Origin of the sequence: Duganella sacchari, from assembly GCF_900143065.1 — a bacterium.
GTDB lineage: Bacteria > Pseudomonadota > Gammaproteobacteria > Burkholderiales > Burkholderiaceae_D > Rugamonas > Rugamonas sacchari.
This window is the reverse complement of record NZ_FRCX01000006.1, coordinates 396,999-490,905: the sequence shown is the minus strand read 5'-3', so window position 1 is coordinate 490,905 and position 93,907 is coordinate 396,999. Positions and strand designations below refer to the sequence as shown.

The following is a 93,907-nucleotide window of genomic DNA, read 5'->3' as shown; positions in this document are numbered from 1 at the left end:
CGTCTTGTCCATCATTCGGACCGGGGCATTCAATACTGCGCTACAGCCTACCAACAAATCCATCACCGTTATGGCATCGTATGCTCAATGACTGATGGATATGACTGCTATCAAAACGCCTTGGCCGAGCGGGTCAATGGAATACTCAAGACCGAGTTCCTTATCAGCAAACCGGCGAACCTGGAGCAGGCAGAGGTCATGATTCGCCAAGCAATCGCAATCTACAATACAAAGCGGTTACATACCGCCCTACAATACAAAACGCCCGATGAAGTCCATCGGGCGTCTTTAATGGAGCTTAGTTAGCGGGTAACGAAAAAGGCGGTTACCCGTCAACCTATTCCAGGACTAGTCACGCTGCGGTCAGCCTAACGGCCGGCGAAGGCCATGCCCAACAGCAGCTGCGCGATCTGCAGCAGGATCAGCGCCACCAGCAGCGACAGGTCCAGATTCCCCACCAGCGGCACCACGCGGCGCAGCGGCCGCAGGATAGGCTCGTTCAGCGCACGCACGAACGGCGCCAGCGGCGCATGCGGGTTCACCCAGCTGAAGATCGCCTCGATCACCAGCAAGGCCATAAAGCCATAGAGAATCCACTCCAGGAAGCGCTGGCAAGCCATCAGCAGGACCGCCGGTCCCGGCCAGCCATTCAGGAAATAGATCGACGATGCCGCCAGCACGATCAGGAAAGCGCCGATCAGGCTGGCCCAGTCATAGCCGCCCACGCCCGGCACGATGCGGCGCAACGGACGCACCAGCCAGTCCGACAGCTGGAAAGTGAACTGCGCTACCGACGACGGTGGCCGCACGCGGATCGCCTGCATCCAGAAACGCAGCAACAAGGCCGCGCCCAATAGCGTAGCGATGGCGTCGACAATCAACTTAAGAATACTCAGCACGAAACCCCTCCAATAAAAAAGCCGCTGTGTGATTGTCTCACACAGCGGCCATTGCCTCAGCAGGCTTCTAAGCGTTTAAGACTTAGGAAGGACGGGTGCTGGTTGGGAACGGCCATGCGGCGGCCGGAGCCAGTACGGTTTTTGCTGCTGGCGCGGCGGCTGGAGCTGCTGGCGCTGCTGGAGCGGCGGCGGCTGGAGCTGCTGGCTTAGCGGCTTCCTTCTTCGGAGCTGCTTTTTTAGGAGCGGCTTTTTTTGCGGCTGGCTTGGCTGCTGGTTTAGCGGCTGGTGCGGCAGCTGCTGCTGGTGCGGCGGCTGGAGCAGCGGCTGGTTTAGCGGCTGGCTTGGCAGCTGGTTTAGCCGCTTTTTTTACTGCTGGCTTCTTGGCAGCTGCAGGCTTCGCAGCTGCTTTAACTGGCTTTTTTGCTGCTGGCTTAGCCGCTACCTTTGCAGCCGGTTTGGCTGCCGTTTTAGCTGCTGGTTTTTTGGCAGCTGCTTTAGCGGCTGGCTTGGCTGCTACTTTTTTGGCTGCTGGCTTGGCTGCGGCTTTCGGCGCAGCTTTTTTGGCAGCTGGTTTAGCAGCTGCTTTTGGAGCGGCTTTCTTGGCTGCTGGCTTGGCGGCGGCTTTTTTCGCTACTGGTTTAGCGACTGCTTTAGCGGCGACTTTTTTCGCTGCTGGTTTGGCAGCGGCTTTCTTCGCTACTGGCTTGGCTGCGGCTTTTTTAGCGACTGGTTTCGCTGCTGCTTTAGCGGTGGTTTTCTTTGCTGCCGGTTTGGCTGCAGCTTTTTTCACTGCTGGTTTGGCGGCTGCCTTGGCGACGGTTTTCTTCGCTGCTGGTTTAGCGGCAGCTTTTTTCACTGCTGGCTTGGCTGCTGGTTTAGCGGCGGCTTTTTTCACGACTGGTTTTGCAGCGGCTTTTGCTGCTGGCTTGGCAGCGGCTTTTTTCACTGCTGGTTTAGCGGCTGGCTTGGCAGCTGCTTTTTTCACTGCTGGCTTGGCAGCTGGTTTGGCGGCAGCTTTTGCTGCTGGTTTGGCAGCGGCTTTAGCGGCTACAGGTTTCTTTGCTGGTGCAGCTTTTTTGGCTGCTGGTTTCTTTGCGGCGGTTGCCATGTTTAGTTCTCCTTCATCGGGGATGGGAAAAATTCGTTTACAAGATTTAAAACCCGTCCAACCCGGAATTGGGCCAGGCGAATTATTCATCGGCGCAAACCATAACCGTTTGCGCTAATGAATTCGGCACTAGCTGAACTGCTGCATCTCCTCACAAGTGCAGCGCTTCAGCCATCGATTCACCCGCCGTCCGAGGCCGGAGCGGCGTGCGAATACAAATCTTGTCGCGACGTTTTGCGGTGATCCGGGCGTATGCTCAGCTCCAGGAATCTACGTCGCAGCCACGTCACGGTTTTCGTTTTCAAACAAAAAACCGCCCGGCCTGAATCGAATCAGGCAAGACGGTTGAACAAAAACGGCGTGGTCTTGTGCATATCTGTTTGAATCTGTATCCCGTATCGCGGTCATCTCTGCGTGCTGCGATCATCCGAAAATTTTCGCACTATTTAAATCACGCATTTTCAAGTTCGTAAAGTACACGAAAACCTTGTCGGTGCGCAACCGGCACGATAGATATTCGCGCGCTTTTTTTTCGACTTACGCTCGCCAGCTCACATACACATGTGCATCCGGCGTGCTCGCTTGCGTCGTCGCGCGGTCTGCACGCGCGCTCAATCGGGTTCGGGAAGTGCCGCGCGCATCGCGCCGGAAAATTTGCACTTCAAAGTAAGCCTTATGCCGCCTGGGTTTCTTCGACGCCGCCAAATCTGGCCGGGAAATCGTATCGCCCGCTTCCGAATCCGAGAGCGCTTGCGCTTGAACTGCGCACCATCACTACTCGCTGTTTTTAATTCGTCGCGATTATGAGACAGAGTAAGGCGAATAGCAAGCGGAATGCAGCGGTGTGCCGCACTGCGCCTGCGTTTTAGAGTGCGTGATCGACGCGGGTGAAGTGAGAAATGGATGCGGTGATGATCGTACAGTGCTGGTGTAAATCGGCGTTAAGGCATACCAGCACAGGCGGCGTTTGAAATGCGATGGGGCGTTACTCGTCGTCTTCGGTTTTGCGGCGCGCCACCCACTCGTTCATGCCGGCGGCCATGCGCTTGAGCAGTCGCGCCAGATCGCGGCGCTCGGCGTTGGTCCAATCGGCCATCAGTTCACTGACCAGCTGCTCGCGCATGCGGTCGATGGCGTCCGCCATCTCGCGGCCCAGCTCTGTCGCTTCGGCTTCGCGCACACGCTTGTCGCGCGTGCCGGCACGGCGTACCACCAACCCCAGTTCGTCCAGGCGCGCCACCTGACGGCTGACAGTGGTGTAGTCGCGGCCAACCAGATCGGCCAGCTCCACCACGCCGATCGGTCCCCGGCGTTCGATGCGTACCAGTAGCGGCAGCAGCGCGCGCTCGAGTGGCATCGCCATATCGGACATGAGTTCGACGTCGGGCTCGGGGCGGCTCATGAAGCCGATGATGTCGAGCAGCGCGTCATGCAATTCGCGGATATCTTTATTCATATGTGCATTATACACATAGTTCTTGACAGCGATTTTAAGCCGGAATAATATGTGCAAAATACACATATCGAAGGAGAAGCACATGAACACCATCCACACCGACATCCTGATTTGCGGCGCTGGCGCCGCTGGCCTGACGCTGGCAATCGACCTCGCCCGCCGTGACATTCCCTTCCTGCTTATCGACCAGATCGCAGCGCCCTTCGCCGGTTCGCGCGGCAAAGGCATCCAGCCACGCACGCTGGAAATCTTCGAGGCGCTGGACGTGGCCGACCGCATGATCGCCGCTGGCGGTCCGTATCCGGCGCAGCGTCACTACCATGCGGACGGCGGCTACCACGATGAAGTAACAGTGCGCGCCACGGCCGCCACGCCGGATGAGCCATACGGCGAACCGCTGATGCTGCCGCAGTATCTGACCGAAGGCATCCTGCGCACGCGCCTGGCGGAGCTGGGCCATGCGCCGCGTTATGGCCATGCGCTGGCCGGCTTCGAGCAGGATGCCGATGGCGTCACCGCGCAGGTGCAGACCATCGATGGCGACATCACCATCCGCGCACGCTATATGGTGGGCGCCGACGGCGGCCGCAGCTTCGTGCGCAAGACGCTGGGCGTCAACTTCCCTGGCGAGTCGCTGAACGCGCGCGCCGTGGTGGCGGATCTGACGCTCAGCGGTCTGTCGCGCGACGTGTGGCACCGCTGGGGCAGCGGACCGAATCAGATCAGCCTCTGTCCTTTGCAGGGCACGCCGCTGTTCCAGCTGCAGATGCCGATACCACTGGAAGGCGAGTTCGATCTGACCGATGCTGGCATTGCCGCCGCCATCGCCGAGCGCACCGGCCGCACCGACATCGAGATACAGGCCGTCCACTGGCGTTCGGACTACGCGATGAGCGCACGGCTAGCAGAGCGCTATCAAGTGGGCCGCATCTTCCTTGCCGGCGACGCTGCACACATCCATCCACCGACTGGCGGCCAGGGTCTCAACACCAGCGTGCAGGATGCCTGGAATCTGGGATGGAAACTGGCGGCGGTGGTGAATGGCGCCGACGCATCACTGCTCGACAGCTATGAAGAAGAACGGCGCGAGATCGCCGCCGGCATGCTGGGCATGGCCACGCGCCTGCTTGATGCGGCGCGCGAGCGCGGTGACTTGCGCCGTGGCCGCGAACAGCAACAGCTGGATCTGGGCTATCCAGATTCCTCATTGTCACTCGACGCGCGCGCTGGCTATCGCGCACCGGATGCGCCATGTGTCGGCGCCAGCGGCCAGCCGCTTCGTTTGTTTTCGCTATTGAAATCAGGGGACTGGATTATGCTGCGCTATGAGCCATCCACGCCGCCGGTGTTCGAGGCGCGCCGTGGCCTGCGCATCATCCAGGTGGGTGCGCAGGCCGAGCTGCGCGATCCCGCCGGCCATTTGCGCGAGGCCTACGGATTGCGTCCCGGCGACATCGCGCTGCTCCGCCCCGACGGTTACCTGGCCGCGCTCACCACCGACGAATGCAGTCCCGCACTGGCGCACTACCTCGACGAAAAAATTTTCTAACAGCAGATTCAACCGGCGGAGCGGCATGCTATGCTTTTGCGGTTTCTAAATTAACAACACTTTCTTGTAATGGAGTCTGCATGCCGATAATCCGACATTTGAACTGGCTGCTACTTGGCTGCCTGCTTGGCACCTCAGCCCGGGCGGAATTACCTGCCCCCTTAGTCACCAGTCATCCGCATCTGCTGGTCAATCAAGCCCGCTTCGACAGCCTGAAGTCGACACTGCCAGTACCGCAGGCGAACTTCCCCGCTGCCGGCGGCTCGATCGAATTTGACTGGACGCCGCAAGCTAAGGCAGCCGGGGACACGAAGGATCGCGCCATCTTTGGCTACAACGGCAGCAACCGCAACACCATCCTGATCCGGCATCTGGATTCGGAAGACACCAGCAGCACAGTGGCGCTGCAATTTGCCCTGCTACCCAAGACAGGCCAGTATGTGGCGTCTGGGGTTGCACGCTTGCCGCTAGGTCAGCCTGTGCATATTCGCTTGAACTGGGATAGTGCGCAGATGAAGGCCAGCTACGTGATCGGCAATGCTGCGCCTAAAACGATGTCGTGGAACGATGGTTCAACCAGCCCTGCGGGGCGCTGGGCGGCCAACGAGCAGATTTTCAATTTCGATACACGCCTCAACGAGCAGCTCGGCAACTTCCTCATCAAGGATTTGCAGCAGGCCGTCGTGTTCAGCAACACACGCAGCGATTTCACATCCGCAGTTCGCAAATGGCAGGACTTCACTGCCAATGTCGACCAGTATCAGGCCAACGTGCCGGCCTGCGTTGCTAATGCAACGCCAACGATAACTTACTGCAATGTCGCCAAAGGGCACCCCGTATCCATCTTCCAGGTAGCAGAGCAGCTGTCCGCCGCTTATAAGCTGAGCGGCGATCCCAAATATCTGTCCGCCGCCCGCAGCTATATCGATCTGATCGATGCCACCGACAACAGTGCCGGTGGCGAGTACAGCATGGGTGGTCGGGTGGCAGCACTCGGCATCCTCTACGACTGGCTGTATGCTGAGCTGGACAGCAGCTACCGTGCGCGTATCGCCACAAAGATTGAACGCATCCTGACACGCGGCACGACAGCTGACCTGAGTAATTATCTGTGCGATACCACGATTCCTGACCCGGATGACACAAGCACACACACAACGGTGATTGATTGCAAAAACAAGCCCGTCTATAACTATCAGGACTGGAATCGCTTTGCCTCCCCGCCTGTCGCTTCTCTCGCGCCCTACTATCTCGGCGGTCACCAGATCGACGATGTCGGGAATGCTTCAATTGGCCTGCTGGCTATCGCGGCAGAGCATCCGCGCGTCCTGCCTTTGATCGATACCTTGTACTCACACTACGAAAAAGGTTTCTGGCCAGCGAAGGCCTACGTGTCGGCTGACGGCGGCCACCAGATGGGTTTTGGCTACAGCCTGGAAGGCAATATCGCCCGCACCATACAACTGTGGCGCAGCGCCTTTGACACCGGCTCCAGTCCCGCAGTCTTCCAGGCAGACTGGCAAAACAAGATGATTTACCCGTACATCTACGGCCTGCGCGGCAACCGCAGCTATCCTTCCCGCGGTGACAACTATGACCTGTACGCCGATGACCCCATCGTCGCCAAGCTGGCCTTACTGGCCGCCAGCCAGAATAATGATGGCATAGCACAGGCGTTTTACACGCAGCAGATTTTATCGTCGCGCTCTAAACCATCGAATACCCTGATGGAATTGCTGTACTTCCCGCAAGCCGAGACGATGCCAAGCGGCGATATTTCAAACCTGGAGCTGTCGCGCATTTTCCATGTGGCGGGTACGGTGATCGCACGCGACAGCTGGGATTATGCCAACGCTACCGTACTCGATTTCAAGGCATCGAACTTCTCCAGCGACAACCATCAACACTGGGACCAGAACAGCTTTGGCTTGTTCTACAAAGCCCCGTTGCTGATTGACTCGGGCTTCTACGATGACTACAACAGTGCACACCGGTTTAATTACTCCACCCGTACCATTGCGCACAATACGCTGACGGTCTTCAAACCGGACGAGGTATTTAAGCGCTACGACAACGTCTACGCCAACGACGGCGGTCAATGGTATCCCAGCCCTTCCACCTACTACCCGACGCTGGGCGACATTCAACCTGACGTCGGCACCAACTACCAGGACGGTATCGTCAACTATGAATACGACCGCCGTTATACCTATGTGCGAGGCAACGCCAGCAAGGCATATGTGAACGGCAAACTAGACCGTGCGCAGGGATTTTTGCGCAGCATCGTGTTCCTGCCAAGCTCAAACTTCTGGAGCGCACCGGTGATGGTGGTATTCGACGCCGTACGGCCCAGCATGAGCGGCCTGGAAACCACCTTCCTGCTGCATTCAATCAACGAACCGGCAGCATCGGTCAGCGCCACGCATCAGGGCGGTGGCCGCTATTTGATGGGATTTAGCAATGGCGCCGCAAGGCAGGTGACGGTACGCAATCAGGGCGGTATGGCCACCATCCAGACGCTGCTGCCAGAAAATGCGGCGATTCTGAAGGTTGGCGGTACGGCTGCCGACTGTCTGCAGGCGGATAACAAAATCGCCAAGGACTGCCGCTTCACGGTCCGCGATAACGGCCCGGGCGGCGTCTGGCGCAATTATGCGCCGGGTACCGGCATCAATGATTTCAAAATTGCCAACGCGGACGCTGGCGCCTGGCGCCTGGAAATCGGCACGCAGTCCTCGGTGCAGGGACAGCCCCAGTTTTATCTGCATGTGATTAGCGTTGCGGACAACGACAATGGCACCGGCGCCGCGTCGCCCCCGGCCACGCAGCGTTTGCCGGCTGACAGCAGTACGGAGGCGGTCTGCCTGGGCGTCAACACGGTGCTGCTGTTTAATCGCAACAGCGAGCCGGCCACCAGCCTGTCCTTTGTTGCGCCGCTTAGCCAGCCCGCCATCCTGGCCACCGGCCTGAAGCCGGAAACGGCCTACGTGTTGCTGTCCACCGCCGAAGCAGGCGGCACCCGCTTCCGCCTGCAGGAAGCCACCGGCAACAACGACGCGCAGTACAGCAGCAAGGACGGCGTGATCAAGTTTAATTTCTAAGCCTGCCCGAACGGGTAGGCCGCAGTGAAAAAAAGCCTCGCAACAGCGAGGCTTTTTGTTAAGGCTGGTGAAAATTAATCCCAGTTCAGCGCGCCGCCGGTCTGGTATTCGATGACGCGGGTCTCGAAGAAGTTACGCTCTTTCTTCAGGTCGATCATCTCGCTCATCCATGGGAATGGATTCTCTTCCTGGTCGAACAGCGCTTCCAGGCCGATCTGGGTGGCGCGGCGGTTGGCGATGAAGCGCAGATAGCCTTTGAACATGGTGGCGTTCAGGCCCAGCACGCCGCGCGGCATGGTGTCTTCGGCGTAGGCGTATTCCAGGTCCACGGCTTGCAGGAACAGCTGCTTGATCTCTTCCTTGAAGGCCGGGGTCCATAGCAGCGGATTTTCCATCTTGATGGTGTTGATCAGGTCGATGCCGAAGTTGCAATGCATCGATTCGTCGCGCAGGATGTACTGGTACTGCTCGGCAGCGCCCATCATCTTGTTCTGGCGGCCCAGCGCCAGGATCTGGGTGAAGCCGACGTAGAAGAACAGGCCTTCCATCAGGCAGGCAAACACGATCAGCGATTTCAGCAGCTTCTGGTCCTGCTCCACGGTGCCGGTGGTGAACGATGGATCGGTCAGGGTGTTGATGAACGGGATCAGGAACTCGTCCTTGTCACGGATCGATTTGACCTCGTTATAGGCGTTAAAGATCTCTTGCTCGTCCAGGCCCAGCGATTCCACGATGTACTGGTAGGCGTGGGTGTGGATCGCCTCTTCAAACGCCTGGCGCAGCAGGTACTGGCGGCATTCCGGCGCGGTGATGTGGCGGTAGGTGCCCAGCACGATGTTGTTGGCAGCCAGCGAGTCGGCGGTCACGAAGAAGCCCAGGTTGCGTTTGACCAGGCGGCGCTCGTCGTCGGTCAGGCCGTTCGGGTTCTTCCACAGCTCGATGTCGCGCTGCATATTCACTTCCTGCGGCATCCAGTGGTTGGCGCAGCCGGCCAGGTATTTATCCCAGGCCCATTTGTATTTGAACGGTACCAGCTGGTTGACGTCGGTTTTACCGTTGATGATGCGCTTGTCGTCTGCATTGACGCGCAGCGCGACCTGCTCGGCCGTGCCTTCGGAGGCGGCCAGTGCAGCTTGATTGATTTGTGATGCCGCTGGTGCGGCCTCTTCGTCCCAGGACAACGACATAATGGGGTTCCTCTAATATATATGTGATGATGCGCCATCCCCGGCGGGGATGGCGCGCTCTAGCTTATAGCCGATAGGCTCATTGGCTTATTGGCAGGCTTCGCATTCCTCGAAACCGTCGTCGCCAGGACGCAGGTAGCAGGCGGCGCCGTCTTCCACCTCGGCGCTGACCGGTGCCGGTGCGGCTGGCGCAGCCGAGGCGGCCGCAGCAGCCAGGCCGCCATCCACTGGCACGGCGTTCAGGGCGCCGGTCTTGGAGGTCGATTTCTCGGTATGCGTGGCGGACGTGGTACGCAGGTAGTAGGTGGTTTTCAGGCCACGCAGCCATGCCAGCTTGTAGGTCTCGTCCAGTTTCTTGCCCGATGCGCCAGCCATGTAAATGTTCAGCGACTGGGCCTGGTCGATCCACTTCTGGCGGCGCGATGCCGCTTCCACCAGCCAGCTTGGCGACACTTCAAACGCGGTTGCATAAATGTCACGCAGGTCGTTTGGAATACGGTCGATCTTGGCCAGCGAGCCGTCGAAGTATTTCAGGTCGGCGATCATCACCTCGTCCCACAGGTCGCGGGCTTTCAGGTCGCGCACCAGGTAGGCGTTGATCTCGGTGAATTCACCCGACAGGTTGGACTTCACGTACAGGTTCTGGAAGGTCGGTTCGATGCAAGCCGACACGCCAATGATGTTCGAAATGGTGGCGGTTGGAGCAATCGCCACGCAGTTCGAGTTACGCATGCCGAACTTGGCGATGCGTTCGCGCACCGGGGTCCAGTCCATCGCCGCCGACAGATCCTGCTCCAGGTAGCCGCCGCGCTCTTCGGCCAGCAGCTTGATCGAATCCTGTGGCAGGATGCCGCGGTCCCACAGCGAACCCTTGTACGACGCGTAGTGGCCGCGCTCTTCCGCCAGTTCGGTCGACGCCAGGTAGGCGTAGTAGCAGACGGCTTCCATCGAGGTGTCGGCAAACTGCACCGATTCCATCGACGAGAACGGCACGCGCATCATGTGCAGGCAGTCCTGGAAGCCCATCACGCCCAGTCCCACCGGACGGTGACGCATATTGGCGTTACGCGCTTTTTCAACTGCGTAGTAGTTAATATCGATCACGTTGTCCAGCATGCGCATCGCGGTGCGGATGGTTTTCTGCAGCTTGACGTGATCCAGCTTGCCTTCTTTCATGTGGGCTGGCAGGTTGACCGAGCCCAGGTTGCAGACGGCGATTTCGTCCGGACCGGTGTTCAGCGTGATCTCGGTGCACAGGTTGGAGCTGTGGACCATGCCCACGTGCTGCTGCGGCGAACGGATGTTGCACGGATCTTTGAAGGTGATCCATGGGTGGCCGGTTTCAAACAGCATCGACAGCATCTTGCGCCACAGGTCCAGCGCCTGGATCTTCTTGAACACGCGGATTTCGCCGGCGGCGGCCTTGGCTTCGTAGCCCAGGTAGGCTTTTTCGAAGGCTTTGCCGACCAGGTCGTGCAGGTCTGGCGTGTCGGATGGCGAGAACAGGGTCCACTCGCCTTTTTCCATCACGCGCTTCATGAACAGGTCAGGAATCCAGTTGGCGGTGTTCATGTCGTGCGTACGGCGGCGGTCATCGCCAGTGTTCTTGCGCAGGTCCAGGAACTCTTCGATGTCCATGTGCCAGGTTTCCAGGTAGGCGCAGACTGCGCCCTTGCGCTTGCCGCCCTGGTTGACTGCCACGGCGGTGTCGTTGACCACTTTCAGGAATGGCACCACGCCTTGCGATTTGCCGTTGGTGCCCTTGATGTGGGCGCCCAGTGCGCGCACCGGGGTCCAGTCATTGCCCAGGCCACCGGCGAATTTCGCCAGCAGGGCGTTTTCCTTGATGGCGTCGTAGATGCCTTCCAGGTCGTCCGACACGGTGGTCAGGTAGCACGACGACAGCTGCGAACGCTGGGTGCCCGAGTTGAACAGGGTCGGGGTCGACGACATGAAGTCGAAGGTCGACAGCAGGTTGTAGAACTCGATGGCGCGCGCTTCGCGGTCGGCTTCGTTCAGGGCCAGGCCCATGGCGACGCGCATGTAGAACGCCTGCGGCATTTCGATGCGGACGTCACGCACGTGCAGGAAGTAGCGGTCGTACAGGGTTTGCAGGCCGATGTAGCCGAACTGCAGGTCGCGGTCGGCAACGATGGCTTTGGCCAGGCGGGCCAGGTCGAATTCGCCCAGTTTGGTGTCCAGCAGTTCAGCCGCGATACCTTTGGCGATGTACTGCGGGAAGTAGCTCACGTATTCCGCAGCGGCGGCGCCCTGCGCCACTTCCTTGCCGAAGACTTCCTTGCGGATGGTGTGCAGCAGGATGCGTGCGGTCACCTGCGAGTAGGCCGGATCCTTTTCCATCAGCGCGCGGGCAGCCAGGATGGCGGATTTGTGCAGCTCTTCGACCGGTACGCCGTCGTACAGGTTTTTCAGGGTTTCAGCGACGATGGCGTCGGCATCCACGTGTTTTTCCAGGCCGATGCAGGCGGCGCCAATCAGGCTGGTGACACGCGCCAGTTCCAGCGGCTTGCGCGCGCCGTTTTCCAGCACGTGGATTTGCGGTGCATTGATGGCGGCAGCGGCGCCGGCGGCTTCCTTGGCGGCGCGGCGCTCTTCCATATGCTTGGCGCGGTACAGCACGTAGGCGCGGGCCACGTCATGTTCACCCGAACGCATCAGGGCCAGTTCAACCTGGTCTTGCACGTCTTCGATGTGGAAGGTGCCGCCCGATGGCTGGCGGCGCACCAGCGCCGACACCACGCTGGCGGTCAGCTGTTCCACCAGTTCGCGCACACGGGCCGACGCAGCACCCTGGCCGCCGTTGACGGCCAGGAAGGCCTTGGTCATGGCGACAGCAATTTTCGACGGCTCAAACGCGACGACCGCGCCGTTACGGCGGATGATGCGGTAGTCACCGAGGTCGCTGGCAGCGGTAACCGGGCTGCTGGCGGCGCTCGCAGCGGCCGCAGGTACCAGCGCTGGATTGATGGTGATGTCTTGAGTAGATTGCATTTAAGCTCCCCGATAACTACGTGCAGTCATAGCTGCGCGCCGTGTGTGTGTATAAAAAAAGGCAAAAATGAAGCGTCCGGACCTGACTGCTGTCCAGTTAAACGGCAATAAAAAGGGTATTCGTCTGACCAGGAAGGATTGCAAATAGTTTAAGAACTGGTGTCATGGGAACTACTATATCTAGTGATTGGTCAGAACCTATCCACTGATTGTAGTGGTCACACTGGAGCACGGCAAGTGAGAAATTTTGATGTTTCCAGCAATTTTTCTCTTGACTTTAAGGAAGCCCAACAGGGAAGCCAAGTGTGGCGCTAGCGCCTACTAACATTGCCGCTTTCTTAAGCAGTTTTTGATAATGTTCCCAATCAAATAATGGCCCCGGATCGGTCTTGCGGCCCGGTGCGATGTGTTCATGTCCCTGTACCGCGGTCAGCGGATAGTGCTGCTGCAACGCGATGGTCAGTGCGGCCAGCGCTTCGTACTGCGCCGCTTCAAACGCCACAAAGTCGCTGCCCTCGAGTTCCACGCCAATCGCAAAATCATTACATTTTTCACGGCCGCGGAAGCTGGACAAGCCCGCATGCCAGGCCCTGTCGTTAGCAGAAACATACTGAATGACGCGGCCATCGCGGCGGATGAAAAAGTGGCTGGAGACCTTCAGCCCGCGCAGGTCGGCGAACGAGGGGTCAGTATTATAGTCGATCCGGCCGCAGAACAGGTCGGACACATGCGGCCCGCCGAACTGCCCGCACGGCAGCGAGATGTTGTGGACCACCAGCAGCGTTATATCGTCCGGCACCGGACCGGGACGCGCATCGAAATAAGGACTGTCATAGCGGACTGCCTGCGGCAGCCAGCCGTCAAAAAAACTCACGCTTCCGGCTCCTGAATATTCAATTTCTGCATTTGATAGCGCAGCTGGCGGAAGCTGATGCCCAGCAGCTGCGCCGCCTGCGTGCGGTTGAAGTGCGTCTGCGCCAGCGCGCGCAAAATGATCTCGCGCTCGACCTGGTTCAAATACTCGGGCAGGCTGCTGGGCAGGCTGTCCGGATTCGGCGGCGGCACGGCCGATGGCGCCGCCGGCATCGGCGACGGCAGCGGCGCAGCCGCCATGTCAGCCAGCCGCGCACCTTTCAGCGCCAGGTCGCCAACCTGGATCACGCCGCCGTTGGCAAACGCCAGCGCGCGCTCGAGGATGTTTTCCAGCTCGCGCACATTGCCGGGAAACGCATAGCCGCGTAGCGCCTCCAGCACGCCCGGCCCCAGCGCCACCTTGTGCTCGAAGGTGCCCAGGCGTTCAAGGATGGCGGCCGTCAGCACGCCCAGGTCGTCGAGCCGCTCGCGCAACGGCGGCAGACTCAGTTCAATCACGTTCAGGCGATAAAACAGATCCTGGCGGAAGCTGCCCTGCTCCACGCACTGCGCCAGGTTCTTGTGGGTGGCGCTGACAATCCGCACGTCGACCGGTTCCTCGGCCGTGGCGCCTAGCTTGCGCACGCGCCGCTCCTGGATCGCGCGCAGCAGCTTGACCTGCATGGCCAGCGGCAGGTCGGCCACCTCGTCCAGCATCAGCGTGCCGCCGTTGGCCGCCTGGAAGAAGCCTTCACGGTCATCGGCCGCGCCGGTGAAAGCGCCCTTGCGGTAGCCAAAGAACTCCGCTTCCATGAGCGCCTCGGGAATCGCGCCGCAGTTGACGGCGATGAAGGGCTTGGCCGCGCGCGAGCTTTGCGCATGGATTTCGCGCGCCGCCAGCTCCTTGCCGCTGCCCGATTCGCCATGGATCGCCACCGGCGCCATCGACCGCGCCAGCCGCGCGATCTGCGCGCGCAAGGCCTGGATCACGGCCGACTCGCCGCGCAGGCGGCTGGCGGTGGGCGCGGCGCTGGGCGCCTGCACCGCTGCCGGCCCGGCGTTGAGGCGCAGCGCCGACTGCACCATCACGCGCAACTGGTCCAGCGCCACCGGCTTGGAGATGTAGTCGAACGCCCCGGCCTTGAGCGCGATGACGGCGTTGTCGGTGCTGCCGAAAGCCGTCACCACCGCCACCGGCGTGTTCTTGTACGCCGCCGTGACTTCGCGCACCAGCTCCAGTCCCAGGCCGTCCGGCAGGCGCATGTCGGTCAGCACCAGCTGGTATTCCGTGTCCACCAGCCGCGCGCGCGCTGCGGCCAGCGAGGCGGCGCTGTCGACGTCCAGCCCCATTTTGAGCAGGGTCAGTTCCAGCAGTTCGCGCAGGTCGGCCTCGTCGTCAACGACGAGCACACGCGGCGAACGCGGGGCCTGCGGGGAGCGAGCACTCATCAAACAGCCTTTCCTTACTTCTGCCCAGGCCAGGCGAAGGTGATAACAAAGCGTCCGCTCAGGGCGGGGCTGCCGTCGGCGCTGTCCTCGTTATCGAAACGATATTCATAGTCCAGCCGCGCTTCATTATTCAAGCACAATTCCCGCGCCAGATACAGCCCCAGTCCCGTGCCCTTGCTGGATGTGGTGTAAAACGGCTCAAACAAATGCGCCCGCACTTCGGGTGAAATGCCGGGACCATCATCCTGCACATGCAGTTCCAGGCGCTGCGCCGTATCGTGCACGACGTCGAGACGGATGGAATGCCGGCCGCCGCTGGCATAGCGTACGGCGTTGTTGAGCAGGTTGAGCACCACCTCGCGCAGGTGCAGCGCGTCGAAGCGCACCTGTGTATCCGGCGCCACAATCAGGCTCACGATCTCCGGCGCCAGGCTGTGCGTCTCGATGAATTCCGCACGCAGTTCCGCCAGGAAGACGTCCAGCGCCAGCGGCTCGATGTGCGACTGCGCCTTGCGCGACAGCTGCAGGATGTCTTCCACCATGCGATTCACGCGCGTGACATTGTCCCCCACGATCTTGAGCAAACGCTGGTGCACCGGGTCGCCCAGGTCTTCCCCCAGCAGCGCGGTGGCGTGGCCAATCGCCGACAGGGGATTGCGCACCTCGTGCGCGATGCTGGCGGTCAGGCGCCCCATCGAGGCCAGTTTCAGCTGCTGCGCCTGATTTTCAATGCCGGTGACGTCCTGCAAAAAGATCACGCTGCGTTCGGCCCCGAGGCCATGGGTGTCGGCGGCGGCAAAGCGGACTTTCAAATGGGCAGCCAGGTTGCGGCGCGCGCTCCAGGCGGCAGTGACGTCTTCCAGCGCCGCGTCGTTGAACGGCTTGATGGTCAGGAACACAGTGGAACGCGCGGGATCGATGCGCCACGCGTGATACGCCTGCGCCAGCGGCACCAGCGCCGCCGCCGCGGACAGCTTGAACCTGAGTTCCGGTCCGACCAGGCCCAGCATCTGCTGCGCCGCCGGGTTGCCGGCAAACACCTGGCCATCGGGATCGACCACCAGGATGCCGTCCACAATATTCGCCATCACCAGCCGGTTGACGGCCTGCTGCACGTTGACCTCTACCCCGCGCCGGATGGCCAGTTCCTCCTGGCCGATCAGTTTGGCGGCCATGCGGTTCACCACCAGCACGGCGGCCAGGAAGGCGGCGCCGTACAGGCCGGCCTGCATCACGTCATGTTCGCTTTCGCTGAGGAAGATTTGCCAGGTGGTGTCGCCCAGAATGAACAGCGCCACCAGCGAGGCGCAGAACAGCGACAGCATCAGCGGCGCCAGGATCGCCAGCCCGGCCAGCGGGAACAGGTACAGGATCGCCAGCCCGCTGCGCATGCCGCCGCCGGCCAGGTACAGCAAGGAGATAAACACCAGGTCGATGGCGATCTGCGGCAGCAGCTGCAGCACGAAGCGGCGCTGCAGGTAGACCGCCGACAGCGCAAAGCCGATCGCCAGCCCCAGATACACCAGGCAGATTTGCAGATACAGGTACTGGCCCGAAGCGCGCAGGCCGCGGCTGTCAAAGCTCAGGTAGACCAGCAGCACCAGCGCGATCACCACGCGCGTGGCGTTCAGCGTTTGCAGCGACCGCCAGAAGGTTGCGCGCGATTCGGCCGACAAGGCTTGCAGGCGCGCGATCACGGCGCTGGGCGGTCAGGCGGACGGCAGCGCCGCATGGGCCGCGCTGCAGTAGTCGCGGCCATTGGCCTGCACCGTTTCCGAGGCAGGATAGAAGATGCCGCAATGCGCGCACTGCAGCATCACCTCGGCGTCATTGGCCGCCTGGCTGGCGGCGCGCTCCCGGTAGGTCGGCTGCGGCGGCGCTTGCGGCGCCGGCTGCTGTTGCTGACGGAACTGCTGCTGTTGGCGCTTCTGCGCCTCGCGGATCTTGGAACGGATCGCAAAGATCACCAGGAAAATCAGCGCCAGCCAGAAAATGATACGGCTCATGCCCAACCCTTATGTAAAACCACTTCAAACACAAAACGGCTGCCGACGTAGGCCAGCAGCAAAGTCGCAAAGCCGGCCAGCGTGAAGCTCAGCGCGGTCTTGCCGCGCCAGCCACGGAAGCGGCGGCCCGCCAGCAGCGCGGCAAACAGCATCCATGACAGCATGGTGAAGACCGATTTATGGTCCCATTTCAGCGCCTGGCCGAACAGCTCTTCCGAGAACACGATGCCCGACAGCACGGTCAGGCTTAACAAGGTGAAGCCAAAGCCGATCATGCGGAACAACAGCTTTTCCATGGTCAGCAGCGCCGGCAGCTGGTCCAGCGCGCCGGACAGGAAGGATTTCTTGTCGCTGCGCGCATGCAGGCGCGCCTCCTGCAAGGCCATCAGCACGGCGTGGAAGGCGGCAATCGTCAGCGTGCTGTAGGCCATGGTGGCAATTGCGATATGCCAGCCAAACAGCGGCGACTTGCCTTCCAGCGGCACCAGGTTGCCGGGGAAGACCACTTGCAGCGCGGCGGCGACGGCGGCGCTGGGCATGACCAGGCGGCGCAGGCCATCCAGGCTGAAATTCCGGTTTTCTATCCAGTACGCGGCCACCGACACCCACAAGGCCGACGACAGCATGGCGGCAAAGCCGAAGCGCAGCGCACCGCCAGCGGCGATTTCCGACCACAGGCCGGCGCCGTGCAGCAGCCAGGCCGCCAGTGTGACGGCCGAAATCAGGCCGCCACGGCGCGAAGGCAAGGCGGCGCACACGATGTACAGCACGATGGCTGCGATAAAAGAAGAGATCTGCATCCCGGCAGTTTACACCATCGCTCAATCCACGGCTGCCAGGCGCAGCTCGTCGTGGTGATGGCGTTGCTGCTCTTCCATCACCAGCTGGCCCAGCTCGCGCTTGAGGGCATTGAACTCGGCCGACGCCGGGTCGCGCAGGCGCGGCAGCTCGATCAGCAGGTCGCGCTTGACGGTGCCGGGGCGGTAAGTCATCACTACGATGCGGTCGGCCAGGTAAATCGCCTCTTCAATCGAGTGGGTGACAAAGATGATCGTCTTTTTCAGCTCGGCCCAGATGCGCAGCAGCTCGTCCTGCAGGTTGCGCCGGGTCAGCGCGTCCAGCGCGCCGAACGGCTCGTCCATGAGCATGATCGGCGAATCCAGCGCCAGCACCCGCGCAATCGCCACGCGCTGGCGCATGCCGCCCGACAGGTCTTTCGGATAGCGGTTGCGGAAGTCCTGCAGCGACAGCATGGTGAGCAGCTGGTCGACCGTGGCCTGGATCTGCGCCTTGGGCTGGCCCTTGATCTGCAAGCCGAACGCGATGTTGTCGGCCACCGTCATCCACGGGAACAGCGCATATTCCTGGAACACCATGCCGCGTTCCGGGCCTGGGCCGGTAACGGCCTTGCCGTCGGCGGTAATGCTGCCCGACGAAGGCGGCGCAAAGCCGGCCACCGCATTGAGCAGCGTCGACTTGCCGCAGCCCGACGGCCCCAGCAGGCAGACGAACTGGCCCTGCGGGATTTCCAGGTTGATGTCCTTGAGCGCCACCACTTCGCGCTCGGCGCTCTGGAACACCTTGTTGACGTTGGATACAACGATATGGGAGGCGCTCATCAGTTCTCCAGCCCGCGGTGCCAGCGCAGCAGATAGTTATTCAGCTTGTTCATGCCGACATCGATGGCCAGGCCGATCAGGCCAATGGTAATCATGCCGGCGATGATCTTGTCAGACCAGAAGTACTCGCGCGCCTCCAGGATGCGGAAGCCCAGGCCATTGTTCACGGCCACCATCTCGGCCACGATCACCACGATGAACGCGGTGCCTATGCCGATCCGCACGCCGGACAGGATGTAGGGCACGGCGGCCGGCAGGATCACGCGGGTAAACATGGTAAACCCGGACGCGCCCAGATTACGCGCAGCGCGGATATAAATGCCATCCACCTGGCGCACACCGGCAATGGTGTTCATCAGCACCGGGAAGAAGGCGCCCAGCGCGATCAGGAACACGGCCGGCGGATTGCCCAGGCCGAACCACAGCATCGACAGCGGGATATAAGCAATCGGCGGCACCGGCCGCACCATCTGCACCAGCACATTGAACCAGTCGTAGACGCGCGGACTCATGCCCATGGCCAGGCCCAGCGGCAACGCCAGGCCGCCGCCGATCAGGAAGCCCAGCAGCACACGGTACAGGCTGCTCAGCGAATCGGTAATCAGCTCGCCGGACACGGCCCAGTGCAGCCAGCTGCCGGCCGCCGGATCATACGGCTGCAGCGGCAGCAGGTAGGCCACCCACTTCTCCGCCACCGCCAGCGGCGACGGCAGCACCTGCGGATTGACCCAGCCCAGCTGCGCCACCGCCTGCCACAGCGCGATAATCACGGCCGGCAGGACCAGGCCGATGCCGACCTGGCGCCACGACGACGTGGCCACCATTATTTCACGCCCAGCGATTTCTTGGCCGCTTCCAGCAGATCGGTCTTGACCCAGTCCTTGGCCACCGGCGGCTTGGCCATGCGGCCAACGCCGGTCTTGACCATCACATCGGTGGTGGTCTGGATGTGCTCGGGCGTGATGTCGTAGCTGTAGGGCGAATTGCCGATGGCGTCGTCAAAATCATCCTTGGTGATCTGGCCCTTGAACACCACCTCGCGTACATACTTCTCGGCGATGGCCTTGTTGTCGATGAAGGTCTTGGTGGCCTGCACGAAGCAGTTCATGAACTTCTCGGCCAGCGCACGCTTCTCCTTGTAGAACTTCTCGGTCATCACCATGGTCCGCACCGGCTCGCCGATCGGCGTGTCGTAAGGCTTGATCATTTCGCTGCCGAAGCCCTTGTTGATGGCCTGCGAGGATTGCGGCTCGGACTGCATCATGGCGTCGATCTGCTTGCCCAGCAGCGCCTGGTTCAAATCCGCATAGGCCAGGAACACCAGCTGCACATCCTTGCCCGGCTGGTCGGACACGCTCAGGCCGTTCTGCTGCAGCTCGGCCAGCAGCAGCACTTCCTGGATGCCGCCGCGCGTGACGCCGACCTTCTTGCCCTTGAGGTCTTTCACGGTTTTCAGTTTGAGATCGGCGCGGCTGACCAGCTGCGCGCCGCCTTTGGCAAAGCCTGCCACCACATAAATCGGCGCGCCGCCGGCGCGGCCCGAGATCGCAGCTTCCGAGGCCGTGGTGCCCACGTCCAGCTCACCGGCAATGATGGCCTGCATCACATCCAGGCCTTTGGCGAACACGCGCTCTTCAACCTTGATGCCGCACTTGGGGGCAATCTCCTTGATATAAGAAACGGCGCCGTAGTGGGCAAACTTCAGATTCCCCAATCGCACCACGTCCTGCGCCTGGGCGCTGCCCAACAGGGTCATGGCGGTCATTGCTACGCAGATCGCTTTCAGTCTCATCCCTTACTCCTCGGTGTTTTTATTCAGTGCAGGAATCATACCAAGCCCCGCAGTGCATCTGTAAAAAATGTCATTTGTGACGGTTGTCACATTTTTAATATACCAATACGCCTAGGATGCCGTTACTAAATCGCAAAGATAATATTTTAAATAACGGAACCATCATGCAACAATCATCTCGTCGCGCCCTTCCCGCCCTGACCTCGGCCATCCTGCTTGCCGCCATGCTGACGGCATGCGGTGGCGGCGGCAGCAGCACGCCAGCCGCCCCCGCGCCCACCCCGACGCCAGCGCCCGCCACCACGCTGACGCTGGGCGGCAGCAGCGAACAGAGCGTCACCGGCAGCACGCCGCTGACGCTGACCGCGACCCCATCGGACAGTTCCACCGTCAGCTGGACGCTGGGCGCGGGCAATCCCGGCGCGCTGTCGGCCAGCAGCGGCACCAGCATCAACTATCTGCCGCCGGCCGGCGGGGTGAGCGCGGACACCAAGGTCACCGTTACCGCCACCGCCAACGGCGCCAGCAAATCCTTCACGCTCACGCTGCATCCGGCGGACACGCCGCGCCTGAGCCTGCTGGCAGGCGATGATGGCGGCTACGGCCACCTGGATGGCACGGGTACCGAGGCCCGGCTGGAATATGCGGTCCAGATCAGCACCGACGCCGGCGGCAATCTGTACCTGGCGGACGACCTGCCATCGCTGCGCAAGATCACGCCCGACGGCGTGGTCACCACCGTGCTGAGCACGGCCCGGGCTTACGTCGATGGTCCCAAAGGCACGGCCAGCCTGGGCCAGCCGATTTCCCCGGTTGCCGGGCCGGACGGCAGCATTTACTTCATCGATATCTACGGTCTCAACAACATTCCCGGCTCGGACGTACCGATCCGCAAACTGGCGCTGGACGGCAGCATCAGCACCATCGCCAAAGTCCGGGCCGGCATGACCCCGGTACTGACTTTGGCCGCCGACAACAACACGCTGTATGTCTATCAGCTGGAGCGCGTGGATACGGTGTCGTTCAGCGGCCAGGTCGCCGTGCTGAGCGGCACGGTCACCGGCGGTGCCTATCCAAGGCCGGCGGTGGATGGCAACCGCACGGCCACGCGCTTCAGCGGCATCCAGGCCGTGGCGCCGGACGGCAAAGGCAATCTCTATGTCAATGATGGCGGCCAGGTGGTGCGCAAGATAGCAGCCGACGGCAGCACCAGCACCGTGGCCGGCACGTTTGGCGCGGTCAGCGTCACACGCGGTCCGGCGGATGGCGCCGGCAAGGCGGCCAGCTTCAGCCAGCTATACAACCTGGCGCTGACCAGCGACGGCAACCTGGTCGGCTATGACACATATGCAACCCCACAAAAAATGGAATACCGGCTGCGCACCATCACGCCCGCCGGCGTTGTCAGCAGCGTCATGACCGCTGGCGACGGCAGTGTATTGACCGGCCCGAACAATGCGCTGTATGTTTTGCAAAATGCCCAGATTCAAAAACTCAAGGCGGACGGCAGCACGGTGCCGTTTGTCGGCAAGATGCGCGACGCCGGCATTGGCGATGTCGATGGCACGGGCGCTGCTGCCCGCTTTAACTACGCGTTCAATACCATGGGCGCGGACGCCGCCGGCAACCTGTATGTTGCCGACGATCCCAGCCCTATCGATGGTCCGCTGGCGACCGGCCTGCGCCTGCGCAAGGTAACGCCGGCAGGCGTGGTGAGCACCATCGCGCATACCGCCGACATCGGTTATCTGACCGGCCTGGTGGTGGATGCCGCCGGCAACACCTATGTCTCGTCCAGCCAGACTATTTCGCCCACCGCCACCCAGGTCGGTTCGCGCATTTTCAAGATCGCGCCGGATGGCAGCACCACGGTGCTGGCGGGCGCCCTGCCCTCGACCGACTGGAAAGACGGCGCCGGCGCGGCCGCCCATTTCTTCGGCCTGTCGCTGCTGGGGATAGACGCCGATGGCAACCTGTACGGCTATGAAGCGTATGACAACAAGGTGCGCTATACCAAAATCACGCCAGCCGGCGCCGTCACCTCCATCATCCTGCCGCCGGCCACGCTGAACGTCATTGCGGATGCGTCGGGCAACACCTACCGCATCGACGCTGCACAGGGTGTTGTGATCCGCACCACGCCCGCGCTGGACACCAGCATCATCGCGGGCACACCCGGCAAAAGCTTTACCCGCAGTGGCGCACTGCCTGGCTATCTGGACCATCCATCCCACCTGGTCAAGACCGGTCCTTACAGTTTCGCCCTGTTCTCCGGCGGCGCCATCATGCGCCTGACGGTGCCGCACTAAGGCCAAGCCAGGCCGGATGGGGTAAAATGGCGGCCATTGTCCGGCCCAGAGCCGCCTTACCCCGACTGATCGTTCACCATGCTAGATAATCTGACTCAACGCCTCGCCAAGGTCGTCAAGACCATGCGCGGCGAGGCCCGCCTGACCGAAGCCAATACCGCTGAAATGCTGCGCGAAGTACGCATGGCGCTGCTGGAGGCCGACGTCGCCCTGCCGGCCGTGCGCGAATTCATTGCCCGCGTCAAGGACAAAGCCCTGGGCGAGGAAGTGATTTCCTCGCTGTCGCCTGGCCAGGCGCTGGTTGGCGTGGTGCAGCGCGAGCTGGCCGCCCTGATGGGCGCCGACCTCGGGCCGGAAGCGGCCCAGCTGAGCTTTGCCCAGCAGCCGCCCGCCATCATCCTGATGGCCGGTCTGCAGGGTGTGGGTAAAACCACCACCGTCGGCAAGCTGGCCAAATACCTCAAGGAAGAAAAGAAAAAGAAAGTGCTGACCGTGTCGGCCGACGTCTACCGTCCGGCCGCAATCGCCCAGCTGCAATCGGTGACCGCGCAAGTGGGCGCCGACTTCTTCCCGTCCACCGCGCAGGATAAGCCGGTCGATATCGCGCTCAACGCGCTGGACTGGGCCAAGAAGCACTACCACGACGTGCTCATCATCGACACCGCCGGCCGCCTCGGCATCGACGAAGAAATGATGCAGGAAATCGCTGCCGTGCACAGCGCGGTCAAGCCGATTGAAACCCTGTTCGTGGTCGACGCCATGCTGGGCCAGGACGCCATCAATACCGCCAAGGCGTTCAACGACGCGCTGCCGCTGACCGGCATCGTGCTGACCAAGCTGGACGGCGACTCGCGCGGCGGTGCGGCGCTGTCGGTACGCCACATCACGGGCAAGCCGATCAAGTTTGCCGGCGTCTCGGAAAAACTCGACGGCCTGGAAGCGTTTGACCCGGCGCGCATGGCCAACCGCGTGCTGGGCATGGGCGACATCCTGGCGCTGGTGGAAGAAGCGCGCAAAGGCGTGGACGCCAAGGCGGCTGCCGACCTGGCCGCCAAGGTCAAATCGGGCGGCAAGTTCGACATGAACGACTTCAAGGCGCAGTTAAGCCAGATGAAGAATATGGGCGGCATGGCCAGCCTGGTCGACAAGCTGCCGGCCCAGTTCCAGCAGGCCGCCGGCAACGCCAATATGGGCCAGGCCGACAAGCAGGTGCGCCGCATGGTCGGCATCATCGATTCGATGACCAAGGCCGAACGCGCCAAGCCGGAACTCATCAAAGCCACGCGCAAACGCCGCATCGCGGCCGGCGCCGGGGTGCAGGTGCAGGAAGTGAACCGCATGCTGAACCAGTTCGAGCAGATGCAGACCATGATGAAAAAGCTGTCCGGCGGCGGCATGATGAAGATGATGCGCGCCATGAAGGGCATGATGCCGGGCATGCGCTAAGCAGCTTGCCGTCCGTCTTAAAACAGCCTCCGACGCCCCGCAAACACGGCAAACACGGGCCTGGCCCCGTGTTTGCGTGGTGTTTCCGGGAAAAAACGCGAAAAACACTTGCGCACAGGTTAAAACCCCACCAATATTAGCCGGTGCGATCAATTGCGCAATTTTCTATGTGTACGTTAAGGAGGCTCGAATATGGCAACAGCCAAAAAAGCAGCACCAGCTAAGAAACCGGCGGCAAAGCCTGCCGCAAAAAAAGCAGCACCTGTAAAAGCAGCAGCCAAGCCAGCAGCGAAAAAAGCACCTGCGGCACGTAAGCCTAACGCCGCCTTCATGAAAGCGATGACGCCATCCGCCTCCCTGGGCGCCGTCGTCGGTGCAGCAGCCCTGCCGCGTACCGAAGTGACCAAAAAAGTGTGGGATTACATCAAAAAGCACGATCTGCAAGATCCGGCCAACCGCCGCATGATCAACGCCGACGACAAGCTGAAAGCCGTATTCGGCGGCAAAGCCCAGGTTTCCATGTTCGAAATGACCAAGCTCATTTCCGACCACCTGAAATAAGCTGGAGTCAGAGCCGAAAAAAAACCGGGGATCGCCCCGGTTTTTTTATGCCCCGACGCTTACTTCCAGTGATTCCAGGCGGCCAGCACGGCGTTGGGATAGTCGGGCTTGCCGCGGCTGCCGTTGTAGCGGCCCAGCGCCAGGAACAGGTTGCCCGCTTCCATGTCGATGTACATGCGCAGGATGGCGCAGCCGTAGCGCAGATTGGTTTGCATGTCGAACAGCGCACGCCGGTTGCGGTCGCCGATTACATTGGTCCAGAACGGCATCACCTGCATGTAGCCGCGCGCGCCAGCCAGCGAGACGGCATATTTGCGGTAGGCGGATTCCACCTGGATCAGCCCCAGCACCATGCCCGGATCCAGCCCGGCGCGGCGCGCTTCGTACCAGACCGTGGCCAGGAATTCGCTGCGGGTCTGGTCGTCCGGCAGCTTGCGCTGCAGCCGGTAGGACATGGTTTCCAGCCAGTTCTGGTAGCGCGCCCGGTCGGACGGATTGCGGAACGCCGGCGTCGGCGGCGTCGCGTCCTTGATGGCGTTGGACAGCGCCAGCCGCACCGAGTCGGCCAGCGCTTCTTCCTTCTGGTTGCCGGCCAGCGCCAGCGGTGCCAGCAACGCTAGCAACACCAGCACCGCCGCCATCAGCCAGCGGGACAGCCACATGCTCACTGCGCCATTTTGCCCTGGATGAAGGCCAGGATCTCGGCCACCGGCACGACGCTCGCTTCGGTGTCGCGGCGGCCCTGGTATTCCAGGTTGCCTTCCTTGAGGCCACGGTCGCCGATCACCACGCGGTGCGGCACGCCGATCAGCTCCCAGTCCGCAAACATCTGGCCAGGGCGCTGACCGCGGTCGTCCAGGATCACGTCGATGCCGGCGGCGGTGGCTTGTGCGTACAGCTGCTCGGCCGCCTCCCTGACCGCGTCGCTGCGGTCCATGCCCATCGGGCACAGCACCAGCTCGAACGGCGCAATCGCGGTCGGCCAGATGATGCCCTTGTCGTCGAAGTTCTGCTCGATGGCGGCGCCCAGGATGCGCGTGACGCCGATGCCGTAGCAGCCCATCTGCAGTGGCGCCGGCTTGCCATTTTCGTCGAGGAAGGTGGCTTTCATGGCTGCCGAGTAGGCGGTGCCGAGCTGGAACACGTGGCCCACTTCGATGCCGCGCTCGATCGCCAGCACGCCCTTGCCGTCCGGCGAGGCGTCGCCTTCCACCACGTTGCGCAGGTCGGCGACGATCTGTGGCTCGGCGCAGTCGCGGCCCCAGTTGGCGCCCGTGTAGTGGTAGCCTTCTTCATTGGCGCCACAGACGAAATCGGCCATGTTGGCAACGGTGCGGTCGGCCACCACGGTGACTGGCAGCTTGGTGTTGATCGGTCCCAGGTAGCCCGGCACGCAGCCGTAGACCTCGAGGATTTCCTGCTCGGTCGAGAAGCGGTGCGCGCTCAGGCCCGCCACCTTGCCGACCTTGACTTCGTTGAGTTCGTGGTCGCCACGCAACAACAACATGAAATACTGTTTAGTGACTTTGCCGTCCTGCTCGTTTTCAACAGTCAGCGCCAAGGTCTTGACGGTTTGCGACAGCGGCAGGCCCAGCTGTTCGGCCACCTGCTCGCACTTGGTCGCGCCTGGCGTCGCCGGTTTGCTCAGCGCCTGCGCGGCGGCAGGACGGGTGGCGTTCAGCGCCAGCGCTTCGGCCGCTTCCATATTGGCCGCGTAGTCCGAGGTCGGGCAGTACACCAGCGCGTCTTCGCCGGTGGAGGCGATCACGTGGAATTCGTGCGAGCCGGTGCCGCCAATCGCGCCGTTATCGGCTGCTACCGCACGGAACTTCAGGCCGAAACGGTTGAAGATACGCACATAGGCGTCATACATGATCTGGTACGACGCTTGCATGCCGGCCAGGTCGCGGTCAAACGAGTAGGCATCCTTCATGGTGAACTCGCGGCCGCGCATCAGGCCGAAACGCGGACGGCGTTCGTCGCGGAATTTGGTCTGGATGTGGTAAAAATTCAACGGCAGTTGACGGTAGGATTTAATTTCCGAACGGACAACATCGGTGATGACTTCTTCCGCCGTGGGCTGGAACGCAAACTCGCGGCCGTGACGGTCCTTGATACGCAGCAGTTCGGCGCCCATCTTGTCCCAGCGGCCGGTCTCTTGCCACAGTTCGGCCGGCTGAATCAGCGGCATCAGCAGCTCGACGGCCCCGGACTGGTTCATTTCTTCACGGACGATGGCTTCGACCTTGCGGATGATTTTCAGGCCCATCGGCATGTAGGTGTAAATGCCCGAACCCAGCCGTTTAATCATGCCGGCGCGCATCATTAACTGATGGCTGACGATCTCGGCATCCGAAGGTGCTTCTTTAAGCGTGGAAATAAAAAAACGTGACGCGCGCATACGGTGAATTCTTTTTAAAAAGAGAGAGTTATAATCAACCTAATTTTAAAGGATTAGCTGGCTGATGCACCCATACTTTATACAAATGCGTTCAAATCAGGGCCCGCCGGCCGTTTTCGTATCCCGAAAACCCCGCCGGTATGCCATTTTGTGGGCAAAAAGATAAGACGGGAGCACAGCCGCAGAAAGTTTGAGGTGCAATATGCTCGATCGTGAAGGGTTTCGGCCCAACGTCGGCATCATCCTGCTCAACGCCCATAACGAGGTGTGGTGGGGCAAGCGGGTGCGCGAGCACTCATGGCAGTTTCCGCAAGGCGGTATCAAATACGGAGAAACGCCGGAACAGGCGATGTATCGGGAGCTCGAAGAGGAAATCGGTCTGCGGGCCGAGCACGTCAAGATCGTCGGTCGCACCCGCGACTGGCTACGCTACGAGGTGCCGGACCATTTCATCAAGCGGGAAATCCGCGGCCACTACCGTGGCCAGAAGCAGATCTGGTTCCTGTTGCGCATGTGTGCGCGCGACAACGACGTCAACCTGCGCCTGACCGACCATCCGGAATTTGACGCCTGGCGCTGGCATGATTACTGGGTCCCGCTCGATGTCGTGATTGAATTCAAGCGCGAAGTCTATCAGCGCGCCTTGCAGGAGCTGTCGCGCTTCCTGACCTGGCCGCCCAATGGACATGAGCGCCGTCATGGCTCGCGCTATCTGCGCCAGCCCCATGCGCGCAGCACGCCGGCGTCCGCCCCGGCGGCGCCCGCGCTGGCCACCACCGCCGAGCAGCCTGACTGCGCAGCGGCGGCCAGCGATGGCAAAAACAGCGTCTGATGCAACATGGGACAGCCTAGGCTGTCCCGTTTTTTTATCTGCAGCGGCAACCCATCAGACGATCTGGCAAGCCTCGTCAAACGACAGGCGTGGCGCGCGCGGACGCACCTTGCTGGCGTCGCCATAGCCGAGATTGATGAGGAAGTTGGACTTGACCGGCGTGCCGGCAAAGAACGCCGCATCGACCTTGGCGTGGTCAAAGCCCGACATCGGCCCCACGTCCAGGCCCAGCGCGCGCGCCGCCAGGATCAGGTAGCCGCCCTGCAGCGAGGAATTGCGGAACGCGGTCGCCTGGATCGCCGCGTCATTGCCGGCAAACCAGGAGCGTGCATCCACCGCCGGCGACAGCTGCGGCAGCTTTTCATGGAACTCCATGTCCATGCCAACGATCACGGTGACGGGCGCGGCCAGGGTCTTGGCCAGATTGCCTTCCGACAGCGCCGGCGCAAGCCGGGCCTTGGCCTCCGCCGAGCGCACAAACACCAGACGGGCCGGCGCGCCGTTGGCAGCGGTCGGCGCCCAGCGCAGCGCGTCGTACAGCTGCTGCAGCACGGCATCGTCGACCGGGCGGTCCTGCCAGCCATTGTGGGTGTGGGCGTTGTAGAACAGGGTATCGAGGGCGGATTGGTTCAGCATGGCATCCATGGCAAGTTGGTCAAACCGCCATCTTACCAGCAGCGCCGCCTGCGGGACCGCTGCAACAGGTACAATGGCGCCATGTTTAATCCCTCTTCCGACGATGTGCGCCGCTTTTTCTGCGAGACCTTCCGCAAGCAGCACGCCAACGAGATCCTGACGCCGCTGGAAACCATGGCGGCCGACTGGATACGCCACCATCCCGAATACCACGACGTGCTGGGCGACGTCGAGACGGCGCTCACGCGCAACTACCAGGTCGAAGGCGCGCAGGCCAATCCCTTCCTGCACCTGTCGATGCACCTGTCGATTGACGAGCAAATCTCGATCGACCAGCCGCCCGGCATCCGCGCGCTGGCCACCGAGCTCACGCTCAAGCGCGACGACGCCCATGCGGCCCAGCACGAGATCATGGAATGCCTGGGCGAAATGATCTGGAACGCCCAGCGCACCGGCACCCCGCCCGACGGCCTGGCCTACATCGAAGCCATCAAACGCCGCCTGTAATCCGGGGTCAGTTCTTGCAATCCAACACGAGCTCTGCTGTAGCGGCCGCTACAGCAGAGCTCGTGTTGGATTGCAAGAACTGACCCCGGATTGTTAACGGTGCACGGCCAGGCTGGTGGGCAGGCTGTGCAGGTAGGCGGCCAGGTCCTGGATGTCCTGGTTGCTCAGCGGTTTGACCTGGCCCGTCATGATGGCGTTGTTGCGGCCATTGGCGCCGTCGCCGCGCTTGTAGGCCTTGAGCGCGTGCTCGAGGTAGTCCTTGTGCTGGCCGGCCAGCTTGGGATAGCTGGGGTCGATCGGGGTGTTGAAGTCTTTGCCGTGGCAGCTGAAGCACGCGTATTTTTCAGTCAGCGCCTTGCCGGAATCGACGTTGCCGCCCGCGTGGGCGCCGGCAGCGATCAGGGTGCAGCCCAGTGCAGCGATCAGTTTTTTCATGAACTCGGTCCTCATTTCGGGTCGGCAGTGCGGGTCTGCTGCGAGTAGAACGCCGCGACATCGGCAATATCCTGGTCCGACAAAGTGGCGGCAATGCCCTTCATGGACGGATGTTTGCGGTCACCCTTTTTGTAAGCCTGGAGCGCACTTTCGATGTACTTGGCCGACTGGCCGCCGATCATGGGGACTTGGTACACTTCGGGGAAGGTGGCTTTGTAGCCGGGAATGCCATGGCAGCCGATGCACATTTCGATCTTGGCTTTGGCGTTCTGGGCACTGCCCACAACTTCCGCAGCGACGGCGACGTGGGACAAGCCTGCGAGCACGAGGAGTGCGGTGAGTTTTTTCATGGTGTCTCTAAGTAAGTAAACGGATACAGCGTATTTCGGATACTACTACCACGGTGTCACTATATTGACTTTTGTACTATTTGTGCAGGGATTCTAACCCAAGTATTTTTTATAAACAACACAGGTCCCGGCCGCGTCCCGAGCCCGGCCTCTAGCGTTTCCTTCTATACTGTTTGATCTTTTTGACTCCGGATATCCCCCATGCAAGCACGTTTTGAAGGCTCCGACCAGTACGTCGCCACCAATGATCTGAAGCTGGCCGTCAACGCCGCGCTCACGCTGCAGCGCCCGCTGCTGATCAAGGGCGAGCCGGGCACGGGCAAGACCATGCTGGCCGAGGAAGTGGCGGCCGCGCTCAACATGCCGCTGATGCAGTGGCACGTCAAGTCCACCACCAAGGCGCAGCAGGGCCTGTACGAATACGACGCCGTGTCGCGTTTGCGCGACTCCCAGCTCGGCGACGAGCGCGTGCGCGATATCCACAACTACATCGTCAAGGGTGTGCTGTGGCAGGCGTTTACCGCACCCGCGCCGGTGGTGCTGCTTATCGATGAAATCGACAAGGCCGACATCGAGTTCCCGAATGACCTGCTGCGCGAACTGGACCGCATGGAGTTCTACGTCTACGAGACGCGCGAAATGGTGCAGGCCACGCACCGTCCGCTGGTGATCATCACCTCCAACAATGAGAAGGAGCTGCCGGACGCGTTCCTGCGCCGCTGCTTCTTCCACTACATCAAGTTCCCCGACCGCGACACCATGGAGCAGATCGTGCGCGTGCACTATCCGCAGCTGAAACAGGAGCTGCTGGCGCAGGCGCTGCAGACCTTTTATGAGGTGCGCGAGGTGCAGGGCCTCAAGAAGAAGCCGTCCACCTCGGAATTCCTCGACTGGCTCAAGCTGCTCATGGCGGAAGACATTCCGCCCGAGGCGCTGCGCAGCCAGGACCAGAAAGCCATCGTGCCGCCGCTGCACGGCGCGCTGCTCAAGAACGAGCAGGATGTCCACCTGTTCGAGCGCCTGATCAGCATGGTGCGGGCCAACCGATGAGCGCATCGTTCGAAACGCCGCTGCCGCTCACGCTGACGCTGCATGGCGTGCGCCTCGAGCCGCTGGGCCTGCACCACGCGCCCGCGCTGCGCGCTGCTGCGGAAGATGGCGCGCTGTGGCAGTTGCGCGTGACCTCGGTGCCGGAGCCGCACGAGGTGGACGCCTATATCCATAAGGCCATCGCGCAGCGGCCGACCCGGCTGGCCTTTGCCGTGGTGGACGCGGCCAGCGGTGCGCTCATGGGCACGACCAGCTACCACGACATCGTGCCCGCCATCGGCCGGCTCGAGATCGGCTATACCTGGTATGGCAAACGCCACCAGCGCACCCATGTCAACACCACCTGCAAGCTGCTGCTCATGACCCACGCGTTTGAAACGCTGGGCGCGGCGCTGGTGGGCCTGCGCACCGACAATTTCAACCATGCCTCGCAGGCGGCCATCGAGCGCCTGGGCGCGAAAAAGGATGGCGTGCTGCGCCACCACGCGGTGCGCCGCGACGGCACGGTGCGCGATACGGTGATGTACAGCATCACGGCCGGCGAATGGCCGGAGGTCAAGGCCCACCTGCGCGACAAGCTGGCCCGGCACGGAGTGCGCTGACATGCTCATCGATTTTTTCTTCACGCTCAAGGATGCGAAAATCCCGGTCACCATCAAGGAGTTCCTGACCTTGCTGGAGGCGATGCAGCGGCAGGTCATCACCGCCTCGCTGGACGATTTCTATTATCTGGCGCGCCTGACGCTGGTCAAGGACGAGGCCCACTTCGACAAGTTCGACCGCGCGTTTGGCCAGTACTTCAAGGGCATCAACGCGGTGTTTGACGAGCAGGCCAGCATTCCGCTCGACTGGCTGGTGCAGCGCATGAAGCGCGAGCTGACGCCGGAGCAGATCGCGGCACTGGAGAAATTCGGCTACGACAAGCTCATGGACCGGCTGCGTGAACTCATGCAGGAGCAGAAGGAGCGCCATGAGGGCGGCAACCGCTGGATCGGCACCGGCGGCACTTCGCCGTTCGGCCACGGCGGCACCAATCCGGAAGGCATCCGCATCGGCGGCAAGGGCGGCAACCGCAGCGCGGTCAAGGTGTGGGAGGCGCGCAGCTACAAGGATTACGACGGCGAGCGCGAAATCGGCACGCGCAACATCAAGGTGGCGCTGCGCCGCCTGCGCAAGTTTGCACGCCACGGCGCGGCCGAGGAACTGGCGCTCGACGACACCATCCGCGCCACCGCCAGCAATGCCGGCTACCTCGATATCAAGATGCAGCCTGAGCGAAAAAACAACATCAAGGTGCTGATGCTGTTTGACGTCGGCGGCACCATGGACGATCACATCGAACGCACCGAGGAGCTGTTCTCGGCGGCCAAGTCGGAGTTCAAGAACATGGAGTTCTTTTACTTCCATAACTGCGTCTACGACCACCTGTGGAAGAATAACCGGCGCCGCCATGCCGAGCGCTTCCCGGCCTGGGACATCCTGCGCAAATACCCGCCCGACACCAAGCTGATTTTTGTCGGCGATGCCACCATGAGCCCGTACGAAATCCTGCAACCGGGCGGTTCGGTGGAATATAACAATGAGGAGGCCGGCAGCGTGTGGCTGGCGCGCTTCACGGCGGCGTTCCCGAAATTCGTCTGGCTCAATCCGGAACCGGAAGGCCTCTGGCAATACCGGCAGTCGGTGTCCATCATGCGCCAGCTCATGAACAACCGCATGTTCGCGCTGACCATGGATGGCCTGGAACGCGCCATGCGTACCCTGAGCAAATAGAATTTACATAGCAGCAAAAGCCTTATCGATTAGGAAAAACGCGAAACAATTCTATACAAGAATCAAGTTGCAGCTCAGCAGTTCAGCCCTTAGGCTGGCGCCATGTTTCGTCCATTCCTCTCTTCTGCTATGGTGCGGCGGCTGCGGCGCGCAGCTGCGCGCGAGGTCGCCCTATGCGCCACCGGCCTGCTGGCCCTGATCTTTGTGCTCGATATCGGCAGCGGCGCCTCGCTGTCGTTCTCGCCGTTCTATATGCTGCCGGTGGCATTGTGCGCCTGGCGTCTGGGCCGCGGCGCCACGTTGCTGGCGGTGCTGGGCGCGAGCGGCGCGCGCGTGCTGGACTTCTATCTGATGCGCCAGCGCGACGGCGCCGCCATGCTGCTGTACGACCTGCTGCAAAGCGCCGCCTTTTACGGTCTGGCGGCGCTGCTGACATGGCAGGTGCGCGATCTGGTGCAGCGCCTGCTGCGCCACAGCAGCAGCCTGCAGCGCAAGGCCAGGATGGCGCGCCATCGCCACCGGCTGGAAGCCACGATCCGCCGCGCGGTGCTGGCCGACGTGCCGGCCATCGTCCAGCTGACCACGCTGGCCGGCGAGGCCGGCGGCTTTGACGCGGCGGTCACCGACAGCGCGCGCCAGGCCACGCTGGCCGACGCTTTCCGCCAGGGCATCACGGAAGGCGCGGCCATGCGCGAGCTGTGGACCGGCGGCCAGAGCGTGGTGCCGATCGAATTCTGGGTGTCGGAGATGGACGGCGAGCTGGCCGCCTATATGATGGTGCTGGGACTGGATGGCAACAAGGGGCCGGAGCGCGAGCTGCATGCGGTGTCGGTGGCGCCGCGCTTCCGCCAGCGCGGCGTCGGCGCGGCGCTGGTGAACTTTTTCTGCACCCATTACCAGCACCGCAGCCTGGTGGTGGCCTGCCATGCCGGTTCGCTCATGATGCAGATGCTGCAGCGGCGCAGCTTCCAGCCGCTGGGCGACCATCGCGGCTACCAGGTCATGGTGCGCAGCTGAGGCGCGCCTACGGCAGTTGCAGGCGGTAGCCGACTGCAGTTTCCGTGAGCAGGTAGCGTGGCTGGGTCGGGTCGGCTTCGAGCTTGTGGCGCAGGTGGCCCATGTAGATGCGCAGGTAGTGGCCGTTCTCGGCCTGCGACGGTCCCCACACGGCGCGCAGCAGCTGCGGGTTGCTCATCACGCGGCCGGCATTGGCCACCAGCACCGCCAGCAGGCGGTATTCGGTCGGCGTCAGGTGCACATGTTGGCCCGCGCGCGTGACGCGGCGGTGCTGCAGGTCGACCGCGATGTCGCCAAACTGCACCAGGCCCGCGCTGTCGGCGGCCGGCTGGCGCTGGCGGCGCAGTGTGGCGCGCACGCGCGCCAGCAGTTCGCCGGTGCCAAAGGGCTTGGTCAGGTAGTCGTCGGCGCCGGCGTCGAGCGCGCGGATCTTGTCGGCTTCGCTGACGCGCGCCGACAGCACGATCACGGGCACGCTGGACCATTTGCGCAGGTCGGTGAGGAAGTCGATGCCGTCGCCGTCGGGCAGGCCCAGGTCCAGCACGATCAGGTCGGGCTTGCGGGTGCCGGCGTCGATCAGGCCGCGCTGCAGGCCCGGCGCTTCGTGCACCTGCCAGCCCTCTTCTTCCAGCGCGGCGCGCACAAAGCGGCGGATCTGCGGTTCATCTTCGACCAGCAGGGCGGTCGGCGCGGTGTCGTTCATCTTATTCCTCGTCCGGCATGGCCGGTGGTGTGCCCAGCGGCAGCGTGAAGGTGAAGGCGGCGCCGCCCAGCGGCGAGGCCGGGCTGGCGACGCCATGGCCACTGGCGGCGTGGATGCTGCCGCCATGCGCGCTGACGATCGCGCGGCAGATGGCCAGTCCCAGGCCGACGCCGGGCTTGGCCGATTCGCGCTCGCCGCGCGTAAATTTTTCAAACAGCGCTTCTTCGCGGCCGGGCGGCAGGCCCGGGCCGTCATCATAAACCATGACGTTGAGCCAGGCGCCGTGCAGCGCGGCGCTGATTTCAATGCGCGCGCCCGGCGGCGTATATTTGGCGGCGTTTTCCAGCAGGTTGGCCAGCACGCGCTCGATCAGCACGGCGTCGTAGCGCAGCAGCGGCAGGTCGGCCGGCAGGCGGGTGCTGACGCGGTGCTGCTGCAGCGCGGCGCTGCAGGCGCGCAAGGCACTGCCCACCACTTCTTCAAGCGGCTGCCATTGCAGGTTGAACTGCACGTCGCCGCTCTGGATGCGCGCCATGTCAAGCAGGTTGGCCACCATGGTGCTCAGGCGCCGCGCTTCGTCGTGCAGCGCCTGGGCGCTCGCCTGCTGGGCCTCGCTGAGCGCCGGACGCGAGCCGGCCAGCGCTTCGGACAGGCCGACCAGCGAGGTCAGTGGCGTGCGCAGGTCGTGCGACAGCGCCGCCAGCAGCGAGTTGCGCAGGCGTTCGGATTCCATGCTGACCAGCGCGTTCTGCGCCACTTCGATGTAGTGCACGCGCTCAAGCGCGATGGCGGCCAGCGCGGCAAACGTGTCCAGTTGCTGGCGCTGTTCGGGAATCAGGATCCAGCGCCGCTGCTCGGGTTCGATCGCCAGCACGCCGCGCGTGCGCATCGGCGCCACCAGCGGCAGGTAGAAGATGCGGCTGGCCGGCAAGGTGCCGGTGCCCAGGCCGGCAGCTTCGGCGCGGTCGAACGCCCATTGGGCGATGCCGGTGTCCAGCATGGACAGGTGGGTGCGCGCGGTGCTGTCGCTGGGCGCGGGCGCTTGCAGGCGGCCGTCGTCGTCGGGCAGCAGCAGCGTGGCACGGGCACGGAACGCGCGCTGGATGGCACTTTGGGTGGTGTCGAAGATTTGTTCGGTCTGCAGGGCGCCGGACAGTTCGCGCGCAAATTCGTACAGTGCGCGCGAACGGCGTTCGCGCTGCGAGGCGACGCGCGCCTGGAAGCGCAGGCCGGAGGTCAGGTGGCCGGTGATCAGGCCGACCGCCAGCATCACCACAAAGGTGATCACGTACTGGAAATCGCTGACGGCCAGCGTGAAGCGCGGCGGCACGAAGAAGAAGTCGAAGCAGGCGACGCTGACGCAGGTGGCCAGCACCGACGGGCCGCGGCCATAGCGCACGGCCACCAGCACCACCACCAGCAGGAACAGCATGGCGATGTTGGCCAGGTCGAGGTAGGCCAGCAGCGGTGTGGCCGCCAGCGCGGTGGCGATGCTGGCGCCGGCCGCGATCAGGTAGCCGGTGGCCGGGCGGCGCTGGTCGAGCGCCACGCCGGCCAGTTCGGCGCCTGCGCTGCCCAGGCCATCGCTGCTGCCCTGCTCCCGGCCGCCGTGGCCATCGCCGTCGCTGGTGTCAGTGCGGGGCATGGCCGCCTCGTTGCGCGGCACGCCAATTTCAATCAGGTCCAGGTCCGGTGCGAACTGCGCCAGCCGCTTGATGTGCGGCGCGCGCCACGGCCAGGTGCGGTGGCCACGGCCGACCACGAGTTTGGACAGATTGTGGCTGCGCGCGTAGTCAAGCGCCGCCAGCGCGATGTCCTGGCCGGACAGCACGGCGGTGGTGGCGCCCAGTTCTTCGGCCAGCTTGAGCGATTTGAGAATGTGCTCGCGCTGGGCGGCGGGCAGGCGCTGCAGGGCCGGCGTCTCGACGTAGACGGCATGCCAGCCGGTGCCGAGCTGGCCGGCCAGGCGCGCCGTGCTGCGCACCGTGTGTTCGCCGTCCGCGCGCGGCCCCACGCAGGCCAGCAGCGCGGCGCCGGTCTTCCAGATGTCGGCTATCGACTGTTCGACGCGGTAGGCGCGCACGTCGTCTTCGACGCGGTCGGCGGTGCGGCGCAGCGCCAGCTCGCGCAGCGCGATCAGGTTGCCTTTGCGGAAAAAGTTCTTGGCGGCGCGTTCGGCCTGCGGCGCCTGGTACACCTTGCCGCTGCGCAGGCGCGCCAGCAGTTCGTCGGCCGGCACGTCGACCAGCACCACTTCGTCGGCCTGGTCGAACACGGTGTCGGGCACGGTCTCGCCGACGCGGATGCCGGTGATGCCGCCCACCACGTCGTTGAGGCTTTCCAGGTGCTGGACGTTGACGGTGGTGAGCACGTCGATGCCCGCTTCCAGCAGTTCTTCGACGTCCTGCCAGCGCTTGGGGTGGCGCGAGCCGGGCGCGTTGGAGTGCGCCAGTTCGTCCATCAGGATCAATGGCGGCCGGCGTTCCAGTGCGCCATCGAGGTCGAATTCGGCAATGCGCTTGCCGCGGTGCTCGACCGCGCGCAGCGGCAGCAGGTCCAGCCCGGCCAGCATGGCGGCGGTGTCGGCGCGGCCATGGGTTTCCACCACGCCCACCAGCACCGGCTGGCCGCTGTCCTGCAGCTTGCGCGCGGCGGCCAGCATGGCGTAGGTCTTGCCGACGCCGGCCGAGGCGCCAAAGTAGATGCGCAGCTTGCCGCGCGCGGCCTTGCGCTCCTGCGCCTGCACCTGCGCCAGCAGCGCATCGGGATCAGGTCGCGCGGGATCCTGACGGACGGGGTCGGAGGGGAACATGGCCATGCGCGGATTTTACCCTTTCACGTAGGGCTTGGCGCGGTCCAGCGCCAGATTCAGCGCCAGCACGTTGACGCGCGGTTCGCCAAAGAAGCCCAGCCACTGCTGCTGCTGGTGGGCCGCGATCAGGGCGGCGACCTGTTCGGCGCCGAGTTGGCGGACAGCAGCAATGCGGGCGGCCTGGTAGCGCGCCGCGGCCACGCTGATGTCGGGATCGAGGCCGCTGGCCGAGGCGGTGACCAGGTCGATGGGGATGGCGGCGCCGGATGGCACGCCGCTGGCCGTTTCGGCCGCGTGCAGCGCGTCGATGCGGGCTTTGACGGCGTCGATCAGGGCGGGATTGGTCGGCCCCTGGTTGGCGCCGCCCGAGCCGGCGGCGTTGTTGGGCATGGGCGCGGTGGCCGATGGCCGGCCCCAGAAGTACTGCGGCGAGGTGAAGGCCTGGCCGATCAGCGACGAGCCGACCGCCTTGCCGTTGACTTCTACGATGCTGCCGGCCGCTTGCGCGTTAAACGCGGCGCTGCCGATACCGGTCACGGCCAGCGGATACAGTACGCCGCAGACCAGCGTCAGGGCGGCAAAGATGGTGAGGGCGGGACGCAGTTGCGATGCCATGATGGCTCCTTGTAGCGCCCCCGCAGCGCGGGGGCAGATGAGTTAGACGAGATTAAAGGCGGTCAGCAGCAGGTCGATGGCCTTGATGCCGATGAAGGGCAGGATGATGCCGCCCACGCCGTACAGCAGCAGGTTGCGGCGCAGCAGGGCCACGGCGCCGATCGCGCGGTACTGCACGCCCTTGAGCGCCAGCGGGATCAGCACCACGATGATCAGGGCGTTGAAGATCACCGCCGACATGATGGCCGACGCCGGGCTGGCCAGCTGCATGACGTCAAGCGCCTTCAGTTGCGGGAAGGTGCCGACAAACGCGGCCGGGATGATGGCAAAGTATTTGGCGATGTCGTTGGCGATCGAGAACGTGGTCAAGGAGCCGCGCGTCATCAGCATCTGCTTGCCGATTTCGACGATCTCCAGCAGCTTGGTCGGATTCGAGTCCAGGTCGACCATATTGCCCGCTTCCTTGGCGGCCTGGGTGCCGGAGTTCATGGCCACGGCGACGTCGGCCTGGGCCAGCGCCGGAGCGTCGTTGGTGCCGTCGCCGGTCATGGCCACCAGCCGGCCTTCGGCCTGGTAGCTGCGGATCAGTTTGAGCTTGTCTTCGGGCGTAGCTTCGGCCAGGAAGTCGTCCACGCCCGCTTCGGCGGCAATCGCGGCGGCGGTCAGCTTGTTGTCGCCGGTGATCATGACGGTCTTGATGCCCATGCGGCGCAACTCGGCAAAGCGCTCCTTGATGCCGCCCTTGACGATGTCCTTGAGCTCGACCACGCCCATCACGCGCCCGCCATCGACCACCACCAGCGGCGTGCTGCCGCGGCGTGAAATGTCGTCGACCGCGCGCGCGGTGTCGACCGGATAGGGCTGGCCCAGCGACTCGACGTATTTGCGCACAGTGTCGGCTGCGCCCTTGCGGATTTCACGGCCGGCAATATCCACGCCGCTCATGCGCGTCTGCGCGGTGAACGGCACAAACGTGGCGTTCAGCGTGGCCATCTCGCGTTCGCGGATATTGAACTTCTGCTTGGCCAGCACCACGATGCTGCGCCCTTCCGGCGTGTCGTCGGCCAGCGAGGCCAGTTGCGCAACGTCGGCCAGTTGCTGCTCGCTGACGCCGGGCGCCGGCACGAAGGCCGAGGCCTGGCGGTTGCCCAGCGTGATGGTGCCGGTTTTATCCAGCAGCAGCACGTCGACGTCGCCCGCCGCTTCCACCGCGCGGCCCGAGGTGGCAATCACATTGGCCTGCATCATGCGGCTCATGCCAGCCACGCCGATGGCCGACAGCAGGCCGCCGATGGTGGTCGGGATCAGGCAGACCAGCAGCGCGATCAGCACGGTGATGGTGACGGGCGTACCGGCACCGGCGGCAGCCACCGAGAACAGCGAGAACGGCAGCAGCGTCACGGTCACTACCAGGAACACGATGGTCAGCGCCACCAGCAGTATCGTCAGCGCGATTTCGTTGGGCGTCTTCTGGCGCTTGGCGCCTTCCACCATCGAGATCATGCGGTCGAGGAAGGTCTCACCGGGATTGGCCGTGACCTTGACCACCAGCCAGTCCGACAGCACGCGCGTGCCGCCCGTCACCGACGAGAAGTCGCCGCCCGATTCGCGGATCACGGGCGCCGATTCGCCGGTGATGGCGCTTTCGTCGACCGAGGCCACGCCTTCGATGACTTCACCGTCAATCGGGATCACGTCGCCCGCTTCGACCAGGATGTAGTGGCCCTTGCGCAGGTCCAGCGCCGCCTGCGGCAGCCAGGTGGTGCCATGCTTGGGCGTGGCCAGCTTCTTGGCGGTGACGGTTTGCTTGAGGCTGCGCAGCGAGGCTGCCTGCGCCTTGCTGCGGCCTTCGGCCAGCGCTTCGGCGAAGTTCGCAAACAGCACCGTGAACCACAGCCACACCGAGGCGGCGATGATGAAGCCGGCCGGCGCTTCGCCCTGGCCGGTCAGCGCCTGCACCGCCAGCAGTGAGGTGATGATGCTGCCGACATACACCACGAACATCACGGGGCTGCGCAGCTGGGTGCGCGGGTGCAGCTTGCGGAACGAGTCGACGATGGCAGGGACCACCAGCTGCGAGTCGAACATGCGCAGTTTCTGGGCCGGTGGGTTGGTAAAGAGGGTCATCTCTTTTTGCGTTGCTTGTGACATGGTGACTCCTTATTTTGCAAACAGCTGCAAGTGTTCGACGACGGGACCCAGCGCCAGCGCGGGCACGTAATTGAGCACGCCGACCAGTACCACGATGCCGCACAGCAGGCCGATGAACATGCCGCCGTGGGTCGGCATGGTGCCGGCGTTGGCGTCCAGGCGCTGCTTGCCGGCCAGCGAACCGGCAATCGCCAGGATCGGCACGATCATGGCAAAGCGGCCGAACCACATGGCAATCGCCAGCATGGTGTTGTAGAACGGCGTGTTGGCGGACAGGCCGGCAAACGCGCTGCCGTTGTTGTTGGCGGCCGAGGTGAACGCGTACAGGATTTCCGAGAAGCCGTGCGCGCCCGGGTTGGCGATGCCGGCCTTGCCCGCCTCGCACAGCACGGCAATTGCGGTACCGGCCAGCACCAGCGTCGGCGTGACAAGAATGGCAATCGAGGTCATTTTCATTTCATACGACTGGATCTTCTTGCCCAGGTATTCCGGCGTGCGGCCGATCATCAGGCCGGCGATGAACACGGCCAGGATGGCAAATACCAGCATGCCATACAGGCCGGTGCCGACGCCGCCGAAAATCACTTCGCCGAACTGCATGAGCAGCATCGGTATCAGGCCGCCGACCGGGGTCAGCGAGTCGTGCATGGCGTTGACGGCGCCGCACGAGGCAGCGGTGGTGACCGCCGCGAACAGCGACGAAGCGCTGATGCCGAAACGCGTTTCCTTGCCTTCCATGTAGCCGCCCGACTGCAGCGCGCTGGCCGACTGGTCGATGTTCAAGGCCTGCAGGCCCGGGTGGGCAGTCTGTTCGGCGCCCATCAGCACGCAGGTGCAGATCACAAACAGCACCGTCATCGCGCCCAGCACGGCCCAGCCCTGGCGCTGGTCGCCGACCATGCGGCCAAACGCAAAGCACAGCGCGGCCGGGATGAGGAAGATGGCCAGCATCTCGGCAAAGTTGCTGAGCGCCGTAGGATTTTCATACGGGTGCGCCGAGTTGGCGTTGAAGAAGCCGCCGCCATTGGTGCCCAGCATCTTGATGGCTTCCTGCGAGGCCACGGGACCCATGGCGATGTTCTGGGTGGTGGCGGTCAGCGTTTCGGTGACCGGCTCGCCCTTGGCATCCTTGAGCGGCTGGCCATCGGCGCCCACTTTCGGCTGGGTATAGGTGACCGGGTCGATCAGCTGCACGTCCTGATAGGCCGAGAAGTTCTGGATCACGCCCTGGCCCATCAGGAATACCGACAGGATCAGCGACAGCGGCAGCAGCACGTACAGCGTCGAACGCGTGACATCGACCCAGAAATTGCCGATCGACTGCGCCGAGCGCGAGGCAAAGCCGCGGATCAGCGCATAGGCCACGGCAATCCCGGTAGCGGCCGAGAAGAAGTTCTGGCCAGCCAGCACCAGCATCTGGGTCAGGTAGCTCATGGTCTGCTCGCCAGCGTAGCCCTGCCAGTTGGTGTTGGCGACAAAGCTCACGGCGGTGTCAAACGCGGAATCCGGGCTGACATTGGCCATCGCCTGGGGATTCAGGGGCAGCCACAGTTGCACGCGCTGCAGGCCATAGGTGACCAGGGCGCCTATCACGCTAAACAGCAGCAGTGCGAAGGCATAGGACTTCCAGCCCTGGCCGGCGACCTTGCCATCCTGGCCGGCGATGCCGGCGGCGCGGTAGATCAGGCGTTCCACACGGGCCAGCCAGCCGAAGCCGGGCAGCGGGCTGGTACCGGCGTCGCCATTGCCGACGCGGGTCAGCAGGATACCCAGCGGCCAGGCCAGCGCCAGCAGCACGGACAGAAACACGATGAGCAGCACGATCGATTGCGTGGTCATGTTACAGGTCCTCCGCTTTGAGCAGGGCCACCACCAGGTAGACCAGCAGGCCGGCAGCGGCAATCGCGCCGATCACATAGAACGTGTTCATGGCTGGCCTCCCAGCTTGTCGCAACCGGCGGCCATGGCCACGGTCACTGCGTAGAACAGCAGCGTCGCTGCCAAAAATATAAAGTCCATCACACCCTCACAGGTCTTGTTTTGATGCTGTGAAGGTTAGCCAAAAGGGTCTAAAGATTTTGTAAAGACTTGCCGGAGGGGTGTAAACAAAGCGTAAAAATTTATGTTTTCTTTACGCCCGGCGTGCGACTCTTTAGACCATTTTTACGGGCGCAGGGCTACGCTGGTGGCATCGCAACGACGTAGGAACATCATGGACACTTGTTTACACGGCATCTGGGTGCCACTGGTCACGCCCATGCATCACGGCGAGCTGGATCTGTCATTGCTGCAGCGCCTGGCGGACCGCATGATCGCCGACGGCGCCCACGGCCTGGTGGTATGCGGCACCACCGGCGAAGCGCCGCAGCTGGATCTGGCCGAACAGAGCGCCGCGCTGGCGGCCGTGCTGGAGGTCGCGCACAAGCGCTGCCCGGTGCTGATGGGCATAGGCGGCAGCGATACCTTTGCCGCCGCCAGCCGGGTGCTGGAGTTTGACGACGAGGACCTGGCAGGCTATCTGGTTTCAACGCCAGCCTACGTGCGGCCATCGCAGGAAGGCTTGCTGCGCCACTTTGAGACGATTGCCGACGCCACCGCCCGGCCCATCGTGCTGTACAACGTGCCCGCGCGCACCGGTGTCCACCTGGAGCTGGCCACGGCGCGTAGGCTGGCGGAACGCCCGCAGTTTGCCGCCATCAAGGAAGCCGGCGGCAGCCTTCAGCAGATGGCGGATCTGGTGCAGCACACGCCGCTGTCGGTACTGTGCGGCGACGATGTGCTGCTGTTTTCGGCCTTATGCGGCGGTGCACACGGGGCGGTTTCTGCGTCCGCGCACATCCGCACGGATTTGTATGTGCAGCTGTACGATCTGGTACGCGCACAGCGCCTTGCCGAGGCACGTTCCCTGTCGGCGCGCCTGCTGCCCATGATGCAGCTGCTGTTCTCGGAGCCGAATCCGGCGCCCTTGAAAGCGGCTCTGAGCATGCAAGGCTTGCTGCGCGATGAGCTGCGGCTGCCGATGGTGCCCGCTACGGCGGCTTGCAGGGAAAAGCTGGCCGCCGCGCTGGAGGCGCTGGACAGCATTCCGGCTTACCGCACCGAGTCGTCAACGTCAGCGTCATCGGCGTCGGCATCGGCATCGGCGATGTCGGTGGCGGCAGCCCGCTATTCGCTGGCACACGCCATGGCGGCCATATGATCGTCGCCCTCACTGGTGTGGATGGCGACAGCGCGGTCGCCGATCTGGCGGAGGATCTGGCCATGCTGCGCGTGGCTGCGGGCAAACGTGTGCTGCTGGTGGCGCCCAATCCCGGCCCTTACGATGCGCAACTCTACGACGATCTGGTGGTGAACGCGGCGCACCAGGCGGACTGCAGCGCCCCGGCCAGCACGCTAGCCCGCGCCAGCGTGGTGCTGGTGCTGCTGCGCCCGGAGTCGCTGGAACGCGACGACGGCGCCGCCATGCTGGCACGCCTGAAGCGTCTGCAATCCGTGAATCCCTGCGTGCGGATATTGGTGACGGTCGCCCATGGCCGCCGGCCACTAACGGCGCATCAGGCCGGCTGTCTGCTGGTGTTTGTCGCCCAGCTGCCGCAGGCGCGCCTGGCCGATACGCTGGTGCTTGAGGACGGCCACGATACTTATCACTCGCGCCACAGTGAACTGGCGCTGGCAGTCCACAAGCAGGATCGTAAGCTGTGTGCCCCTGAGGTGCGCCACCTGTATCAGGAAGTCTTCCGCCCTCTGCCAGCGGCCGCCTGCGCCAGCGCGCTGTTTCCGCGCGCCTGCCCTTTGTAGGCGGGAGGACATGCATGGGGGGCTTCTTTTTAAGCGGTTTTACTAAAATTGCCTATCCCTTGCTAACTGGCGCGCGTTACTAATATTTCGATCTAGGGAACGCTAAACGCGGAACTAAAAATCGTGCAACGGTTCTAATACTAAAGACCGACAGATTTAGCGTTCCCCCGGTCATTTTTAGTAAGCGATAGCGCACAGTAGTACTCCTTAGGAGGAACTAGCAGCGCTTAGTAAAACCGCCTTTCTGGGAGACCCCATATGCACGCCCAAATGAATACCTACAATTGCATCATCCACCTGCCTCCCGATGTACTGGAAGAATTGGGCGCACACTCCGGATTCTTCTGGCCGGATTTTCAGCTTGAACCCATCATCTGCGACGCGATCCGCGCCTACATCAGCCCAGCCCCTGCCGCACCGGCCGAGCAGGCAGCAACAATGGACGATGGCTACCAGTGGAAGCAGCTGTTTCTGCCCGATGGCACAAGGTTGCGCGCCAGTTTTGGCCGCACCCACTATTTTGCCGTCGTACAGGGAGCAGAAATCAGATATGGCGAACAAGCCGTGTCGCCATCGGGCTTCGCCAACCTCAAAGGCAGCGGCAACCGCAACGCCTGGAAAACCGTCTGGTTGCGTTTCCCGGGCAGCGAGCTATGGGTGCTGGCCGACGTCTGCCGCGCGCAGCACAAAGCCGCCATTTCACGCCTGTTCGGGGCCAATATGACTACGAGCAACGCCGCGCCGGCACAAACACCGGCGACAACACAGGCGCTTCCCGCCGTGCAGGTGACCGCAAAACCGGCGAAAAGCAAATCTGCTCCAGCTGGCAAACGCCACAAGCACGGTAAACAGCGCAGCCGCCGCAAACATTCGGCCGCTGCGCGCCAACCCGCGTCCTAGAAAACCTTGCTGACGGTCAGCTGCAACGCAGTCTTGCCAAGGAACTTGCCGTTGGCCGGCGAGGCGTAGGCGTTTTTATCCGCGTTGGTGCCGATCACGGCCAGCGCGCCGGTGAGCACGCCAAAGTCCCTGGTCACGCCCAGCTTCCAGTCCGTATAGGAAGAAGCATCGTTATGCTTCACTTCCTGGCGGCCCGCATGCAGATTCACCGTCCAGCCCTCACCCGCATCGATATTCGCGCCCACATCCAGATAGCCACTGTTCTTGCTGTTAGCGATGCCAAACAGATTGGTGGTCGCATGCGAATACTTCACATACGCCGGGCCATAACCCAGCTGGCCGTAAATTTCCGTGGTATTCGCATTGACCGGCAGCGCGTTGGAGGCATACACATAAGTCAGCACGCCGACATCGTAGGACACGTCAGCCGTCACCTGCCCGCGCTTGCCGGCATACACGTCCAGCTCCACATTGCCATCACCGCCCGCATCCTTGATCCACTTGATGGTCGAGGCCCACGCGCCCACATACAGGCCAGTCGGATTGTTCACATAATCCACGCCGCCCTGCAAGGCCGGTTTCAAGCGCGTCTGCGAAATGCCGCGATAGCGGTAATCGCTGATCACCGCAGCGTTGAAGCTGACCGCATTGTCCGGCGCCGCAGCGGCTGGCGCGGCGGCATCTTCGGCGCGGGCGCCGCCTGCGATCGTGGTCAAGGCAGCAACAACGGCTGCGGCGAGTACTAACTTTTTCATGTTCTACTTTCTTCTATCAGTGGTTCAATGGTTCAGTGGTTGAAAACTTCGCGGTACAGCGCGTCCATATCGGCTGGCGCGGCGCCGTGAATCACAGTGCTGGCCAGCGTGGCCGACATCACCCGCGCCACGTAGGCGCGTACGGCGGCGCGCTCCTCGTCGCTGGGCGCGTCGGCGCCGCCAACCAGAACAAACAGCACGCGCAGGCCCGGATTGAACATGCGCGCAGAATTGAGACGGGCGATCAGCTTGTACTGGCTGGCCAGGTCGACCTGTTCGGGCGTCACCGGCACCACCGCCAGCCGCGCGGCGATCAGCGCAGCGCGGCTTTCGGCCGTGTCGCGGCCCTCGGTGTCGATCACGATGTCGTTGTAGCGCACGCGCAGCAGTTCCAGCTCATCGAGCAGCGCGCGGCCGGTAATCGCACGCGCGGCAAAGCGCGGCTGCACGCCGGCCGCCGCCAGCTCGCTGCACCAGGCGCAGGACGCCGCGCGCGGGTCGGTATCGACCAGCATCACCTTGCGGCCAGCCCGCGCGCGCAGCAGCGCCAGGTTGTTGGCAACGATGGTCTTGCCGGCGCCGCCACCGGGGCTGGCAATCGCGATAATCATGCTGACCTCTGCGCCAGCGGCGTCAGGCGGCCGAATTCCGCGCCCGGCAAGGCGCGCATCACGGCCGCCATCACCTGCCCGGCCAGCACGCGCGACAGGCATAGCCAGACCTTGACGCGGGCGCCGTGGTCGCACACTTCCACGCGCATGAACTGCAGCGCATCGCCGCAGGTGCGGGCCACCAGCGCGCGCAATGCGCTCAGGGCCTCCACCTCCACCGTCAGCTGCAGCAGGCACGGACGCGGGCTGCGGGCGCGCGCTTCGGCGGCCTTGGGGACGCGGCGCTGGGCGGCCTGGGTGTGGAAAAAGGCGTGCATGGCTTACCTCCCGTTCATCGTTTCGATAGGGGAAAGCTTATCGACCGGCGCGTAAAAACGGTCTAAAAAGGCGGGCCGGCGTTGTAAACATCGTGTATAAATTGCGCAGTGCGCAATTTTTGCCGCGCAGTTTGCGCAGTTGAGGATAGAATACGCAAACAATCCGTGAACTGTACATAAACCCAGTATCAAAATATCAAGCTTGCTCCGTATGGCCACTAAAAAACCAGTTTCTGACTACAGCGAATCATCCATCCGCGTCCTCAAGGGCCTGGAACCCGTCAAGCAACGCCCGGGTATGTACACCCGCACCGAGAACCCGCTGCACATCATTCAGGAAGTGATCGACAATGCCGCCGACGAGGCGCTGGGCGGCAATTGTAAAAACATCATCGTCACGCAGAACGCCGACGGCAGCGTCACGGTGGAAGATGACGGCCGCGGCATCCCGGTCGGCCTGCACCCGGAAGAAGGCGTGCCCACCGTGGAAATCGTGTTTACGCGCCTGCACGCGGGCGGCAAATTCGACAAGGGCAAGGGCGGCGCCTACGCCTTCTCGGGCGGACTGCACGGCGTCGGCGTGTCGGTCACCAATGCGCTGTCCAAGCGCCTGGAAATCACCGTGTGGCGTAAGGAGCCCAATGGCACCGGCCTGCACAACCTGGCGTTCGAACATGGCGACGTGGTCGAGCCGCTGTCGTCGGTGGTGGCGCCGCGCGATGCCAAGAAATCCGGCACCCGCGTCACCGTCTGGCCGGACGCCAAATATTTTGACTCCTCGGCCATCTCGCAGGTCGAGCTGCAACGCCTGCTGCGCTCCAAGGCCGTGCTGCTGCCAGGCGTGTCGGTCACGCTGGCCAACGCCAAGACCGGCGAAGCGCAGACCTGGCAGTACAACGACGGCCTGCGCGGCTATCTGACCGAAGCGCTGGCGCAAGCCACCGACGGCGAAACCCTGATCCCGCTGTTTGAAGGCGAACAGTTTGCCGGCCCGGACGCCGAAGGCTTTGCCGAAGGCGAAGGCGCGTCGTGGGTGGTCGCCTGGACCGAACAGGGCGCCATCGTGCGCGAATCGTATGTGAACCTGATCCCGACGCCCAACGGCGGCACCCACGAATCGGGCCTGCGCGACGGCCTGTATGGCGCCGTCAAGAACTTCGTCGAGATGCACTCGCTGCTGCCCAAGGGCGTCAAGCTGCTGCCCGAAGACGTGTTTGCGCGCGTCTCCTTCGTGCTGTCGGCCAAGGTGCTGGACCCGCAGTTCCAGGGCCAGATCAAGGAGCGCCTGAACTCGCGCGACGCCGTGCGCCTGGTCTCGACCTTCTCCAAGCCGGCGCTGGAGCTGTGGCTCAACCACCACGTCGACTACGGCAAAAAGCTGGCCGAACTGGTCATCAAGCAGGCGCAATCGCGTCTGCGCTCGGCGCAAAAAGTCGAGAAGAAAAAATCCTCGGGCGTGGCCGTCCTGCCGGGCAAGCTGACCGACTGCGAATCCAATGAAGCCGACCGCACCGAACTGTTCCTGGTCGAGGGCGACTCGGCGGGCGGCTCGGCCAAGATGGGCCGCGACAAGGAATTCCAGGCCATCCTGCCGCTGCGCGGCAAGGTGCTGAACTCGTGGGAGACCGACAAGGACCGCCTGTTTGCCAACAACGAAATCCACGACATCTCGGTGGCCATCGGCGTCGACCCGCACACCGTCACCGACACGCCCGACCTGTCCGGCCTGCGCTACGGCAAAATCTGCATCCTCTCGGATGCGGACGTCGACGGCTCGCACATCCAGGTGCTGTTGCTGACCCTGTTCTTCCGCCACTTCCCGGGCCTGATCGCCAACGGCAATATCTGCATCGCCCGTCCGCCGCTGTACCGCGTTGACGCACCGGCGCGCGGCAAGAAGCCGATCCAGAAGCTGTATGCGCTCGACGACGGCGAACTGGTGGCCATCGAGGACAAGCTGCGCAAGGACGGCCTCAAGGAAGGCGCCTGGTCGATCTCGCGCTTCAAGGGCCTGGGCGAGATGAACGCCGAACAGCTGTGGGAAACCACCATGAACCCGGACACACGCCGCCTGCTGCCGGTATCGCTGGGGGGCTATGGCCACAGCGAATCGGCCGCCCGCTTCAATATGCTGATGGGCAAAGGCGAAGCAGCCGCGCGCCGCGCCTGGATCGAAGAACACGGCAACGAAGCCGACGCAGATATCTGATATAGAACCACACTATGACTCAAGCAAATCTCTTTGACGAACCGGCGCCGGCCCAGGGCTCGGCCGCCGGCCAGGCTGCGCCAGCGGCCAGCACCGCCAGCACACCGGCCCACGCGCCCGCAGAAGCAGCCGCCCACGGCCAGCCCGCCCCCATCGAAGCCGGTAGCGATGCCAGCACGGACGATGGCGGCAACGGCGGCGCTGACGGCAATGGCGATGGCGCCAGCGGCGGCGGCAATGGCAACGACGGCAATGGCGGCGGCGGTGACGGCGGCATGTTCGGCGGCCCGCTGGGCGGCGGCGATGATGGCGACGGCAGCGACTCGCTGACCCTGTCGACGTTTGCCGAACGCGCCTACCTCGACTACGCCATCTCCGTGGTCAAGGGCCGCGCCCTGCCCGACGTCTGCGACGGCCAGAAGCCGGTACAGCGCCGCATCCTGTACGCAATGAACGAAATGGGCCTGAACAGCACCGCCAAGCCGCGCAAATCGGCCACCGTGGTCGGCGATGTCCTTGGTAAGCTGCACCCGCACGGCGACCAGTCGGTGTACGACGCCATGGTCCGCATGGCGCAGGACTTCTCGCTGCGCTACCCGCTCATCGACGGCCAGGGCAACTTCGGCTCGCGCGACGGCGACGGCGCCGCCGCGATGCGCTACACCGAAGCGCGCCTGACCCCGATCGCCAAGGTACTGCTGGACGAAATCAACCTCGGCACCGTCGACTTCCAGGCCAACTACGACGGCTCGACCGAAGAACCGTGCCTGCTGCCAGCACGCCTGCCGATGGTGCTGCTGAACGGCGCCTCCGGCATCGCAGTCGGCCTGGCCACCGAAATCCCGTCGCACAACCTGGGCGAAGTGGCGCAGGCCGCCGTCGCCATGATCCGCAATCCCAAGATCAGCCACAGCGAGCTGATGGCGCTGGTGCCCGGCCCCGACTTCCCGGGCGGCGGCCAGATCATCACCCCGCCATCGCAGATCGCCGACATGTACTCCACCGGCCGCGGCTCGATGAAAGTGCGCGCACGCTGGAAGATCGAAGAACTGGCGCGCGGCCAGTGGCAGGCCGTGGTCACCGAACTGCCGCCGGGCACCTCGTCGCAAAAGGTGCTGGAAGAAATCGAAGAACTGACCAACCCGAAAATCAAGCTGGGCAAAAAAACCCTGACGCCGGAACAGCTGGCGCTGAAATCGCTGATCCTGAATTCGCTCGACACCATCCGCGACGAATCGGGCCGCGCGGCGCCGGTGCGCCTGGTGTTCGAACCGAAGTCGAAAAACCAGGACCAGACCGAATTCATGCTGATGATGCTGGCGCATACCTCGCTGGAATCGTCAGCCTCGATCAATCTGGTGATGATCGGCGGCGATGGCCGTCCGCGCCAGAAAGGCCTGACCGACATCCTGCAGGAATGGATCACCTTCCGCTTTGCCACCGTCACCCGCCGCACCCAGTTCAAGCTGGGCAAGGTCGACGCGCGCATCCACATCCTGGAAGGCCGCCAGACCATCCTGCTCAACATCGATGAAGTCATCCACATCATCCGCAATTCGGACGAACCGAAAGCGGCGCTGATCGCCCGCTTCAAACTGAGCGAGATCCAGGCCGAAGACATTCTCGAGATCCGCCTGCGCCAGCTGGCGCGCCTGGAAGCGATCAAGATCGAACAGGAACTGGCCGAACTGCGCAAAGACCGCCAGGTACTGCAAGACCTGCTGGACAACCCGTCGTCGATGAAACGCGCCATCATCAAGGAAATCGAGACCGACGCCAAGACCTACGGCGACGCCCGCCGCACCCTGATCGAAGAAGCGCAGAAAGCCGTAGTCGAACAGAAAGTGGTGGACGAACCGGTCACCGTCATCATCTCGGAAAAAGGCTGGATACGCGCGCGTACCGGCATCGGCCACGACGCCACCCAGTTCACGTTCAAAGCCGGCGACACCCTCTACGGCGCGTTTGAATGCCGCACCGTCGACAACCTGCTAGCCTTCGGCAGCAACGGCAAAGTGTATTCCGTGCCAGTAGCCGCACTGCCGAACGCGCGCGGCGACGGCGTGCCGGTCACCACCCTGATCGACCTGGCGCCAGGCGCCCGCATCCTGCACTACTTCGCCGGCGCCGCTGCCACACGCTTGATGCTGGCCACCAGCGCAGGCTTTGGCTTCGAGACCAAGGCTGGTGACATGGTCAGCCGCATCAAAGGCGGCAAATCCTTCATCACGCTGGACGACGGCGACATCCCGCTGCCGCCGACCGTGATCCCGGACACCGCCAGCGCAGTCGCCGTACTGTCGTCCGGCGCCCGCGTACTGGTATTCGGCATGGACGAAATGAAAGTGCTGACCAACGGTGGCCGCGGCGTGATCCTGATGGAACTGGCCGACAAGGAAACCCTGCTGTCGGCCAAGCCGATCAGCCAGAAAGGCGTGACCGTGTACGGCACCGGACGTGGCGGCAAAGCGCAGGAAGAAAGACTGTCCGCATCCGCGCTGGCCGTCCACTTCGGCAAACGCGCACGCAAAGGCAAAGAGCTGGCCACCAAAATCAAGCCAACGGGCTTAGTGCCTATCGTCTAAGCCGCACGTCCCGCTGATGTGCCGATTGGCACTGCAGCTCACGCAAAAGACGAAGGGTCGGACCCCGCATGGGGTCCGACCCTTTTTAACGCCTTGCGGGTTAGCGCTTAGGCTTAGTGCTTGGCAGCGGCTTCTTTCACTTCGGCGTCAGCCTTGGCTTTGACAGCAGCGGTCTTGTTGGCAGCCAGCGCTTTGTCAGCGGTAGCATCAACCGATTCCTTGATCGCTTTGGCGTCTGCTTTCACGGTTTTTTTCTCAGCTTTTTCTTCCGCTTTCGCTACAGCCTTGTCGCCTTTGGCGGCAGCTTTGGCTTTGTCTTCAGGATCAGCCTTGGCCACTTTTTCGTTGGCTTTCGCCTGTTCCACGGCTACCTTGGCCGCCTGCTCGTCATGGGTTTTGTCAGCCTTGGCGATAGCTTTGTGGGCTTTTTTGTCAGCCTTGGCATCCGCTTTCATTTCTTTCTGTTCGGCCTTGGCGACGTCCTTGTTCGCGTCAGCTTGCGCTTTGGCGACGTCCGAGGTTTGAGCAAAAGCGGCGGTAGCGAACAGACCTGCGATCAGAGCGGCGATAATTTTGTTCATGATGTGATCCCTTTCGGTGTTGTTGGAGTACGTGAGACACAGCTTATTCCTGCTGAGCTCAACACTCTGTACGCTAGCGTACTAAACCGCCTTATTGCTTTGCCGGCCGGGAATACAGGTCAATGATGGTGGTAATCGCATCCGCGCACACGGCGCAGAATTGCTCGCTACGGTCGAACATAATGCACTGCATCTCCGGCCGGTAGTAGCCGGTGGCTTCATAGTTGGCGCCTTCAAACGCGCCTACCGTATGGCGCTGCGGATCGGGCGAGAACAAGGCCGTGCTTTGCTTCAGGTCGCGCGTAAACAGAGCGCTCATCTCGGACTCGGGACGGTTATTGGCGCGCAGCGCCGCACGCTCCTTCTGGTAGGCGCGCGAGGCTGTTTCATAGGCTTCCTTCGGCCATGGCGTCGGCAGCGGCGTGCCCTCCTTCACAAACTTCTTCCACTTGATATTGGCCGGATCGTGCAGCGCCGTGGCATTGGGTTCCCACGGTTCGCGGCGCTCACCGCCGGTGGCGTAGGCCACCGGCGACGTGTAGTACTCATCGGCCAGGCCCGCAAAGTGGTGGCCGAATTCGTGCACGAACAGGTAGTTGGCCCAGTCATTGTCGGCCGCCGCAGTGCTGAACTGGCCGAAGATACCACCACCGCCGTAGGTCTCGTTATTGACCAGGATTTCAATGAACTCATACGGCGCGTACTGCGCCAGTTCGCGCAGCGCGCGGTTATCGGTGGTCAGCACATAGCGTTCGCTGCCAAAGATATCGTAGCGGGCGCCGATCGGCGACGCATGGTGCACGCCGGTCGATGGGCGCGACACGCCCGATTCGCTGGTCGGCAGCGCAATGGCCCAGACATTGAAGTCCTTGGCGCGCTCCTTGAACGGCGAGGTCTCGAACAGATGATCGGCCAGGCGGCGCGCAGCCGCTTCGAATTTCTTCATGTCGGCCTGGGTATAGCCATCGCCGACAATGAGCAGATCGACCTTGTCTTCGGACGGACCGTTGACACGAATGCCGATCGGCTTGACCGGCGCCAGCGGCTGCTTGCGGATCACATCCATCGCGTCCGGGTTGACGTCGGCCGTCCAGACCACCGAGAACAGATTGCGTTCATCGCGCTTGAGGATACGGACTTTGACCGGTGCTTCAGGCTTGGGAAAGCGCACCGACTCCTGGAAGCCGCGGTTGATGCGCGCCGCCTCCTCGGTGCTGCGCCATTCCGCAAAAACGGTCGAGAAACCGCGCGAGTACAGCAGCTTGCCAGTCTTGGCGTCCACCACTTCCACCAGGTTGTTGCCACGGTTGGTGTTGTCGATGGTCTGCGACAGATTGCCTGGCCACGGCAATGGCTCGATCACCACACGCTCCATGGCGTAGTGTTCATCCAGCGCGTTGCCGCTGTGGAGATAGTCGAGGCGGACGGTGGCCGGTTGCGCGGCCAGCGCAGAGGCGCATGCGCCCAGCGCCAGCAAAGAGGAGAGATAGCGGATCATGGTGGTCCTGCGGTCAGTTGAAATGTGAGCGCCATTGTAGACCGGTCCCGCTGCGGCGGCGAGCTTACTGGGTGCGCAGCGACTGGCCGATGTCGAGCGGGCGGATGTCCAGGCGCATATTGAGGATCGAGTAGCTTTGCGGCGCGGCAGACGCGTAGCCGACACTGTCGCGCGTTTTGCTCAGCGTGAACTGGAAGCCCAGCTCCGGCAGCGGCGTGTTGCGGCCACTGGTGGCAATCCCGATCGCTTCGTTGCGGCGGTTGTTCATGAGGTTTTCCATGAGCTGCACCAGCGCGTTGCGGCCCAGGATATCCGGCGAAAACACGGGATCGGCCACCAGCGCCTGGTGCGCCTGCATGCGACCGCCCGCCTTGGCGACAGACGGTGTAAAAGTATGCGTGGCCAGGTCATACAGATCGCCATTATCCAGATAACTGATGCGCGCATTGGCGATATTGAAACCGGCGCTGGCCGCGTCGGTGGTGGCCTGCGACAGGTCGACCAGCAGTGCGCCCTTGCTGCCGACGATTTCCACACGCCGCCGGCTATCGACCACCATCGCGGTGTTTTCATCGATGCCAAGACCGAATTTATAGCCTTTCTTGAGCATGGCCGGTATCATGCGCGCAAAGCGCCCGCGTACCAGGAAGTGCTGGTCGACGAACACGTCGTCGCCGATAAAGCCCAGGCCCGGCGCGATCTCCTCGCCATCGCGCACGCCGCCGCGCAGCGTGGCAAACACGGTCTTGGGCGCATAAAACATGGTGGTACTCATGACCGCCGCGCCGGCGCTGTTACCGGCCACCACGCCGCCCTTGCGGTACACCTCCCACACCGCGTCCAGCACGGCGCTGCGGCTGCCGTCCTCGCGCACCAGCGCCTGCGTGATGCGGGCCTGGTCGCCGCCCGAGAAGAACACGCCGCCGGCGCCGCGCACGGCATCGGCCAGCAGCGGGTCGTCGGCCGCCTTGCGGTAGTCGCTGTCGGCCAGCTTGACGGCCAGCGGCACCTGGAAGGCATCGGCGCCGTAGCGGTTGAGGTAATCGACAATCGCCGCCGCCACCGGCGCCGGGTCGGCCGCCGCCGAGGCGAAAACCGCAATGCGCGCGCCCTTGCCGCCCGCCAGCTGCACAATGCGCTGCCAGACGGCGTCGTTGTCGGGCCGCAGGCCGCCGCCGATGATGACCAGCGAACCGCGCGGACCGTCGGCCGCCGGCGTCGGCATGGGAGACCCAGCCTGCTTGCCGGCGGCAGCGGCGCCCAGCGGCATGGCCAGCAACAACGCAATCTGTAACAGGAATTTGACCGCCATACGCATACCGGCTCCAAAGAAAATGGGACGGGGCCTTGCGGCGCCGTCCCATTAATATACCTTAAGCCGGACTAGCGGTAGCGATACAGCGGCTGCTGCAGCTGGATCGGCCGGATGTCCATGCGCAGCTTGAGCACCGAATACGCCTCCACCTCGGTCGAGCTGTAGCCGACGCTGTTGATGGTCTTGGAGAAGCGGAACTCGAAGCCCAGCTCCGGGTTGAAGTCGCGCGGATTGCCAAACGCGATGCCGATGGCGTCCTGCTGGGCGTTGTCGATCAGGTTGACCATCAGGTCCAGCACCGCGTTATTGCCCAGGATATCGTTGGTGTAGACCGGCTCGCGCGTGTCCGGCTGGTTCGGATCGAGCTTGTTGTCGGCCTTGTCCGGCGACGGCGTGAACTCGCGCGTGACCAGATTGAACTTGTCGCCCCGGTCCAGATAGCTGATGGTGGCGTTCGAGATATTGAAGCCCTTGATGCCACGGTCGGTAATCGCCGCCGACAGGTCCAGCAGCAGCGCGCCGCTGTAGCCGATGATTTCCACATCGCGCCGGGCGTTGACCACCATGGCGGTGTTCTCGTCGATGCCAAGGCCGATCTGGTAGCCCTTCTTCAGCATCACCGGAATCATGCGCGCAAAGCGGCCGCGCACCAGCAGGTGCTGGTCGACAAACACATCGTCGCCGATGAAGCCCAGGCCCGCAGCGATCTCGTGGCCGTCGCTGACGCCCATTTTCAGCATGTCCAGCGTCGGCTTGGCGTCGTAGAACATGGTGGTGCTCATGATCGCCGCGCCGGCGCTGCTGCCGGCCACCACGCCGCCGTCGCGGTAGACGTCCCACACCGCATCCAGCGCGGCCGTGTGGCTGCCGTCCGGGCGCACCAGCGCGCGCGTGATGCGCGCCTGGTCGCCGCCGGTGAAATAGATGCCGGTGGCCGAATGGATCATGGCCACGGTTTCCGGGTCTTCGGCCGCCTTGCGGTAATCGCTGTTCGGCCAGGTCACGCCGAGCGGAATCGCAAACGCCTGGGCGCCGTACTGATTCAGCTTGTTGACCGTGGCCTGGGCCGCGTTCTCGGGGTTGATCGAGGCCGAGCCAAACACGCCGATGCGCGCGCCCTTGCCGCCGGCCAGCATCACAATGCGCTGCCAGACCTCGGCGTTTTCCGCGCGCAGGCCGCCGCCGATGATGACCAGGTTGCCCGCCGGCGGCGCCAGCACCGGCTTGGGTGGCGGCACCGCCTTGGCTGGCTTGCTGCTCTTGCCCGGCACCTGCACTTTGGTGACCGGCGTCGTCACGGCCGCCTGCACGCTGGCGCCGGCGAACACCAGCAGCCATAGCATGCAAAGCCGCATGCACAGGCGCTGTAGCGTCAAACCAGTTACATTCATGTTGCCCTTCCGATGAAAACCGGCGCCGGGCTGTCGCCGGGCGCCGTACGTTACTGCTTGATTACTGCCAGATGATACCAAGCTATTGCTTAAAAACGCATTACTTGAATGCGTAATTTACATTCGCGAAGAAACGACGGCCACGCACGTCGGTATAGGTAGGATCATAGCCCGAGATGAAATGATAGGCCTGATTCGAGAATGGCGGCGCCGTGTCGAGCAGGTTCTGGATGCCGACGCGCAGCTTGAGCGCCTTGCTGGCCTGCCACGAGCCGCTCACATCCCACAGCGAATAGGCTTTTACGCGGTTGGCCGCCACCACGCTGCCGTCATCGGTGTTGATGGCCGAGTTCTGGTCTTGATAGCCGCTCGAATAGGTGTTGGACAGGCTGGCCGCGAACGGGCCGTTGTCCCAGTCCAGCGTGATGGTATGGCGCCAGCGCTGCACTACGCCGTCGGTGACAAAGCGTGCCAGGTTGCTGACATAGGCGTCGCCCGGCTCGTTCTGGATCTTGGAGTCGGTCACATAGGTGCCGGACAGGCGGCCGCCAAAGCGGCCCGCAAAGGTCTGCACGCCACGGTAGTCGATGGTCAGATCGAGGCCGGCGGCCTTCTGCGCGCCGCGGTTTTCCTTGTACATATCGATGTAGTCGATATAGCCGTCTTCGTCGCGGTGCACCAGGTTGCCGTATTTGGCCGGATTGGCCAGCACGATGTCATCGCCGACTTCCGCAATCAGGTCGGTGCGCTTGATGTTCCAGTAGTCCAGCGACAGCATCACCTGTTTGCTAGGCTGCAGCACCATGCCCAGCGAGAACTGGCGGCTGTGCTCCGGCTTCAGGTTGGGATTGGAATGGCGGTGGGTTTCCCACGCGTTGGCGCAGTCGGCGTAGTTGTTGTCCACCGTGGCGCAGTAGACCGGGTCCGGCAAGGTGGCGGTGGCGCTGACCTGCATCGGGCGATACAGATCGGTCATCGACGGCGCGCGGAAGCCGCGTCCGGCCGAGGCGCGGAACAGCATGGTCTTGGTCGGCATATAGCTCACGCCCACTTTCGGGCTGGCGGCGCCGCCCACCACCTGGTAATGGTCGTAGCGCGCCGACAGCTGCGCTTCCCATTGCTTGGTGAACGGCAGCAGCAGCTCGCCGTACACGGCCTGGATGTTGCGGCCGTAGCTGGTGGACTGGCCGCCTTCGGGCGCGGCGTCGTTGTTGATGTTGTCGCTCATGAGCAGGGCCGACGGGTTGTAGTCGGTCTTCTCGCGGCGCACCTCGCCGCCCACCGCCATCGCGGCGTCGCCGCCGGCCAGCGTGCCGACCGCGTGCGAAATCTTGAAGTCCACCGAATCCATGGTGCCGCGCGCGTGGCGCACCTCGTCGTTGACCTGCAGGCTGTCGATGAGTTTGAGGCCGGCCGCGCTGGACGGGCCAAACGGATTGACCAGGCCATCGGTGATGCCTTTGACCAGCTCGTTGTACAGCAGGTAGCCGTGGGTGTCGCGGTCGCGGATCACGTTGACGCTGTGGTTCAGCGCGACGTCATAGTCCCAGCCATTGCGGCTGCCGGTCAGGCCCAGCACATAGCGCTGGCTTTCGCTGGTCAGCTCCGAGGTGCGGCGGCCCGCTTCGTTGAGGCGGATGCGCAGTTCCACTTCGCCGTCGCCGCCCGCCTCGTCCGAGCCCAGGTCGTAGCCGGCCAGCGCCGGGATCACCGAATGGTCGACATAGGCGCGCACGCGTGCCGACGATGCCGCGTACCAGGTCTTGGAGCGGCTCAGCGCCACCTCGGCGTACAGCTGGTTGTCGGGATTGAGCTGCAGCACGCCGCGCGACAGGAAATTGGCCTTGTCCGACTTCGGATACAGCTCGGTGTCGCCCATGTAGTTGTAGGTGCAGCCATTGACGCCGCCGGTGCCGGCCGGCAGGTACAGATTGGCGGGCGGCGCGCAGTTCGGCACCGACGGGTTGATGATGTTGCTGGTGATCGGCTTGCCGTTGATGGTGAAGCCATGCGCGGCCAGGTAGTCGCGCTGGTCGCCGCTCAGACGGATATTGGCCGGCGAGGTATAGCCCGACAGCAGGTGCGGCAGGCGCTCGGGGATGCGCAGATCGTTGATGAAGCTGCGCTGCGAGGTGCTCAGCGCGTCGGTGCGCTGCAGATCCAACACCGCAAACACATTGTAGCCATCCTTGCTGATGTCGCCATGGCCGGCGCTGATGCTGGCGGTGCGCTTGCCGGCGCCGCCCTCCTTGGTCTTGAGGCCATAGACGTTCAGTTCCACGCCCTGGAAATCCTTGCGCGTGATGAAGTTGATCACGCCGCCGATGGCGTCGGTGCCGTACAGCGCCGAGGCGCCGTCCAGCAGCACTTCCACGCGCTGGATGGCGGCCGCCGGGATGTTGTTGAGGTCCACGCCGCTGTCGTCGCCGGGCGAGGCAAAGTTGGCCATGCGGCGGCCATTGAGCAGCACCAGCGTCGACGAGGTGCCGATGCCGCGCAGGTTGGCGCTGTTGAAGCCGCGCTGGTCCTTGCCGTCGGTGATGCTGGCGGCGTCGGTCAGGCCGCCGACGTTGGCCGACAGGCGCGCCAGGATTTCCGAGGCAGTAGTGACGCCGACCTTGTCGATTTCCTCGCGCGTGATGACTTGCACGGGCAGCGCGGTTTCCGCTTCGATGCGCTTGATGGCCGAGCCGGTGATTTCCACGCGCGCCATCGGTGCCGGTGCCGGTGCCGGTGCCGGTGCAGCGGCGGGCGCGGCGTCCTGCGCGCCCGCCTGCGCGCTAGCCTGACTAATGACGCCGGCCACGGCCCCCACGCCCAGCGCCAGCTGTACCGCGCGCGCCATCATCGTTTTCCGTGCTGTCATATTCACTCCCCGATATTCGTTATATAAATAATTCATTTAAACTAACTGTACGCAGTTGTAGCCAAAAACTCAAGAAAGCACCCTTGCTTTGTCGGCTAGCTGATTTACTTTGTGAAAATAGTGCTACATACTCAATCCTTCATTTAATACGCTGATAACACGCTGACAACGCCATGCAAGTACATCAACATCCCCTCTCCGGCCCCCACGCGAATGCCGCGTACACGCTGACCAGTTTCCATTTCGGTACGCCGGGCAGCGGCAAAAAAGTGTATATCCAGGGTTCGCTGCATGCGGACGAAGTGCCGGGCATGCTGGTGTCGCAGTTCCTGCGCAAGGAGCTGACGGCGCTGGAAGCGGCCGGCAAGATCAGCGGCGAAATCATCCTGGTGCCGGCCGCCAATCCGATCGGGCTGGCGCAGGCCATCCACGGCGCCGCGTTTGGCCGCTTCGACCTGACCACGGGCGTGAATTTCAACCGCGCCTACAAGCACGTGGCGGGCGACCTGAAAAAATCGCTGGCGGGCAAACTGGGCGCCGATGCGGCGGGCAACGTGGCGCTGATCCGCGAACATGCGCGCGCCTCGATCGCCGCGTGGCAGCCGGCCACCGATGCGGAAACGCTCAAGAAAACCCTGATGACGCTGGCCATCGACGCCGACATCGTGCTCGATCTGCACTGCGATAACGAAGCCGTGCTGCACATCTACGCCGGCACGCCGCTGGCCGAAGGCATCGCGCCGCTGTCAGCGATCATGGGTTCGCACGCGACGCTGCTGGCCTATGAGGCGGGCGGCGAACCGTTTGACGAAGCATGCAGCCGCCTGTGGTGGGACCTCGACAAACACTTCGAGCACCAGTTCCCGATTCCAGCTGCCTGCCTGTCCACCACGGTAGAGCTGCGCGGCGAGATGGAAGTCAGCTACGATCTGGCACGCAAGGACGCAGCGGGCCTGCTGCAGTTCCTGACGCTGCAAGGCCTGCTGCATGCCGACGACGCCACAGCGCAGGCCGCAGCAGCGGTGCTGCCGGAACCGCTGTGCGCGGCCACGCCGCTGGAAGGCGTCGAACCGTTGTATGCGCCGCATGCGGGCATCCTGGTGTACACGCGCGAACTCGGTGCACGCGTGGTGGCCGGCGATGCGATTGCAGACCTCATCGATCCGGTGAGCGGCGACACCACGGTGGTACGCGCCACGGTGGACGGCGTGTTCTTTGCGCGCAGCGCGCATCGTCATGTGATACGCGGCATGAACGTTGGCAAAGTCGCCAGCGCCAAGGCCTATCGTGAAGGCGACCTGCTGAGCGCATGATGACAATGACGACCACCAAAAAATTCAAACTGCCGCACACCTTTGTCCTGCTGTTCATCATCCTGGCGCTGATTGCGGCCGCCACGTGGCTGGTCCCGGGCGGCAAGTACGACACGCATCTGGTCAACGGCAAGCAGCTGATCAATCCGGACAGCTTCCACTACATCGAAAGCGCGCCGCAAGGCCTGGTGGCGCTGCTCAAGGCGCCGATCAAGGGCTTTGTCGAAGCGGCGCAGATCATCGGCTTCGTGCTGATCGTGGGCGGCGCGTTTGCCGTGCTGCAGAAGACCGAGGCGATCGACTCGATGATCAAGTCGCTGGCCAAGGCGCATGAGAGTTCGGCGTTCATCCAGAAGGCGCTGATCCCGGTGTTTGTCACCATGTTCTCGATCGGCGGTGCCACCTTCGGCATGAATGAAGAAGCCATACCGTTTATATTGATTTTCGTGCCGCTGGCGCTGGCGCTGGGCTATGACACGGTGGTCGGCGTATCGATTCCTTTCCTCGGCTCGCAGGTAGGCTTTTCAGCGGCGTTCCTGAATCCGTTCAACGTCGGCATCGCCCAGGGCATTGCGGGCGTGCCGGTGTTTTCCGGCTGGGGCTACCGCCTCATCGTGTGGTGTATCGCCACCACAGTCACGGTGCTGTTCCTGATGTGGTACGCGGCGCGCGTGAAGAAAAATCCGCAGCTCAGCCCGACCTACGCGCTGGACCTGGAAAAGCGCAAGGACTTGCCGAAAGGCGCAGCCAGCGACTTCCACGGCATGACCGCGCGCCACAAGCTGGTGTTGTGGATTTTCGCCGGTTCGCTGGTGGTCATGGTGGGCGGCGTGGTGCACTACGACTGGTATATCGACGAAATTGCAGCGCTGTTCCTGAGCATGGCCATCGTGATCGGTCTGGTCGGGCGGCTTGATTCGAGCCAGATCGTGGAAGGCTTCATGCAGGGCGCGCGCGACCTGGTCGGCACGGCGCTGGTGATTGCGCTGGCGCGCGGCACGCTGGTGCTGGCGCGCGATGCGCACATCATCGACACCATGCTGCATACGCTGATGCCGCTGGTGCAGTCGGTGCATCCGGTGTTCGCGGCGTGGAAGATGTTTGGCATCCAGACCGTGATCAACTTCTTCATCCACTCGGGCAGCGGCCAGGCCGCGCTGACCATGCCCATCATGGCGCCGCTGGCCGACCTGGTCGGCGTGACGCGGCAGACCGCGATTCTGGCGTTCCAGTTCGGCGAGTTCACCACGCCGATGATACCGACGTCCGGCATCACGGTCGGCGTGCTGGCACTGGCGCGCATCCCGTGGATCACCTGGGCCAAATGGATGATCCCCTTGCAGCTGATCTACGCCGTGCTGGCACTGGCGCTGCTGGTTCCGCCGTGCCTGATGAACTGGCAATGAGCCAGCTCAAGGGATAACAAAAACTGGAGTGCTAAGTTAGGCCCCTTGCCGACGCCACGGGGAATTGTCTTGGCACCCATACCGATTCCGAAGCCATCCTATCTGGAGCAGTGCGTCTACCTTGGCGCACGCAACGGCGAAAAACCCTGGATTTCCAGAGATAGCACTAAACTATATACGTGGAACTGGACCCACGGCGAAATCGAAGTATTCAATCAACGCGGTCGCCACCTTGGCGTGATCGATGCCGTGACAGGTACGCTCATCAAAAACGCCGTCGCCGGAAGGAAAATCGATGTCTAATTTCATCCAGAAATGCCTGTCCCGCGAGACTGCCCCCGAAGAGATTGATGATTTCATCGATCAATGGCACGCAAATCCCGGCCGCCAATCACTGCACGAATTCTTGGGCATGAGCCGCGACGAATACGCACGCTGGCTAGCCGATGCAGCCAGCCTGCCGGCGATCATCAATTCGCATAAATATTCGGAAAATAACGCTCCATCAGCGTGGCCGGGCGGGCCGGCGGAGTGAAACCGTAGCGCGTGTACAGTTCATGGGCATCGCTGGTGGCCAGCATGAAGCGGCGCAGCCCCTGCAAGTCAGCGTGCGACAAAACCGCCTCCACCAGCTGCTTGCTATAACCCTTGCCACGCTCCGGCTCCAGCACAAACACATCGGCCAGATAGGCAAACGTGGCGTAATCCGTGGTCACCCGTGCAAAACCCACCTGCCGGCCATCCAGATAAGCGCCAAAACACAGCGAATTGTCGATGGCCCGCTCCACCAGCGCCAGCGGAATGCCGATGGCCCAGGTGGAGCGTTCGCTCAGAAACTGATGAATCATCGGCAAGTCGAGTGCCGCTTTATCGGTAGTAATGCGCAGAATGCTCATGTTTTCCACGGTTGTCTAGACAAGGTTGACGGATTTTGCAGCAGCTGACGGTTTATAATCAGCAGCTGATCCTACGCGCACTTCCTACATTTGACTATGACTGCACAACTTTCCAAAAAGGCCGAAGCCTGGTCGGCCCGCTTCAACGAACCCGTCTCGGACCTCGTCAAACGCTACACCGCCTCGGTATTCTTCGACAAGCGCCTGGCCAAGGCCGACATCCAGGGCTCGCTGGCCCACGCTGAAATGCTGGCCGCCCAGGGCATCATCAGCGCCCACGACCGCGCCGAGATCGAGCGCGGCATGGCGCAGATCAGCGCCGAAATCGAGGCCGGCCAGTTTGAATGGCTGCTGGACCTGGAAGACGTCCACCTGAATATTGAAAAACGCCTCACCGAACTGGTGGGCGACGCCGGCAAGCGCCTGCACACGGGCCGTTCGCGCAACGACCAGGTAGCGACCGACATCCGCCTCTACGTGCGCGCCGCCATCGACGACGTGCTGCAGCTGCTGAACGCCCTGCGCAGCGCACTGACCGACCTGGCCGAAAAGAACGCCGACACCATCCTGCCCGGCTTCACCCACATGCAAGTGGCGCAGCCGATCACCTTCGGCCACCACATGCTGGCCTATGTTGAAATGTTCGGCCGCGACGCCGAGCGCATGGCCGATGCGCGCAAGCGCGTCAACCGCCTGCCGCTGGGCGCTGCCGCGCTGGCCGGCACCACTTTCCCGATCGACCGCGTGCGCGTAGCCAAGACGCTGGGCTTCGACGACGTCTGCCACAACTCGCTGGACGCCGTCTCCGACCGCGACTTCGCAATTGAATTCACCGCCGCCGCCTCGCTGATCATGACCCACGTGTCGCGCATGTCGGAAGAGCTGATCATCTGGATGAGCCCACGCGTGGGCTTCATCGACATTGCCGACCGCTTCTGCACCGGCTCGTCGATCATGCCGCAAAAGAAAAACCCGGACGTGCCGGAACTGGCGCGCGGCAAGACCGGCCGTGTCTACGGCCATTTAATGGGTCTGCTGACCCTGATGAAAGGCCAGCCGCTGGCCTACAACAAGGACAACCAGGAAGACAAGGAACCGCTGTTCGACACCGTCGACACCGTGGTCGACACGCTGCGCATCTTTGCCGACATGGCCGGCGGCATCAGCGTCAAGCCGGACGCCATGCGCGCAGCCGCACTGCAAGGCTATGCCACCGCCACCGACCTGGCCGACTACCTGGTCAAGAAAGGCCTGCCATTCCGCGATGCCCACGAAGCCGTGGCGCACGCCGTACGCGCCTGCGACGACCTCAAGATCGACCTGGCCGAGATGTCGCTGGAACAGCTGCGCGCGTTCTCCACGCTGATCGAGGACGACGTGTTTGCCGTGCTGACCCTGGAAGGCTCGGTGGCCGCACGCGACCACGTGGGCGGCACCGCGCCCAACCAGGTGCGCCAGGCGATTGCCCGCGTGCGCGCCCAGCTGGCCGGCTAAGCGACAGCTACGCCATCCAGAAGAACACGGCCGTCATGCGCTTGTCGTGGTGGTCGCAACCAAAATAGCTGCTGGCCGAGTGCACCAGATTGGCCCGGTACAGCAGCATGCGGTTGAAGCGGTTTTCCACGCGCAGTTCTTCATGCCAGGCCTGCGGCGGCAGGCTGGTCACGCCCAGCGCCTCGCGCAGGTTCGCATGCGGCGGGCTGCAGTAATTGCCGCCCAGCGTGCCGTCCGGATAGCGCAGCCGGTAAAACGAAGTCCCCGCCGCCGCCATCGGCTCGGGTGACAGATAAATCACCGCCGCATAGCGGCACAGCTTGAGCGAATCCGTGTGCGGCCGCGGCCCCGACTCGATACCGCCCACCAACTGTACATAATTGTGGTTCAGGGTACTGCCCTGCGGCGTCGCCTGCTGCCACAGCTTCTTCGCCCCCGTCACCTTGCGCACCCAGGCTTCCACCTGCGCCAGCTCGTCCGGCAGCAGCGCACCCTGGCTGCGCATGCCGGGCCAGGGTTCGGCGCGGTGCGGCGCCCCCAGCTCCCATGCCTCGCGCGCAAAACAGCGCTGCGCCACCTCCGCTGCGTTGGGCAGCACCCCGTCGAGCACCCAGTAGTCGCGTCCCAGCTGCGGCTTGCGGTAGGTCAGTGCCGGCCGCGCCATCAGTGCAGCGCCAGTCGTGACAGCACCGAGAACGCCGCGCCGGTCTGGCTTTGCTCCAGCAGGATCGTCAGTTCCGTATAAGTACAAATCATATTAATCAGGCTCACCTTGTCCCATGCAAGCTGCTTGAGGATGGCGTGGTAAATCCCGGGCGTGCGGCGCGTGTCCGGATTCAGGTGCAGCGTCACCGCGCTCAGGTTGTTCTGCCGCGCCAGCAGGCGCTCGCGCGCAAACACCGACTCCACCACGCTGGTCAGCGCGCCGCTGCAAATCACCATCACCTCGTTGACGCCGCGCGTCACCGTCACAAACGCGCCGCGCATCGGCTCGGCCTCCACCAGCAGCTGGCGGTGGCACTCCTGGATACTATCCGAATAGCGATAGGTATATTCCGTGAGCTCGGTGCGCGTGGTCAGCTCGCCGCCCTGGCGCAGCGGCCGGGTGCGGTGCTGCGGTTCCTGCGGCAGGCGCTCGGCCACGCGGCGCAGCGCCATCACCACCGCCGCCTGCCCCACCGGCTTCCACAAATCGCTCTCGAGCTGCGGCTGCAGCTGGCGCGCCAGCTCCGACAGATTGATCAAGCCGCGCCGCAGGCCCTCGGTCAGGAAGGCCGACTCCAGCACGATGCGTTCCACTTTGGTCGAAATCGACAGCATAAAAGATCCCCCTCGTCCGCCCACGGCGGAACAATAGTCAACAGAGGTAGGCGCCGGTCCGCGCACCCGGCAGGATGGGGCGCGGCAGACGGGCGTGATCTGGCAGCCGTCAGGCGGGCGGGGCGTGGGTGATACGCAGCAAACGCGGCGGGCGGATGGAACGACGATGCGGCAGTGGGTGTGCGGTCATTTTTTCTCTTCCTGATTTGCTTATGCGCGAATGTTATAAGGGTCGTGCCCTGCGCTTTTTTTATGTCTCCGCGTGTGCGCGGATTCAAATAGTTTAATTCGCAATATTAAAATTCTGCAACCAGCTTTTACCCCGCTAGCCGACAGAGTGTTGCGCCGTTGCCGAAAATAGAGGCCCCCGCCTAGTTCGTTGTGGATACCACACAAAACCGCCCTATCGTGCGTGCGCCGCGCGCGCCCATCTGTTATACGCCCCGCCGTTACTGGGCTCCTGCATCACCGCAGCATTATTCAGTGCCTCAGGGGAATGTCTCATTTCAGACATTTTGTGCGCCGCTGACTCATTTTCAATTTTTTTTGACGCTGCTGGCACGACAGGAATAACGTGCGCTCCACTCGCCGTATTCATGTTGATTGCGTACCACGCCGGCGACCAACTACAACCGCTCATGGAGAAGAAATGAACCTACGTAAGCCCCTGCTTGCTGTTGCCGTCGCCGCTACCCTGCCGGTGATCTGCCCTACCGCCAACGCTGCTGCCGAACTCATGGCAGCCCCTGTCAACCAGGCCTCGCCGCAGGAAAGCGCCAGCCTGGTCGCCAAGCTGACTGCGCTCGACAGCGAACGCGGTCTGAGCGCAGACAACAGCTTCCGCATCAGCAGCCAGCACCCTGGCGTGGTCGGCCAGAAAATCACGCGCGTCCAGCACACCTACAAAGGCCTGCGCGTGTTCGGTTCGGAATCGGTAGTGGTCACCAACACGGCAGGCGACATCGTCAGCGAATCGGTGTCCGACCGCCGCGCCGGCCTGGCCGGCAACCAGTCGGTGGTCAACGGCACCAAGGGCGACGGCGTGGCGCCAGCACTCAAGGACCTGACGCCATCGCTGAGCAGCGGCGACGCCATCGCGCTGGTGGTCAAGCAAGTCGCACCCAGCGGTGTACACCGCTGGGCGCCACAGGCCGAACTGCTGATCTGGCCCGTGGTCAAATCGGTGCGCGTGGCCTCGGCCCTCAACAAATCGGAAGCCGCGCTGAATGCGCTCGACCTCGAAGACGTGGTTGACCACTACGAGCTGGCCTACTACGTGCAGACCCGCATGGCCGACAAGGGCAAGGTGGTGTACCACGACACCATCGTCAACGCCAAGACCGGCGCCATCATCGCGCAATGGAAGTCGCTGCAGACCGTGGTCGGCACCGGCAACAGCCAGTACAACGGCAGCGTGCCAATCAACACCACGCTGTCGGGCAGCACCTACAAAATGCTGGACGCCACGCGCGGCACCGGCGGCGTGTACGGCGGCATGGCCATCACCAACGCCAACCACAGCTCGGCCGACAGTCCGAACGCCGGCAGCATCTACACCAATTCCACCAACACCTGGGGCGACGGCAAACAGTACATCAGCGGCGGCAGCACCACCAACGCCAACGGCCAGACTGCCGCAGTCAATGCGCTGTGGGGCCTGATGAACACCTACGACACGCTCAAAAGCGTGCTGGGCTGGCAATCGCTGGACGGTAACAACACCGCCACCTACATTGCCGCCCACGTTGACAACAACTACGACAACGCCTTCTTCGACCCAAGCTGCAAGTGCATGTACATCGGCGACGGTTCCAGCTTCACCAGCCTTGGCTCAATCGACGTGATCGGCCATGAAATGTCGCACGGCGTCACCGACGCTACTTCCAACCTGACCTACTCGGGCGAATCGGGCGGCCTCAATGAGTCCAACTCCGACATCGGCGGCGAAATGGTGGAAGCCTACGCGCGCAACGGCGGCACCGGCACCGTGATCCCGGCCGGCAACGACTGGATGATGGGCAAGGAAATCAGCAAATCCGGCCAGCCGCTGCGCTGGATGTGGAAGCCAAGCAAGGACGGCAGCAGCCCGGATGCGTGGAGCAGCACCATCAAAAACCTCGACGTCCACTACTCGAGCGGCCCGAACAACCGCATGTTCTACTTCCTGTCGCAAGGTTCGAACTCGAGCGCGAGCAGCGAGTACTACTCCAAGTACCTGACCAAGAGCCCGGCCGCAATGACCGGTATCGGCAATGACAAGGCTTACCGCATCTGGTTCAAGGCCGCCACCACCAAGTTCACCGCGTCCACCAACTACGCTGACGCCCGCACCAAAGTGCTGGCTGCCGCGCAGGAACTGTATGGCGTCGGCTCGAAAGAAGCGATTGCCGTGCAGCGCGCCTATGCGGCCATCAACGTCGGCACCGACATCGATGAAGCCGGCGGCACCGGCGGCGTGTCGATCTCGACCCAGCCAGCCAACGTCAGCGTCGCCGCTGGCGCCACCGCCTCGTTCAGCGTCGGCGCCACGGGCGGCACCGCGCCATACAGCTACAAGTGGTACCGCAACGGCGCAGCCATCAGCGGCGCCACCTCGGCCACCTACTCGCTGACGGCGCAAACCGCCGACAACGGCGCCACCTTCTACGCCATCGTCAGCGACGCTTCGTCGCCAGCCAAAACCGCCACCTCCAACAGCGCCACGCTGACCGTGGGTGGTGGCGGCGGCACCGGCACCGAACGCGTCACCAACGGCGGCTTCGAGTCCGGCACCACCGGCTGGGGCGGCACCACGGGCGTGATCGGCAACTACAGCGGCCAGACTGCCTACGAAGGCACCAAGTTCGCCTGGCTGGGCGGCAACGGCAAAGCCGCGACTGAAACGCTGACCCAGAGCGTGGCCATTCCATCGGCCGCCACCAGCGCTAGCCTGAGCTTCGCACTGCATATCGACACCGCAGAAACCGACAACGTCGCTTACGACAAGCTGGTAGTCACGGTCAAGAACAGCAGCGGCACGGTACTGGGCACGCTGGCGACCTACACCAACCTGAACGCGGCCAGCGGCTACCAGGTCCGTACCTTCAACCTGCTGCCATACAAAGGCCAGACCGTAACGCTGTCGTTTGCCATGACCGAAGACTCGGCCCTGCAAACTTCCTTCGTGGTGGACAAGGTCAGCCTGATCACCCAGTAAGGCAGCGATGCAGTATCGGCTAGAAGTACAAGGCGGGCCTGCCGGCCCGCAGTCTGTCGCGATCACCGCCGCCAGCGAGGCGGAGGCGATCCGGCAGGCAGCGCGCAGCGGCTGGCGCGTGCTGAGCATCGCCACTGTCGGCAACGACGGTGCGGATCAGCACGCGCCGGCCGCTGCGCGTTTGCCTGTTACTGGCGGCCGCGGCGCGCAAGCGTTCCCGCTGCTGCAATTCAGCCAGGAGCTGCTGGCGCTGCTGGAGGCTGGCCTCAACCTCAGCGAAGCCATCGCCACCCTGCACAGCAAGGAAACCCGTGCCGGCGCCCGCGCCATCCTGGCCGCGCTGCAGCGCGCCATGCAACAGGGCCTGAGCTTTTCCGACACGCTGGCCACGTTCCCGGCCATCTTCCCCGACCTCTACATCGCCACCGTGCACGCGGCCGAACGCTCCGGTCACCTGCCGCAGGCGCTGGCGCGCTTTGTCAGCTACCAGCTGCAGTTCGACGCCATCCGCAAAAAGCTGGTGTCAGCCGCGATCTACCCGGTGATGCTACTGGTGGTCGGCACGCTGGTCACGCTGTTCCTGATGGGTTACGTGGTGCCGCGCTTCAGCGTGGTGTACGAAAGTGCCGGGCGCGAGATCCCGTGGGCGTCGCAACTGCTGCTGGGCATGGGCCGGACGCTGGCCGCCCACCCGTGGCTGTGCGCAGGGGCGCTGGCCGCCGTGGTGGTTGCGGCCATCCACGCCGCGACCAACCCGCGCGCCCGCCAGCGCATGCTGCAAGCCGTGCTGCGCCTACCGCTGCTGGCCGCGCGCGCCGCCGAGTTCCGCCTGGCGCGCTTTTACCGCGCCTTGAGCCTGCTGCTGCACGCCGGCATTCCGCTGACCCGGGCGCTGGCCATGGGCAGCGCCATGCTGACGCCGGCCCAGCAACTGGCGCTGGCGCAGACGCGGCGCGCCGTCGAACAGGGCCTGCCGTTTTCCACCGCGCTCGAGCAGCAAGGCCTGGCCACGCCGGTGGCGCAGTCGCTGCTCAAGGTCGGCGAAAACACCGGCCGCCTCGGCGACATGCTGGAGCGCTCGGCCAGCTTCCACGACGAAGAATTCGCCCGCTGGGTGGACTGGGCCTCGCGTCTGCTGGAGCCGCTGCTGATGACCATTATCGGCGTGGTCATCGGCGGCGTGGTGGTCCTCATGTATATGCCGATTTTTGAACTGGCAGGGAGTCTCTCATGAATGCACGCGAACCGGCCATCCTCACGCCCGAACTGCTGCACGGCGCGCGCGCCGCCGCGCTGGCGCAAGGCCGTCCCGCCATGGCGCTGCTGCAGGAACAATGCGGCCTGACGGCGGAAGAATTCACGCGCCAGCTGGCCGCGCTGTTCTGCTATCCGGCCTGGCCCATGGCGCGCCTGCAGGCGGCGCTGCCCGCGTTTGACCTGTTGCCCTACACCGACTGCGTCCAGCGCGACTGCGTGCTGCTGCGCGCTGACGGCAACGGCGGCGCGCTGGCCGCGCCCACGCTGGTCATCGCCAACCCGCTGGCCGACGACACGCTGCACTGGGCCAGCTACGCCATCGCCGGCGACTACAGCGTGGCGCTGGCGCATGCCGACGACCTGGCCGCCTATCTGGCGCAGCAGGAAAGCGTGCAGCAGGCCATGGCCGGCATGCTGGGCGCCGACGGCGACGACAGCCACAACACGCCCGAAGCCGGCGTCGAAGATATCTCGCTGCTGCGCATCCGCGAAGACAGCAGCCCGGTGGTCAAGCTGGTTAACTCCACCATCTACGACGCGCTCAAATTCCAGGCCAGCGACATCCACCTCGAGTGCGAAGCCAACAGCCTGACCATCAAATACCGTGTCGACGGTGTGCTGGTGCAGGCCGGCCAGGTACAGGGCCTGCAGATGGCCGAACAGATCATCTCGCGCATCAAGGTGCTGGCGGAACTCGACATCGCCGAACGCCGCGTGCCGCAGGACGGCCGCTTCAAAGTGCGCGTGAAAGGCAGCGAGATCGACTTCCGCGTCTCCATCATGCCCAACATCTTTGGCGAAGACGCCGTGCTGCGCCTGCTGGACCGGCGCGCACTGACCGAAGCCGCGCAGTCGCTACGGCTGGAAAGCCTGGGCCTCAACGCCGACGCCATCGTGCAGATCCGCCGCCTGGCCGCCAAGCCGCACGGCATGCTGCTGGTGACCGGCCCCACCGGCTCCGGCAAGACCACCACGCTGTACGCCGCCATCACCGAAATCAACACCGGCCGCGACAAGGTCGTCACCATCGAAGACCCGGTCGAATACCGCCTGCCGCGCGTGCTGCAGATTCCCGTCAACGAGAAAAAGGGCCTGACCTTCGCGCGCGGCCTGCGCTCCATCCTGCGCCACGATCCCGACAAAATCATGATCGGCGAAATCCGCGACGACGAAACCGCGCAAATCGCCGTGCAGGCCTCGCTGACCGGCCACCTGGTATTCACGACGGTCCACGCCAACAACGTGTTTGACGTGGTGGGCCGCTTCCTGCACATGGGCGTCGATCCTTACAGCTTCGCCGCCGCGCTCAACGGCATCGTCGCCCAGCGCCTGCTGCGCCTCAACTGCGAGCACTGCGCGGTGGAAGTGGCGCCCGATCCGGCCGAGCTGCACGACAGCGGCCTCACCGCCGCCGCCGTCGAAGGCTGGGTATTCAAGGCGGGCGCCGGCTGCGGCCATTGCCGCGGCAGCGGCTACAAGGGCCGCAAGGCGGTGGCCGAAGTACTGGTGCTGAACGACGCCATGCGCGAAATGATCTGCACCCGCGCGCCCGTCAGCCGCATGAAAGAAGAAGCCGCCGCCATGGGCTTCCGGCTCGCGCGCAGCGCTGGCCTGGACCTGGTGCGGCTGGGTGAAACCACTTTGCAGGAGCTGAATCGTGTCACTTACTAAGCAACTGCGGCAGCTGCTGTACGCCGTCCGCCAGCGCAGCATGGCGCCGCGCACCCTGTGCGTACACCTGGCGCCGCACCAGCTGCGCGCCGCCGTGCGCCAGGGCCAGCGACTCATTGACGGCAGCCAGCAGCAGATCGCGCTGGCCAACCCCGGCGGCCACTGGCAGCCCGCTGTCGACGCGCTGCACGCACTGCTGCTACAGGCGCGCGGCGACGCCGCCAGCGCCGCCGCTGGCGCCTTGTCGCTCGCCGGTCTGCCGCTGGAAATCAGCCTGTCCAGCCGCTGGCAGCAACTGGCGATCGTACCGTGGAGCGACGCCCTGCTGTCCGAACCGGCCGCCCACCGCTTCCTGCAAATGCAGCTGGCCGCACTGTACGGCGACGCCGCGCTGGGCTGGCGCATCGTCGCCGACGACGCGCCCTACGGCAATGCGCGCGCCATCTGCGGCATCGACAGCGTCCTGCTGCAAGCCCTGACCGCGCTGGCCGAGGCCAGCGGCCACCCATGCCACGCCATCGAACCCGCGCTGGGCGCTGCGCTGCGCTGGCTGCCCCGCACCAGCACCGGCCCTGGCAACGGCACCGGCGCCAGATCGGCCCCTGGCGCGCTGGCCCTGGCCGAACCGGGCCGCCTGACGCTGGCCGCCATCACGCGCGGCCGCATCAGCGCCCTGCACACCCAGCCCAGCAACGCCGACTGGTCGCGCGAACTGCCGCAAGCCTGGCAGCGCTGGCTGCTGCGCATGCCCGAACTGGCCGGCATCCCCCGCGTCACCGTCATCAACCTGGCAGCGCCACCCGCCACCGCACTGCCGCAGCAATTCGAACTCGCCGACGACCTGTATGGCGCCGCTCCTGCCACCCTGATCGAGGCCGCCGCATGAGCACCCTCAATTTCATCCCGCGCAGCGCGCCGCTGCAAGGCTGGCGCCTGGCGCTGGCGGCCGTGGGCGCCATCACGCTGGCCAGCGCCGCCTACCACTGGCTCGGCCCCATGCAGGAAGTCCAGCGCCTGCAGCACCGCCTCGACACGCAAGCCGCCCGCAGCGAACGCAGCGCCGCACGCCGCAACCAGCCCGCGTTGTCGCCGCAGCAGCAACAGGCGCTCGACAAGCAGTTGGCCGTGATTGCCGGCGCCGTGCGCCAGCTCAACCTGCCCGTGGTGCGCCTGCTCAAAACCGTGCAGGCGCCCGAAGACATCCACGTCGCCCTGCTCGGCCTGGACCTCAACGGCCAGCCGCCGCAGGACGGCGAAAGCAGCGCCACCCACACTGCGGCCACGCCGGCCGGCGTCCTGAAAATCAGCGCCGAAGCGCAAACCGCCCAAGACATGCTGAACTACCTGGCCTTCCTTAACCAGCAGCGCCTGTTCCGCTCCGTCTACCTGATCAAGCACGAAGCGGCGGGCGACGCCTACCGCTTCCAACTGGAGGCCCTATGGCGCGAATAAAACTCGCATCCCTGACCAGCTGGCGCGGCACGCCGCAGCACACCGCGCGCCACGGCTGGCAAGCTCGCCGCCTGCTGCGCCAGGCCGGCCCCGGCGCCATTGCCGGCGTGGCCGCCATCGCCGTCGCCGTGCTGCTGCAATGGCATGCCACGCAGCTGGCGCAGCGCCAGCAACTGCTGACGCAGGAAATCAACACTGCCGTCCTCAGCGCGGCCGCGCCGCGTGTCGCCGCGCCCACCAGCGCCGATGGCGTGGCCGCCTTCCAGGCCTTCCTGCCCGCGCACGACACCATCCCCGACATGCTCAAGGAGATGGTGCGCCTCGCCGAACAAAGCGGCATCACGCTGGCCAAGGCCGAATACAAGCCGGAACAGGATGCCGGCAGCAGCTTCCTGCGCTACCGCATCACGCTGCCGGTGAAAGCCGACTTCCCGCGCGTGCAGGAATTCATCATCAACGTGCTGCAGGCCCTGCCTTCGCTGACGCTGGAATCGGTGTCCTTCAAGCGCGAGCAGATCGCCTCGGGCGCCGTCGAAGCGCGCCTGCAGTTCGTCCTGCTGGTACGCCAGATGGAGCAGCGGCCATGAGAAAAGCAGTCCTGGGTATCGCCGCCGCAGCCACCGTGCTGGCCGCCTGGTTTGCGCCTGACGACGACGGCGTGGTCGTCGCTCCGGCCGCCGCCACGCCGCGCGAAGCGCCGGCCAGCGCACTTGCAGCGGCAGAGGCGCCCGCCGCCGCACCAACCGTCGATCTGCACATCCACGCACGCGTCAGCGACGAAGAACTGGGCGACGCCTTCGCCAAGCAGAGCTGGGGCGGACAGGCGGCGCCGTCTGCGCCTTTGAAGCCGGCCGAGGCCCGCGCAGCAGCGCCGCAAGCCGAAGCTGCCAGCGGCCCGCCGCCACTGCCGTTCCAGTACCTGGGCCGCTACTCCGACGACGGCAATACCGCCTATTTCTTCCAGGTTGATGGCCAGAACGTCATCGCCCGGCCCGGCGAAAAGATCAACGACAGCTACCGCCTCGAACGCGTCAGCGACGGCACCCTGCATGTGCTCTACCTGCCGCTCAACCAACCACAAACACTTGTTGTAGGGGACGCCAATTGAAACCTTTGATGCCATTCCGCCTTGCTGCGCTGTCCTCCGCACTGGCCGCCGCGCTGCTGCTCACCGCCTGCGCCAGCAATTCCGCCTTCAAGGAAGGCAATGCCCTGCTGGACGCCGGCCAGGTTGAACCTGGCCTGGCCAAACTGGAACAGGCCGTGCGCGACGACCCGCACAACGCTGAGTACCGCCTGGTGCTGCTGAACCGCAAACTGCGGCTGGTCAACGCCTACAACACCCGCGGTGAAACGCTGCGCATCAAGGGTCAGGCCGCCGAGGCGGAAGCCAGCTTCCAGCAGGCGCTGGCCATCGATGCCGCCAACGTCGTCGCCCGACAGGGGCTGGCAGCGCTGGCACAGGACCAGAAACAGCAGCAGGTGCTGGCGGATGCGGAAGCGCTGTACCAGCGCGGCGGCGACGCCAATCTGACCCAGGCGCAAGCGCTGCTGCGCCCCTTGCTGGTGCAACGGCCCAACCAGCGCGCCCTGCAAAACCTGCAAGTCCGCCTGACCGACGCCCAGACCCGGCTGCGTCCCGCCAGCGGACGACTGGCGGCCGCCTACCGCAAGCCCATCACGCTGGAATTCCGCGATGCGCCGCTGCGCTCCGTGTTTGACCTCATCAGCCGCGTCTCCGGCCTCAATTTCGTCTTCGACCGCGACGTCGATCCCAACCTGCGCGCCACCATCTCGGTACGCGACACCAGCATCGAAGAAGCCATCACCATGCTGCTAAGCGCCAACCAGCTCGAACAGAGCGTCACCGGCGAACGCGCCATCACCATCTACCCCAACAACCCGCAGAAGGTGAAGGATTACCAGCAGCTCGTGGTGCGCAGCTTCTTCCTGGCCAACGCCGACGTCAAATCCGTGGCGTTCACGCTCAAGACGCTGCTCAAGGCCAAGGACATCGTCACCGACGAACGTATCGGCACCATCATCATGCGCGATACGCCGGAAATGGTCCGCATGGCCGAACGCATCATCGCCGTGCAGGACGTCGCCGATCCCGAAGTCATGCTGGAAGTGGAAGTGCTGGAAGTGAAGCGCACCAGCATCCAGCAGCTTGGCATCCAGTGGCCGGATTCCGCCACGCTCAAACTGATCGGCAGTGACCAGATCAACGGCCTACTGGTGAACGACCTGCGCAACATTACCGGCAAAACCATCTCCGCCGGCATCGGCCCGGTCACGCTCAACGCCAACCGCAACGACACCGACAGCAACCTGCTGGCCAACCCGCGCATCCGCGTGCGCAACAAGGACAAGGCCAAGGTGCTGATCGGCGACCGCGTGCCGGTCATCACCGTCACCACCAACAACGGCGTCAGCGCCGACAGCGTCAACTATATCGACGTCGGCCTCAAGCTCGACGTCGAGCCGAATGTCTACCTGGACGACGAAGTGGCCATCAAGATCGCGCTGGAAGTCAGCAGCGTGGTCAAGGAGGTGTACAGCAAGTCCGGCACCACCGCCTACCAGATCGGCACCCGCAGCGCCTCCACCGTGCTGCGCCTCAAGGACGGCGAGACCCAGGTGCTGGCGGGCCTGATCAACGACGAAGACCGTGTCACCGCCAACAAGGTGCCGGGCATCGGCCAGTTGCCGGTGCTGAACCGCCTGTTTGGCACGCAGAAGGACGACAACACGCGCAGCGAGATCGTGCTGTCGATCACACCGCGCATCCTGCGCTCGATCCGCCGGCCCGAGCTGGCGGTGGCGGAATTCAATGCCGGCACCGATTCCGACATCGGCGGCCGCGTGCAGGTGGCCGCCGCGTCGTCATCATCATCCAGCTTCTCCGCCAACGCCGCTGCGGACGACAACCAGCAGGAAGCGCCCGCCGCCGTGACGTCCAGCGCACCCGCAGCTGCCCCCAGCAGCATGACGGGCGGTTCGTCCATGACCGGCGGCGATCCCGCCCCCGCCGCCGCGCCACGCAAAGGCCAGCAGCCATGACGCACCACGGCCAGCAAGGGTTCACCTTCATCGAACTGATGATTACCCTGTCCATTCTTGCTACGCTGGCCATGGTGGCCGCGCCCATGGCGCAGATGGCCGTGCAGCGCGAAAAAGAACAGCGGCTGCGCACCGCGCTGATCGAGATTCGCCAGGCCATCGACGCCTACAAGCGCGCCGCCGACAATGGCCACATCAAGCTGTCCATCGGCGATTCCGGCTACCCGAAAAAACTGGAGGATCTGGTCATCGGTGTGCCCGACCAGCGCAGCCCGCGCAAGCAGAATATGTACTTCCTGCGGCGCATCCCGGCCGACCCGTTTGCCACGCAGGATGGACCGGACAAGCAAACCGGCTGGTCGCTGCGCAGCTACGCGTCCCCGCCCGACAATCCGTCCGAAGGCGACGACGTGTTCGACGTCAGCTCGCGCTCCGAAAAGACGGGCCTGAACGGCATCCCGCTGAAACTATGGTGAACCCATGAAACGCATCCACGGCTTTACGCTGGTCGAACTGCTGGTGGTCCTGGCCATCATCTCGCTGCTGCTGACCATCGCCGTGCCGCGCTATTTCAGCTCGGTCGAGCGCTCCAAGGAAGTGGCGCTGCGCGAAAACCTGCAGGTGCTACGCAGCGGCATCGACAAATATTATGCTGACAAAGGCGAGTACCCGGCCGCACTGGCCGACCTGGTGACACTGCACTACTTCCGCCAGGTGCCGCTGGACCCCGTCACCGAATCCGCCGCCACCTGGCAGCTGCTGCCTTCGCCCGACGCCGACAAACCCGGCATCGCCGATGTCCGCAGCGGCGCCAAAGGAAAAACCCGCGATGGCACGTCCTTCGACCAGTTCTGAGCAGCGCGGCTTTGCCTACCTGTGGACGCTCATGCTGATCGCGTTCATGGGCGTGGGGCTGACCATCGCCGCCGACCTTTACGCCACCGCCACGCGGCGCGACAAGGAGCGTGAGCTGATCTTCATTGGCCACGAATTCCGCGTCGCGCTGGAGCGCTACTACACCGCACCGGGCCAGCCCAACGAGTATCCGCTGACGCTGGAAGAGCTGCTCAAGGACCCGCGCTTCCCCGGCGCACGCCGCTACCTGCGGCGGCTGTACAACGACCCCGTCACCGGAAAGCCGGACTGGGTGCTGGTCCGGCAGCAGGGGCGCATCGTCGGCCTTCGTTCGCTGTCCACCCAACGCCCCATCAAGCAGGGCAATTTCGACGACGACGATGTCGGCCTGGCCAACAAGACGCGCTACGCCGACTGGGTGTTCACCTATCCCTACGACCTGTTCACACCGGTGCCCGGCGAGGGTGTCAAACACTGAAATCGGCGCGCTTGTTGACGCAGCACAGAACCCCTCCCGGTGCCACGGCATAGCGTGAATCTTCCGTCAACCAACCTGGGAGGAAGTCATGAAACTACGCTCACCCCTGCTGGCGCTGTGCCTGGCCGGCATTCCGCTGCATGCCGCTCAACTGATGTCCGCGCCGGTGACCGTCGCCACGCCGCAGGAAAGCGCGGGGCTGGTGGCCAGGCTCACCGCCCTGGACGCGCACCAGGGCCTGACCAACGACTACAGCTTCCGCATCAGCAGCCAGCATCCCGGCATCACCGGCCAGAAGATCACGCGCGCCCAGCACACCTACAAAGGCTTGCGCGTGTTCGGCTCCGAATCGGTGGTGGTGACCAATGCGGCTGGCGATATCGTCAGCGTCGCCTCCTCCGACCGCCGTCCGGGCATCGCCCCGTCCGCAACCACGCCGGGCGCCGCGCCGTTGGCCGCACCGCCCACACCCGCCGACCTGACCCCGACGCTGACCGCCGATGACGCCATCCGCGCCGCCGTGCAGGACATCGCCGCCGGCGCCACGCACCGCTGGCCGCCCAGCGCCGAGCTGCTGATTTATCCCGTGATGAAAACCATACGCGCCAGCTCCGCCGGCGACAAGCCCGACGACCAGCTCAACGCGCTCGACGTCAGCGAAGTGGTGGACCGCTACGCGCTGGCCTACATGGTGCGGCTGCGCATGGCGCTGGACGGCAAGCTGGTTTACTACGACGTGGTGGTCGATGCGCGCGACGGCGCCATCATCGCCAAGTGGCCGACGCTGCAGACCGTGACCGGCACCGGCAACAGCCAGTACAACGGCCAGGTGCCGATCAACACCACCCAGACCGCCGGCGGCTTCCAGATGCTGGACGCCGCGCGCGGCACGGGCGGCAAATATGGCGGCATGGCCATCACCAACGCCGACCACAGTTCGCCCAACAATCCCAACCCCGGCAGCATCTACACCAACAACAGCAATACCTGGGGCGACGGCAAGCAGTACAGCGGCGGCAGCACCACCAGCGCCAACGGCCAGACTGCCGCCGTCAATGCGCTGTGGGGCTTGATGAACACCTACGACACCAACAAGAATGTGCTGGGCTGGCAATCACTGGACGGCAACAACACCGCCACCTACATCGCCGCCCACGTCGGCACAGCGTACGACAACGCGTTTTATGACGACAGCTGCAAATGCATGTACATCGGCGACGGCAACAGCTTTTACAGCCTGGGGGCGATCGACGTCATCGGCCACGAAATGTCGCACGGCGTTACGGCGGCAACCGCGAACCTGATCTACACCGGCGAATCCGGCGGACTCAATGAATCCAACTCCGACATTGGCGGTGAAATGGTGGAAGCCTATGCGCGCAACGGCGACACGGGCAGCAGCGTACCGGCTGCCGGCAATGACTGGATGATGGGCAAAGAGATCAGCAAGAGCGGCCAGCCACTGCGCTGGCTGTATAAACCCAGCAAGGACGGCCGCAGCCCGGACGCGTGGAGCAGCGCACTGAAAAATCTGGACGTGCACTACGCCAGCGGACCGAATAACCGGATGTTCTATTTTCTCTCGCAAGGTTCCAAAGCCGACACCACCGGCGACTACTACAGCCCCTATCTGACCCGCACACCGGCCGCCATGAGCGGCATCGGTAACGACAAGGCTTATCGCATCTGGTTCAAGGCGCTGACCACCAAATTCACCTCTTCCACCAATTATGCCGATGCGCGCAACAAAGTGCTGCAAGCGGCACAGGAGCTGTATGGCGGCACCTCGAAAGAAGCCATCGCCGTGCAGCGCGCCTACGCCGCCATCAACGTCGGCGCCGATATCGACGAGGGTGGCGGCGGTGGGGATAGCGGCGAGGCGGTGGAGCGCATCACCAACGGCGGCTTTGAAAACGGCAGCACTGGCTGGCGCGGCACCATCCGCGTGATCGGCGCGCACAGCGGCCAGGCGCCGTACGAAGGCACGCGCTACGCCTGGCTGGGCGGGAACGGCCGGCGCAGCAGCGAGACGCTGACGCAACGCGTGCAGATCCCGGCCGCCGCAACCAGCGCACAACTGAGCTTCGCGCTGCACATCGACACCAGCGAAACCGGCAGCGCCATCCACGACACCATGGTGGTTTCGCTGCGCGCGGCCAGTGGCAGCACCATACTCGCCACACTGGCCACCTACACCAACCTGACGCCCGCCGAAGGCTACCAGATCCGCAGCTTCGACCTGCTGCCATTCAAAGGACAGCAGCTAACACTGTCATTCGCCATGCGTGAAGACCGCGCGCGGCAGACCTCCTTTGTGCTCGACAAAGTCAGCCTGCTAACCAAATAATCAAATAATCAACGCAGCGTGACAAACACCGGGTTCGAATAGAACCACAGGCTGCGGTAGTTACGATCATTGATGTCGTTGAAGCGCTGCGTATTGTCGGTGGTGCCGGTGCGCTGATCGGCCAGCGGCTCACCGCCTTGCGTCAGGCCGGCGACATCGGTTCCCAGATTGGTGCCGCGCAGGCGGAAGTATTGATTCTTGCTGGCCGTGGTTTCGTAGGTGACGCTGTAGTAACCATCCGCATCCACCTTCCAGTCCGCGCTGCTGAAACGCTTGACGACCCTGGTGCTGGCATTGGTGGCGACGCTGTAGGCTGCCGTGCCAGGCGTCGCCTTTGCACCCACATCGCCCACGATCAGATCCACGTGATCGACCACCGGCTTGACGTTGACAGGCGTGCCGCTGTCCACCGGCTTTTCGTAATTGTTCCGGGCCGGCGTCTTGAAGCGGATGGTGATGGTCACCTTGTCGCCGCTGGCGACTTTCAGTTCGCCGCCCATCTCCTTGCGGTCGTCCTCGCTGGCCAGGTTGAAGTCCAGCGCGTTAATCAGATCACCATACACCGAGAACATTTTCCCCGAACGCAGGCCTGCCAGCAGGTCTTTTGCAACCGGCTGGCCAGTGGCACTATTGAACACATAGTTCTTGGCATATTCGCCAGGGAAGTAGCCACTGCTATTGCCGCCGACGATCTTGAAGTGCGTGTCCGAATCCGTCAGATTCCAGATGCGGCGGCCTTCGCCCAGCAGCGCGTCCCATGGGCCGCCCAGTTTGGCCACGATATAGTCTACGCCGCCGTAGACGCGCAGCAGCGCGTTGTCATCGGTGTAGGCAGCTGTGTAGCCGCCACGGTCCGGTTCCATCTGATTGCCGACCATGCCTTCAATCGCGAACATGATGTTGGGCGCCGCATCGTTAAATGCGCGGAAGTCGGCGATGCTGTAGCTGCCCTTGTTGCGCGACGGGTGATTGATGACGGCGTAGCTGGTGTTCGGATAATTCTGCTTCAGCCAGTTGATCGCCTGCAGCGCATCGTCGGCCGTCTTGTTGTAGCGCGTCTCGCCGTATTTCGCCTTCCAGGCGGCGACATCGGCGGCATCGAACATCGCAGCATCACGGGTAGTGAACAGATACTCGAACTCCTTCATGCCCTTGGTGCTAGAGCTCAGTTTGTCCGTACCTTCAAACAGGCCAATGCCGATATGGTCATGTGTCGGCATATCCCACTCGAAGCCGGAGAAGATCAGTTTGTCGGCATAGGTACCGGCAGCTTGCAGTGCCTGCACGCGCGGAATTTCGTAGCGCTCCGCCCCCACCGACATCGGAATCGACGCCGCCAGCGCTATGCCTTTTTCGTCACGCGTCGATACGCGCAAATGGTTGGAAACCGCCATCCAGTCCAGGCCATAGCTGCTAAAGGCCTTGGCGAGGATCTTCTCCAGCGTCTGGCTGACATCCGCGTCTGCCGACTGTGTGGTGTGGGTATGCAGATCGCCTGCGATCCAGCGCCCTGCAGGAAGCGGCGGCGCAACGCTGGCAGGCTCTGAATCACCGCCGCAGGCAGCGACGGTCAGCATGATGGCGATGGCGGAAGGGATCATGAATTTATTGTGCAGCATTGAGCTATCCTGAAGTGTAAACAATGGTGCGCGCACCTTATCAATCGCGTGTTACGGGCGCATGACCATGGTCCACGGAAGCGCAAAACTGATATGATCGAAAGCTCACGCAGAGCGATCCTCGCGCATCACAACAGGGATATAAAAATGACTATTGGCGGAAAGACCATGGAAGAGGCGTTGGCCTCCTTGTCGGACATGACTGCGGGCGCAGTCCCTATCGGCAAAGACGAACATCTGCAGCGCATCGCGCGCGCGCAAGCCTATATGCAGGCGCAAGGCATCGCAGCAATCTACATCAACGCTGGCGCCAACCTGACCTACTTCACCGGCACCAAGTGGCATGCGAGCGAACGCACGGTGGGCGCCATCCTGCCTGCGCAAGGCGCCGTGGAATACATCGCGCCGGCGTTTGAAGAAAGCACGCTGAAGGACTTCATGCTGGTGGATGGTGCGGTCAATTGCTGGCATGAGCACGAGAGCCCTTACGCATTGTTTATCGCTGTGCTCAAACGCATGGGCTTCGCGCCGAATGCTGCACAGCCGCCGCGCGTTGGCATCTGCGAGAGCGCCGCCTTCTTCATCTACGACGGCATCCGTCCGCTGGCCGAAGGCTATGCGCTGGAGAATGCAAGTCCCGTCACGGCGCACTGCCGCACCCGCAAGTCCGCCGCCGAAATCGCACTGATGCAGCGCGCCAAGGACATGACGCTGGCCGTGCACGTCGCCACCGCCAGCATTCTGCATGAAGGCATCACCACCAAGGAAGTGGAGGCATTCATTGACCGCGCACACCGCAAAGTCGGCGCCGCAGGTGGTTCGTATTTCGTGATCGTGCTGTTCGGCGAAGCAACCGCCTATCCGCACGGCGTCAGCTACGTGCAGACCTTGAAGCAAGGCGATACGGTACTCATCGACACCGGCTGCAAGCTGCACAACTACATTTCCGACATCACGCGCACCTACGTGTATGGTCCGATCAGCGAGCGTCAGCGTTCGGTGTGGAATAGCGAGAAGAAAGCGCAGGCGGCGGCATTCGCGGCAGCGCAGCTGGGCGTACCATGCGAAGAAGTCGATCGGGCCGCGCGCCGCTCACTGGAAGCCGACGGCTTCGGTCCCGGCTACAAGCTGCCAGGCCTGCCGCACCGCACCGGCCACGGCATCGGTCTCGATATCCACGAGTGGCCCTACCTGGTGGGCGGCGACAAGACTCCGCTGGACATCGGCATGTGCTTCTCCAACGAACCGATGATCTGCATTCCCGGCGAATTCGGCGTCCGCCACGAGGACCATTTCTACATGACAGAAAGCGGCCCGAAATGGTTCACCGAACCCGCCCACAGCATCGACGATCCGTTTGGCTTGAAGCGCTGATCAGGCGCGCTTCATCACCAGGGTCAGGATGTCGTAGCTGGCCACCAGCTCATCGCGCTGGTTGGTGACCTGCACGTCCCAGGCGACGACGCCCTGGCCTACGCCTTTGTCGTCGGTGCGGTTGCGGTCAACCTTGCGTTTGCAGGTCAGGCGCGCGCGGATGGTGTCGCCGATGGCGACTGGCGTGATGAAGCGCAGGTTATCCAGGCCGTAGTTGGCCAGCACCGGTCCTGGCGCCGGGGACACGAACAGCCCCGCTGCGGCAGACAGCACAAAGTAGCCGTGCGCGATGCGCTGGCCGAACTGCGTATCTTTGGCAGCGATTTCGTCAAAGTGCATGTAGAAATAGTCGCCCGACACGCCGCCGAAGTTGACGATGTCCGCTTCGCTCACGGTACGCCGATGCGTCAGCAGGGAGTCGCCGATATTCAGGTCTTCGAAATAGCGGCGGAATGGATGGACTTCACTTTCCTGCACCTTGGCGCCGCGTACATATTCGCCAGTCACTGCCGCCAGCATGGTCGGCGAGCCTTGCACCGCAGCGCGTTGCAGGAAATGGCGCACAGCACGGATGCCGCCCAGCTCTTCGCCACCGCCAGCGCGCCCCGGGCCGCCGTGCTTCAGTTGCGGCAGTGGCGAGCCGTGGCCGGTGGAGTCAACCGACGCTTCCTTGTCCAGTATCAGCACGCGGCCATGCGAGGCCGCCGCCATCGGCACAGCGTAAGCGGCAATGGCCGGGTCCCTGGTCACCAGCGTCGACACCAGCGAACCCTTGCCGCGCGCGGCCAGGGCCAGCGCTTCGTCGATGCCGTTATAGCTGACGATGGTGCTGACCGGACCAAACGCCTCGACGTCATGCACCGCGTCGTTGCGGTGGCCGTCGCGGCACAGCAGCAGCGTAGGCGCAAAAAAGGCTCCTTCCGCCACACCTTCGCCCACAGGCTGGAAGCCATCGCGGGCGCTGAACAGCACTTCGTTGCCGCGCGCGAGCAGTTCGACGCGTTCGGCAACGTCGCGCAGCTGGTCGCGCGAAGCCAATGCGCCCATGCGTACACCTTCCACCGACGGATCGCCGACGCTGACTTTGGCCAGCCGCTCGCGCAGGCGCGTGCCGACCGCATCCACCAGATTCTCCGGCACGATGATGCGGCGGATGGCGGTGCACTTCTGCCCTGCCTTGCCGGTCATCTCGCGCGCGACTTCCTTGACGAACAGGTCGAATTCGGCGTCATCCGGCGTCACATCCGGCGCCAGGATGGCGCAGTTGAGCGAGTCTGCTTCGGCGGTGAACGGCACTGCATTGGTGATCAGGTTGCGGTTGGTGCGCAGCTTGGCGGCGGTGTCGGCGGAGCCGGTGAAGGTCACCACATCGCTGCCGCCCAGGCGGTCCAGCAGATCACCGGTACTGCCGATCACCAGTTGCAGCGCGCCTTCCGGCAGCAGGCCGGACTCGTTCATGAGACGCACCAGCGCCTCGGTCAGATAGCTGGTGGCGGTAGCCGGCTTGCCGATGCACGGCATGGCGGCCAGGAAGCTTGGTGCAAATTTCTCCAGCAATCCCCAGATCGGGAAGTTGAAGGCGTTGATGTGCACCGCCAGACCGCCGCGCGGCACCAGGATGTGGGTGCCGGAGAAACCGCCGTTCTTCCCCAGCGCCATGGCAGGGCCTTCGTGCAGCACATTGGACGACGGCAGCTCGCGGCTGCCCATGCTGGCGTAGGCAAACAACGTGCCGGTGCCGCCCTCGATGTCCACCCAGCTGTCGGCGCGCGTGGCGCCAGTCTGGTGCGAGATGGCGTACAGCTCTTCCTTGCGGCTCATCAGATACAGCGCGAGCGCCTTCAGGCGCTGGGCGCGCTGCTGGAAGTTCATCTGCATCAGCGCGGGAATGCCGGTCTTGCGCGCGTAGGTGACGGCTTCGTCGAAGTCGATGCGGTCGGCATGCGTGTGATAAATCACCGCATTGGTCAGGGCGCTGTGCAGCGGCGTGGCGGATTCACTGCCAATCCAGCGGCCAGCGATGAAACTTTGCAGGGTTGATGCCATGGGGAGTCTCCGTTGATTAAGCTGAGGCGTTCTTGTGCAGGTGCAGCGGCAGCGCGCTGTCCCAATGGATGCGTTTGCGGTCCGGCTCGGGCGCGGTCAACGCCTCGGTTTCGCGCATGGTCTGCATGGAGCGGACGGCCAATTCCTGGTACTGCGCGGTGCCGCCGGTCTTCCACTGGATTTCATCGTCGCGCAGTTCGCGCGCGACCTTGGCGGGCGAACCAACCGCCAGGCTACGTGGCGGGATCTCCATGCCGGCGCGCACGAAGCTCATCGCGGCGACGATGCTGTCTGCGCCGACCACCGCGTTGTCCATGATGACGCTATTCATGCCGACCAGCGCATTGCGGCCGATGCGGCAGCCATGCAGCACGGCGCCATGGCCGATATGGCCATCCTGTTCGACCACCGTGTCGCAACCGGGGAAGCCGTGCATGACGCAGGTGTCCTGCAGATTGGCGCCCTCCTCCAGGATCAGCCGGCCGAAATCGCCGCGCAGCGCCGCCAGCGGGCCGATATAGCAGCGCGGACCGACGATGACGTCGCCGATCAATACTGCGCTGGGATGAACATAGGCGGTCGGGTGGACCACCGGAGTAACGCCATTGATTTCGTAGACCTTGACCATGGCTATACCCGTTCGATAACGACGGCGATGCCCTGGCCCACACCGATGCACATGGTGCACAGCGCATAGCGGCCACCGGTGCGTTCCAGCTGGTGCAGCGCTGCCAGTACCAGGCGCGCACCGGAGGCGCCCAGCGGATGGCCGATGGCGATGGCGCCGCCATTCGGATTGACGTGCGGCGCGTCGTCGGCCAGCCCAAGGTCGCGCGTGACGGCCAGGCCCTGTGCGGCAAACGCTTCGTTGAGTTCAATCACATCCATGTCGGCGATGGAAAGGCCCAGCTGCGCCAGCACCTTCTTCGACGCCGGCGACGGGCCGAAGCCCATGATGCGCGGCGCCAGGCCGGCCGTGGCCATGCCCAGCACGCGCGCGCGCTTGCGCAGGCCGTACTGCTCGGCCGCTGCGGCGGAGGCCAGCAGGATCGCGCAGGCGCCGTCGTTGACGCCGGATGCGTTGCCCGCAGTGACGCTGCCATCGGGACGCACCACGCCTTTGAGCTTGGCCAGCATCTCCAGCGTGGTCTCCGGACGTGGATGTTCGTCGGTATCGACGATCTTCGGGTCCCCTTTGCGCTGCTGCAGCGTCACCGGCACGATCTCGTCGCGAAACACACCAGCTGCGTGGGCGGCGGCCCAGCGCTGCTGGCTGCGCAGTGCAAACGCATCCTGGTCGGCGCGGCTGATGCCGAATTCCTGCGCGACGTTTTCCGCCGTTTCCGGCATGGAGTCGGTGCCATGCGCCGCCTTCATGAGCGGATTGACGAAGCGCCAGCCGATGGTGGTGTCCTCGATTTTGGCAGCGCGCGAGAACGCGCTGTCGGCCTTGCCCATGACGAACGGCGCGCGCGACATGCTCTCCACGCCGCCCGCAATCACCAGCTGCGCCTCACCGGATTTGATGGCGCGCGCCGCCATGCCCACCGCGTCCAGCGACGAGCCGCACAGACGATTGATAGTGCTGGCAGGGACATCCACCGGCAACCCGGCCAGCAGCGCCGCCATGCGTGCGACGTTGCGGTTATCTTCGCCAGCCTGGTTGGCGCAGCCGTAGTAGACATCGTCCACGCGCGTCCAGTCGACGCCGGGGTTACGGGCGATCAGTGCGGCAATCGGCAGCGCCGCCAGGTCGTCCGTGCGTACGCTGGACAGGGCGCCGCCATAACGGCCGAACGGCGTGCGGATGGCGTCACAGATGTAAGCTTGATTCACATTGTCTCCTTAGTTTTTCGGGCGCTGGTCGATCACGCGGCGGGCCTTGCCGGTCAGCGTGCGTTCGATGCCATTGGGTGGCAGCAGTTTGACGGTGGTGCTGACGCCCACATTGGTCTTGATGCGCTGCTGCAGCTCGCGCGCCAGCGCTTCCACGTCGCCGGCGGCCGTCTCGGGACGCAGTTCTGCCAGTACGTCCAGTTTGTCGAGATGGCCTTCGCGGCTGATGACAAGCTGATACTGCGGCGCCAGTTTCGGCATCTTGCAGATCAATTCCTCGATCTGGGTCGGGAACACGTTGACGCCACGGATAATCAGCATGTCGTCCGAACGGCCGGTGATCTTGCCGATGCGGCGCATGCTGCGCGAGGTGGGCGGCAGCAGGCGCGTGAGGTCGCGCGTGCGGTAGCGAATGATGGGCAGCGCCTCTTTGCTCAGCGAGGTGAATACCAGCTCGCCCTCTTCACCATCCGGCAGCACCTCGCCCGTTTCAGGATCGATGATCTCCGGGTAGAAGTGATCTTCCCAGATCACCGGGCCGTCCTTGCTTTCGATGCACTCGCTGGCGACGCCCGGCCCCATCACTTCCGACAGGCCGTAGATGTCAACGGCATCGATGCCGGCGCGCTGCTGGATCTCGGCGCGCATGGCGTCAGTCCAGGGCTCGGCGCCGAAGATGCCGACCTTGAGCGAGCTGGCGACAGGGTCCAGGCCCTGGCGCTGGAATTCCTCGATGATGTTCAGCATATAGGACGGTGTGACCATGATGATCGATGGCTTGAAGTCCTGGATCAGCTGCACCTGTTTTTCGGTCTGGCCGCCGGACATGGGCACGACAGTGCAGCCAAGGCGTTCGGCGCCGTAGTGCGCGCCAAGGCCGCCCGTGAACAGACCGTAGCCGTAGGAGATGTGCACCATGTCGCCGCGACGCCCGCCCGCAGCGCGGATCGAGCGGGCCACAACGTGCGCCCAGGTGTCGATATCGTTCTGAGTGTAGCCAACCACGGTCGGCTTGCCGGTGGTGCCACTCGACGCATGCACGCGCACCACGCGGTCCTGCGGTACGGCGAACAGGCCGAAGGGATAGTTGTCACGCAGGTCTTTTTTACCGGTGAACGGGAACTTGGCCAGGTCAGCCAGCGTGCGCAAATCATCCGGATGCACGCCTGCCTGGTCGAACGCGGCGCGGTAGTGCGGCACGTTCTCATAGGCGTGCTTCAGCGTCCACTGCATGCGTTGCAGTTGCAGCGCTTGCAGTTCGTCGCGACTGGCGCGCTCGATCGGCTCCAGATCGGCGGGATCGGGTGTGCGTTGGACCATCGGTGTCTCCTCTTTATGCGGGTATCACGGTGCCCTGGATGCGGTGCGATTTGCCGCGGAACAGGGCGATCGTGACGCCATCCTGGTTGCTGACTTTGACGTCGTACACGCCGGTCTTGCCGCTCAGCGTTTGCTCGACGGCGATCGCAGTCAGCACGTCACCTTCGCGGCCGGGGGCGATGTAGTCGATGGTGCAGCCGGCGCCCACGGTGACCAGGTTATGGCTGTTGCAGGCGAATGCGAACGCACTGTCGGCCAGCGCGAAGATGAAGCCGCCGTGGCAGGTCTGGTGGCCGTTCAGCATGTCGACGCGCACCGGCATGGACAGGCGCGCATGGCCGGGACCAATGGCGTCGATGCGCATGCCCAGGCCTTGCGAGGCGGGATCGCGTGCATACATGGCCGCGCCAACCGCCTCCGCCAAAGCCTGCGCCTGCGCGCGTTCAGCGGCATTGCCAGCGACCGGCCGGCCGGCGGCATGCGCTGGTGCGGACGCTGACGCAACGGCTGGCGTGTCGAGCGGCTTATTCATGAAAGCGCCCTCCACTGGCCTGCTTGCGGCGCAACAGCGGCGACACGCGGTAACGGTCCTCGCCGTAGCTGGCGCCGAGGTTGGCCAGCACGCGCACGATGTGCTCAATGCCGACCGCGTCGGCCCATGCGAGCGGACCGCGCGGATAGTTGACGCCTTTCTGCATGGCGGTATCGGCAGCGGCGGCATTGCAGACGCCCTGGTTGACAGCGTCAGCGGCTTCGTTGGCCAGCATGGCAACGGTACGCATCACCGCCATGCCGGGCACGTCGTCGAGCCGTGTAACGGTGAAGCCGGCTGCCTGCAGCAGACCGACCACTGCCTGGCAGGCCGCAGGCGAGCACTGGTCGGCGCAGGCAATGGCGATGCGCCTGGCGCTGCCGTAGTCCAGCGCCAGGTCGAACAGCACCGTGTCAGGATGGTGGTTGTCGCGCGCGCGCTGGGTGGCGCTGCGGCCGTCGGTCAGGTAGACGGCGGCGCCGTTGCAATGGAAGGCTGGCGCGTCGTCATGCGGGCCAGTGGGACGGATGGTTTCTGGCGTCTTGCGCTGCACGATCTCGATGTTGGCTGCACGCAGGCGCGACGCCAGTGCGTCGATCACCGCGCCGCCCACCGCATGGGCGGCGCCCTGCTCCATGGTGTAGCTGACGTATTCCGGTTTGCGCTGCGCTGCTTCCTGCTGCGCTTGCGGCGCGGCGGCGCCGTCGCCGTACTGATAAAAGCCGCGCCCCGCCTTGCGGCCGAGGAAACCGGCATTCACCATTTCCTGCTGCAGCACCGATGGCGTGAAGCGCGGGTCCTGGAAGTAGGCGTTGAATACCGATTGCGTGACGGAGAAGTTGACGTCATGGCCGATCAGGTCCATGAGCTCGAAAGGTCCCATGCGGAAGCCGCCCGCTTCACGCAGCACGGCGTCAATGGTGGCGGCATCGGCGGCCTGCTCGTTCAGCAGGCGCCAGCCTTCGGCGTAGAACGGCCGCGCCACGCGGTTGACGATGAAGCCCGGCGTTGACTTGGCATGCACCGGGTTCTTGCCCCAGGCGGCAGCGGTGTCATACACGGTCTGGGCGACGGTGGCGTCGGTAGCCAGGCCGCTGACCACTTCACACAACGCCATCAACGGCACGGGATTGAAGAAGTGCATGCCGGCCAGCCGGCCCGGCACGCGCAGGCCGGCCGCGATGGCGGTGACAGAGATCGACGAGGTGTTGGTCGCCAGGATGCAGTCGTCCGCCACGATGCCTTCCAGCTGCGCGAACAGCGCGCGTTTGGCGTCGAGGTTTTCCACAATCGCTTCAACCACCAGGCCGGCGTCGGTCACATCGGCCAGCGCCGGTGTGGCGTGCAGGCGCGCGATGGCAGCGGCGCAATCGACGGCGTCCATGCGCTGCTTGGCGACCAGCTTGTTCAGCGCGGCGGCGATGTCGGCGATGGCTTTGGCCACGGCTTCCGTGCGGCTGTCGTACAGGCGCACGGTGTAGCCGGCAACGGCAGCCACTTGCGCGATGCCCGCGCCCATGGCGCCGCTGCCGATGACGGCGACGCTGCGGTCAGTGTGCAGGGCCGCCATCTCAGCGTCCCCTGAATTGTGGCGCACGCTTTTCCATGAAGGCGCTGACCCCTTCGCGGTAGTCGTCGCTGCGACCCAGTTCGCTCATCATTTCGCACTCCAGCGCCAGCTGCTGCTGCAGGCTGTTGTGCGGACTGGCGTGCAAGGCCTGCTTGGTGAAGGCCAGGCCCTTGGTCGGCGCGCTGGCAAAGTGGCGTGCCATCGCTTGCACTTCGGCGGCGAAGTCCGCGTCAGGAATGGCTTTCCAGATCAGGCCCCAGGCTTCGGCCTTTTCGGCCGTGAGTTTTCCACCCAGCATGGCCAGGCCCATGGCGCGCGCGCTGCCGGCCAGGCGTGGCAGGAAATAGGTGCCGCCGGTGTCGGGGACCAGGCCCAGTTTGCAGAACACTTCGACAAACGAAGCGGATTGGGTGGCCAGCACAATATCGCAGGCCAGCGCGATATTGGCGCCAGCGCCAGCGGCCACGCCGTTGACGGCGCAGATCACGGGCAGCGGCAGTGCGCGCAGCGATTGCACCAGCGGCGCGTAGTTTTTCTCGACCGAGTCGCCCAGATCGACGGCGCGGGCGCCCGGCTCCACCGCGCGGTCGGACAGGTCCTGGCCGGCGCAGAAACCGCGCCCGGCGCCGGTCAGCACCAGCACGCGTACTTCGTCGCTGTTGCCGCTGCTGGCCGCGCTGGCGACGCGCTTGATGGCATGGCGCACTTCGTCATGCATGGCTTGCGTGAAGCTGTTCAGCTTATCCGGACGGTTCAGCGTCAGCGTGGCGACGCCGCCGCTGATGTCGAACAGGATGTTCTGGTAATCCATGGTGTCTCCGTTATTCTGCCTGGTCGAAGTCGATGACGACTTTGGCGGTGGTGGGGAAGCTCTGGCAGCTCAATACATAGCCGCGCGCGATTTCGTAGTCTTCAAGGGCATAGTTGACGTCCATATCGACCTGGCCTTCGATGACCTTGCAGCGGCACGTGGAGCACACGCCGCCCTTGCACGAGTAGCGCATGTCGAGGCCCGCGCGCAGGCCGGCGTCGAGCAGCGATTCCTTGTCCTGCTCCATGCTGAAGCTGGTGGCGTTGCCGTCCATGATGACCGTGACTTCGGTCTGCTGATGGACGGCAGTGCTGGCGGCGGCGCGCGGCTGGCGCTGGTGTTTGGGGATGCTGGCGGCGAACAGTTCAACCTTGATGTTCTGCTTCGGCATGCCGGCTTCCTGCAAGGCGGCGGAGACGCCGAGCATCATGTCTTCCGGGCCACAGATGAAGGCGGTGTCGATGTCTTCCACGCGCGCCCAGTACTTGAGGAATTGCGCGGCCTTGTCTTTGGTGATGCGGCCGTTGAACAGTTCGATGTCCTGCTGCTCGCGGCTCATGACGTAGGCCAGTTTCAGGCGCTCCAGGTAGATGTCCTTGAGGTCGGACAGTTCGTCCTTGAAGATCACCGAGGACGATGCGCGGTTGCCGTAGAAAAGCGTGAAGCGGCTGTTGGGTTCTGTCGCCAGCGTGGTCTTGATAATGGACAGGATGGGCGTGATGCCGCTGCCGGCGGCAAACGCCAGGTAGTGCCTGGCGCTGGCGGCGTCCAGCGGCACGTTGAAGTGGCCCATGGGCGGCATCACGTCCAGTGTCTGGCCAACTTGCAAGGTGTCGTTGGCCCAGCAGGAGAACAGGCCGCCCTGCGTACGCTTGATGGCGACGCGCAGCGCGCCATCCTGCACGGCGGAGCAGATCGAGTAGGACCGGCGCACGTCCTCGTCACCGATCTGCGCGCGCAGCGTCAGGTGCTGGCCTTGCTGGAATCGGAAGCTGTCCTGCAGTTCGGCGGGCACGTTGAAGGTGACGGCGATGGTGTCGCGCGTTTCATTGCGCACGTGGGCGATGGTCAGCGGGTGGAATTTGCTCATGATCTCAGTGGCACTTGAAGTAATCGAATGGCTCGCGGCAGGCCAGGCATTTGTACAGCGCTTTGCAGGGCGTGGAGCCGAACTGGCTGGTGATCTCGGTGTGCGCGGATCCGCAGTGCGGACAGGCGATGCGTGGTGTGGAAGAGGCAGCGCGGCGTGAGACGGCAGCACGGGCGCCGCCACGCAGGCCGCTGATGTCGATAACCTGCTGCGCGGGCGGTGCGATGCCATAGCCTTGCAGCGCCAGCTTGCCCGCTTCGCTCATCCAGTCGGTGGTCCAGGCGGGCGACAGCTGGTTGTGCAGCCGTACTTCGGCCACGCCATGCGCGTGCAGCGCCTCGGTGATGGCGTCGGCAATCACCTGCATGGCCGGGCAGCCCGAATACGTGGGTGTGATGGTGATGTCGTATGCGCCGTCGCCGGCTATCTGTACGTCGCGCACGATGCCCAAGTCGACAATCGAGATGACGGGGATTTCGGGATCGGGGACTTCGCCCAGCCAGGCCCATATTTGCTCTGCATGGATCCCCGCTTGCGCGGGGACGACGGTGGCGGTGGTCATGGCGGCCTCGCTGCTTACCAGGTGGCGCCGGGGTAGGCGCGCTGCAGGAACTGCATCTCGGCCAGGATGTAGCCCAGGTGCTCGCTGTGGCGGCCTTGCTTGCCACCCTTCTGCATCCAGGCATCGGCCGACGGCATGGCCAGCGTGGCTTCGGCCAGGATCTCGGCCACGTGCGCCAGCCAGTGTGCACGCAGTTCGTCGGCGACGGGCGCCACGCCGGCGGCCACCATGGCCTCATCCACGGCGTCATAGGCGAACACTTCGCCGCTGTACATCCACAACTCGTTGACGGCGTTTTGCGTGCGCGCGTGGCTCAGTTCCGTGCCGTCGCCGAGGCGCACCATCAGGTCGCCGCTGCGGCGCAGGTGGTAGGTAACTTCTTTCAGCGATTTCTCGGCGATGGCGGCAATGCGCGCGTCGCTGCTGCGCGTCAGGCCTTCGATCACGAAGTAGTGCCAGGTGTCGAAGTAGAACTGGCGCACCAGCGTGTCAGCGTAATTGCCGTTAGGCTGTTCGAGCAGCAGGCAGTTCTTGAAATCGTGGGCGTCGCGCAGATAGGCCAGCGTGTCTTCGTCGCGGCCCGCGCCTTCCAGTTCGGCCGCGTATTCGTACCACATGCGGGTCTGGCCCAGCAGGTCCAAAGCGACGTTGGTCAGCGCCATATCTTCTTCCAGCGCCGGGCCTTTGCCGCACCACTGCGACAGCTGCTGGCTCAGGATCAGCGCATTGTCGCCCAGGCGCAGCAGGTAGTTGACCTTATCGTCCATACCCGGCCTCACAGGTTTTTGACTTCTTCCGGCATTGGGAAGAAGGTTGGATGGCGATACACCTTGCTGTTGGACGGTTCGAACAGCGCGCCCTTGTCGCCAGGACTGCTGGCAACGATGTCGGCCGCGCGCACCACCCAGATGCTGACGCCTTCATTGCGGCGCGTGTAAACGTCGCGCGCGTTATTGACTGCCATCTCGGCGTCCGGCGCGTGCAGGCTGCCGACATGCTTGTGCGCCAGCCCGTGCTGGCTGCGGATGAAGATTTCCCACAATGGCCATTCTTTGCTCATGCTTGCTCTCCTTAGGCCGCAGCGGCGCGCGCGGCTTGTTTGTCGGCGTGGGCGACCAGCGCGTCGCGGAACCACTCGCCATCGTCCCAGGCTTGCACGCGGGTGCGCAGGCGCTCGCGGTTGCACGGCCCATTGCCTTTGAGGACGTTATGGAATTCGGCCCAGTCGATGGCGCCGAAGTCGTAGTGGCCACGTTCGGCATTCCACTTCAGGTCAGGATCGGGCACGGTCAGGCCCAGGTATTCGGCCTGCGGCACGGTCTGGTCGACCATGCGCTGGCGCAGTTCGTCGTTGGAGAACAGCTTGATGCGCCACGCGGCCGATTGCGCGCTGTTGACCGACTCGGCGTCCGACGGGCCAAACATCATCAGCGACGGCCACCACCAGCGGTTCAGCGCGTCCTGCGCCATGGCTTTCTGTTCGGGCGTGCCGCGGCATAGCGACAGCATGATGTCGTAGCCCTGGCGCGCGTGGAACGACTCTTCCTTGCACACGCGGATCATGGCGCGCGCATACGGGCCATACGAGCAGCGGCACAGCGGGATCTGGTTGATGATGGCCGAGCCGTCCACCAGCCAGCCGATCGCGCCCATGTCGGCCCAGCTCAGGGTCGGGTAGTTGAAGATGCTGGAGTATTTGGCTTTGCCGCTGTGCAGCGCGGCCAGCAGTTCATCGCGCGATACGCCCAGCGTTTCGGCGGCGCTGTACAGGTAGAGGCCGTGGCCGGCTTCGTCTTGGATCTTGGCCAGCAGGATGGATTTGCGCTTGAGCGTGGGCGCGCGCGTGACCCAGTTCCCTTCCGGCAGCTGGCCGACGATTTCCGAGTGGGCGTGCTGCGAGATCTGGCGTATCAGGGTTTTGCGGTAGGCTTCGGGCATCCAGTCC

83 protein-coding genes (1 of these 83 running past the window's edge) are annotated in these 93,907 nt (G+C 63.7%); 36 read left to right on the top strand and 47 right to left on the bottom strand.

Features of this window, described 5'->3' with window-relative positions; all coding sequences use genetic code 11:
* Positions 1–306, top strand: a 306-nt coding sequence (locus BUA36_RS16195; RefSeq protein WP_139260600.1) for an integrase core domain-containing protein, incomplete at its 5' end; no start/stop codon positions are given.
* Positions 307–368: 62 nt separating this feature from the next.
* Here BUA36_RS16195 and BUA36_RS16190 read toward each other — a convergent pair.
* Positions 369–899, bottom strand: a complete 531-nt coding sequence (locus tag BUA36_RS16190) for a YggT family protein (protein ID WP_267875109.1) — start codon at positions 897–899, stop codon at positions 369–371.
* A gap of 341 nt (positions 900–1,240) precedes the next feature.
* Here BUA36_RS16190 and BUA36_RS30760 point away from each other — a divergent pair, with 341 nt between their 5' ends.
* Positions 1,241–2,125: a hypothetical protein gene (locus BUA36_RS30760; RefSeq protein ID WP_167544302.1), complete on the top strand. Its 885-nt coding sequence runs from the start codon at positions 1,241–1,243 to the stop codon at positions 2,123–2,125.
* A gap of 867 nt (positions 2,126–2,992) precedes the next feature.
* Here the strand turns inward: BUA36_RS30760 and BUA36_RS16180 are convergent.
* Entirely contained in the window at positions 2,993–3,463 is a 471-nt protein-coding gene (locus BUA36_RS16180) for a MarR family winged helix-turn-helix transcriptional regulator (RefSeq protein WP_167544301.1), read from the bottom strand.
* Positions 3,464–3,545: 82 nt separating this feature from the next.
* Between BUA36_RS16180 and BUA36_RS16175 the strand changes: the two genes are divergently transcribed.
* Both BUA36_RS16175 and BUA36_RS16170 read left to right on the top strand, forming a co-directional pair.
* Positions 3,546–5,012, top strand: a complete 1,467-nt coding sequence (locus BUA36_RS16175) for an FAD-dependent oxidoreductase (protein WP_072786165.1) — start codon at positions 3,546–3,548, stop codon at positions 5,010–5,012.
* Positions 5,013–5,092: 80 nt separating this feature from the next.
* Positions 5,093–8,113 (top strand): heparinase II/III domain-containing protein, encoded by a 3,021-nt coding sequence (locus tag BUA36_RS16170; RefSeq protein ID WP_167544300.1) that lies wholly within the window; start codon positions 5,093–5,095, stop codon positions 8,111–8,113.
* Positions 8,114–8,187: 74 nt separating this feature from the next.
* On the opposite strand, the gene BUA36_RS16165 is transcribed toward BUA36_RS16170, so the two are convergent.
* From BUA36_RS16165 to BUA36_RS16120, 10 genes are all read right to left on the bottom strand, one after another.
* Positions 8,188–9,300, bottom strand: a complete 1,113-nt coding sequence (locus tag BUA36_RS16165; protein WP_072786163.1) for a ribonucleotide-diphosphate reductase subunit beta — start codon at positions 9,298–9,300, stop codon at positions 8,188–8,190.
* Positions 9,301–9,387: 87 nt separating this feature from the next.
* On the bottom strand, positions 9,388–12,312 hold the full coding sequence (locus BUA36_RS16160) for a ribonucleoside-diphosphate reductase subunit alpha (protein ID WP_072786162.1): 2,925 nt from the start codon (positions 12,310–12,312) through the stop codon (positions 9,388–9,390).
* Positions 12,313–12,589: 277 nt separating this feature from the next.
* Complete coding sequence (gene ampD, locus BUA36_RS16155; protein ID WP_072786161.1) at positions 12,590–13,186, bottom strand: 1,6-anhydro-N-acetylmuramyl-L-alanine amidase AmpD; 597 nt, start codon at positions 13,184–13,186, stop codon at positions 12,590–12,592.
* A complete protein-coding gene (locus BUA36_RS16150) occupies positions 13,183–14,613 on the bottom strand; it encodes a sigma-54-dependent transcriptional regulator (RefSeq protein ID WP_072786160.1) in 1,431 nt (476 codons plus the stop codon). The genes ampD and BUA36_RS16150 overlap by 4 nt, the downstream gene beginning before the upstream one ends.
* A 14-nt stretch (positions 14,614–14,627) precedes the next feature.
* A complete protein-coding gene (locus tag BUA36_RS16145; protein WP_072786159.1) occupies positions 14,628–16,310 on the bottom strand; it encodes a sensor histidine kinase in 1,683 nt (560 codons plus the stop codon).
* A 12-nt stretch (positions 16,311–16,322) separates the two neighbouring features.
* A complete protein-coding gene (locus tag BUA36_RS16140; RefSeq protein ID WP_072786158.1) occupies positions 16,323–16,619 on the bottom strand; it encodes a PP0621 family protein in 297 nt (98 codons plus the stop codon).
* Positions 16,616–17,419 carry a cytochrome C assembly family protein gene (locus tag BUA36_RS16135; protein ID WP_072786157.1) on the bottom strand — a complete coding sequence of 268 codons (804 nt, stop codon included), beginning with the start codon at positions 17,417–17,419 and terminating at the stop codon, positions 16,616–16,618. Before BUA36_RS16135 ends, BUA36_RS16140 begins: the two co-directional genes overlap by 4 nt.
* 21 nt (positions 17,420–17,440) lie before the next feature.
* Positions 17,441–18,238 (bottom strand): ABC transporter ATP-binding protein, encoded by a 798-nt coding sequence (locus BUA36_RS16130; RefSeq protein WP_072786156.1) that lies wholly within the window; start codon positions 18,236–18,238, stop codon positions 17,441–17,443.
* Complete coding sequence (locus tag BUA36_RS16125) at positions 18,238–19,062, bottom strand: ABC transporter permease (protein WP_072786155.1); 825 nt, start codon at positions 19,060–19,062, stop codon at positions 18,238–18,240. The genes BUA36_RS16130 and BUA36_RS16125 overlap by 1 nt, the downstream gene beginning before the upstream one ends.
* Positions 19,062–20,030, bottom strand: a complete 969-nt coding sequence (locus tag BUA36_RS16120) for an ABC transporter substrate-binding protein (RefSeq protein WP_072786154.1) — start codon at positions 20,028–20,030, stop codon at positions 19,062–19,064. Before BUA36_RS16120 ends, BUA36_RS16125 begins: the two co-directional genes overlap by 1 nt.
* 164 nt (positions 20,031–20,194) lie before the next feature.
* Here BUA36_RS16120 and BUA36_RS31445 point away from each other — a divergent pair, with 164 nt between their 5' ends.
* The 3 genes from BUA36_RS31445 to BUA36_RS16105 all read left to right on the top strand — a co-directional run bounded on the left by BUA36_RS31445 (position 20,195) and on the right by BUA36_RS16105 (position 24,346).
* Positions 20,195–22,339 carry an NHL repeat-containing protein gene (locus BUA36_RS31445; protein ID WP_139260599.1) on the top strand — a complete coding sequence of 715 codons (2,145 nt, stop codon included), beginning with the start codon at positions 20,195–20,197 and terminating at the stop codon, positions 22,337–22,339.
* Positions 22,340–22,417: 78 nt separating this feature from the next.
* Positions 22,418–23,785, top strand: a complete 1,368-nt coding sequence (gene ffh / locus BUA36_RS16110) for a signal recognition particle protein (protein WP_072786152.1) — start codon at positions 22,418–22,420, stop codon at positions 23,783–23,785.
* Between the two features lie 192 nt (positions 23,786–23,977).
* Positions 23,978–24,346: an SWIB/MDM2 domain-containing protein gene (locus tag BUA36_RS16105; protein WP_072786151.1), complete on the top strand. Its 369-nt coding sequence runs from the start codon at positions 23,978–23,980 to the stop codon at positions 24,344–24,346.
* A gap of 59 nt (positions 24,347–24,405) precedes the next feature.
* Here the strand turns inward: BUA36_RS16105 and BUA36_RS16100 are convergent, their stop codons facing one another.
* Together BUA36_RS16100 and BUA36_RS16095 are read right to left on the bottom strand one after the other, a co-directional pair.
* Complete coding sequence (locus BUA36_RS16100) at positions 24,406–25,008, bottom strand: lytic transglycosylase domain-containing protein (protein ID WP_072786150.1); 603 nt, start codon at positions 25,006–25,008, stop codon at positions 24,406–24,408.
* A gap of 2 nt (positions 25,009–25,010) precedes the next feature.
* A complete protein-coding gene (locus BUA36_RS16095) occupies positions 25,011–26,747 on the bottom strand; it encodes a proline--tRNA ligase (RefSeq protein WP_072786149.1) in 1,737 nt (578 codons plus the stop codon).
* A gap of 202 nt (positions 26,748–26,949) precedes the next feature.
* On the opposite strand from BUA36_RS16095, the gene BUA36_RS16090 reads away from it, so the two are divergent.
* On the top strand, positions 26,950–27,579 hold the full coding sequence (locus tag BUA36_RS16090; RefSeq protein WP_072786148.1) for an RNA pyrophosphohydrolase: 630 nt from the start codon (positions 26,950–26,952) through the stop codon (positions 27,577–27,579).
* A 54-nt stretch (positions 27,580–27,633) separates the two neighbouring features.
* Here the strand turns inward: BUA36_RS16090 and BUA36_RS16085 are convergent, their stop codons facing one another.
* A complete protein-coding gene (locus tag BUA36_RS16085; protein WP_072786212.1) occupies positions 27,634–28,215 on the bottom strand; it encodes a malonic semialdehyde reductase in 582 nt (193 codons plus the stop codon).
* Between the two features lie 81 nt (positions 28,216–28,296).
* On the opposite strand from BUA36_RS16085, the gene BUA36_RS16080 reads away from it, so the two are divergent.
* Positions 28,297–28,722, top strand: coding sequence for a DUF1841 family protein (locus tag BUA36_RS16080; RefSeq protein WP_072786211.1), 426 nt, complete (start codon positions 28,297–28,299; stop codon positions 28,720–28,722).
* 93 nt (positions 28,723–28,815) lie between these two features.
* Here the strand turns inward: BUA36_RS16080 and BUA36_RS16075 are convergent, their stop codons facing one another.
* Both BUA36_RS16075 and BUA36_RS16070 read right to left on the bottom strand, forming a co-directional pair.
* The gene (locus BUA36_RS16075) at positions 28,816–29,157 is read right to left on the bottom strand and encodes a c-type cytochrome (RefSeq protein ID WP_072786147.1); all 342 of its coding nucleotides are present in this window, start codon (positions 29,155–29,157) and stop codon (positions 28,816–28,818) included.
* An 11-nt stretch (positions 29,158–29,168) separates the two neighbouring features.
* Positions 29,169–29,507: a c-type cytochrome gene (locus BUA36_RS16070; protein WP_072786146.1), complete on the bottom strand. Its 339-nt coding sequence runs from the start codon at positions 29,505–29,507 to the stop codon at positions 29,169–29,171.
* A 201-nt stretch (positions 29,508–29,708) separates the two neighbouring features.
* Here BUA36_RS16070 and BUA36_RS16065 point away from each other — a divergent pair, with 201 nt between their 5' ends.
* The 4 genes from BUA36_RS16065 to BUA36_RS16050 all read left to right on the top strand — a co-directional run bounded on the left by BUA36_RS16065 (position 29,709) and on the right by BUA36_RS16050 (position 33,347).
* Positions 29,709–30,557 (top strand): AAA family ATPase, encoded by an 849-nt coding sequence (locus tag BUA36_RS16065; protein ID WP_072786145.1) that lies wholly within the window; start codon positions 29,709–29,711, stop codon positions 30,555–30,557.
* Positions 30,554–31,159 carry a GNAT family N-acetyltransferase gene (locus tag BUA36_RS16060; RefSeq protein WP_072786144.1) on the top strand — a complete coding sequence of 202 codons (606 nt, stop codon included), beginning with the start codon at positions 30,554–30,556 and terminating at the stop codon, positions 31,157–31,159. Before BUA36_RS16065 ends, BUA36_RS16060 begins: the two co-directional genes overlap by 4 nt.
* A 1-nt stretch (position 31,160) precedes the next feature.
* Positions 31,161–32,330, top strand: a complete 1,170-nt coding sequence (locus BUA36_RS16055) for a vWA domain-containing protein (protein WP_072786143.1) — start codon at positions 31,161–31,163, stop codon at positions 32,328–32,330.
* A gap of 102 nt (positions 32,331–32,432) precedes the next feature.
* Positions 32,433–33,347 (top strand): GNAT family N-acetyltransferase, encoded by a 915-nt coding sequence (locus BUA36_RS16050; RefSeq protein ID WP_084560185.1) that lies wholly within the window; start codon positions 32,433–32,435, stop codon positions 33,345–33,347.
* A gap of 7 nt (positions 33,348–33,354) precedes the next feature.
* Here the strand turns inward: BUA36_RS16050 and kdpE are convergent, their stop codons facing one another.
* Genes kdpE through kdpF form a run of 6 tightly spaced genes read right to left on the bottom strand, consistent with a single transcriptional unit; the run spans position 33,355 to position 41,558 of the window.
* Positions 33,355–34,050 (bottom strand): two-component system response regulator KdpE, encoded by a 696-nt coding sequence (gene kdpE, locus BUA36_RS16045; RefSeq protein WP_072786141.1) that lies wholly within the window; start codon positions 34,048–34,050, stop codon positions 33,355–33,357.
* A gap of 1 nt (position 34,051) precedes the next feature.
* Positions 34,052–36,862, bottom strand: a complete 2,811-nt coding sequence (gene kdpD / locus BUA36_RS16040; protein WP_072786210.1) for a two-component system sensor histidine kinase KdpD — start codon at positions 36,860–36,862, stop codon at positions 34,052–34,054.
* Positions 36,863–36,877: 15 nt separating this feature from the next.
* Entirely contained in the window at positions 36,878–37,477 is a 600-nt protein-coding gene (kdpC, locus tag BUA36_RS16035) for a potassium-transporting ATPase subunit KdpC (RefSeq protein ID WP_072786140.1), read from the bottom strand.
* 42 nt (positions 37,478–37,519) lie between these two features.
* Positions 37,520–39,604 (bottom strand): potassium-transporting ATPase subunit KdpB, encoded by a 2,085-nt coding sequence (gene kdpB / locus BUA36_RS16030; RefSeq protein WP_072786139.1) that lies wholly within the window; start codon positions 39,602–39,604, stop codon positions 37,520–37,522.
* Positions 39,605–39,637: 33 nt separating this feature from the next.
* A complete protein-coding gene (gene kdpA / locus BUA36_RS16025; protein WP_072786138.1) occupies positions 39,638–41,467 on the bottom strand; it encodes a potassium-transporting ATPase subunit KdpA in 1,830 nt (609 codons plus the stop codon).
* A 1-nt stretch (position 41,468) separates the two neighbouring features.
* Positions 41,469–41,558, bottom strand: a complete 90-nt coding sequence (kdpF, locus tag BUA36_RS16020; RefSeq protein WP_072786137.1) for a K(+)-transporting ATPase subunit F — start codon at positions 41,556–41,558, stop codon at positions 41,469–41,471.
* Positions 41,559–41,840: 282 nt separating this feature from the next.
* On the opposite strand from kdpF, the gene dapA reads away from it, so the two are divergent.
* The 3 genes from dapA to BUA36_RS16005 all read left to right on the top strand — a co-directional run bounded on the left by dapA (position 41,841) and on the right by BUA36_RS16005 (position 44,326).
* Positions 41,841–42,827 carry a 4-hydroxy-tetrahydrodipicolinate synthase gene (dapA, locus tag BUA36_RS16015; protein ID WP_084560184.1) on the top strand — a complete coding sequence of 329 codons (987 nt, stop codon included), beginning with the start codon at positions 41,841–41,843 and terminating at the stop codon, positions 42,825–42,827.
* Complete coding sequence (locus BUA36_RS16010; RefSeq protein WP_072786136.1) at positions 42,824–43,426, top strand: hypothetical protein; 603 nt, start codon at positions 42,824–42,826, stop codon at positions 43,424–43,426. Before dapA ends, BUA36_RS16010 begins: the two co-directional genes overlap by 4 nt.
* A gap of 270 nt (positions 43,427–43,696) precedes the next feature.
* On the top strand, positions 43,697–44,326 hold the full coding sequence (locus BUA36_RS16005; RefSeq protein WP_072786135.1) for a hypothetical protein: 630 nt from the start codon (positions 43,697–43,699) through the stop codon (positions 44,324–44,326).
* On the opposite strand, the gene BUA36_RS16000 is transcribed toward BUA36_RS16005, so the two are convergent.
* From BUA36_RS16000 to BUA36_RS30350, 3 genes are read right to left on the bottom strand one after another with little or no spacing between them, the layout of a single operon-like run.
* Entirely contained in the window at positions 44,323–45,081 is a 759-nt protein-coding gene (locus BUA36_RS16000; protein ID WP_072786134.1) for a TorF family putative porin, read from the bottom strand. The genes BUA36_RS16005 and BUA36_RS16000 overlap by 4 nt on opposite strands.
* Positions 45,082–45,113: 32 nt before the next feature.
* The gene (locus BUA36_RS15995) at positions 45,114–45,692 is read right to left on the bottom strand and encodes an AAA family ATPase (RefSeq protein ID WP_072786133.1); all 579 of its coding nucleotides are present in this window, start codon (positions 45,690–45,692) and stop codon (positions 45,114–45,116) included.
* On the bottom strand, positions 45,689–46,009 hold the full coding sequence (locus BUA36_RS30350) for a hypothetical protein (RefSeq protein WP_139260597.1): 321 nt from the start codon (positions 46,007–46,009) through the stop codon (positions 45,689–45,691). The genes BUA36_RS15995 and BUA36_RS30350 overlap by 4 nt, the downstream gene beginning before the upstream one ends.
* Before the next feature lie 211 nt (positions 46,010–46,220).
* On the opposite strand from BUA36_RS30350, the gene BUA36_RS15985 reads away from it, so the two are divergent.
* Both BUA36_RS15985 and parC read left to right on the top strand, forming a co-directional pair.
* On the top strand, positions 46,221–48,218 hold the full coding sequence (locus BUA36_RS15985) for a DNA topoisomerase IV subunit B (protein ID WP_072786132.1): 1,998 nt from the start codon (positions 46,221–46,223) through the stop codon (positions 48,216–48,218).
* A gap of 275 nt (positions 48,219–48,493) precedes the next feature.
* Positions 48,494–50,803, top strand: coding sequence for a DNA topoisomerase IV subunit A (parC, locus tag BUA36_RS15980; protein WP_072786208.1), 2,310 nt, complete (start codon positions 48,494–48,496; stop codon positions 50,801–50,803).
* Positions 50,804–50,916: 113 nt separating this feature from the next.
* Here parC and BUA36_RS15975 read toward each other — a convergent pair whose 3' ends face one another.
* The 5 genes from BUA36_RS15975 to BUA36_RS15955 all read right to left on the bottom strand — a co-directional run bounded on the left by BUA36_RS15975 (position 50,917) and on the right by BUA36_RS15955 (position 58,454).
* Complete coding sequence (locus tag BUA36_RS15975) at positions 50,917–51,384, bottom strand: hypothetical protein (protein WP_072786131.1); 468 nt, start codon at positions 51,382–51,384, stop codon at positions 50,917–50,919.
* Between the two features lie 91 nt (positions 51,385–51,475).
* Positions 51,476–52,882, bottom strand: a complete 1,407-nt coding sequence (locus BUA36_RS15970; protein ID WP_072786130.1) for an IgA Peptidase M64 — start codon at positions 52,880–52,882, stop codon at positions 51,476–51,478.
* 64 nt (positions 52,883–52,946) lie between these two features.
* Positions 52,947–54,200, bottom strand: coding sequence for a cyanophycinase (locus BUA36_RS15965; protein WP_072786129.1), 1,254 nt, complete (start codon positions 54,198–54,200; stop codon positions 52,947–52,949).
* 65 nt (positions 54,201–54,265) lie between these two features.
* Positions 54,266–55,588, bottom strand: a complete 1,323-nt coding sequence (locus BUA36_RS15960; RefSeq protein WP_072786128.1) for a cyanophycinase — start codon at positions 55,586–55,588, stop codon at positions 54,266–54,268.
* A gap of 100 nt (positions 55,589–55,688) precedes the next feature.
* A complete protein-coding gene (locus BUA36_RS15955; protein WP_072786127.1) occupies positions 55,689–58,454 on the bottom strand; it encodes a TonB-dependent receptor in 2,766 nt (921 codons plus the stop codon).
* A gap of 173 nt (positions 58,455–58,627) precedes the next feature.
* On the opposite strand from BUA36_RS15955, the gene BUA36_RS15950 reads away from it, so the two are divergent.
* The 4 genes from BUA36_RS15950 (at position 58,628) to BUA36_RS30345 (ending at position 61,708) form a co-directional block, all read left to right on the top strand.
* Positions 58,628–59,767, top strand: coding sequence for a succinylglutamate desuccinylase/aspartoacylase family protein (locus tag BUA36_RS15950; protein ID WP_072786126.1), 1,140 nt, complete (start codon positions 58,628–58,630; stop codon positions 59,765–59,767).
* A gap of 5 nt (positions 59,768–59,772) precedes the next feature.
* Positions 59,773–61,173, top strand: coding sequence for a YfcC family protein (locus tag BUA36_RS15945; protein WP_229255726.1), 1,401 nt, complete (start codon positions 59,773–59,775; stop codon positions 61,171–61,173).
* A 69-nt stretch (positions 61,174–61,242) separates the two neighbouring features.
* Positions 61,243–61,476 (top strand): colicin E3/pyocin S6 family cytotoxin, encoded by a 234-nt coding sequence (locus tag BUA36_RS15940; protein WP_072786206.1) that lies wholly within the window; start codon positions 61,243–61,245, stop codon positions 61,474–61,476.
* Positions 61,469–61,708, top strand: a complete 240-nt coding sequence (locus BUA36_RS30345) for a hypothetical protein (protein WP_139260595.1) — start codon at positions 61,469–61,471, stop codon at positions 61,706–61,708. Before BUA36_RS15940 ends, BUA36_RS30345 begins: the two co-directional genes overlap by 8 nt.
* Here BUA36_RS30345 and BUA36_RS15935 read toward each other — a convergent pair.
* Complete coding sequence (locus BUA36_RS15935; protein ID WP_072786125.1) at positions 61,644–62,069, bottom strand: GNAT family N-acetyltransferase; 426 nt, start codon at positions 62,067–62,069, stop codon at positions 61,644–61,646. The two genes, BUA36_RS30345 and BUA36_RS15935, sit on opposite strands and share 65 nt — an antisense overlap.
* 96 nt (positions 62,070–62,165) lie before the next feature.
* Here BUA36_RS15935 and argH point away from each other — a divergent pair, with 96 nt between their 5' ends.
* Complete coding sequence (gene argH / locus BUA36_RS15930; protein ID WP_072786124.1) at positions 62,166–63,563, top strand: argininosuccinate lyase; 1,398 nt, start codon at positions 62,166–62,168, stop codon at positions 63,561–63,563.
* A 7-nt stretch (positions 63,564–63,570) separates the two neighbouring features.
* On the opposite strand, the gene BUA36_RS15925 is transcribed toward argH, so the two are convergent.
* Together BUA36_RS15925 and BUA36_RS15920 are read right to left on the bottom strand one after the other, a co-directional pair.
* On the bottom strand, positions 63,571–64,227 hold the full coding sequence (locus BUA36_RS15925; RefSeq protein ID WP_072786123.1) for a DUF6445 family protein: 657 nt from the start codon (positions 64,225–64,227) through the stop codon (positions 63,571–63,573).
* A complete protein-coding gene (locus BUA36_RS15920) occupies positions 64,227–64,883 on the bottom strand; it encodes a hypothetical protein (protein WP_072786122.1) in 657 nt (218 codons plus the stop codon). Before BUA36_RS15920 ends, BUA36_RS15925 begins: the two co-directional genes overlap by 1 nt.
* Positions 64,884–65,532: 649 nt before the next feature.
* Here BUA36_RS15920 and BUA36_RS15915 point away from each other — a divergent pair.
* From BUA36_RS15915 to BUA36_RS15860, 12 genes are all read left to right on the top strand, one after another.
* Positions 65,533–68,079 (top strand): M4 family metallopeptidase, encoded by a 2,547-nt coding sequence (locus tag BUA36_RS15915; RefSeq protein ID WP_072786121.1) that lies wholly within the window; start codon positions 65,533–65,535, stop codon positions 68,077–68,079.
* A 7-nt stretch (positions 68,080–68,086) separates the two neighbouring features.
* Positions 68,087–69,313 carry a type II secretion system F family protein gene (locus tag BUA36_RS15910; RefSeq protein WP_072786120.1) on the top strand — a complete coding sequence of 409 codons (1,227 nt, stop codon included), beginning with the start codon at positions 68,087–68,089 and terminating at the stop codon, positions 69,311–69,313.
* Positions 69,310–71,007, top strand: coding sequence for a GspE/PulE family protein (locus tag BUA36_RS15905; RefSeq protein WP_072786119.1), 1,698 nt, complete (start codon positions 69,310–69,312; stop codon positions 71,005–71,007). The genes BUA36_RS15910 and BUA36_RS15905 overlap by 4 nt, the downstream gene beginning before the upstream one ends.
* On the top strand, positions 70,994–71,893 hold the full coding sequence (locus BUA36_RS15900; protein ID WP_139260593.1) for a hypothetical protein: 900 nt from the start codon (positions 70,994–70,996) through the stop codon (positions 71,891–71,893). The genes BUA36_RS15905 and BUA36_RS15900 overlap by 14 nt, the downstream gene beginning before the upstream one ends.
* Complete coding sequence (locus BUA36_RS15895) at positions 71,890–72,459, top strand: hypothetical protein (RefSeq protein ID WP_072786118.1); 570 nt, start codon at positions 71,890–71,892, stop codon at positions 72,457–72,459. Before BUA36_RS15900 ends, BUA36_RS15895 begins: the two co-directional genes overlap by 4 nt.
* Positions 72,447–73,046 (top strand): hypothetical protein, encoded by a 600-nt coding sequence (locus BUA36_RS15890; RefSeq protein ID WP_072786117.1) that lies wholly within the window; start codon positions 72,447–72,449, stop codon positions 73,044–73,046. The genes BUA36_RS15895 and BUA36_RS15890 overlap by 13 nt, the downstream gene beginning before the upstream one ends.
* Positions 73,043–73,567 (top strand): hypothetical protein, encoded by a 525-nt coding sequence (locus tag BUA36_RS15885; protein WP_072786116.1) that lies wholly within the window; start codon positions 73,043–73,045, stop codon positions 73,565–73,567. Before BUA36_RS15890 ends, BUA36_RS15885 begins: the two co-directional genes overlap by 4 nt.
* Entirely contained in the window at positions 73,564–75,522 is a 1,959-nt protein-coding gene (locus BUA36_RS15880; RefSeq protein ID WP_229255725.1) for a secretin GspD/PilQ domain-containing protein, read from the top strand. The genes BUA36_RS15885 and BUA36_RS15880 overlap by 4 nt, the downstream gene beginning before the upstream one ends.
* Positions 75,519–75,998 (top strand): type II secretion system protein, encoded by a 480-nt coding sequence (locus BUA36_RS15875; protein WP_072786114.1) that lies wholly within the window; start codon positions 75,519–75,521, stop codon positions 75,996–75,998. Before BUA36_RS15880 ends, BUA36_RS15875 begins: the two co-directional genes overlap by 4 nt.
* A gap of 4 nt (positions 75,999–76,002) precedes the next feature.
* Positions 76,003–76,377 (top strand): type II secretion system protein, encoded by a 375-nt coding sequence (locus BUA36_RS15870; protein ID WP_072786113.1) that lies wholly within the window; start codon positions 76,003–76,005, stop codon positions 76,375–76,377.
* Positions 76,352–76,855 carry a type II secretion system protein gene (locus tag BUA36_RS15865; protein WP_072786112.1) on the top strand — a complete coding sequence of 168 codons (504 nt, stop codon included), beginning with the start codon at positions 76,352–76,354 and terminating at the stop codon, positions 76,853–76,855. The genes BUA36_RS15870 and BUA36_RS15865 overlap by 26 nt, the downstream gene beginning before the upstream one ends.
* An 88-nt stretch (positions 76,856–76,943) precedes the next feature.
* A complete protein-coding gene (locus tag BUA36_RS15860; RefSeq protein WP_072786111.1) occupies positions 76,944–79,202 on the top strand; it encodes a M4 family metallopeptidase in 2,259 nt (752 codons plus the stop codon).
* Between the two features lie 8 nt (positions 79,203–79,210).
* On the opposite strand, the gene BUA36_RS15855 is transcribed toward BUA36_RS15860, so the two are convergent.
* The gene (locus BUA36_RS15855) at positions 79,211–80,821 is read right to left on the bottom strand and encodes a CehA/McbA family metallohydrolase domain-containing protein (RefSeq protein ID WP_072786110.1); all 1,611 of its coding nucleotides are present in this window, start codon (positions 80,819–80,821) and stop codon (positions 79,211–79,213) included.
* A 147-nt stretch (positions 80,822–80,968) separates the two neighbouring features.
* Between BUA36_RS15855 and BUA36_RS15850 the strand changes: the two genes are divergently transcribed.
* Positions 80,969–82,195, top strand: coding sequence for a M24 family metallopeptidase (locus BUA36_RS15850; RefSeq protein WP_084560182.1), 1,227 nt, complete (start codon positions 80,969–80,971; stop codon positions 82,193–82,195).
* On the opposite strand, the gene paaZ is transcribed toward BUA36_RS15850, so the two are convergent.
* The 12 genes in view from paaZ to paaA are tightly spaced (at most 16 nt apart) and all read right to left on the bottom strand, a layout consistent with a single transcriptional unit that may run on beyond the window.
* Positions 82,196–84,241, bottom strand: coding sequence for a phenylacetic acid degradation bifunctional protein PaaZ (gene paaZ / locus BUA36_RS15845; RefSeq protein WP_072786109.1), 2,046 nt, complete (start codon positions 84,239–84,241; stop codon positions 82,196–82,198).
* A gap of 16 nt (positions 84,242–84,257) precedes the next feature.
* Positions 84,258–84,869, bottom strand: a complete 612-nt coding sequence (gene paaY, locus BUA36_RS15840; RefSeq protein ID WP_072786108.1) for a phenylacetic acid degradation protein PaaY — start codon at positions 84,867–84,869, stop codon at positions 84,258–84,260.
* A 2-nt stretch (positions 84,870–84,871) separates the two neighbouring features.
* Complete coding sequence (gene pcaF, locus BUA36_RS15835; RefSeq protein WP_072786107.1) at positions 84,872–86,077, bottom strand: 3-oxoadipyl-CoA thiolase; 1,206 nt, start codon at positions 86,075–86,077, stop codon at positions 84,872–84,874.
* A gap of 9 nt (positions 86,078–86,086) precedes the next feature.
* Positions 86,087–87,397, bottom strand: a complete 1,311-nt coding sequence (paaK, locus tag BUA36_RS15830) for a phenylacetate--CoA ligase PaaK (protein WP_072786106.1) — start codon at positions 87,395–87,397, stop codon at positions 86,087–86,089.
* Between the two features lie 13 nt (positions 87,398–87,410).
* On the bottom strand, positions 87,411–87,929 hold the full coding sequence (gene paaI / locus BUA36_RS15825; protein ID WP_084560181.1) for a hydroxyphenylacetyl-CoA thioesterase PaaI: 519 nt from the start codon (positions 87,927–87,929) through the stop codon (positions 87,411–87,413).
* A complete protein-coding gene (gene paaH, locus BUA36_RS15820) occupies positions 87,922–89,499 on the bottom strand; it encodes a 3-hydroxyacyl-CoA dehydrogenase PaaH (protein WP_072786105.1) in 1,578 nt (525 codons plus the stop codon). The genes paaI and paaH overlap by 8 nt, the downstream gene beginning before the upstream one ends.
* A 1-nt stretch (position 89,500) precedes the next feature.
* Positions 89,501–90,310: a 2-(1,2-epoxy-1,2-dihydrophenyl)acetyl-CoA isomerase PaaG gene (paaG, locus tag BUA36_RS15815; protein ID WP_072786104.1), complete on the bottom strand. Its 810-nt coding sequence runs from the start codon at positions 90,308–90,310 to the stop codon at positions 89,501–89,503.
* 10 nt (positions 90,311–90,320) lie between these two features.
* Complete coding sequence (paaE, locus tag BUA36_RS15810; protein WP_072786103.1) at positions 90,321–91,400, bottom strand: 1,2-phenylacetyl-CoA epoxidase subunit PaaE; 1,080 nt, start codon at positions 91,398–91,400, stop codon at positions 90,321–90,323.
* A gap of 4 nt (positions 91,401–91,404) precedes the next feature.
* Entirely contained in the window at positions 91,405–91,962 is a 558-nt protein-coding gene (paaD, locus tag BUA36_RS15805; protein WP_072786102.1) for a 1,2-phenylacetyl-CoA epoxidase subunit PaaD, read from the bottom strand.
* A gap of 14 nt (positions 91,963–91,976) precedes the next feature.
* On the bottom strand, positions 91,977–92,729 hold the full coding sequence (paaC, locus tag BUA36_RS15800; protein ID WP_072786101.1) for a 1,2-phenylacetyl-CoA epoxidase subunit PaaC: 753 nt from the start codon (positions 92,727–92,729) through the stop codon (positions 91,977–91,979).
* Between the two features lie 8 nt (positions 92,730–92,737).
* Complete coding sequence (paaB, locus tag BUA36_RS15795; RefSeq protein WP_072786100.1) at positions 92,738–93,022, bottom strand: 1,2-phenylacetyl-CoA epoxidase subunit PaaB; 285 nt, start codon at positions 93,020–93,022, stop codon at positions 92,738–92,740.
* Positions 93,023–93,033: 11 nt separating this feature from the next.
* A protein-coding gene (gene paaA, locus BUA36_RS15790; protein ID WP_072786099.1) for a 1,2-phenylacetyl-CoA epoxidase subunit PaaA crosses the window boundary here: on the bottom strand, positions 93,034–93,907 show its 3' portion. Its footprint extends 116 nt past the window's final position; only the last 874 of its 990 coding nucleotides appear in the window; its start codon lies off the right edge, out of view; the stop codon is at positions 93,034–93,036.

Excerpts from the sequence above, each read along its gene's own strand:
- BUA36_RS16180 (WP_167544301.1), bottom strand. The coding sequence starts at position 3,463 with ATGAATAAAGATATCCGCGAATTGCATGACGCGCTGCTCGACATCATC.
- BUA36_RS16175 (WP_072786165.1), top strand. The coding sequence starts at position 3,546 with ATGAACACCATCCACACCGACATCCTGATTTGCGGCGCTGGCGCCGCT.
- BUA36_RS16170 (WP_167544300.1), top strand. The coding sequence starts at position 5,093 with ATGCCGATAATCCGACATTTGAACTGGCTGCTACTTGGCTGCCTGCTT.
- BUA36_RS16165 (WP_072786163.1), bottom strand. The coding sequence starts at position 9,300 with ATGTCGTTGTCCTGGGACGAAGAGGCCGCACCAGCGGCATCACAAATC.
- BUA36_RS16160 (WP_072786162.1), bottom strand. The coding sequence starts at position 12,312 with ATGCAATCTACTCAAGACATCACCATCAATCCAGCGCTGGTACCTGCG.
- BUA36_RS16150 (WP_072786160.1), bottom strand. The coding sequence starts at position 14,613 with ATGAGTGCTCGCTCCCCGCAGGCCCCGCGTTCGCCGCGTGTGCTCGTC.
- BUA36_RS16140 (WP_072786158.1), bottom strand. The coding sequence starts at position 16,619 with ATGAGCCGTATCATTTTCTGGCTGGCGCTGATTTTCCTGGTGATCTTT.
- BUA36_RS16135 (WP_072786157.1), bottom strand. The coding sequence starts at position 17,419 with ATGCAGATCTCTTCTTTTATCGCAGCCATCGTGCTGTACATCGTGTGC.
- BUA36_RS16130 (WP_072786156.1), bottom strand. The coding sequence starts at position 18,238 with ATGAGCGCCTCCCATATCGTTGTATCCAACGTCAACAAGGTGTTCCAG.
- BUA36_RS16125 (WP_072786155.1), bottom strand. The coding sequence starts at position 19,062 with ATGGTGGCCACGTCGTCGTGGCGCCAGGTCGGCATCGGCCTGGTCCTG.
- BUA36_RS16120 (WP_072786154.1), bottom strand. The coding sequence starts at position 20,030 with ATGAGACTGAAAGCGATCTGCGTAGCAATGACCGCCATGACCCTGTTG.
- BUA36_RS31445 (WP_139260599.1), top strand. The coding sequence starts at position 20,195 with ATGCAACAATCATCTCGTCGCGCCCTTCCCGCCCTGACCTCGGCCATC.
- ffh (WP_072786152.1), top strand. The coding sequence starts at position 22,418 with ATGCTAGATAATCTGACTCAACGCCTCGCCAAGGTCGTCAAGACCATG.
- BUA36_RS16105 (WP_072786151.1), top strand. The coding sequence starts at position 23,978 with ATGGCAACAGCCAAAAAAGCAGCACCAGCTAAGAAACCGGCGGCAAAG.
- BUA36_RS16100 (WP_072786150.1), bottom strand. The coding sequence starts at position 25,008 with ATGTGGCTGTCCCGCTGGCTGATGGCGGCGGTGCTGGTGTTGCTAGCG.
- BUA36_RS16095 (WP_072786149.1), bottom strand. The coding sequence starts at position 26,747 with ATGCGCGCGTCACGTTTTTTTATTTCCACGCTTAAAGAAGCACCTTCG.
- BUA36_RS16090 (WP_072786148.1), top strand. The coding sequence starts at position 26,950 with ATGCTCGATCGTGAAGGGTTTCGGCCCAACGTCGGCATCATCCTGCTC.
- BUA36_RS16085 (WP_072786212.1), bottom strand. The coding sequence starts at position 28,215 with ATGCTGAACCAATCCGCCCTCGATACCCTGTTCTACAACGCCCACACC.
- BUA36_RS16080 (WP_072786211.1), top strand. The coding sequence starts at position 28,297 with ATGTTTAATCCCTCTTCCGACGATGTGCGCCGCTTTTTCTGCGAGACC.
- BUA36_RS16075 (WP_072786147.1), bottom strand. The coding sequence starts at position 29,157 with ATGAAAAAACTGATCGCTGCACTGGGCTGCACCCTGATCGCTGCCGGC.
- BUA36_RS16070 (WP_072786146.1), bottom strand. The coding sequence starts at position 29,507 with ATGAAAAAACTCACCGCACTCCTCGTGCTCGCAGGCTTGTCCCACGTC.
- BUA36_RS16065 (WP_072786145.1), top strand. The coding sequence starts at position 29,709 with ATGCAAGCACGTTTTGAAGGCTCCGACCAGTACGTCGCCACCAATGAT.
- BUA36_RS16060 (WP_072786144.1), top strand. The coding sequence starts at position 30,554 with ATGAGCGCATCGTTCGAAACGCCGCTGCCGCTCACGCTGACGCTGCAT.
- BUA36_RS16055 (WP_072786143.1), top strand. The coding sequence starts at position 31,161 with ATGCTCATCGATTTTTTCTTCACGCTCAAGGATGCGAAAATCCCGGTC.
- BUA36_RS16050 (WP_084560185.1), top strand. The coding sequence starts at position 32,433 with ATGTTTCGTCCATTCCTCTCTTCTGCTATGGTGCGGCGGCTGCGGCGC.
- kdpE (WP_072786141.1), bottom strand. The coding sequence starts at position 34,050 with ATGAACGACACCGCGCCGACCGCCCTGCTGGTCGAAGATGAACCGCAG.
- kdpD (WP_072786210.1), bottom strand. The coding sequence starts at position 36,862 with ATGTTCCCCTCCGACCCCGTCCGTCAGGATCCCGCGCGACCTGATCCC.
- kdpC (WP_072786140.1), bottom strand. The coding sequence starts at position 37,477 with ATGGCATCGCAACTGCGTCCCGCCCTCACCATCTTTGCCGCCCTGACG.
- kdpB (WP_072786139.1), bottom strand. The coding sequence starts at position 39,604 with ATGACCCTCTTTACCAACCCACCGGCCCAGAAACTGCGCATGTTCGAC.
- kdpA (WP_072786138.1), bottom strand. The coding sequence starts at position 41,467 with ATGACCACGCAATCGATCGTGCTGCTCATCGTGTTTCTGTCCGTGCTG.
- kdpF (WP_072786137.1), bottom strand. The coding sequence starts at position 41,558 with ATGAACACGTTCTATGTGATCGGCGCGATTGCCGCTGCCGGCCTGCTG.
- dapA (WP_084560184.1), top strand. The coding sequence starts at position 41,841 with ATGGACACTTGTTTACACGGCATCTGGGTGCCACTGGTCACGCCCATG.
- BUA36_RS16010 (WP_072786136.1), top strand. The coding sequence starts at position 42,824 with ATGATCGTCGCCCTCACTGGTGTGGATGGCGACAGCGCGGTCGCCGAT.
- BUA36_RS16005 (WP_072786135.1), top strand. The coding sequence starts at position 43,697 with ATGAATACCTACAATTGCATCATCCACCTGCCTCCCGATGTACTGGAA.
- BUA36_RS16000 (WP_072786134.1), bottom strand. The coding sequence starts at position 45,081 with ATGAAAAAGTTAGTACTCGCCGCAGCCGTTGTTGCTGCCTTGACCACG.
- BUA36_RS15995 (WP_072786133.1), bottom strand. The coding sequence starts at position 45,692 with ATGATTATCGCGATTGCCAGCCCCGGTGGCGGCGCCGGCAAGACCATC.
- BUA36_RS30350 (WP_139260597.1), bottom strand. The coding sequence starts at position 46,009 with ATGCACGCCTTTTTCCACACCCAGGCCGCCCAGCGCCGCGTCCCCAAG.
- BUA36_RS15985 (WP_072786132.1), top strand. The coding sequence starts at position 46,221 with ATGGCCACTAAAAAACCAGTTTCTGACTACAGCGAATCATCCATCCGC.
- parC (WP_072786208.1), top strand. The coding sequence starts at position 48,494 with ATGTTCGGCGGCCCGCTGGGCGGCGGCGATGATGGCGACGGCAGCGAC.
- BUA36_RS15975 (WP_072786131.1), bottom strand. The coding sequence starts at position 51,384 with ATGAACAAAATTATCGCCGCTCTGATCGCAGGTCTGTTCGCTACCGCC.
- BUA36_RS15970 (WP_072786130.1), bottom strand. The coding sequence starts at position 52,882 with ATGATCCGCTATCTCTCCTCTTTGCTGGCGCTGGGCGCATGCGCCTCT.
- BUA36_RS15965 (WP_072786129.1), bottom strand. The coding sequence starts at position 54,200 with ATGCGTATGGCGGTCAAATTCCTGTTACAGATTGCGTTGTTGCTGGCC.
- BUA36_RS15960 (WP_072786128.1), bottom strand. The coding sequence starts at position 55,588 with ATGAATGTAACTGGTTTGACGCTACAGCGCCTGTGCATGCGGCTTTGC.
- BUA36_RS15955 (WP_072786127.1), bottom strand. The coding sequence starts at position 58,454 with ATGACAGCACGGAAAACGATGATGGCGCGCGCGGTACAGCTGGCGCTG.
- BUA36_RS15950 (WP_072786126.1), top strand. The coding sequence starts at position 58,628 with ATGCAAGTACATCAACATCCCCTCTCCGGCCCCCACGCGAATGCCGCG.
- BUA36_RS15945 (WP_229255726.1), top strand. The coding sequence starts at position 59,773 with ATGACGACCACCAAAAAATTCAAACTGCCGCACACCTTTGTCCTGCTG.
- BUA36_RS30345 (WP_139260595.1), top strand. The coding sequence starts at position 61,469 with ATGTCTAATTTCATCCAGAAATGCCTGTCCCGCGAGACTGCCCCCGAA.
- BUA36_RS15935 (WP_072786125.1), bottom strand. The coding sequence starts at position 62,069 with ATGAGCATTCTGCGCATTACTACCGATAAAGCGGCACTCGACTTGCCG.
- argH (WP_072786124.1), top strand. The coding sequence starts at position 62,166 with ATGACTGCACAACTTTCCAAAAAGGCCGAAGCCTGGTCGGCCCGCTTC.
- BUA36_RS15925 (WP_072786123.1), bottom strand. The coding sequence starts at position 64,227 with ATGGCGCGGCCGGCACTGACCTACCGCAAGCCGCAGCTGGGACGCGAC.
- BUA36_RS15920 (WP_072786122.1), bottom strand. The coding sequence starts at position 64,883 with ATGCTGTCGATTTCGACCAAAGTGGAACGCATCGTGCTGGAGTCGGCC.
- BUA36_RS15915 (WP_072786121.1), top strand. The coding sequence starts at position 65,533 with ATGAACCTACGTAAGCCCCTGCTTGCTGTTGCCGTCGCCGCTACCCTG.
- BUA36_RS15910 (WP_072786120.1), top strand. The coding sequence starts at position 68,087 with ATGCAGTATCGGCTAGAAGTACAAGGCGGGCCTGCCGGCCCGCAGTCT.
- BUA36_RS15905 (WP_072786119.1), top strand. The coding sequence starts at position 69,310 with ATGAATGCACGCGAACCGGCCATCCTCACGCCCGAACTGCTGCACGGC.
- BUA36_RS15895 (WP_072786118.1), top strand. The coding sequence starts at position 71,890 with ATGAGCACCCTCAATTTCATCCCGCGCAGCGCGCCGCTGCAAGGCTGG.
- BUA36_RS15890 (WP_072786117.1), top strand. The coding sequence starts at position 72,447 with ATGGCGCGAATAAAACTCGCATCCCTGACCAGCTGGCGCGGCACGCCG.
- BUA36_RS15885 (WP_072786116.1), top strand. The coding sequence starts at position 73,043 with ATGAGAAAAGCAGTCCTGGGTATCGCCGCCGCAGCCACCGTGCTGGCC.
- BUA36_RS15875 (WP_072786114.1), top strand. The coding sequence starts at position 75,519 with ATGACGCACCACGGCCAGCAAGGGTTCACCTTCATCGAACTGATGATT.
- BUA36_RS15870 (WP_072786113.1), top strand. The coding sequence starts at position 76,003 with ATGAAACGCATCCACGGCTTTACGCTGGTCGAACTGCTGGTGGTCCTG.
- BUA36_RS15865 (WP_072786112.1), top strand. The coding sequence starts at position 76,352 with ATGGCACGTCCTTCGACCAGTTCTGAGCAGCGCGGCTTTGCCTACCTG.
- BUA36_RS15860 (WP_072786111.1), top strand. The coding sequence starts at position 76,944 with ATGAAACTACGCTCACCCCTGCTGGCGCTGTGCCTGGCCGGCATTCCG.
- BUA36_RS15855 (WP_072786110.1), bottom strand. The coding sequence starts at position 80,821 with ATGCTGCACAATAAATTCATGATCCCTTCCGCCATCGCCATCATGCTG.
- BUA36_RS15850 (WP_084560182.1), top strand. The coding sequence starts at position 80,969 with ATGACTATTGGCGGAAAGACCATGGAAGAGGCGTTGGCCTCCTTGTCG.
- paaZ (WP_072786109.1), bottom strand. The coding sequence starts at position 84,241 with ATGGCATCAACCCTGCAAAGTTTCATCGCTGGCCGCTGGATTGGCAGT.
- paaY (WP_072786108.1), bottom strand. The coding sequence starts at position 84,869 with ATGGTCAAGGTCTACGAAATCAATGGCGTTACTCCGGTGGTCCACCCG.
- paaK (WP_072786106.1), bottom strand. The coding sequence starts at position 87,397 with ATGGTCCAACGCACACCCGATCCCGCCGATCTGGAGCCGATCGAGCGC.
- paaI (WP_084560181.1), bottom strand. The coding sequence starts at position 87,929 with ATGAATAAGCCGCTCGACACGCCAGCCGTTGCGTCAGCGTCCGCACCA.
- paaH (WP_072786105.1), bottom strand. The coding sequence starts at position 89,499 with ATGGCGGCCCTGCACACTGACCGCAGCGTCGCCGTCATCGGCAGCGGC.
- paaG (WP_072786104.1), bottom strand. The coding sequence starts at position 90,310 with ATGGATTACCAGAACATCCTGTTCGACATCAGCGGCGGCGTCGCCACG.
- paaE (WP_072786103.1), bottom strand. The coding sequence starts at position 91,400 with ATGAGCAAATTCCACCCGCTGACCATCGCCCACGTGCGCAATGAAACG.
- paaD (WP_072786102.1), bottom strand. The coding sequence starts at position 91,962 with ATGACCACCGCCACCGTCGTCCCCGCGCAAGCGGGGATCCATGCAGAG.
- paaC (WP_072786101.1), bottom strand. The coding sequence starts at position 92,729 with ATGGACGATAAGGTCAACTACCTGCTGCGCCTGGGCGACAATGCGCTG.
- paaB (WP_072786100.1), bottom strand. The coding sequence starts at position 93,022 with ATGAGCAAAGAATGGCCATTGTGGGAAATCTTCATCCGCAGCCAGCAC.